At 37.8% G+C, this 115,343-nt stretch carries 119 protein-coding genes and 2 pseudogenes; 113 read left to right on the top strand and 8 right to left on the bottom strand.

The annotated features are described in order from the left end of the window. Positions 1-22: 22 nt before the first annotated feature. The 5 genes from OXPF_RS10715 to OXPF_RS10695 all read left to right on the top strand — a co-directional run bounded on the left by OXPF_RS10715 (position 23) and on the right by OXPF_RS10695 (position 3,212). On the top strand, positions 23-448 hold the full coding sequence (locus OXPF_RS10715) for a cell division protein SepF (RefSeq protein ID WP_054875205.1): 426 nt from the start codon (positions 23-25) through the stop codon (positions 446-448). Between the two features lie 130 nt (positions 449-578). Continuing rightward, the gene (locus OXPF_RS10710) at positions 579-1,268 is read left to right on the top strand and encodes a YggS family pyridoxal phosphate-dependent enzyme (protein WP_054875204.1); all 690 of its coding nucleotides are present in this window, start codon (positions 579-581) and stop codon (positions 1,266-1,268) included. A gap of 18 nt (positions 1,269-1,286) precedes the next feature. Then, positions 1,287-1,730 carry a cell division protein SepF gene (locus OXPF_RS10705; RefSeq protein ID WP_054875203.1) on the top strand — a complete coding sequence of 148 codons (444 nt, stop codon included), beginning with the start codon at positions 1,287-1,289 and terminating at the stop codon, positions 1,728-1,730. Between the two features lie 8 nt (positions 1,731-1,738). Beyond that, complete coding sequence (locus OXPF_RS10700; RefSeq protein WP_054875202.1) at positions 1,739-2,527, top strand: YlmH family RNA-binding protein; 789 nt, start codon at positions 1,739-1,741, stop codon at positions 2,525-2,527. Between the two features lie 16 nt (positions 2,528-2,543). Further along, on the top strand, positions 2,544-3,212 hold the full coding sequence (locus tag OXPF_RS10695; protein ID WP_054875201.1) for a DivIVA domain-containing protein: 669 nt from the start codon (positions 2,544-2,546) through the stop codon (positions 3,210-3,212). Positions 3,213-3,468: 256 nt separating this feature from the next. Here the strand turns inward: OXPF_RS10695 and OXPF_RS10690 are convergent, their stop codons facing one another. Then, on the bottom strand, positions 3,469-4,230 hold the full coding sequence (locus OXPF_RS10690; RefSeq protein WP_242854390.1) for an IS110 family transposase: 762 nt from the start codon (positions 4,228-4,230) through the stop codon (positions 3,469-3,471). 461 nt (positions 4,231-4,691) lie between these two features. Here OXPF_RS10690 and aroB point away from each other — a divergent pair, with 461 nt between their 5' ends. The 5 genes from aroB to pyrR all read left to right on the top strand — a co-directional run bounded on the left by aroB (position 4,692) and on the right by pyrR (position 8,972). After that, positions 4,692-5,783, top strand: a complete 1,092-nt coding sequence (gene aroB, locus OXPF_RS10685; RefSeq protein ID WP_054875200.1) for a 3-dehydroquinate synthase — start codon at positions 4,692-4,694, stop codon at positions 5,781-5,783. Between the two features lie 34 nt (positions 5,784-5,817). Next, positions 5,818-6,615, top strand: a complete 798-nt coding sequence (aroF, locus tag OXPF_RS10680; RefSeq protein WP_054875199.1) for a 3-deoxy-7-phosphoheptulonate synthase — start codon at positions 5,818-5,820, stop codon at positions 6,613-6,615. Positions 6,616-6,711: 96 nt separating this feature from the next. Continuing rightward, a complete protein-coding gene (locus tag OXPF_RS10675; RefSeq protein ID WP_054875198.1) occupies positions 6,712-7,329 on the top strand; it encodes a TraR/DksA C4-type zinc finger protein in 618 nt (205 codons plus the stop codon). Positions 7,330-7,483: 154 nt separating this feature from the next. Then, positions 7,484-8,389, top strand: a complete 906-nt coding sequence (locus OXPF_RS10670) for an RluA family pseudouridine synthase (protein WP_054875197.1) — start codon at positions 7,484-7,486, stop codon at positions 8,387-8,389. A 43-nt stretch (positions 8,390-8,432) separates the two neighbouring features. Continuing rightward, the gene (gene pyrR / locus OXPF_RS10665) at positions 8,433-8,972 is read left to right on the top strand and encodes a bifunctional pyr operon transcriptional regulator/uracil phosphoribosyltransferase PyrR (protein WP_054875196.1); all 540 of its coding nucleotides are present in this window, start codon (positions 8,433-8,435) and stop codon (positions 8,970-8,972) included. 254 nt (positions 8,973-9,226) lie between these two features. Here the strand turns inward: pyrR and OXPF_RS10660 are convergent, their stop codons facing one another. After that, on the bottom strand, positions 9,227-10,987 hold the full coding sequence (locus OXPF_RS10660) for an Rqc2 family fibronectin-binding protein (protein ID WP_054875195.1): 1,761 nt from the start codon (positions 10,985-10,987) through the stop codon (positions 9,227-9,229). Between the two features lie 224 nt (positions 10,988-11,211). On the opposite strand from OXPF_RS10660, the gene dapF reads away from it, so the two are divergent. The 21 genes from dapF to spoVM all read left to right on the top strand — a co-directional run bounded on the left by dapF (position 11,212) and on the right by spoVM (position 30,213). Continuing rightward, positions 11,212-12,039: a diaminopimelate epimerase gene (dapF, locus tag OXPF_RS10655; protein ID WP_054875194.1), complete on the top strand. Its 828-nt coding sequence runs from the start codon at positions 11,212-11,214 to the stop codon at positions 12,037-12,039. A gap of 117 nt (positions 12,040-12,156) precedes the next feature. Then, a complete protein-coding gene (locus OXPF_RS10650; protein WP_054875193.1) occupies positions 12,157-13,083 on the top strand; it encodes a hypothetical protein in 927 nt (308 codons plus the stop codon). Between the two features lie 124 nt (positions 13,084-13,207). Then, positions 13,208-14,368, top strand: a complete 1,161-nt coding sequence (locus OXPF_RS10645; protein WP_054875192.1) for an LL-diaminopimelate aminotransferase — start codon at positions 13,208-13,210, stop codon at positions 14,366-14,368. Between the two features lie 165 nt (positions 14,369-14,533). Continuing rightward, a complete protein-coding gene (locus OXPF_RS10640; protein ID WP_054875191.1) occupies positions 14,534-15,412 on the top strand; it encodes a YicC/YloC family endoribonuclease in 879 nt (292 codons plus the stop codon). Positions 15,413-15,427: 15 nt separating this feature from the next. Further along, positions 15,428-15,703 (top strand): extracellular matrix/biofilm regulator RemA, encoded by a 276-nt coding sequence (remA, locus tag OXPF_RS10635; protein ID WP_054875190.1) that lies wholly within the window; start codon positions 15,428-15,430, stop codon positions 15,701-15,703. Between the two features lie 15 nt (positions 15,704-15,718). Continuing rightward, positions 15,719-16,351: a guanylate kinase gene (gene gmk / locus OXPF_RS10630; RefSeq protein WP_054875189.1), complete on the top strand. Its 633-nt coding sequence runs from the start codon at positions 15,719-15,721 to the stop codon at positions 16,349-16,351. After that, positions 16,332-16,550 (top strand): DNA-directed RNA polymerase subunit omega, encoded by a 219-nt coding sequence (gene rpoZ, locus OXPF_RS10625; RefSeq protein WP_054875188.1) that lies wholly within the window; start codon positions 16,332-16,334, stop codon positions 16,548-16,550. Before gmk ends, rpoZ begins: the two co-directional genes overlap by 20 nt. A 14-nt stretch (positions 16,551-16,564) precedes the next feature. Further along, positions 16,565-17,755, top strand: a complete 1,191-nt coding sequence (gene coaBC / locus OXPF_RS10620) for a bifunctional phosphopantothenoylcysteine decarboxylase/phosphopantothenate--cysteine ligase CoaBC (RefSeq protein ID WP_054875187.1) — start codon at positions 16,565-16,567, stop codon at positions 17,753-17,755. A gap of 121 nt (positions 17,756-17,876) precedes the next feature. Further along, positions 17,877-20,330, top strand: coding sequence for a primosomal protein N' (priA, locus tag OXPF_RS10615; protein ID WP_054875186.1), 2,454 nt, complete (start codon positions 17,877-17,879; stop codon positions 20,328-20,330). Positions 20,331-20,347: 17 nt separating this feature from the next. Next, a complete protein-coding gene (gene def / locus OXPF_RS10610; RefSeq protein ID WP_054875185.1) occupies positions 20,348-20,797 on the top strand; it encodes a peptide deformylase in 450 nt (149 codons plus the stop codon). A gap of 12 nt (positions 20,798-20,809) precedes the next feature. After that, the gene (gene fmt, locus OXPF_RS10605) at positions 20,810-21,745 is read left to right on the top strand and encodes a methionyl-tRNA formyltransferase (RefSeq protein ID WP_054875184.1); all 936 of its coding nucleotides are present in this window, start codon (positions 20,810-20,812) and stop codon (positions 21,743-21,745) included. A 148-nt stretch (positions 21,746-21,893) separates the two neighbouring features. Further along, entirely contained in the window at positions 21,894-22,589 is a 696-nt protein-coding gene (locus tag OXPF_RS10600) for a zinc metallopeptidase (RefSeq protein ID WP_054875183.1), read from the top strand. A gap of 149 nt (positions 22,590-22,738) precedes the next feature. Then, the gene (gene rsmB / locus OXPF_RS10595; RefSeq protein ID WP_242854389.1) at positions 22,739-24,088 is read left to right on the top strand and encodes a 16S rRNA (cytosine(967)-C(5))-methyltransferase RsmB; all 1,350 of its coding nucleotides are present in this window, start codon (positions 22,739-22,741) and stop codon (positions 24,086-24,088) included. A 1-nt stretch (position 24,089) separates the two neighbouring features. Beyond that, positions 24,090-25,148 (top strand): dual-specificity RNA methyltransferase RlmN, encoded by a 1,059-nt coding sequence (gene rlmN, locus OXPF_RS10590; protein WP_054875182.1) that lies wholly within the window; start codon positions 24,090-24,092, stop codon positions 25,146-25,148. A 12-nt stretch (positions 25,149-25,160) separates the two neighbouring features. Then, entirely contained in the window at positions 25,161-25,919 is a 759-nt protein-coding gene (locus tag OXPF_RS10585; protein ID WP_242854388.1) for a Stp1/IreP family PP2C-type Ser/Thr phosphatase, read from the top strand. After that, positions 25,916-27,589, top strand: coding sequence for a Stk1 family PASTA domain-containing Ser/Thr kinase (gene pknB / locus OXPF_RS10580; RefSeq protein ID WP_054875181.1), 1,674 nt, complete (start codon positions 25,916-25,918; stop codon positions 27,587-27,589). The genes OXPF_RS10585 and pknB overlap by 4 nt, the downstream gene beginning before the upstream one ends. A 26-nt stretch (positions 27,590-27,615) precedes the next feature. Beyond that, positions 27,616-28,497 carry a ribosome small subunit-dependent GTPase A gene (gene rsgA / locus OXPF_RS10575; RefSeq protein WP_054875180.1) on the top strand — a complete coding sequence of 294 codons (882 nt, stop codon included), beginning with the start codon at positions 27,616-27,618 and terminating at the stop codon, positions 28,495-28,497. Continuing rightward, complete coding sequence (gene rpe, locus OXPF_RS10570) at positions 28,494-29,144, top strand: ribulose-phosphate 3-epimerase (RefSeq protein WP_054875179.1); 651 nt, start codon at positions 28,494-28,496, stop codon at positions 29,142-29,144. The genes rsgA and rpe overlap by 4 nt, the downstream gene beginning before the upstream one ends. A gap of 4 nt (positions 29,145-29,148) precedes the next feature. Then, positions 29,149-29,784: a thiamine diphosphokinase gene (locus OXPF_RS10565; RefSeq protein ID WP_054875178.1), complete on the top strand. Its 636-nt coding sequence runs from the start codon at positions 29,149-29,151 to the stop codon at positions 29,782-29,784. Positions 29,785-29,950: 166 nt separating this feature from the next. Further along, positions 29,951-30,106 carry a hypothetical protein gene (locus OXPF_RS22470; protein ID WP_160317199.1) on the top strand — a complete coding sequence of 52 codons (156 nt, stop codon included), beginning with the start codon at positions 29,951-29,953 and terminating at the stop codon, positions 30,104-30,106. A gap of 35 nt (positions 30,107-30,141) precedes the next feature. Continuing rightward, on the top strand, positions 30,142-30,213 hold the full coding sequence (gene spoVM, locus OXPF_RS23645) for a stage V sporulation protein SpoVM (RefSeq protein WP_152967754.1): 72 nt from the start codon (positions 30,142-30,144) through the stop codon (positions 30,211-30,213). A gap of 85 nt (positions 30,214-30,298) precedes the next feature. On the opposite strand, the gene rpmB is transcribed toward spoVM, so the two are convergent. Further along, positions 30,299-30,490 carry a 50S ribosomal protein L28 gene (gene rpmB, locus OXPF_RS10560; RefSeq protein WP_054875177.1) on the bottom strand — a complete coding sequence of 64 codons (192 nt, stop codon included), beginning with the start codon at positions 30,488-30,490 and terminating at the stop codon, positions 30,299-30,301. A gap of 232 nt (positions 30,491-30,722) precedes the next feature. Between rpmB and OXPF_RS10555 the strand changes: the two genes are divergently transcribed. The 7 genes from OXPF_RS10555 (at position 30,723) to OXPF_RS10525 (ending at position 37,202) form a co-directional block, all read left to right on the top strand. After that, entirely contained in the window at positions 30,723-31,073 is a 351-nt protein-coding gene (locus tag OXPF_RS10555) for an Asp23/Gls24 family envelope stress response protein (protein ID WP_054875176.1), read from the top strand. Between the two features lie 24 nt (positions 31,074-31,097). Further along, positions 31,098-32,747, top strand: coding sequence for a DAK2 domain-containing protein (locus tag OXPF_RS10550; RefSeq protein ID WP_054875175.1), 1,650 nt, complete (start codon positions 31,098-31,100; stop codon positions 32,745-32,747). A gap of 105 nt (positions 32,748-32,852) precedes the next feature. Continuing rightward, on the top strand, positions 32,853-34,907 hold the full coding sequence (recG, locus tag OXPF_RS10545) for an ATP-dependent DNA helicase RecG (protein ID WP_054875174.1): 2,055 nt from the start codon (positions 32,853-32,855) through the stop codon (positions 34,905-34,907). Between the two features lie 107 nt (positions 34,908-35,014). After that, on the top strand, positions 35,015-35,215 hold the full coding sequence (locus OXPF_RS10540) for an alpha/beta-type small acid-soluble spore protein (protein ID WP_054875173.1): 201 nt from the start codon (positions 35,015-35,017) through the stop codon (positions 35,213-35,215). 368 nt (positions 35,216-35,583) lie between these two features. Continuing rightward, positions 35,584-36,141, top strand: coding sequence for a 16S rRNA (guanine(966)-N(2))-methyltransferase RsmD (gene rsmD, locus OXPF_RS10535; RefSeq protein WP_054875172.1), 558 nt, complete (start codon positions 35,584-35,586; stop codon positions 36,139-36,141). 2 nt (positions 36,142-36,143) lie between these two features. After that, positions 36,144-36,641, top strand: a complete 498-nt coding sequence (gene coaD / locus OXPF_RS10530) for a pantetheine-phosphate adenylyltransferase (protein WP_054875171.1) — start codon at positions 36,144-36,146, stop codon at positions 36,639-36,641. Next, positions 36,642-37,202, top strand: a complete 561-nt coding sequence (locus OXPF_RS10525; protein WP_201779709.1) for an ATPase — start codon at positions 36,642-36,644, stop codon at positions 37,200-37,202. Here the strand turns inward: OXPF_RS10525 and ylbJ are convergent. Next, positions 37,192-38,478, bottom strand: a complete 1,287-nt coding sequence (gene ylbJ / locus OXPF_RS10520; RefSeq protein WP_054875170.1) for a sporulation integral membrane protein YlbJ — start codon at positions 38,476-38,478, stop codon at positions 37,192-37,194. The two genes, OXPF_RS10525 and ylbJ, sit on opposite strands and share 11 nt — an antisense overlap. A gap of 151 nt (positions 38,479-38,629) precedes the next feature. Between ylbJ and OXPF_RS10515 the strand changes: the two genes are divergently transcribed. Further along, entirely contained in the window at positions 38,630-39,418 is a 789-nt protein-coding gene (locus tag OXPF_RS10515; RefSeq protein WP_054875169.1) for a patatin-like phospholipase family protein, read from the top strand. 118 nt (positions 39,419-39,536) lie between these two features. Here OXPF_RS10515 and OXPF_RS10510 read toward each other — a convergent pair whose 3' ends face one another. Then, on the bottom strand, positions 39,537-39,755 hold the full coding sequence (locus OXPF_RS10510) for a hypothetical protein (protein ID WP_054875168.1): 219 nt from the start codon (positions 39,753-39,755) through the stop codon (positions 39,537-39,539). A 372-nt stretch (positions 39,756-40,127) separates the two neighbouring features. Between OXPF_RS10510 and OXPF_RS10505 the strand changes: the two genes are divergently transcribed. Continuing rightward, the gene (locus OXPF_RS10505) at positions 40,128-40,319 is read left to right on the top strand and encodes a hypothetical protein (protein WP_054875167.1); all 192 of its coding nucleotides are present in this window, start codon (positions 40,128-40,130) and stop codon (positions 40,317-40,319) included. Positions 40,320-40,455: 136 nt separating this feature from the next. Beyond that, positions 40,456-40,644, top strand: coding sequence for a hypothetical protein (locus OXPF_RS10500; protein WP_054875166.1), 189 nt, complete (start codon positions 40,456-40,458; stop codon positions 40,642-40,644). Between the two features lie 15 nt (positions 40,645-40,659). On the opposite strand, the gene OXPF_RS10495 is transcribed toward OXPF_RS10500, so the two are convergent. Then, positions 40,660-41,916 carry a nucleotidyltransferase gene (locus OXPF_RS10495; RefSeq protein ID WP_054875165.1) on the bottom strand — a complete coding sequence of 419 codons (1,257 nt, stop codon included), beginning with the start codon at positions 41,914-41,916 and terminating at the stop codon, positions 40,660-40,662. A gap of 159 nt (positions 41,917-42,075) precedes the next feature. Here OXPF_RS10495 and pta point away from each other — a divergent pair, with 159 nt between their 5' ends. The 28 genes and pseudogenes from pta to OXPF_RS23640 form a co-directional block, all read left to right on the top strand. Continuing rightward, positions 42,076-43,074, top strand: coding sequence for a phosphate acetyltransferase (gene pta / locus OXPF_RS10490; protein WP_054875164.1), 999 nt, complete (start codon positions 42,076-42,078; stop codon positions 43,072-43,074). A 23-nt stretch (positions 43,075-43,097) separates the two neighbouring features. Further along, positions 43,098-44,297 carry an acetate/propionate family kinase gene (locus tag OXPF_RS10485; protein WP_054875163.1) on the top strand — a complete coding sequence of 400 codons (1,200 nt, stop codon included), beginning with the start codon at positions 43,098-43,100 and terminating at the stop codon, positions 44,295-44,297. A 102-nt stretch (positions 44,298-44,399) separates the two neighbouring features. After that, a complete protein-coding gene (locus tag OXPF_RS10480; protein ID WP_054875162.1) occupies positions 44,400-44,894 on the top strand; it encodes a YceD family protein in 495 nt (164 codons plus the stop codon). Between the two features lie 13 nt (positions 44,895-44,907). Further along, positions 44,908-45,090 (top strand): 50S ribosomal protein L32, encoded by a 183-nt coding sequence (gene rpmF, locus OXPF_RS10475; RefSeq protein WP_054875161.1) that lies wholly within the window; start codon positions 44,908-44,910, stop codon positions 45,088-45,090. 132 nt (positions 45,091-45,222) lie between these two features. Next, the gene (gene fapR, locus OXPF_RS10470) at positions 45,223-45,798 is read left to right on the top strand and encodes a transcription factor FapR (protein ID WP_054875160.1); all 576 of its coding nucleotides are present in this window, start codon (positions 45,223-45,225) and stop codon (positions 45,796-45,798) included. Continuing rightward, complete coding sequence (plsX, locus tag OXPF_RS10465) at positions 45,799-46,806, top strand: phosphate acyltransferase PlsX (protein ID WP_054875159.1); 1,008 nt, start codon at positions 45,799-45,801, stop codon at positions 46,804-46,806. 27 nt (positions 46,807-46,833) lie between these two features. After that, positions 46,834-47,829, top strand: a complete 996-nt coding sequence (locus OXPF_RS10460) for a beta-ketoacyl-ACP synthase III (protein WP_054875158.1) — start codon at positions 46,834-46,836, stop codon at positions 47,827-47,829. Positions 47,830-47,840: 11 nt separating this feature from the next. Further along, the gene (fabK, locus tag OXPF_RS10455) at positions 47,841-48,782 is read left to right on the top strand and encodes an enoyl-[acyl-carrier-protein] reductase FabK (RefSeq protein WP_054875562.1); all 942 of its coding nucleotides are present in this window, start codon (positions 47,841-47,843) and stop codon (positions 48,780-48,782) included. Positions 48,783-48,791: 9 nt separating this feature from the next. Next, a complete protein-coding gene (fabD, locus tag OXPF_RS10450) occupies positions 48,792-49,727 on the top strand; it encodes an ACP S-malonyltransferase (RefSeq protein WP_054875157.1) in 936 nt (311 codons plus the stop codon). A 20-nt stretch (positions 49,728-49,747) separates the two neighbouring features. Continuing rightward, positions 49,748-50,491 (top strand): 3-oxoacyl-[acyl-carrier-protein] reductase, encoded by a 744-nt coding sequence (fabG, locus tag OXPF_RS10445; protein WP_054875156.1) that lies wholly within the window; start codon positions 49,748-49,750, stop codon positions 50,489-50,491. A 59-nt stretch (positions 50,492-50,550) separates the two neighbouring features. Continuing rightward, positions 50,551-50,787: an acyl carrier protein gene (acpP, locus tag OXPF_RS10440; protein WP_054875155.1), complete on the top strand. Its 237-nt coding sequence runs from the start codon at positions 50,551-50,553 to the stop codon at positions 50,785-50,787. Between the two features lie 65 nt (positions 50,788-50,852). Next, positions 50,853-52,082, top strand: a complete 1,230-nt coding sequence (gene fabF / locus OXPF_RS10435; RefSeq protein WP_054875154.1) for a beta-ketoacyl-ACP synthase II — start codon at positions 50,853-50,855, stop codon at positions 52,080-52,082. A gap of 84 nt (positions 52,083-52,166) precedes the next feature. Then, positions 52,167-52,886 carry a ribonuclease III gene (gene rnc / locus OXPF_RS10430; protein ID WP_054875153.1) on the top strand — a complete coding sequence of 240 codons (720 nt, stop codon included), beginning with the start codon at positions 52,167-52,169 and terminating at the stop codon, positions 52,884-52,886. After that, positions 52,883-53,941 carry an elongator complex protein 3 gene (locus OXPF_RS10425; protein ID WP_054875152.1) on the top strand — a complete coding sequence of 353 codons (1,059 nt, stop codon included), beginning with the start codon at positions 52,883-52,885 and terminating at the stop codon, positions 53,939-53,941. The genes rnc and OXPF_RS10425 overlap by 4 nt, the downstream gene beginning before the upstream one ends. 95 nt (positions 53,942-54,036) lie before the next feature. Beyond that, on the top strand, positions 54,037-54,297 hold the full coding sequence (locus tag OXPF_RS10420) for a stage V sporulation protein S (protein ID WP_054875151.1): 261 nt from the start codon (positions 54,037-54,039) through the stop codon (positions 54,295-54,297). Between the two features lie 338 nt (positions 54,298-54,635). Next, positions 54,636-58,202, top strand: coding sequence for a chromosome segregation protein SMC (smc, locus tag OXPF_RS10415; RefSeq protein WP_054875150.1), 3,567 nt, complete (start codon positions 54,636-54,638; stop codon positions 58,200-58,202). 16 nt (positions 58,203-58,218) lie between these two features. Continuing rightward, entirely contained in the window at positions 58,219-59,130 is a 912-nt protein-coding gene (ftsY, locus tag OXPF_RS10410) for a signal recognition particle-docking protein FtsY (RefSeq protein WP_054875149.1), read from the top strand. Positions 59,131-59,252: 122 nt separating this feature from the next. Next, positions 59,253-59,591: a putative DNA-binding protein gene (locus tag OXPF_RS10405; RefSeq protein ID WP_083479836.1), complete on the top strand. Its 339-nt coding sequence runs from the start codon at positions 59,253-59,255 to the stop codon at positions 59,589-59,591. Positions 59,592-59,602: 11 nt separating this feature from the next. Then, positions 59,603-60,940, top strand: a complete 1,338-nt coding sequence (gene ffh, locus OXPF_RS10400) for a signal recognition particle protein (RefSeq protein ID WP_054875147.1) — start codon at positions 59,603-59,605, stop codon at positions 60,938-60,940. A 39-nt stretch (positions 60,941-60,979) separates the two neighbouring features. Continuing rightward, positions 60,980-61,234, top strand: a complete 255-nt coding sequence (rpsP, locus tag OXPF_RS10395; protein WP_054875146.1) for a 30S ribosomal protein S16 — start codon at positions 60,980-60,982, stop codon at positions 61,232-61,234. A gap of 24 nt (positions 61,235-61,258) precedes the next feature. Next, on the top strand, positions 61,259-61,486 hold the full coding sequence (locus OXPF_RS10390) for a KH domain-containing protein (RefSeq protein WP_054875145.1): 228 nt from the start codon (positions 61,259-61,261) through the stop codon (positions 61,484-61,486). Between the two features lie 98 nt (positions 61,487-61,584). After that, positions 61,585-62,085, top strand: coding sequence for a ribosome maturation factor RimM (gene rimM / locus OXPF_RS10385; protein ID WP_054875561.1), 501 nt, complete (start codon positions 61,585-61,587; stop codon positions 62,083-62,085). Beyond that, on the top strand, positions 62,085-62,822 hold the full coding sequence (trmD, locus tag OXPF_RS10380; protein WP_054875144.1) for a tRNA (guanosine(37)-N1)-methyltransferase TrmD: 738 nt from the start codon (positions 62,085-62,087) through the stop codon (positions 62,820-62,822). The genes rimM and trmD overlap by 1 nt, the downstream gene beginning before the upstream one ends. A 111-nt stretch (positions 62,823-62,933) precedes the next feature. Continuing rightward, entirely contained in the window at positions 62,934-63,281 is a 348-nt protein-coding gene (gene rplS, locus OXPF_RS10375; protein WP_054875143.1) for a 50S ribosomal protein L19, read from the top strand. Positions 63,282-63,378: 97 nt separating this feature from the next. Then, the gene (ylqF, locus tag OXPF_RS10370; RefSeq protein ID WP_054875142.1) at positions 63,379-64,221 is read left to right on the top strand and encodes a ribosome biogenesis GTPase YlqF; all 843 of its coding nucleotides are present in this window, start codon (positions 63,379-63,381) and stop codon (positions 64,219-64,221) included. A gap of 25 nt (positions 64,222-64,246) precedes the next feature. After that, the gene (locus OXPF_RS10365) at positions 64,247-65,020 is read left to right on the top strand and encodes a ribonuclease HII (RefSeq protein WP_054875141.1); all 774 of its coding nucleotides are present in this window, start codon (positions 64,247-64,249) and stop codon (positions 65,018-65,020) included. 52 nt (positions 65,021-65,072) lie between these two features. Beyond that, complete coding sequence (locus OXPF_RS10360) at positions 65,073-65,447, top strand: YraN family protein (protein WP_054875560.1); 375 nt, start codon at positions 65,073-65,075, stop codon at positions 65,445-65,447. A 329-nt stretch (positions 65,448-65,776) separates the two neighbouring features. Beyond that, positions 65,777-66,031: pseudogene (locus OXPF_RS23640) on the top strand (nucleotide-binding domain-containing protein); the annotation flags it as partial. Positions 66,032-66,304: 273 nt separating this feature from the next. On the opposite strand, the gene OXPF_RS10350 reads toward OXPF_RS23640, so the two are convergent. Continuing rightward, positions 66,305-66,637: a type II toxin-antitoxin system HicB family antitoxin gene (locus tag OXPF_RS10350; protein ID WP_054875139.1), complete on the bottom strand. Its 333-nt coding sequence runs from the start codon at positions 66,635-66,637 to the stop codon at positions 66,305-66,307. Beyond that, positions 66,634-66,888, bottom strand: a complete 255-nt coding sequence (locus OXPF_RS10345) for a type II toxin-antitoxin system HicA family toxin (protein WP_054875138.1) — start codon at positions 66,886-66,888, stop codon at positions 66,634-66,636. Before OXPF_RS10345 ends, OXPF_RS10350 begins: the two co-directional genes overlap by 4 nt. Positions 66,889-67,226: 338 nt before the next feature. Between OXPF_RS10345 and OXPF_RS10340 the strand changes: the two genes are divergently transcribed. The 44 genes and pseudogenes from OXPF_RS10340 to OXPF_RS23100 all read left to right on the top strand — a co-directional run. Continuing rightward, positions 67,227-68,765 carry a YifB family Mg chelatase-like AAA ATPase gene (locus OXPF_RS10340; RefSeq protein ID WP_054875137.1) on the top strand — a complete coding sequence of 513 codons (1,539 nt, stop codon included), beginning with the start codon at positions 67,227-67,229 and terminating at the stop codon, positions 68,763-68,765. An 11-nt stretch (positions 68,766-68,776) separates the two neighbouring features. Next, a complete protein-coding gene (gene dprA / locus OXPF_RS10335; RefSeq protein WP_054875136.1) occupies positions 68,777-69,850 on the top strand; it encodes a DNA-processing protein DprA in 1,074 nt (357 codons plus the stop codon). Between the two features lie 77 nt (positions 69,851-69,927). Next, positions 69,928-72,045 carry a type I DNA topoisomerase gene (gene topA, locus OXPF_RS10330; protein ID WP_054875135.1) on the top strand — a complete coding sequence of 706 codons (2,118 nt, stop codon included), beginning with the start codon at positions 69,928-69,930 and terminating at the stop codon, positions 72,043-72,045. A gap of 124 nt (positions 72,046-72,169) precedes the next feature. After that, the gene (hslV, locus tag OXPF_RS10325; RefSeq protein ID WP_054875134.1) at positions 72,170-72,700 is read left to right on the top strand and encodes an ATP-dependent protease subunit HslV; all 531 of its coding nucleotides are present in this window, start codon (positions 72,170-72,172) and stop codon (positions 72,698-72,700) included. A gap of 11 nt (positions 72,701-72,711) precedes the next feature. Next, a complete protein-coding gene (gene hslU, locus OXPF_RS10320; protein ID WP_054875133.1) occupies positions 72,712-74,109 on the top strand; it encodes an ATP-dependent protease ATPase subunit HslU in 1,398 nt (465 codons plus the stop codon). A gap of 20 nt (positions 74,110-74,129) precedes the next feature. After that, the gene (codY, locus tag OXPF_RS10315; RefSeq protein WP_054875132.1) at positions 74,130-74,906 is read left to right on the top strand and encodes a GTP-sensing pleiotropic transcriptional regulator CodY; all 777 of its coding nucleotides are present in this window, start codon (positions 74,130-74,132) and stop codon (positions 74,904-74,906) included. A 240-nt stretch (positions 74,907-75,146) separates the two neighbouring features. Beyond that, a complete protein-coding gene (rpsB, locus tag OXPF_RS10310) occupies positions 75,147-75,845 on the top strand; it encodes a 30S ribosomal protein S2 (RefSeq protein WP_054875131.1) in 699 nt (232 codons plus the stop codon). Between the two features lie 83 nt (positions 75,846-75,928). Continuing rightward, complete coding sequence (gene tsf, locus OXPF_RS10305) at positions 75,929-76,846, top strand: translation elongation factor Ts (RefSeq protein WP_054875130.1); 918 nt, start codon at positions 75,929-75,931, stop codon at positions 76,844-76,846. A 105-nt stretch (positions 76,847-76,951) separates the two neighbouring features. Next, complete coding sequence (gene pyrH, locus OXPF_RS10300; RefSeq protein ID WP_054875129.1) at positions 76,952-77,662, top strand: UMP kinase; 711 nt, start codon at positions 76,952-76,954, stop codon at positions 77,660-77,662. Between the two features lie 45 nt (positions 77,663-77,707). Next, on the top strand, positions 77,708-78,265 hold the full coding sequence (gene frr / locus OXPF_RS10295; RefSeq protein ID WP_054875128.1) for a ribosome recycling factor: 558 nt from the start codon (positions 77,708-77,710) through the stop codon (positions 78,263-78,265). Between the two features lie 2 nt (positions 78,266-78,267). Next, positions 78,268-78,459 (top strand): hypothetical protein, encoded by a 192-nt coding sequence (locus OXPF_RS10290; RefSeq protein WP_054875127.1) that lies wholly within the window; start codon positions 78,268-78,270, stop codon positions 78,457-78,459. A 43-nt stretch (positions 78,460-78,502) separates the two neighbouring features. Continuing rightward, positions 78,503-79,270, top strand: coding sequence for an isoprenyl transferase (locus OXPF_RS10285; protein WP_054875126.1), 768 nt, complete (start codon positions 78,503-78,505; stop codon positions 79,268-79,270). 15 nt (positions 79,271-79,285) lie between these two features. Beyond that, positions 79,286-80,092, top strand: coding sequence for a phosphatidate cytidylyltransferase (locus OXPF_RS10280; protein ID WP_054875125.1), 807 nt, complete (start codon positions 79,286-79,288; stop codon positions 80,090-80,092). Between the two features lie 44 nt (positions 80,093-80,136). Continuing rightward, positions 80,137-81,297, top strand: coding sequence for a 1-deoxy-D-xylulose-5-phosphate reductoisomerase (dxr, locus tag OXPF_RS10275; protein WP_054875124.1), 1,161 nt, complete (start codon positions 80,137-80,139; stop codon positions 81,295-81,297). A gap of 14 nt (positions 81,298-81,311) precedes the next feature. Continuing rightward, positions 81,312-82,325, top strand: coding sequence for an RIP metalloprotease RseP (gene rseP / locus OXPF_RS10270; protein WP_054875123.1), 1,014 nt, complete (start codon positions 81,312-81,314; stop codon positions 82,323-82,325). A gap of 12 nt (positions 82,326-82,337) precedes the next feature. After that, a complete protein-coding gene (ispG, locus tag OXPF_RS10265; RefSeq protein WP_054875122.1) occupies positions 82,338-83,387 on the top strand; it encodes a flavodoxin-dependent (E)-4-hydroxy-3-methylbut-2-enyl-diphosphate synthase in 1,050 nt (349 codons plus the stop codon). A 116-nt stretch (positions 83,388-83,503) separates the two neighbouring features. Beyond that, positions 83,504-84,163 carry a glycosyltransferase family 2 protein gene (locus tag OXPF_RS10260; RefSeq protein ID WP_054875121.1) on the top strand — a complete coding sequence of 220 codons (660 nt, stop codon included), beginning with the start codon at positions 83,504-83,506 and terminating at the stop codon, positions 84,161-84,163. Further along, positions 84,160-88,431: a PolC-type DNA polymerase III gene (locus OXPF_RS10255; RefSeq protein ID WP_054875120.1), complete on the top strand. Its 4,272-nt coding sequence runs from the start codon at positions 84,160-84,162 to the stop codon at positions 88,429-88,431. Before OXPF_RS10260 ends, OXPF_RS10255 begins: the two co-directional genes overlap by 4 nt. Positions 88,432-88,611: 180 nt before the next feature. Next, positions 88,612-89,073, top strand: coding sequence for a ribosome maturation factor RimP (locus tag OXPF_RS10250; RefSeq protein WP_054875119.1), 462 nt, complete (start codon positions 88,612-88,614; stop codon positions 89,071-89,073). 17 nt (positions 89,074-89,090) lie between these two features. Next, a complete protein-coding gene (gene nusA / locus OXPF_RS10245) occupies positions 89,091-90,146 on the top strand; it encodes a transcription termination factor NusA (RefSeq protein ID WP_054875118.1) in 1,056 nt (351 codons plus the stop codon). A gap of 13 nt (positions 90,147-90,159) precedes the next feature. Further along, positions 90,160-90,435: an RNase P modulator RnpM gene (gene rnpM, locus OXPF_RS10240; RefSeq protein ID WP_054875117.1), complete on the top strand. Its 276-nt coding sequence runs from the start codon at positions 90,160-90,162 to the stop codon at positions 90,433-90,435. Next, positions 90,428-90,730 carry a L7Ae/L30e/S12e/Gadd45 family ribosomal protein gene (locus tag OXPF_RS10235; protein ID WP_054875116.1) on the top strand — a complete coding sequence of 101 codons (303 nt, stop codon included), beginning with the start codon at positions 90,428-90,430 and terminating at the stop codon, positions 90,728-90,730. Before rnpM ends, OXPF_RS10235 begins: the two co-directional genes overlap by 8 nt. 22 nt (positions 90,731-90,752) lie before the next feature. After that, positions 90,753-92,903, top strand: coding sequence for a translation initiation factor IF-2 (infB, locus tag OXPF_RS10230; protein ID WP_054875115.1), 2,151 nt, complete (start codon positions 90,753-90,755; stop codon positions 92,901-92,903). Between the two features lie 22 nt (positions 92,904-92,925). Continuing rightward, the gene (gene rbfA, locus OXPF_RS10225) at positions 92,926-93,288 is read left to right on the top strand and encodes a 30S ribosome-binding factor RbfA (RefSeq protein ID WP_054875114.1); all 363 of its coding nucleotides are present in this window, start codon (positions 92,926-92,928) and stop codon (positions 93,286-93,288) included. Beyond that, on the top strand, positions 93,285-94,259 hold the full coding sequence (locus OXPF_RS10220; protein WP_054875113.1) for a DHH family phosphoesterase: 975 nt from the start codon (positions 93,285-93,287) through the stop codon (positions 94,257-94,259). The genes rbfA and OXPF_RS10220 overlap by 4 nt, the downstream gene beginning before the upstream one ends. Next, positions 94,256-95,146, top strand: a complete 891-nt coding sequence (truB, locus tag OXPF_RS10215; protein WP_054875112.1) for a tRNA pseudouridine(55) synthase TruB — start codon at positions 94,256-94,258, stop codon at positions 95,144-95,146. Before OXPF_RS10220 ends, truB begins: the two co-directional genes overlap by 4 nt. Before the next feature lie 11 nt (positions 95,147-95,157). After that, positions 95,158-96,090, top strand: a complete 933-nt coding sequence (locus OXPF_RS10210; RefSeq protein ID WP_054875111.1) for a bifunctional riboflavin kinase/FAD synthetase — start codon at positions 95,158-95,160, stop codon at positions 96,088-96,090. 128 nt (positions 96,091-96,218) lie between these two features. After that, complete coding sequence (rpsO, locus tag OXPF_RS10205; protein WP_054875110.1) at positions 96,219-96,482, top strand: 30S ribosomal protein S15; 264 nt, start codon at positions 96,219-96,221, stop codon at positions 96,480-96,482. Positions 96,483-96,588: 106 nt separating this feature from the next. After that, the gene (locus tag OXPF_RS10200; RefSeq protein ID WP_054875109.1) at positions 96,589-98,706 is read left to right on the top strand and encodes a polyribonucleotide nucleotidyltransferase; all 2,118 of its coding nucleotides are present in this window, start codon (positions 96,589-96,591) and stop codon (positions 98,704-98,706) included. A 166-nt stretch (positions 98,707-98,872) separates the two neighbouring features. Continuing rightward, complete coding sequence (locus OXPF_RS10195) at positions 98,873-100,126, top strand: M16 family metallopeptidase (protein ID WP_054875108.1); 1,254 nt, start codon at positions 98,873-98,875, stop codon at positions 100,124-100,126. Then, positions 100,123-100,578, top strand: a complete 456-nt coding sequence (gene dut, locus OXPF_RS10190) for a dUTP diphosphatase (protein WP_054875107.1) — start codon at positions 100,123-100,125, stop codon at positions 100,576-100,578. The genes OXPF_RS10195 and dut overlap by 4 nt, the downstream gene beginning before the upstream one ends. Before the next feature lie 406 nt (positions 100,579-100,984). Then, entirely contained in the window at positions 100,985-101,281 is a 297-nt protein-coding gene (locus OXPF_RS10185; RefSeq protein ID WP_242854386.1) for a YlmC/YmxH family sporulation protein, read from the top strand. A gap of 72 nt (positions 101,282-101,353) precedes the next feature. Next, a complete protein-coding gene (locus OXPF_RS10180; protein WP_083479832.1) occupies positions 101,354-102,106 on the top strand; it encodes a ClpP family protease in 753 nt (250 codons plus the stop codon). 209 nt (positions 102,107-102,315) lie between these two features. Then, a complete protein-coding gene (locus tag OXPF_RS10175) occupies positions 102,316-104,670 on the top strand; it encodes a DNA translocase FtsK (protein ID WP_054875106.1) in 2,355 nt (784 codons plus the stop codon). Between the two features lie 149 nt (positions 104,671-104,819). Then, entirely contained in the window at positions 104,820-106,142 is a 1,323-nt protein-coding gene (gene rimO / locus OXPF_RS10170; protein ID WP_054875557.1) for a 30S ribosomal protein S12 methylthiotransferase RimO, read from the top strand. Continuing rightward, entirely contained in the window at positions 106,129-106,644 is a 516-nt protein-coding gene (gene pgsA / locus OXPF_RS10165; protein WP_054875105.1) for a CDP-diacylglycerol--glycerol-3-phosphate 3-phosphatidyltransferase, read from the top strand. Before rimO ends, pgsA begins: the two co-directional genes overlap by 14 nt. 210 nt (positions 106,645-106,854) lie before the next feature. Continuing rightward, positions 106,855-107,886, top strand: a complete 1,032-nt coding sequence (gene recA / locus OXPF_RS10160) for a recombinase RecA (protein WP_054875104.1) — start codon at positions 106,855-106,857, stop codon at positions 107,884-107,886. Positions 107,887-107,960: 74 nt separating this feature from the next. Beyond that, a complete protein-coding gene (locus OXPF_RS10155) occupies positions 107,961-108,599 on the top strand; it encodes a regulatory protein RecX (RefSeq protein WP_054875103.1) in 639 nt (212 codons plus the stop codon). A gap of 255 nt (positions 108,600-108,854) precedes the next feature. After that, complete coding sequence (gene rny / locus OXPF_RS10150; protein ID WP_242854404.1) at positions 108,855-110,393, top strand: ribonuclease Y; 1,539 nt, start codon at positions 108,855-108,857, stop codon at positions 110,391-110,393. 168 nt (positions 110,394-110,561) lie between these two features. Continuing rightward, positions 110,562-110,822, top strand: coding sequence for a stage V sporulation protein S (locus tag OXPF_RS10145; RefSeq protein ID WP_054875101.1), 261 nt, complete (start codon positions 110,562-110,564; stop codon positions 110,820-110,822). Between the two features lie 142 nt (positions 110,823-110,964). Next, complete coding sequence (locus tag OXPF_RS10140; protein ID WP_054875100.1) at positions 110,965-111,804, top strand: PHP domain-containing protein; 840 nt, start codon at positions 110,965-110,967, stop codon at positions 111,802-111,804. A 22-nt stretch (positions 111,805-111,826) separates the two neighbouring features. Next, positions 111,827-112,600, top strand: coding sequence for a glutamate 5-kinase (gene proB, locus OXPF_RS10135; protein ID WP_054875099.1), 774 nt, complete (start codon positions 111,827-111,829; stop codon positions 112,598-112,600). A gap of 96 nt (positions 112,601-112,696) precedes the next feature. Continuing rightward, entirely contained in the window at positions 112,697-114,127 is a 1,431-nt protein-coding gene (purB, locus tag OXPF_RS10130) for an adenylosuccinate lyase (RefSeq protein ID WP_054875098.1), read from the top strand. A 970-nt stretch (positions 114,128-115,097) separates the two neighbouring features. Next, positions 115,098-115,235, top strand: a pseudogene (locus OXPF_RS23100) (IS1380 family transposase); the annotation flags it as partial. Positions 115,236-115,343: the final 108 nt, after the last annotated feature.

The following is a 115,343-nucleotide window of genomic DNA, read 5'->3' as shown; positions in this document are numbered from 1 at the left end:
TTTAATAGGGGGAAATTTTATTATGGCAGATGGATTTGTAAATAAAATACTTAATATATTCGGACTGGGTAATGAAGAGGATTTAACCCGGGAAATTGATAATGAATTAGCCGAGAATAAAATACATATTATTTCAAAACCTAATATGGGCATTGTGCCGGATGCGAGAGAGATTGACATCACAAATATTGAGATAATGAAGATTCATGATTTTGATGAAATCAAAAATGTTATAAATCAATTGAAGAAAAGAAAAATCGTCATTGTTAATTTAAAGGATGTGAATGTTGCAGCAGCTCAGCGCTGCGTGGATTTTGCATGCGGTGCAATAGAAGCGGTAGGCGGGGATATAAAAGAAATATCTCATATGATTTTGCTCCTTACTCCAGATGATGTATATGTTTCTTCAGAGCTTAAAAATGAGCTTTCTAGGCAGGGATTTTTTTAAAAAAATGAAGGAAAATACAGGTTTGTGGAGAATTAATATAATGTAATTTATGGCTATTTTATTATAATTATGTACTGTTGCTATTTTCATGAAACCTAAGTTTGCATATTTTATAGGAGGTTTGGTTTTAATGACTATAAGTGAGAATTTATTCTCCATAAAGAAAAGGATTGACAGTGCATTACTAAGAGCCGGACGTAAAGGGGAAGACGTTAAATTAATAGCTGTTACAAAGACTATGAGCGTCGATAAGATCAGCGAAACTCTAAGTTGCGGGGTACATGTTTTCGGAGAAAACAAGGTACAGGAACTGGTAGACAAATACCCTAAACTTGCAGGAGAAATAGAATGGCATCTTATTGGCCATTTGCAAACCAATAAGGTCAAATATATAGCCGACAAGGTTTCCATGATTCATTCTGTTGACAGCGTCAAGTTGGCCCAGGAAATTGACAAGCGATTTGGTGCTATAAAAAAAGTCATAGATATCCTTGTTGAGGTTAATATAGACAGGGAAGAAAGCAAGCATGGAGTTGACCCGAATAGTGTAATGGAGTTTATAAATTCTATAAATACATATGAAAATCTTAAAATCTGCGGACTTATGACTGTTGCACCTATGGCTGAAAACCCGGAAGATGCAAGAATATATTTTAAGAGGATGAAAGAGATTTTCGAAGATATAAAGAAAAGTAACATAGATAATATTGACATGAAGTACCTTTCAATGGGAATGACAAATGATTTTGAGACAGCAATTGAAGAAGGTGCTAACATTATAAGGATCGGATCGGGGATTTTTGGACCGAGAAATTATTAATATCAGGGAGGATAAAATATGGGAAACAATTTTATTAATAAAGTATTGGATGTTTTCGGGATGGGTGATGAAATAGAAAGAATTGATGAAGAAGAAATCAATTCTGCCGAAAGCGAACAGTTAGAGGTTATTTCAAACAATAAAAGAGGAAAAGTAGTAAGCATTCACTCTACTTCAAATGCAAAGGTTGTTATCGTACAGCCCACACAATATGAAGAAATTACAAATATATGCGACTGTCTCAAAAACAGAAAGATAGTACTGGCAAACTTGCAAAAGCTGGACCCAAAACTTGCCCAGAGATTTGTCGATTTTGCCAGCGGTGCGGCCTATGCATTAGATGGCAGTATTCAGGAAATATCGCCTGGAATATTGCTTTTAACTCCTAATAATGTAGATGTTTCTTCAGATTTCAAGGAAGAACTATCAGCAAAAAATATATTTTCCTGGGCGGACAGGTGATCATTTGATTGAATAAAAAAGACGAGATATTGAACAGCATAAAAAGCGGCGAAGATAAAATTCTTGCCGTAAAGATAATAGATAATATCGAGCAGGTTCAAAGATATTTCGAACCACGGTTTACAGACTTTTTAGATCCTGCGCAAGTCATGAAGGCTTCGGCAATAATTAAAAAAATAGGACATGTTAATTATGAGATAACCGGCGGGATAGCAAATTCAGAGAGAAGTATGTTGGTTATTTACCCCGGGGGTATGGATTTTCAATACATAAAATTGCCTATCAGTGCTTTATACTTTAGGGGCAACACAAAGTTTGAAAAGCTTGAACACAGGGATATATTGGGAGCTTTAATGAGTCTGGGCATAAAAAGGGACAAGATAGGCGATATCATTTTAAGCGAAGACCTCAATTATATTTTAGTTTCAGAGGACATAAGCAATTATATTAAAATAAATCTCACAAAGATAAAGCATGTGGGAGTGTCAGCAGAATATGCCGACTTGAAAAACGTTCCTCAAAGGGAACAGAATTTTAAAGTGATAGCTGCAAATGTGGCATCATTGAGATTGGATGCAGTGCTTAGCGCCGGTTTCGGCGAATCAAGAAGCAGCATTGCAAAGGAAATTGTGTCTCAGAAAGTAAAGGTTAACTTCGAGGAGGTAACAGACTTAAACCGTTTGATAAAGACAGGAGATGTAATTTCTCTCAAGGGAAGAGGCCGTATCGTATTAGAGAGAATAGGCAGCAAAACCAAAAAGGACAGGATAAATATTATAATAAAAAAAATAATTTAATACGGAGGTGCAATCTATGGGTATAACCCCAATGGAAATAAATAATAAAGAGTTTAAGCGCTCATTCCGCGGATATGATATTGATGAGGTGGATGATTTTCTTGAGCAGGTGGTAGATGATTATGAAAAGCTGTATAAAGAAAACACTGCATTAAGAGAAAAGATTAATTCATTATCTGAAAAACTAGAGCATTATACAAAAATCGAAGCTACGCTGCAAAATACATTGGTTCTTGCCCAGGGTGCAGCCGATCAGGCCAAGAATAATTCGCAAAAAGAGGCGGAACTGATTATAAAAAATTCAAATGATACAGCTCAAAAGATAATCGATCAGGCTCATACAGAGGTTGTGAGGATTAACGGAGAATATGAAAGAATCAAGCAGGAATTCCAGCTCTTTAAATCAAGATATAAGACCTTCATACAGACTCAGCTGGATTTGCTAAGCGACATAGATACGTTAGGGAATGATACAAAAAGCATGGCAGCCAGCGAATTATCAAGCAAGAGCAATGATTTGCACAATGTACTTAACGAATATTCAATGAAATTGGCTGATGGAGAATTAAGCGCTGTTGCTTCCGAGGAAGAAGAGACAGCAGGCAGCATTGAAGAAGCTGTTGAATTAGCAGCAAAATTAAGTGGAACAAGCTCCAGCTTCGATGATTTCGACGATAACGATTGATGGTACATATTAAAAAATTCGCCCATAGGGCGTTTTTTTCTTTTAAATCACAGATAAATGTTATACTATAAATATTAAACAATGAAATTATTACTTTGTGAAAAGTCCAGCGGTAATATGTCAATATCCAACTGGAAATAAATTTTGAAATATTAGCGATATTTGACTGTTTTTGATTATAAAAAGATGCAGTTAATAGACCTACCAAATTCAGTTGTAAAATATGGTAGGATATGGAATGCCAACTGGGAATTATTTATCCAAGCACCTGATTTACAGACTCTGTAACCGTTTTAGGGAGACGGTACGAGCTTCTTGCTGCCTTTTGAACAGCGGCAGCAATTTCATCGGGGTTTTGAAAATGGCCTTTACCTTTTTCGTTGATGAATTCAGCTAACTCTTCAACCGGCATATAAGCAATCTCATCCACCGAGAGGAATTCTTCGATGAGACTGCTTGAAGTAGCTCCAAACTTGTTTGAGAAAATCTTCTCTTGGGCAAGAGAAGAGAATTTCAAAAACAGGTTATTGAGGAACCAGTTTTTCTCCCTTGCAAGGTTCTGCGCAGTGTGGAATCTTGCCCTCGTAAGCTTTTGAAGGGCTTTGTATCTATCATCCATATAGACATCCTTGTTTATTCGACCGAATCTTAGATGTTCAGCAATAATCCATGCATCTATATCGTCGGTTTTAGGAAGGTCAGGGTAAAACATTTTAAACTTGTTTACCTGAGTTGGATTAAGTACATGTATCTTGGTATTGAATCTATTAACAGAGGTATCTTGTTTTAGGAAGTAAACAAGAGGATCACCATAGACAGAAGTAGATTCAAGGCCAATGACAAGGGAATCAAAGTTGCTCTTTTCCATAATCCCGGTAACCTTTTGAGAGAGGGTTTTGGCACCTGGGACGGAATTAGGGACAACAAATTTAGAAAGACTGGTTCCATCAGGATGGAGGATACGGACTTTGTTGTCATTAAGGCTGACATCAATACCAACCAGTAATGAATTTGACAATTGATACACCTCCTTCTTGATATAGATTTTTTAGCTATTGAACTTAACTAATGCCCGTGGTACCTGATGCATCAACATCCTCGCAATTAGAATACACCTCTAAAAACTTCATGCACAACTCCTTGAACTGCCATACAGGAGGAAGGTTTTAGAGCAAACACCCAGCGGTCCAAAGCTAACATCAGGCCAGGGGAACTGACTTTAATAGAAGAGATCAAAAGATCCAACAGGAGTTGAACAAGAACCATCCTCAATAGCCTGAAAATATTGTCACACGAGCATTAGTTAAGTTCAATAGCACATATTAAGTTTTCAAAGAACATGGAGCGTGCTTCTAAAGTGTTTTAAAGAGAATCTATTTCCAGTTAATTTATATTGAAAAGTCAACTTGATGTAAGGTTTGTAACTGGAAATTATTAAACTTAAACCTTACAAAACTAATTATACGAGGTGTTGTGATTATGAAGGAAATAATAGCCGGATTCGGCTCCAAAAAATATGAGATTTATATTGGAAATAATTATGACAGTATGAACACATATCTTGATGAACATAAAATTAATGAGAAGATTTTAATTGTTTCAGATCTTAATGTGGGCAATATATATGAAGAAGAATTGTTAAAAAGAATTAAGGCCAAGCAAGTGATTACCTATCATATGGGCATAGGTGAAAGCTATAAGACCATAGAAACAATGCAGCAAATATATGATGTATTAAGACGAAACAATTTCAACAGGGCTTCTGCAATTATCGCCTTAGGAGGCGGAGTGGTAGGCGATACGGCAGGCTTTACTGCGGCAACATTTATGAGGGGAATGAAATTCGTACAGGTTCCAACAACAGTAATAGCTGCCGTGGACAGCAGTGTAGGCGGAAAAACAGGGGTAAATTATAAAAATGTGAAAAATATGGTTGGGTCTTTTTATCATCCGGATTTTGTATATATTAATACATCGACATTAAGGACTCTGGACAAAAGACAGGTTGTTGCGGGTATAGCTGAAATAATTAAATACGCTGTGTTGTATGATGCAAGCTTTTTTAATTATTTATGTGAAAATACAACAGGCCTTTTGAACTTGGAAAGCGACAAACTCAATTATGCCGTAAGAAAATGCATAATGTTTAAAATAGATGCCGTATTCGGCGATGAATATGATAACGGAAAAAGGCAGCTGTTAAATTTCGGTCATACCATCGGGCATGTTGTGGAGAGTATGTCGGATTATTCCTTATTCCATGGAGAGGCTGTTGCTATAGGAATGATGTTTGAATGCATATTGTCAAATGTATGTAATATGTTAAGGACTGATGAGCTGGAAAAGGTATTGAATTTAATAAATAGATTCGGTCTTAACAGAAATTTTGATTTTACTGATATGAACAGAGTTTATGAACTTTTACAGCATGATAAAAAAGCCGAAAGAGGAAATATTAAATTTATACTGCCTGATAGAATAGGAAATTGTGTTATTACATCGGATATAAAAGAAGATAAAATAAATAAAGCATTTGCCCTTTTAAAGGAATACTGGAATAAGACAATTTAAATCGTTTCTTTTATGATCATAGGTTGGTGAAGTTATGAAAATCATTACAGATGTATCAAAGAAAAAAACAATTCGCGTGGGAAATGTTGAAATAGGAGGCAATAAACCAATAATTATTGCAGGACCCTGCTCCGTTGAAGATGAAGAACAGGTATTAAAAATTGCTTTGGAAGTTAAAAATCAAGATGCATCAATTTTAAGGGGTGGAGCCTACAAGCCAAGGACATCCCCATATACCTTTCAGGGCTTAGGCGAGGAAGGCCTTAAATATTTAAAGAATGCCGGCATAAAAGCCGGTCTTTTAACGGTATCGGAGCTTTTGGATATAAGGGATATTGATATTGTGGAGGGCTATGTTGATATAATTCAGATAGGCTCCAGAAATATGTACAACTATCCTCTTTTAAAGGAAGTGGGAAGGTTAAATAAACCCGTTATATTAAAAAGAGGTCTGTCAGCTTCCATTGAAGAATGGATGAACGCCGCAGAATATATAGCATCAAACGGGAATTTGAATATAATACTCTGCGAGAGAGGAATAAGAACCTTTGAAACCTACACTAGAAACACTCTGGATTTATCAGCAGTACCAATTATAAAGGGAATAAGCTGCCTGCCCATAATAGTAGACCCCAGCCACGGAACAGGCAGAAGAGAGCTTATTATCCCTATGTCCATGGCAGCTATAGCCGCCGGTGCTGACGGCGTAATGGTGGAGGTTCATTACAATCCTGAGGAAGCGTTGTCAGATGGTGAACAGTCCCTTAATTTTGATGAGTTTGCAAGGCTTTGTCAAAGGATAAATGACTTTACATCATTTTTCAGCAAATAGTAAGTTCGAATAAAATACTCTCCGCTCCATGTCTAAAATTCATCATAAATGGATAAATTATTTTGTGAGACAGTAAACAGATATGGAGGGGTCAGTATGGACAAAAATAAATTACAGTATTTCGAAGACAGATTGAGGGAAGAAAAAGAAAAGGAAGACCTCATAATTCATAAATTGAATGATGACATGGGATTGGACAGTTCGCTAAAAGACCAGACTTCCGAATTATCTTCCTATGACAATCATCCTGCGGATATCGCAAGTGAAACCTTTGAAATAGAAAAAAACAGAGCTTTAAAGGCAAATGAAGTAACCCATATGAGAATGATTGATAATGCCCTGGAGAAAATTAAAAACGGTACTTATGGTGTTTGCGAAAAATGCAAAAATAATATAGATGAAGAAAGATTGGATGCCATACCCTATACAAATTTATGCATACATTGTGAGAGAGAAACTGAACCAAATTACAAAACCTACTGGCAGGATAGGCCGATTGAAGAAACCGTCATGGAGTATCCTTTTTATGATGACGATATTGACAGTGAGGATTATACTGGCTATGACGGGGAAGACGTGTGGCAGGAGCTGGAAAGCTATAATTCCGTAAACTATATGCTGTGGGATGATGATGAAGACGAGGATGATCAGGGTATAGTCGAAGAAATAGACAGAATAAGCAATGCACAATATAAAAGACAGCTTCCGGATTAATACGGAAGCTTTTCTGTATTGGATTAATATTGTATAATATTAAAGCATAATATAATGAATCCTTGTTGGATTCATTACGACATGAATTTTACTACGTAAAATTTCATGATATAAAATTTCAAAAGCTAACGGTTAGTTTTAAGAGGTGTTATAGATGGGACAAAAAAAGCTTATCGCTGATACAAGTGGCATAAGAATAGATTTATACCTTTCTAAAAGTATGGAAGATGTGACAAGGTCATATATACAAAAGCTTATTGAAGATAAAAAAGTCCTTGTAAACCAAAAAACTGTCAAATCAAATTATAAAATCAATGAAAATGATATAATAGAAGTTGACATCCCCCAGCCGGTGGAATTAAAAATCGAAGCTCAGGAAATAGATTTGGATATATTATATGAAGATGATGATTTAATTGTAATAAACAAGCCCCAGGGAATGGTTGTACATCCGGCTCCAGGCAATTATTCCGGTACGCTGGTTAACGCTTTATTGAAAAAATGCACCAACTTATCGGGTATTAACGGGGTATTGCGCCCGGGGATTGTTCACAGGATTGACAAGGATACCAGTGGAGTGCTATTGGCTGCCAAAAACGATTTAGCACATAAAAGTCTGGCGGCACAGATTAAAGATCATACAGTTAACAGAAGGTATATAGCCATGGTAGAGGGGGTCATTAAGAATGACAGCGGAATCATTGAAGGCTCCATAGGAAGGCATGCCAGGGACAGAAAAAAGATGGATGTGATTAAAGGCGGAAAGCCTGCCATAACCCATTTTAAGGTATTGGATAGATATAATGGCTATACTTTAATAGAAGCAAAATTGGAAACGGGAAGGACCCATCAGATAAGGGTCCATATGTCTCATATAGGCTATCCGGTGGTAGGTGATCCGGTATACGGATATAAAAATCAGAAGTTCAATCTTAAAGGACAGGCACTCCATGCGTACATCTTAGGCTTTAATCACCCAAGGTCAGGAGTATATATGGAATTTGCCGCTCCGCTGCCGGAGTATTTCAATGAACTTATAGAGAAGATTAAAATGAAATAGATTTTTTTATACTTATTTGATTTTATTTAGAGGAGGCGGGAAGATGATTGAAAAGGCCCAGATAATGGATGAAAAAGGTATATCGAGAGCGCTTATAAGGGTAGCCCATGAAATAATAGAAAAAAATAAGGGCGTCAATGATGTTGTATTCATAGGAATTAAAAGGAGGGGAGTGCCTCTTGCAAAGAAAATTGCAGAGGAAATTTATAAGATAGAAAATATAAAGCTTAAAGTAGGTATTCTTGATATTGCTCTTTACAGGGACGATTTAAGCACCTTCAATGAGCAGCCGGTAATCAACAGCACAAATATAGATTTTGACATTAAGGATAAAACAGTAATTTTAGTTGATGACGTGTTATACACCGGAAGGACTGTAAGAGCCGCCTTAGATGCCATAATAGATTTAGGCAGGCCAAAAGCCATACAGCTTGCCATACTTATTGACAGAGGCCATAGGGAGCTTCCCATAAGGGCTGATTATGTAGGCAAAAACGTTCCAACATCCAAAAATGAAATAGTGAGCGTCAGCATAGATGAAATAGACGGTGTAAATAAAGTGGTTATAAATGAAGTAGAATAGCTGTCGGTACGGTTCTCAACTGTTTATCACCGGGGCTGTCGCATTTGAAACACTGCATTTACTGTGCTCGAGTTCTGCAAGCTCTAAGGTTCTCCGCCTTGAAAATACAAGAATTTTTAAACTTCATTCGTTCAAACAATCTAAAATTCTAAGTATTTTTTGCGGCAGAGTCACCAAGAGCTTTAGAAAGAACTCTCACAAATGCTCATTTACGTTGTTTCAAATGCGGCAGCCCCGAATTATAGTTGAGATTTTTACTCAGCTTTTTTTATAGAATTAATCAATTCTTCATCAGGAGTTACATATATGGTTTTATTTGTGTAATATATTACCATGCCCGGCTTGGATCCCGAAGGCTTTTTAACGTTTTTTCTTTCGGTATAGTCAACGGGTACGTTGGAGGAATTCTTAGCCTTGCTGAAATAAGCGGCAAGGGCGGCGGCTTCTATAATAGATTTATCGGAAATATTTTTACTGCCGGTCTTTATGATTACATGGGATCCGGGGATGTTTTTTGTATGCATCCATATATCATTATTATCAGCAAGCTTGGTGGTTAAGTAATCGTTTTGCATATTGTTTTTTCCTACATATATATCTGTACCGTCAGAGGATATATAGTGAAGGGGTTTTGACTGCTTCGTTTTTTTTGAAGCATTTTTTCTATGCTTTTTAATATATCCCATTGAAACAAGCTCTGCCCTTATTTCTTCTATTTCATCATCCTCAGTGCAGTTTTCTATGTTTATAAGCTGGTTTTCAAGGTACTCAATCTCTATTAAATTTTCTTCTTTTTGCTTTTCCACCATTACCTGGGCTGTCTTTTCCTTATTATATTTCTTATAATAGCTTTGAGCGTTCTCGGATGGTGTAAGGGTCATATCCAAGGGTATTTCGATATTTGAACCATCCTCGGAGAAGAAATTCACAACATCGGCTTTGGAATCGCCTTTTTTGATGGTATACATATTTGCCATGATAAGGTCGCCGTATAACTTCCACTTATCCTTTTCCTTACATTCAATTAGCTTTTCCTCCTGTATGGCCAGCTTTTTATGGCATCTTTCCAAGTTGGAGTTTACTAGCTTTGTGATGTCCGAGGACTTTTGCCTCATTCGGTCAGACCTGTCCTTGTCATAATAAAACTGATCTATTAAGAAGGATATGCCGGGATTTTCAACATGCTTGAAACCCTTTAAATGCTCCAATACAAATGAGTAGAAATCATATACAGCAGAGCCGGAATAATATATAGCCGGAGTAAAGCTTAAGCTTACTACTTTATTTATAAATTGAGCCGTTGAATTTATCAATCTTTCCTTTGAACCTTCATCAAGGCTACCCATGGATAAACCATCATCTATTTGGGCATTATGGCATATTTCCCTTGATGATAAGATGCTGAAGCCGTTTATGGAATTTGATATAAATTTAGATATCTTAACTGTATCGGAAGCGTTGCCGATTCTATCTTTGAAGTCATCCCTGTCAAACATGAGGGGCTCAAGCTTATCCTGCATGGGAGGATATTTATATTGAATTCCCGGCAGGACCTGCCTGAAGCTGCTTACATCAGGAGTAATCCGCTTTATGCTGTCTATTACCTGATTTTTATCGTTGATTAATATTATATTGCTGTGCCTGCCCATGATTTCGCATATAATTGTTTTGACAGACAGGCTGCCCAATTCATCATAAGATTCTATATGTATTTTTATTATCCTGTCAAGATTATACTGTTCAATATCCTTTATTCTTCCTCCGGACAGGTGCTTTCTTAACACCATGCAGAACAATGGAGCATTTATTGGACTTTGCTTATTAACGTCTGTAAGGTGTACTTTAGGATAATTCGGGCTGGAGGATAATAAAAGCCGATGATTTTCACCGCCATTCCTTACATATATATTTACTTCATCTACTTCAGGCTGGGTTATTTTTTCCACCCTTCCGCCTGCAAGCTTATTCTTTAATTCGCTGACAATATTTCTAACTACTACACCGTCTATTGGCATAAAAAAACCTCCAAAACAAAATTGACATAACACATTTATTTTGCGTATGTTATAATTATTTCAAATGGCAGGGCCATTTGAAATAATTTCACATGAATTTCACGGTAAAATTCATGACATAATGAAATATAAATTCAATGGCAATATATAAATGTAAGCCTTTATTTGAAAATCTATATATTAAATAATATATCTAATTATATCTGAATTAAAGGGGTGATACCATGCTGTTTACAAAAATGCATGGGCTGGGCAACGATTTTATAGTAATTGAAGACAATGGAATGGATGATAATGATTATTCCACTTTAGCAAGCAAATTATGCCATCGCCATTTTGGGATAGGTGCAGATGGAATTCTTGTTGTAAAAAAATCCGAAATTGCTGACAGCAAAATGCTTATATTCAATTCCGACGGCTCACAGGCTGAGATGTGCGGAAACGGATTAAGATGCTATGCAAAGTATCTTTACGATAATAATGTAGTAAGAAAAAATCCTATGACAATAGATACCTTGGATGGTGTAAAGAAAGTTTTGATAGAGGAAAAAAACAATGAAGCCAATAAAGTACAAATCAACATGGGAAAGCCTATACTAGAGCCTTCTGTGATACCGGCAAATTTTACCGAAAATATCATAAATACAAAGATTACGGCAGATGGGGAGGAATTTCAAATAACCTCAATGCTTATGGGAGTGCCTCATACGATAGTATTTGTTGAGGATTTTGACAATACGGATTTTGAAGGAATAGGGAAAAGGATTGAGAATTCAAGCTATTTCCCTAAAAAGACCAACGTTAATTTTGTAAAGGTTATGAATGGAAAGGAATTCAAAATAAGAACATGGGAGCGAGGGGCAGGACTTACATTGGCCTGCGGCACCGGAGCCTGTGCGGCGTTGGTTGCCTGTGCATTAAACAATAAAACGGGAAAGGAAGCTTTGGCACACCTGGCCGGCGGTGATTTGCACATTATATGGGATGACAGTAATGACGTTTATATGACAGGGCCTGCCATAACAGTATTTAAAGGTGAGAGCTTTATATAAAAAAGCTTATCCAAAGGCTGTGATGAGCCTTTAAACACTAGAAAAAACTGGAATATATATAAAGCATCCGAATAATTATATACCACAAAGCAAATTAATTATGGAGGCGATTGTGGTTTGAGAATAACCCTGAAAACAATTCTCGTATTAATATTAACAGGCGTTTTAACATTTTCATTATTCGGATGCAAAGATAAAACAAGCAGTACAAGCACAAGTGCAGAAGTGGCTGAGGAAGAAGTCTTAGGTAAACTTATGGTATCCATTACCGATAAAGATAAAAAGAGTCCCATAAGCGATGCGAAAATCTACATAGTAGGCATAGAAAACATTTACAATACCGACGCATCCGGCCGGTCTCCCGAAATATCCATTAAAATAAATAAGGATATGTATAAGAAATACGGAGGCGACCTGTGGCAAAAAGCCCCGTCGGGTAGTATTGCCCTTTTGGTATCCAAGGAAGGATACAAGGATTATCTGGTGTTCAATAAGGCAATATATCCGGGTTATGCCGCCAATACATTAAAGATTCAGTTAAGCAAGACAGATAAAAATTCAAAGAGCAAGTTTGATGTAGTTGTAAACAATCCTCATGATGTTTGGGTGGAAGAGCTTGTTGCCTACTGTAAAACCATACAGGAAAACAAAGAAGGTATTGGTGATTGCACTGCTTCCATAACAATAAATGACAGCAAATCCAAAGCAATAGAAGGGGCAACGGTTGTGGTCCCTGAATTGGGTCTTAAGGGGATAACGGATAAATCAGGCAAGATAAGCCTTAAACTTAATTCTGACAAAGATGTATATGATATCTACCCTGTAAAAAAGGATTATATGGAATACACCGTTGTAGCTATGAAAGATGGTTACGTATCCGGAATTTTGTTTAACGCAAAGGTTTATAAAGACAAGGAAAACAATATAAATATTGCATTAACGTCTGCAAAAGCTGAGGATAAGGCCTCCTTTGAAGTTGTTAATCAGGCTCCGGATGATACCTGGATTAAGCTTCTTATTGATAATTACGTCAAGGATATATGATTAAACCAAAACCGCGCGGCACATCTGCCGTGCGGTTTTGATTTATGCTGGCCCAATATTGGCGCACAAATAGCAGAGGCAGTTAATATCATAATTACAAACAGTATTTTGGAGGTAAAAATAATTGAGAGAATATCATAGAATCGGACGAATACCCCAATATACACTTTATGAGCTTAATAATATAAAAAGAAGATTGATAAGAGAAGGGCGAGAGGTTATTGATTTAAGCATAGGCGATCCGGATCTGCCCACACCCGAATTTATAGTGAATGCACTTAAGGAAGGTTTGGAGCAGGAGGAATATCATAAATACCCGCCTTATCAAGGAACATTGGAATTCCGTAATGCAGTTTCAGCATATTATAAAAGGCGTTTTAATGTGGATTTGGACCCTGAAAGCGAGGTTGTGGCTCTCATTGGTTCAAAGGAAGGAATAACTCATTTGAGCCTTGCGTTGATTGATGAGGGTGATATAGGCCTGGTTCCTGAACCAGGATATCCAATATACAGAGCATCTCTTTATCTGTCAGGTGGAAAACCTTATATAATGCCACTTAAAGAAGAGAACAACTTTGAGCCTGATTTAAATGCAATTGATGAAGAAATCTTAAAAGAAGCCAAGCTTATTTATATTAATTATCCCAATAATCCTACCGGTGCTGTGTGTAAAACAGATACTCTTGAAAAAATCATCAAACTGGGCAAAGAGAATAATATTATTGTATGCAATGATGCCGCATATAATGAGATTGTATTTGATAATAATAAACCTGTAAGCATTCTCAATATTGAAGGTGCAAAGGATACCGCTGTTGAATTAGGCTCCCTTTCAAAATCCTTCAGCATGACAGGCTGGAGAATCGGATATGCTGTAGGTAACAAGGATGTTTTAAGCAAATTAATGCTTGTCAAAGTAAATACCGACTCAGGACAGTTCAGCGCAATACAGCATGCGGCAAGTATTGCCCTTAATATGGGGGATGACTATGTTAAATATATCAGGAGCGTATATGAAAAAAGAAGGGATACTTGCCTGAAAGTGATTAAAAGTTCAGGTTTTGAAGCAGTTGTGCCCAAAGGCAGCATTTATATCTGGCTTAAGGTACCTTCAGGATTTTCATCTGAAGAATTCTCGGCGAAGATGCTTCAAGACTTCGGGGTAATAATGACTCCCGGCACAGCTTTCGGTGATTTGGGCGAAGGTTATTTAAGAATTGCAATGACCGCAGATGAAAATCTGATGAAAAAGGCTATAGGCATTATAAAGAATGGTATAGAATAAGTGGAATATTACAAGAAAAAGAGCAATATCCCCAATATTTAATCAAAATTCAAAAATATGCTTGAAAATAAACTGTTATTTCCTTATAATTAGAGGGAATTTAAATTAATAATATAGCTTTCTGTACATTAACTGTAATGAATGATTTGGAAGGATGAATGACAAATGTTAAAGAGTATGACAGGCTTTGGAAGGGGAGAGCATGAAGAGCTGGGACGCAGTTTTACCGTAGAAATCAAAACTGTAAATCACAGGTATACTGACGTCAGCATAAAAATGCCCCGGCAATTATCCTATCTGGAAGACAAAATACGCAAATACGTTTTAGGTTCAATTTCCAGAGGAAAAATCGATGTATTTATCACACAGGACAAGTACAGTGAAGAGGATATAAACATTGTCCTGGATGATGTTCTTGCTTCATCATATATCAAAGCTCTGCATACCTTAAGAGATAAATTTGAGTTAACTGACGATATATCAGTTTCAATGGTGGCAAGATTTCCGGACATAATAAACGTTACAAAGGCAGAGGAAGATAAAGAACAGATATGGAATACCCTTTTTGCTGCTATTGAGAGCTCAATGGGCAATCTTATGGAAATGAGAACCGCTGAAGGAGAGAAACTGTCCCAGGATATAAGCACCAGGGGAAAATATATAAAATCAGTTGTCAGCAAAATTGAAGAGAGATCCCCTGTTGTGGTTCAGGAATATAAGATAAAGCTTGAGGACAGGATAAAGGAAGTTGCTAAAGATGTTACCGCAGATGAAAACAGAGTGGCTTTTGAGGTGGCACTTTTCGCTGACAGATGCAGCATTGCTGAAGAGGTGGTGAGATTATACAGCCACATTGACCAGCTTGAGGACATAATAAAGCAAAAAGAACCTGTAGGCAGAAAACTGGATTTTCTGGTACAGGAAATGAACAGAGAAATCAATACCATTGGCTCAAAAGCTAACGATGTTACAATTGCAAGATATGTAGTGGATGTAAAAAGCGAGATAGAAAAAATAAGGGAACAAATTCAGAATATAGAATAAAAAGGAGGTACCAGTATGGGAATTAAACTAATCAATATTGGCTTTGGTAATATTGTATCGGCAAATCGTCTTATTGCTATAGTAAGCCCCGAATCAGCTCCCATAAAGAGAATAATACAGGAAGCAAGAGACAGGGGAATGTTAATCGATGCCACCTATGGCAGAAGAACAAGGGCGGTTATCATAACCGACAGCGATCATATAATTTTATCTGCTGTTCAGCCTGAGACTGTTGCCCACAGACTGTCATCCAAAGATACTGTTGACGACGTGAACGAAGACGAAGAATAAAGCGGGGAAGCCTAAATGGTTGATAAGGGATTACTAATTGTTATATCAGGACCTTCAGGAGCGGGAAAGGGTACGTTATGCAAGGCATTATTGAACAAGCGCTGTGATTTAAGCATTTCAGTATCCATGACTACAAGGTCACCCAGAGCAGGTGAAGTAGAAGGCAGGAATTATTTTTTTGTAGATAAAGATAAATTTGAAAGCATGATTGAAAAGAACGGCTTTTTGGAATATGCGTGTGTGTATGATAATTATTACGGTACTCCGAGGGAATATGTTGAAAATCTCGTAAACAGCGGAAAAGATGTTATACTGGAGATTGATATTCAAGGAGCACTGAAGGTGAAGGAGGTTTATCCTGAAGGGGTATTCATCTTTATATTGCCGCCGTCTATGGAAGAATTGAAGAACAGGATTAAAAAAAGAGGTTCGGAGACAGAAGAATCCCTGATTTTAAGATTCAAATCTGCGTATAAAGAGCTTAACTATGTATCAAAGTATAATTATGTGGTTATAAATGATACTGTCGATAATTCTGTAGAAAAGCTTCATAGCATCATCATAGCAGAAAAATGCAGGGTAGACAGATACAAGGACAGTATATTAAATAGCAAGGAGGGTTTATTGCATGAGCAATTCTATGATTAATCCGTCCATAGTTTCACTTTTGGAAAAGGTTGATAATAGATATAGTCTGGTAGTCGTTGCTGCCAAAAGAGCCCGTCAGCTTATTGCCGGAGAAAAACAGCTTGTTGATGTAGATTCCAGCAAGCCCGTTACAGTAGCTATAAACGAAATCATCCAAGATAAAGTTAGCTATGAAAAGATAAAGACAGGGATAAAGTAATAAGGAGCAAAAATATGTTAAGCGGGAAGAATATCGTTTTAGGTGTAAGCGGCGGTATCGCAGCTTACAAGGCTTTAGATATTGTAAGCAAGCTAAAAAAGCTTAATGCCAATGTAGACGTAATCATGACATCTTCTGCAGCAGAATTCATAAAACCTTTAAGCTTTCAGGCTTTGTCTCAAAATCCTGTTATAATTGATATGTTTGAAGAACCCAAGCAATGGGAAATTCAGCATATTTCTCTTGCTAAAAAAGCAGATATTTTTGTTATTGCTCCAGCTACAGCTAACATCATAGGAAAGGTTGCAAACGGTATAGCCGACGACATGCTGTCTACAACAGTCATGGCTACAAAAGCACCGGTTTTGTTAGCACCTGCCATGAATACCAATATGTATGAAAGTCCCATCGTAAAGGATAATATACATAAATTAAAAAAGTATGGCTATCTCTTTATAGAGCCTGCTTCAGGGCGATTGGCCTGCGGGGATGTGGGCAAGGGAAAGCTTCCGGATGTAAGTGATATAGTGGACGAAATAAGCCTGATACTATATTCAAACAAGGATTACAATGGCAAAACAGTCCTTGTTACTGCAGGTCCAACCCAGGAAGAGATTGATCCAGTAAGGTATATATCAAATCATTCATCAGGCAAAATGGGATATGCAATTGCCGAAGCTGCAAGAAACAGGGGAGCAGAGGTCATACTTGTGACCGGACCTGTTGCTTTAATTCCTCCCCGGTATGTCCAAATAATAAATGTGACTTCCAATGCTGACATGTATAATGCCGTTATGGATGTTTATGACAGATGTGATATTATTATAAAAGCAGCGGCAGTTGCCGACTATAAACCGGCAGAAGCATTCAAGCATAAAATTAAAAAGACTGATGAAGACCTTAACCTTTCTTTAAAGAAAAATATAGATATATTAAAAGAGCTTGGTAAAATAAAGGGCAGCAAAATCCTCGTGGGTTTTGCAGCAGAAACCGATGACCTTATAAACAATGCCAAGACAAAAATAGAGAAAAAGAACCTGGATATGATAGTTGCAAATGATGTAACTGTCGAAGGTTCAGGCTTTAAAGCCGATGAAAATTTAGCATCCATAATTAAAAGAGACGGGGAAATATTGTCGCTGAACAAAATGAGCAAGTCAGAACTAGCTCATAAAATTCTGGATATAGTTAAAACCATCAATTAAGCGTATGAAATACGCTTTAATTTTTTTATGTGTGTTTGAGGCAAGTGCAAGGTAGCGCGACTTAAAGATAATATTGTATAATAAAGTTACCATAATAACACTCTAATCCTTAGGAGGGTATATGCCATCATTTGCAGAAGTAGCGGTTCAGGGCTTTTTAAAGGGCGACGAATTAAGCCTCTTTGATTATTTGATACCTGAAATATATGAAAAAAAACTAAAAATCGGAATGAGGGTAATAGTTCCCTTTGGTCAAAGAAGACTGGAAGGCTATGTGGTAAATATAAAAATACATACCGATATACCCATGGATAAAATAAGGCCTGTTGAATATATACCCGACGAAGAGGAGATATTCAGTTCCAATCAAATACTATTATCCAAATGGATAAGCGAAGAATATTTGTGCTCTGTTGCCGACAGCCTTAAATTGGTTATACCGCCCCAAATGGTTTTAAAGGAGTCAAAAACCCTTATATTAAATGAAATTGATGAAGACACTATAAATACTTTAGGAGACAATGAGAAAAGAATAGTAAAGGCAATTATTCATAACGGTTATACAATAGATTTAAATTTCCTAAAAAAGAGCTTTAACTGGAAGACCGATACTGCAATAAAGTCCCTTTTGAAAAGCGGTATAATATCACTTGAAAGCAATATGCATGCCAATATAAAGGACAAAACCTATGAAACAATAATGATTTCAATATCCGAAGCGGAAGCAAAGCTGCTGCTTAATAGCCTGGAAAATAGCAATAAATTAAAGAGCCAGAGGAATATAATTAAAGTACTTTTAAATAAGGGGAGCATTGCAAAAAAAGAACTTACAGATAATTACGGGCTAAGCATAAGCAGCATAAATACCCTTGTGAAAAAAGGCATATTGAAAAAAGAAAAGATTAAAATAAATAGAGATCCTTATGAAGGGGTAAACTTTCCTCAAAGGGCAAAACCCAATCTTACATACGAACAAAACGCAGTTATAGGTAAAATACTGTCTCAATATAAAAACTATGAGTTCAGCGCCCATATGATTCAGGGAGTTACCGGCAGCGGAAAAACCGAAGTTTACATGAGGCTCATTGAGCATATAATAAAGAACGGAAGGCAGGCAATTATGCTGGTCCCTGAAATATCGTTAACTCCCCAGACCATTGAGAGGTTTAAAGGAAGGTTTGAGCGCGTTGCCGTAATGCACAGCAGATTATCAGCCGGGGAGCGATATGATGAATGGATGCGGATTAAAAATAATGAAGTGGATGTTGTTGTAGGTGCCAGGTCGGCTGTTTTTTCACCCTTGAAGAACTTAGGAATCATCATAATTGATGAAGAACACGAATACAGCTATAAATCCGATAAGACTCCCAAGTATCATGCAAGGGAAGTGGCATATAAAAGGTGTCAGATAGAAAATGCCATGCTCGTTCTGGGTTCCGCAACACCTTCCATTGAAACCTATTATGAGGCTTTACAGGGTAAATATTCACTGTGTAAAATGGATAATAGAGTGGATAACAGAAAAATGCCCCAAATTCATATCGCAGATATGAGAGAGGAAATAACATCGGGCAACAGAACTATTTTCAGCAAATTATTATATACAAGCATAGAAGAAGCCCTTGAAAAAAAGGAACAGATAATTTTATTTTTAAACAGGAGAGGCTTTTCAACCTTTGTTTCCTGCAGGAAGTGCGGTCATGTAATGAAATGCAAACGGTGTGACGTTTCATTGACATATCATATAGACAATGGCATGCTCAACTGCCATTACTGCGGATATACAGCTAAATCACCTGAGGTTTGTCCTTCCTGCGGCAGTAAATACATAAAGCATTTTGGACTGGGAACTCAGAAAATAGAGAGTGAAGTAAAAAAATATTTTCCAAGTGCAAGGGTGCTGAGGATGGATATGGACACAACGGCCAGGAAGGGAGCTCACGAAAAAATATATCAAGGCTTTAAAAATCAGCAAGCCGATATATTAATAGGTACCCAGATGGTATCCAAAGGCTTAGACTTTCCAGGGGTCACACTGGTTGGAATAATAGCTGCCGATATGACTTTGAACATTCCTGACTACAAATCCTGTGAGCGCACCTTTCAGCTTATAACTCAGGTTTCGGGACGGGCAGGAAGAGGGTTAAAAGAAGGCAAGGTGGTTGTTCAGACTTATAATCCTGAGCATTACAGCATACAGGCAGCCATAGGCAATGATTATAGTGAATTTTATAAAAAGGAAATAATAATAAGGGAGACCTTTTTATACCCGCCTTATTCAGAGCTAATAAATATAGTCGTTGCATCAAAAGATGAAAAGCAGGCAAAAGAGACAATGGGTGAAATTGCAGCCAAGCTCACGGATTTTTTAAGAGATAACCCCAAGATTAATATCTTAGGTCCGTCACCTGCACCCATATCAAAAGTTAATATGTTTTACAGGTGGCAGACTATTATTAAGGGGAAAATGGATAATAAACTTAAGTACAATATTAAATCAATTATAAATTCCTTAAATATAAAAAAAGGGGATGTAAGGGTTAACATCGATGTAAATCCCGTAAGCATTGCATAAAAAGAAGGAGGACAATTATGGCAATAAGAATTATAAGAAAAATAGACGATGAGGTTTTGAGGAAAAAAAGCAAAATCGTAGATAAAGTTGATGGGAGAATAAATACATTATTAGACGATATGGCAGAAACCATGTACCATGCCGAAGGAGTAGGCCTTGCCGCTCCACAGATTGGAATTTTAAGAAGAGCCGTTGTAATAGATGTGGGGGAAGGCATTATAAAGCTTGTAAATCCTGAAATAATAGAATCATCGGGAGAACAGACTGAAGTGGAAGGCTGCCTTAGCATACCCAATGTCCGCGGAGAGGTTATAAGGCCATTGAATGTAACAGTTAAAGCATTAAATGAAAAAGGCGAGGAAATAGAGATAAAGGCAGCGGGACTATTGGCCATAGCTCTTTGTCACGAAATAGACCATTTGGATGGAGTTCTCTTCGTTGATAAAGTAACAAAACTTGTTGAGTAAAGGATGAATTTAATGAACATAGTATTCATGGGCACCCCGGAATTTGCGGTGCCCACTTTGGAATATTTGATAAATGAAAAATATAATATATTATATGCAGTCACCCAGCCGGATAAACCGAGAGGAAGGGGCAACAAGGTCACATATTCTCCCGTAAAGGAGTGCGCTTTGTCAAACAACATCAAGGTTTTACAGCCCCAGGTAATAAAGAATGATGAAGAATTTATAGAGGCAGTTAAAAAGGCAAACCCGGATTACATAGTTGTTGTGGCTTTTGGACAAATACTTCCTAAAGAGATTCTTGATATACCCAAATACGGCTGTATTAACGTCCATGCATCTCTATTGCCTAAATTAAGAGGAGCTGCTCCCATAAACTGGAGCATAATAAATGGAGACAGTGAAACGGGCATAACCACAATGATGATGGATACCGGCTTGGATACCGGCAATATGCTCGTAAAAGAAGCTATTAAAATCGGAGAAAAGGAAAACTCAGGAGAGCTCCATGACAGGCTGAAAATATTGGGCGCTCAAACCTTGATAAAAACTTTGAAGCGAATAGAATCCGGAGAAATAAAAGGAATTCCCCAAGAACACGAAAAATCCACCTATGCCCCCATGTTAAATAAGGAAACGGGAAAAATAGACTGGAATAAAGGTTCAGTCGGCATAAAAAACCTTGTAAGAGGTACTAATCCCTGGCCCGTTGCCTATGGGATACTTGATGGACAAAAGCTAAAAATCTGGGAAGTTGCAGCTGAGAATTTAGGCAATGTTGATTTAGCTCCCGGTATGGTATGGAAAATAGACAAATCCGGAATTCATGTACAATGCAAAAACGGCGGAATTATCTTAAAAGAAGTGCAGGGTGAAAACGGAAAAAGGACTGATGCCCATGCGTATACATTAGGGCATACTATAAACATAGGTGCAAGATTCTTGTAATCGGGGAAGTACCTTCGACTACCCCAGATTTATAAGTTGAGGACATATCTTCGATTGACTCAAATTCATCTCTCCGAAAGAGAAGGTATGCCCCCTGGCCTTAATCAAGAGAAGGTGCGTTCCCTAACATTAGATAGGAGGGAAAATTATGTTTTATCCATACGGATATGGTTTTGACTCAACCTTTATTATATTGCTGCCGGCGATATTAATTGCGTTTTACGCTCAGATAAGGATAAAATCTACATTTAATAAATATTCTGAAGTGAGAAGCCTAAAAGGCATAACAGCTGCCCAGGCGGCAAGACATCTTCTAAATAAGGCCGGCCTTGACGATGTACCTGTTGAGATGGTCGGCGGAAATCTGACAGACCATTATGACCCAAGAACAAGGGTTTTAAGATTGTCTCAGTCAGTGTACAACAGCACATCGGTGGCAGCCATCGGCGTTGCCGCCCATGAAGCAGGCCATGCAGTACAGCATGATAACAGCTATTGGCCGCTAATATTCAGAAACAGCCTTGTTCCTGTCGCTAATTTCGGGTCAAATGCTGCCTGGCTGTTGGTATTCCTTGCATTTTTTACAGGCTACTATGGTTTGATTGACATTGGAATTATATTATTTTCAGCAGCAGTTCTTTTTCAGATAGTAACTCTTCCCGTTGAATTCAATGCCAGCTCTCGTGCTATTAATCTTTTGGAGTCAGAGGGAATACTTTACGATGATGAATTGGTATCTGCAAGAAAGGTGTTGTCGGCTGCAGCCTTAACTTATATAGCTGCCATGCTGGTTTCGGTAGCACAGCTATTAAGGCTTATCGCCATAGGCAGAAGGCGCAAATAAATTGGGGAAGTACCTTCGACTACCCCAGATTTATAAGTTGGGGACATACCTTTGGCCGTTCCAGGTTCATCTCTCAAAAAGAGAAGGTGTGTCCCCTAACCTTAAGCAAGAGAAGGTGCGTCCCTTACATTAATTTAGGAGGAAAGATATTGGAAAAAGAAGCCAATGCAAGGGAAGAGTCGTTAAAAATGCTTATAAAAATATTTAATGAAGGCTCTTACTCAAATATCCTGATGAAAAATCTTGGCCAGAAATTTACCCCCTTAAACAGGGCCTTTATGACCGAACTTATTTATGGTACTGTTAAGTGGAAATTGAGAATAGATTATATAATAAGCCGGCTATCCTCTATAAAAGTGGATAAAATTGCCCGGCCTATTTTAAATATATTGAGAATGGGCATTTATCAGATAGATTTTATGGATAAGGTGCCAAATCCGGCTGCTGTGGATGAATGTGTAAAGCTGTCTAAAAAATACGGTAATGCAGGGTCAGTTAAATTTGTAAATGCAATATTGAGAAATTATATAAGAAATCATGATAGCCTTGTCTTTCCGGATAAAACAAAAGACAGGGCAAAATATTTGTCTGTTTTTTATTCCTATCCTGAATGGATAGTAAAGAGGCTGATATGTGAATTAGGAGATGAATTCACTGAAGCATTTTTGCGTTCCAGTAATGATGTGCCGCCTCTTACTATAAGAATAAACCGGCTTAAAACCGGCAAGCAAAGGCTCATTGAAAGCCTAACTGGTAAAGGGATTGAGGTAAGGGAAGGTAAATACGTTGATGATGCCATAAATTTAAAAAATGTACCCGGTATAGGCAATCTTGATGAGTTCAAGAAAGGCTTTCTCACAGTTCAGGATGAAAGTTCCATGCTGGCTGTAAAAGTACTTGACCCTAAGGAAAATGAGTTTATAATGGATGTCTGCGCTGCTCCCGGAACCAAAACCACATACATTGCCGAGCTTATGAACAACAAGGGAAAGATTTACTCGGCAGACCTTAAGGGAAATAAATTATCCCTCATCGAGGAAAATGCAAAACGCCTGGGAATAGGAATTATAGAAACCCATACAAAAGACGCAGCAGAGTATGACCTAAAATATGAGAAAAAAGCCGACAGAGTCCTCATAGATGCGCCTTGCTCAGGCTTTGGCATCATGAGAAAAAAACCGGAGATTAGATGGAATAGAGAAAATGATGATATTGATAGTATTAAGAACGTTCAGATGTCAATAATCAAAACATGCAGCAAATATGTAAAGCAGGGCGGCATTCTTGTTTACAGCACCTGTACTGTGCTGAGAGAAGAAAATATAGAATTAATCAATTTATTTTTAAAAGAAAACCGGGATTTCAAGCTGATAAGCATATGCGATGTATTACCGGAAAATTTGATGAAGGAAAGCTGCAAGGATGGATATATAGAGCTGTATCCTAATATTGATGATATAGACGGTTTTTTTATCGCCAAATTGCAAAGGGTGGATTGAAATGAAAGCAGCTAAAAAAAATCTGCGGGATATGACCGTATCTGACTTAGAAGGGTTATGCACAGAGCATGAGGTCCAGAAGTTCAGAGCCAGGCAGGTTTTTAAATGGTTATACAAAGGAATTAAATCGATAGATGAGATGTCGGATATTCCTCTTGATTTCAGAAACATACTTAAAGAATCCTTTTATATAGGAAGCATTGAAATCGAGAAGAAATTTTTGTCTCAAAAAGACGGTACCGTTAAATATCTTTTAAAGCTTAAAGACGGAAACATAATAGAGAGCGTGCTCATGAAGTATGGCTTCGGAATAAGCGTATGCCTTTCAACCCAGGTGGGCTGCCGGATGGGGTGTAGTTTTTGTGCCTCCACCATAGGAGGGCTTATAAGAAACCTTACACCGGGAGAAGTAATAGACGAGGTTTTAACCATGCAGGAGGACTGTCAGGAGAGGATTTCAAACATTGTCCTTATGGGAAGCGGAGAACCCTTTGATAATTATGCTAATATAATCAAGTTCTTAAAGATTGTCAACGACAAAGACGGCTTGAATATCGGAATGAGGCATATAACCCTTTCAACCTGCGGTCTGGTTCCCGAGATTATTAAGCTCGGAGATTTGAATCTTCAGTTGACATTGGCTGTGTCTCTCCATGCGCCTAATGATGAAATCAGAAGAGAAATAATGCCTGTTGCAAACAAATACGCCATTAATGATATAATAGATGCATGCAGATATTACATAAACAAGACCAACAGAAGGATAACTTTCGAATATTCAATGATAAAGGGTGTAAATGACGGCATTGATAACGCCTATGAACTGGCAGAATTATTAAAAGGATTGTTATGCCATGTCAACCTTATACCCATAAATGAAATTGAAGAAAGCAAGCATAAGAAGTCCCATATGGGAAGAGTAAATGAATTTAAAAAAATATTGGAGAATAAGGGCATAGAGGTTACAGTCCGCAGAGAGCTGGGTGCAGATATAAATGCAGCCTGCGGGCAGCTGAGAAAAAATTATGTAAGCAATAATAGAGGTGAAGCCCGCTTTTAAGGAGTTGATAATTTGGATATTAAGTGCATGACCGATGTAGGAAGAGTGAGAGAGATAAATGAGGACTACTGTACATATTGCAAAATAGGTGATGGTACAGACCTTATAATAGTAGCTGACGGCATGGGAGGACATAATGCAGGAGAAGTGGCAAGCTTTATTGCCATAACTTCCGTTAAAGACTATGTCGAAAAGAATTATAAAGAAGACATAAAAGCTGAGGATATACCGAATATTATAAAGGAAGCTATATTGACTGCAAACAAGGATATTTATATGCAGTCGAAAAACAATGCGAGCTATTCCGGAATGGGCACAACCATTATTGCTGCCATAATAAAAAAAGGTATGGTCTACATTGGACATGTGGGAGACAGCAGGGCTTATGTGCTTATAGGAAGCAGCCTCAAAAAGGTGACAGATGATCATTCATTGGTGGCCGAACTTTTAAGAAACGGCAGCATTACTGAAATGGAAGCAGTTAATCACCCTCAGAAGAATATTATAACCAGGGCCTTAGGTACAAATGAAGATGTCGAAGTTGATTTGGAAACCGCTGAAATAAGCACAGGCGATGCCGTTCTTTTATGTACCGACGGATTATCCAATATGGTATGTGATAATGACATTGAAGAGGTTCTTAAAAATTCAAGTGATGCTTATGATGCAGTAAAAAAATTGACAGATATGGCAAATGAGGCAGGCGGGCATGATAACATCACTGTAATCGTTGCGAAAGCTGATAGCACCGATTGTGAGGTGAGACAATGATTGGCAGAACATTAGGAAACAGATACGAGCTTCTTGAGAAAATCGGAGAAGGCGGCATGGGCCTTGTATACAAGGCAAAATGCCATTTGCTGAACAGATACGTTGCTGTTAAAATACTCAAGCCCGAGCTTATAGATGATGAAGAATTCGTCAATAAATTCAGGAAGGAATCATTGTCTGCAGCCAGCTTGTCTCATCCTAACATAGTTAACATATATGACGTAGGCGTGGAAGATGGTATATATTACATAGTAATGGAGCTTGTTAAGGGGAAAACCTTAAAGGAAATCATACATGAGAGAGCTCCCATGCCTTTTTTTGAAATAATTAATATAAGCAGGCAGATTTGCCTGGCGCTGGATCATGCCCATAAAAACAATATTATTCACAGGGATGTCAAGCCTCAGAATATACTGATAACCCATGACGGTATAGTCAAGGTTGCTGACTTTGGAATTGCCAGAGCATCCAATTCGGCGACTCTTACAAATACAGGCAATGTATTGGGTTCCGTCTATTATATATCCCCTGAGCAGGCTCGGGGAGGATTTACCGATGAAAAAACCGATATATATTCATTGGGAACCGTAATATACGAAATGGCAACGGCCAAGGTGCCTTTTGTGGCAGAAAGCCCCGTTGCAATTGCCTTAAAGCATATACAGGATGATATTACAAGACCTTCGGAATTAAATTCGGATATTCCTTTGGCTCTGGAAGATATCATAACAAATTGCCTTAAGAAAAATCCATCAGAGCGTTATGAATCCGCTGCAGCGGTAATAAAGGATTTGGATATTGCATCGGCAAATCCCGAAAAAAGAATAGCCAGGAGAATTGAAAATTCCGGTGACACGACAAGGGTAATGCCTGTAATAAATCAGGAGTTGCTGAACGGAAAAGAACAAAAGACGGTCAACAAGAAGAAGAAAATAAACAGGACCTTTATAGTTGCCTTTGTGATAATATTTACGGTCGTCACAGTATCGGGGCTTTTGCTCCTTAATATGTACGGCAATTTATCAAGGAACAAGGACGTCCCCGTTCCCTATATATTAGGCCTTGATGAAAATACTGCAGAGCAGATGCTAAAATCCTACAACCTCAATATGGAGGTAATTGACAGGCCAAACAGCGATAAACCTCTGGGCACAGTTATCAAGACTTATCCTGATGTGGGTGTAGATGCAAAAGAAAACGGTGTAGTTAAAGTAAGGATTAGTGCAGGACCGGTAAAGGTGCTCATTCCCAATGTCATAGGCGAATCCTTAAACGATGCCATATTTGCACTGGAGCAAAAAGGCCTGGAAAAAGGCGGTGTTATAGAAGTAAACGACGACAATATTGAGCCGGGCAGGGTTATCAATGTCTGGCCGGAAGTAGATAAAGAAGTGGTGTACGGTACTCTGGTGGATATATATGTGAGCAAGGGGCCGGCGGTTAAATTTGTAAAAGTACCTCCCTTGGAGGGAATTACACTGGATAAGGTGGAAGAAAGGCTTGCCCAGGATAATTTAAAGCTTGGCAAAGCTGATAATGGAATGGATTTGAATAAACCTGACAATGTGGTATTAAATCAAAGCATACCACCCATGACGGAGGTTAAAGAAGGAACAGTAATAGATATTACCGTAAACAAGATAATTCCGTCTATACCTGCAACTCACTAACACAGGATATAAAAAGGAGGAAATGTATGCCCCAAGGTTTAATCATTAAGGGGATTGGCGGTTTCTATTATGTGAAAACAGAAGAAGGAATTGTGGAATGCAGGGCAAGGGGAAAATTCAGAAATGAAAATATAACCCCTCTGGTAGGCGATATGGTTACTGTCAGCATTCACAATAACAGCAACTCGCTGGATAAAATTCATGAGAGAAAAAACCAATTGATCCGGCCGCCTGTTGCCAATGTGGACCAGCTAATTATTGTTTTTGCAGCAGTAAAGCCTGAACCCAATCTGGAGCTTCTGGATAAATTTTTGATTGTAGCAGAATTAAATAATATGGATATAGCAATCTGTATCAATAAAATTGATTTGATCGAAGCTCCTTTGATTGAAGGAATGTTTGCGCCCTATAAAGAAGCCGGATTTAATATAATATATACAAGTACAAAAAAGGATATCGGTATTGAGGATTTAAAGCTATATCTTAAGGATAAGGTCAGTGTCTTTTCAGGCCCTTCGGGAGTGGGAAAATCTTCGCTTTTAAATAAGCTTCACCCTTCATTTAATATGGAAACTGGGGAAATAAGCAAGAAAATCGAGAGGGGAAAACAAACCACCCGTCATACACAGCTTTTAGAGCTTCATGAAGGCGGGTATGTGGCAGATACCCCCGGATTTAGTTCCCTTGAATATGAGGCTATGAAGGTTGATTATGAAGAGCTTGATTATTTGTTTCCAGAATTCAGGGATTTTTTAGGTCAGTGCAAGTTTACCGGTTGTTCACATACAAAGGAACCGGGCTGCGCCGTAAAAAACGCAGTTGAAGAAAAGCAGGTAAATAAAAGAAGATATGAATCCTATGTGAGGATGTATGATGATATAAAGAAATTAGGGAGGAACTACAGATGATAAGAGTAGCGCCGTCAATCTTGGCAGCTGATTTTTCAAATCTTGCCCAAGATATAAAAAATGTGGAAGAAGCAGGTGCCGACCTTTTGCATTTGGATATAATGGATGGGCATTTTGTACCTAATATTTCAATTGGCCCGCCGGTTGTAGCAGCATTAAGGGATAAGACAAAGCTGCCCTTTGACGTACATTTGATGATTACCCAGCCGGATAAATATATAGACAGCTTTGTAAAAGCCGGTGCGGATATAATAACTGTACATGCCGAGGCCTGTACACATTTAAACAGGACCATATATAGCATCAAACAGCATGGAATAAAAGCTGCTGTGGCACTGAATCCCGCAACATCCCTGACAGTTCTTGACTATATACTTGAAGATATTGATATGGTTCTTTTAATGACAGTAAACCCGGGCTTTGGGGGGCAGAGCTATATAAAATCTATGACAAGAAAGATTCGGTCCTTAAAGAATATGTTGGATGAGAGAAAGCTAATTGTTGATATCCAGGTAGACGGAGGAATAAATACCGAAAACATAAAAGAGATAATAGATGCCGGAGCCAATGTCATTGTGGCCGGCTCGGCTGTATATAAATCAAAGGATATCAGGGCTACCATAAACAGCCTGAGAATGATGGGATAATATTATGAAAGCGGCAGTAGTCTCTCACGGTACGGTTAAGGACATTTCCCATTTAAAAGCCTTGCTTAACGAATGCCAACTTTTAGTCTGCGCCGACGGGGGAGCACAATATGTTTTAAACTGTGGCATGTTCCCGGATGCGGTTATAGGGGATTTAGACTCCATTGATGAAAATATATTAAAGAAGCTTGTAAATAATAATGTAGAAATTATAAAATATCCGAAAGAAAAGGATTTTACCGATACTGAGCTTGCCATTGACTATTGCATAAACAAAGATGCTGATGAAATAATGCTTTTAGGCAGCATAGGAGACAGGATGGATCATACTTTAGCTAACATTCTTCTTCTTGTTAAACTTGTAGGACAGAATATAAAAGCATGTATAATCAATGAAAAAAATAGAATTTACATAACTGATAGCTCTTTAAGCTTAAAAGGTAATGTAGGAGATATTCTTTCTCTTATACCCGTTAGCGGAGACGTTCAGGGCGTACGCACAAATGGTTTGCAATATGAATTGTCGGGAGCTACTTTAAGCTTTGGCAGCTCCATCGGGATATCCAATGTATTTATGGATGAAGAAATAAGTGTGACAATTGATTCCGGGTATTTATTAATTATAAAAAGCAATGATTAAGGGTCTGTAGCAATTTCTTGTTTTGCTGCAGCCCTTTATTTTGTTTTAATAATCATTTTATTTAATAAATTGTCCAATAATACCATATTTTTTTAAAAGAATAATTATCAATTTATCATCTGCTGAATAATATGTTATAAAGGTATTTTTATAGGGGGGGCAGGTTTTGGGGCTACATTATAGAGGGAAAAAGCTTTTTGGACTAATACTTTTATGTCTTGGTTTGGGGATGGTTCTGGTGCTTGTATTACCCTTTTGGGCACTTCTTGCCATTGCGGGAGTAGGACTTATATGCGTGGGTTGGTATTATATAAGGAGCTAATATAATAAATATATTATGAGAAAGGCAGTGATTGAGTGAAGCTGATCGTGATAAAACTTCCAAAATTCCTGGGGAATATCGTAAGGAAGATTTTCAAAATACATTAAGAATAAAATAGATGATATAAAAATATACTCTGGATAGACCAGAGTATATTTTTTCATGTATAACAATATGTTATTTTAAATATTATTATATCGCCCTCTGTACCTTACCGGAGCGTAAGCATCTTGTACAAACACTGACTGTTTTAGGAGTACCTTTAACAATAGCTTTTACTTTTTTAATATTTGGTGCCCAAGTTCTGTTTGTTTTCCTATGGGAATGGCTATACTGAATACCAAAAGCTAAACCTTTATCACATATTTCACATTTTCTTGACATATATTACACCTCCTTCGGTACTATGCGATAACAATAAGCATTTTCTATCAAACACATTATATTTTATCACAGATTGATGGAAATTTGCAACCTAAATAATAGTAAATTATAAAATCTAATTAATGAGGAACTCTATAATTTATAGAATTCCTTGAATTAACAGATTTTATAAGTTAAAATATTTATAGCAGTGGAGGTTTAATTATTTTATGATTAAAAAGGAGGTCAATCTATGACAAGCAAGCTGGTTACGGCTATAGGCTCAATATATTATTCTGAGGATGTACTTGCGAACATTGCCGGCGTTGCCACTATGGAATGCTACGGTGTGGTTGGTATGTCATCTAAAAGAGCAACTGATGGACTTGTTGAACTCCTTAAAAGAGAAAACTTAAGCAAAGGGGTAAAAGTGACTTGTGAAGATGATGAGCTTATTGTTGAACTTTTTATCATAGTCGTATATGGGACAAAAATATCAGTTATTGCAAATAACATCATCCAGAAGGTAAAATACACTCTGGAGGATTTGACAGGATTAAAAGTAGTTAAAGTGATAGTAAATGTTCAGGGAGTTAGGGTATAGAGCTCATAAGGGGAGGTACTTAGTTTGGAGTTATTGAACATTGATGGGCAATTGCTGTACAGGATGATGATTTCCGGTGCTAACTGCCTTGAGAACAACAAAGCAGCAGTCAATGCGTTAAATGTGTTTCCTGTACCTGATGGAGATACGGGTACAAATATGTCCATGACTATGACATCAGCAGTTCGTGAGATACAAAAGGTAAAAAACAAAACCATAGAAGAAATAGCGGATTCCGCCGCTACCGGTTCTCTTATGGGAGCCAGGGGGAATTCCGGAGTAATATTATCTCAGATATTAAGAGGTTTTGCAAAAGGAACTAAAGGAAAAAAAGAACTGAATGCAAAAAACCTTGCCGCTGCTTTAAAAGAAGGTGCTTCAACGGCATATAAAGCTGTAATGAAGCCCACTGAAGGCACAATATTGACGGTAGCAAGAGAGTCGGCTGATAAAGCTTTGGAGCTTTCTAAGAATATAAATGATATAAATGTTTTGATGGATAAGGTGTTAGCCCATGCAGAAGCAGTGCTTAATAAGACCCCTGACATGCTTTTGGTACTTAAAAAGGCCGGGGTTGTGGACGCTGGCGGCAAAGGCTTAATTTGTATATATAAAGGTATGATAGATGCCTTAAAAGGCAGCGATATCGAGCTTATAGATACTCCTGAAATCAAGGAAGAGACAACAGCAGGTCCTTTTATTGAAGAGGATATAGAATTCGGATATTGTACGGAATTCATAATAAAAAATACAAAGGCAGACGTTGAAGATTTAAGAGATAAGCTGTCTTCAATGGGTGATTCCTTAATAGTTGTAGGTGCAGGAGATATAATAAAGGTCCATGTACATACAAATGATCCCGGATTGGTATTAACCCATGCTTTAGTTCTCGGTGAATTATCAAAAATTAAAATTGATAATATGAGAGAGCAGCACAGAAGCATTTTAGAAGAGGGTATCGAAGATGGTCACGGCACCAGAGATGAAATTGCCCAGTCTGAAGAAACAAGCAGTAGGAAAAAAGCCGGAGTAATTACCGTTGCTATGGGAGAAGGTATAAGCAGTATATTTACTGATCTTGGAGCTGATAAGGTAATAGAAGGCGGGCAGACCATGAATCCAAGCACTGAGGATATCCTAAATGCCATAAATGCTATCAATGCTGGCGATATTTATATATTGCCAAATAACAGCAATATAGTTTTGGCTGCCAGACAAGCTGCCGAGCTATCAGATAAAAATACCATAGTCATTCCTTCAAAGAGCATCCCTCAGGGAATTGCAGCTTTAACTGTATTTAATCCCGAAGGAGACCCAAAGGATAATGAAAATGAAATGGTATCTTCATTGGAAGCAGTTAAAACAGGCCAGGTTACCTATGCTGTCAGAAATACAAGCTTTGATGATAAAGAGATTACGGAAGGCGATATATTAGGCCTGGTAGATGGAAAGATAAACATCATAGGAAAAGATATACTCCAATTAACCGAATCTTTAATTGCCAGCATGGTAACTGACAGTGATGAATTAATAACCATATTCTACGGCAAGGAAGTAGAAGAAGATTTGGCAAATGAATTACTGGAGAAAATAAGAGAAAAATATGAAGATTGCGATGTACAGATGTACGAAGGCGGTCAGCCTCTCTACTATTTTATAATTTCAGTTGAATAAACCGGGTTAACCCCGGTTCTTATTTTTTCAATAAAGTGTTTAAAAAAAATTATTTTTTGGATAAAATATAATTGGAACATATGTTTGCATCCTGGAGGTAAAATAATGGTATTATTAAAAAAACCTGTAGTCAATATAAAAGGTATAGGGCCAAAAACCTCGTCCATGCTGCAAAGGCTTAGTATATTTACCATAGAGGATTTGCTGTATCATTTTCCAAGAGACTATGAGGACAGGTCAAATATAAAGCCCTTAAATACAGTAAAGGACGGAGATTACATATCATTTATAGGTACTGTAGCTTTAATTGACAAGGACAGGTATTCTCAGAGCGGTAAGCATATAACGAAAATTATATTAAAAAATGAAAACGAGTTTATTGCAGGGCTATGGTTTAATCAAAGGTTTATAAAAAAGAGTTTTACAATAGGTGAAAAATATTTATTTTATGGAAAGATTTTTAAATCCTATGCTGAAACTCAAATAGTAAACCCTGAATATGAAAAGGTGGATGGCCCTGTAAGAGGAGGCATTGTACCGGTTTATCCTTCTACCAAGGATTTATCGCAAAAGATAATACGAAATGCCATATCAAGCATATTTTCAAATAAGGAAATATTGATTAATGATTGCCTGCCGCCGAATATAAAGCTCAGATACCAACTTTTGGATCTTTCCGTTGCTCTTGACAGGCTTCATAACCCTAGAAGCATGGAAGATATAAAATTAGCAGCAAAGCGACTTAAATTTGAGGAGCTGCTTATTCTTCAGACTGGGCTGATGCTGGAAAAATATAAAGCCGATATGGAAAGCACAGGCATAAGCTTTGAAAGAAGCAGCGAAGTTGATAGGTTTATTTCTCTATTGCCCTTTGAATTAACAAATTCACAATACAATGTTTTAGATGAGATATTAAAGGATATGGAAAGCAAAAAACAAATGAACAGGCTTGTACAGGGTGATGTAGGTTCAGGAAAGACGGTAATTGCCGCTGTTGCTCTATTAAATGCCGTGAAGAACGGATATCAGGGTGTTATGATGGCACCTACGGAAATTCTTGCAGATCAGCATTTTCAGTCGCTTTCGTTGCTGTTTGAAGCATATGAACTAAGGATTGAACTAATGTCCGGCAAAATACCAAAGAGAAAAAGAGAAGAAATAAAAGAAGAATTAAAAACAGGCAAAATAGATATTTTGGTGGGAACTCACGCTATCATACAAAGTGATGTGGAAGTTTTTAATCTTGGCATTGTCATAACCGATGAACAGCACAGGTTTGGAGTACGGCAAAGAGCACTTTTAAGCAAAAAGGGAGAAAACCCGGATGTTCTGGTAATGACAGCTACACCAATCCCAAGGACTATGGCCCTTTTTATATACGGCGATCTGGATATTTCGGTAATAAATGAACTTCCTCCGGGAAGGCAGAAGATAGAAACATATGCAGTAAAGCCGGCCATGAGGCAGCGGGTATACAATTTTGTAAGAAAAGAAGCGGAAAAGGGCAGACAGGCATATGTGGTTTGCCCAATGATTGAAGAATCGGATACATTAGAAGCTGAATCTGCCGTTGAAACCGCAGAAAGGCTTAGAAACACCTATCTCAAAGGATTAAATGTGGGTTTGATCCACGGCAAAATGAAGTCCGATGAAAAAGATGAAATAATGGTTAAGTTTAATGAGGGCAAAATAGATGTTTTGGTTTCGACAACTGTAATTGAAGTCGGTATTAATGTTCCAAACGCTACACTAATGGTTGTTGAAAATGCAGATAGATTTGGACTGTCGACACTTCACCAATTAAGAGGAAGAGTAGGCAGAGGAGAGCATAAATCCTACTGCATTTTGGTTTCCGATATGAATACGCAAAACAAACTGCAGAGAATGCAGGTTATGAAGGAAGTAAGGGATGGTTTTAAAATTGCCGAAGAAGATATGAAATTAAGAGGCACCGGGGAATTTTTCGGAACCAGACAGCATGGGCTGCCTGAATTAAGACTGGCAGACATTTTTAAGGATATTGACCTTTTAAGGATAACAAATATGCTAGCTAAGGATATAGTTTACAGCGGAAAAATTTTAGAAAAAGAATTTTGCATGCTGAAATTAAAAACCGAGCTGAAATTTAAAAAGCAAACACAAGAAATCACTTTGAATTAACTTTTAAAATCTGTATTTTATGTAAATAATTAATGGGGTTGACGGAGTATATAAAAATAATCGAGTGGATAAATTAATAATGCAACTACAACAGGAGGTGAACCTTAATGTCAAGGAACAATCATGTAGTTCCTGAAGCCAGCAGTGGTTTAGACAAGATGAAATTTGAGGTAGCCAGGGAAGTTGGAGTTGATTTAAAAGATGGTTATAATGGAGATATATTATCACGAGATGCAGGCAGAATAGGCGGCAATATGGTTAAAAAGATGATAGAAGCCTATGAAAGAAGCCTCGCAAACAATAAGTAAAAATAGTTTAAGAAAAGAGGGCTGTGTCTTAAGATACAGCCCTTACATAATAACAGCGCTATTTAAAAAACAATAAAAAAAAATAATACTGGTGAACTGCTTCACCAGTATAGGAAGAGGAGAAATTGAAGGAAGAGCTCTATGGGGAATTTAATTACTTTATATCAATATTGTGCACAAAAGATCAGGCGTTTATACAACAAAAATAAAAATATATTTCATTTTTTACATATATCAAGATAGTTAAATCCACAATAATATACATTAAGGATTGGCAAATTCGATATTGCTTTCTATAAATGCTTAAATATGCTAAAATTTAAAGGTATAAAAATGCAAATTTTTTAAAAACGATGGAGGTTTAATTCTTGCGTATAATTGCAGGAGATGCAAAAGGAAGAAAGCTCAATACACCTAATGGCACAGAAACCAGGCCTACATCCGACAAGGTAAAGGGCTCAATATTTAATATACTGGGCAGCAGCATAATCGATGCAAAGGTTTTAGACCTTTTTGCAGGCACCGGAAACTTAGGACTTGAAGCTTTAAGCCGCGGGGCACAAAGTTCAGTTTTCATAGATAAGAGCAGAGAAGCTATAAATATAATAAAAGAAAATGTAAGGCTATTGAAATATGACGATTTGTGCTATATATATAGTAATGATGCCTTCAGTGCTATCGATATTTTAGACAAAAAGGGACAACAGTTTGATATAATATTTATAGATCCGCCATATCATAAGGATATAATCCCTGAAATTTTAAACAAAATAATGGATAGCGGCATTCTTTTAAAGGACGGTATTATCATAGCTGAACATGATAATAAGGATGAAATCCCCCATAGAATAAAACACTTAGCTTTAATTAAAAGTTCAACTTATGGAGATACCACAGTTTCTTTTTATAAGAATATGGAGGAATAGATATGGAAAAGGCAGTGATATATCCCGGAAGTTTTGACCCGGTCACAAACGGGCATCTTGATATAATATATCGTTCGGCTAATATATTCGATAAGGTAATAGTGGCCGTTTTGGAAAATCCTCAAAAAAACCCCATGTTTACAAAGGAAGAAAGGGTGGCCATGCTAAAAGATGTCACCAAAGGCATAAAAAACGTAGAGATAGATTGTTTTTCCGGCCTCCTGATTCACTACATGAATGCTAAAAATGTTAAAATAATTATAAAAGGCTTGAGGGCAGTTTCAGATTTTGAATATGAGTTTCAGATGGCTCTTATGAATAACAAACTTAATCCTGAGGTGGAGACTTTATTTATGATGACAAATAATAAATACTCATATTTAAGCTCCAGTGCCGTTAAGCAGATAGCCATGTTCGGAGGGTGCATCAAGGATTTGGTGCCGGATAGTATAGTAACCGGCGTGCTTAAAAAAACAACATTAAAAAATGAGGTGAAATAAATGGATGTTCTTGAATTGATTGATCAGCTGGAGGATATTATTGAAAACAGTACTTCCATACCATTGGCAGGGAAAATCATACTTAACAAAGAAGACGTGATGGACATGCTTAAGGAAATAAGGCTGAGGCTGCCGGATGATTTTAAGCAAGCCCAGTGGATTACCCAGGAGAAGCAGAGAATATTAATCGATGCTCAAAGGCAGGCAGAAACAGTTTTCAAGGAAGCTGATCTGAGGGTTAAGCAAGAGATAGAACAGCATGACATAACTGTGGAAGCAACAAAAAGGGCGGCTGAGATTATTAATAGCGCTCAAAAAAATGCAAAAGAAATAAGATTGGGAGCCAAGGAATATGCCGACCAGCTTTTGGCCAACCTTGAAAAGAAGCTGGACAACAATGGGAGGGAGCTATCTCAGAAACTCCAGACAGAAACAAGGCAAATGCTGTCCATTATAGATAAAGATGTAATTAATCTCATTCAAATGGTAGAAAATGAAATAAACAATAAATTGGATGAAGTACGTGAAAACATAAAAGAACTAAAGAAAATCAGCGGTTAACAGCCGAATATATTTTCCTGACTATTGCGTATACAAGTGATACACTTATTACAAAGAGAAGGATAAGGGCAAATTGACCTGATGAAACAAACAGTCTGGATAAAAAGCTAATATTTTCGAATGTGTTAAGTCTATCGGAAAACACTGATAACACTTGAGATACATTGTTTTTATCCCATATTCCCAGCAATATATAAGCATAAAGTCCGGAAAACAGCCCGTGAAGCATTTTGCATAGTACATATATTTTCATATCAAGATCTGTGCTGCTTATCATACCTGCAACCTGCGCATGGACAGATAATCCGCTCCAGGATATTACGGTGCAGATGGCCAATATTTTTAAATTAACCATGGCATTTGCTGAAGCAATTAATTTACAGCCAACGGTTATTTCAAAAAATCCGGAGGCTGCAGACTGCAGAAAAGATTTTGAAGTTCCCGTAAAGCCAAGCAGCATATGCATTAAATCTGAAATTATAGATATTATGCCTGAGCTTGTCAAAAGGCGTATTATCACTGAAAATAATACAATAAAGCCGCCAATTAACAGCATGGAATTTACGGAATTTCTGACCGACTCGCTTAAGAGTTGGCCAAAAGGGCGTTTTTCATTTGAAAGTGTATGTTTTAAATTTAAAAATGCGCGTTTTATGTAACCTGATTGAGGCGGGACTTTTGTCCTGTCATTTTTTTTGTAAAACCTGAAAAGCAATCCTACGCTTAAAGCTCCAAGATAATGGGCGGATATAATCAATGACCCGTATTCTTTCATGTTTAGCATTCCTATGGCAACCGCACCTATTACATACAATGGCCCTGATGTGCTGCAAAAAGATAGCAGTCTTTGAGCCTCGCTTTTATTGCACATTTTGTTGTTATAAAGCTGAGCTACTATTTTAGAGCCCACTGGATAACCCGAGGTAACACTCATTATAAATGCAAAAGAGCCGCTGCCGGGAACATTAAAAATTGGCCTCATGACGGGCTCTAATAGCGTACCTATAAATCCAACCACACCTAAATTGATGAGTAATTCCGAGCCAATAAAGAAAGGCAGGAGAGAAGGAAATACAATGTTGAACCATAGATTCAGCCCATCCAATGCCGCCTTAAAGGATTCCCCGGGATACATTATAATTGCCAGAGTAAATATGATAATGCCAAAGCACAATAAAATTTTATTAAGCAGCGAATATTGTATGGCAAATTCCTTCACATATGCATATATCAATAAAAGTATAAGAATTATTATGCCTAAAAGTAAATAAAACATGATTCTCCAATCCCAAAATATATTAACACTACATTATATTTAAATAATTCATTATTATGATATAAGTTGGGGGCATTCCTTCGACCTTCCGCAGGTTAACTTCTCGAAAAGAGAAGGAGGTGCCCATAAACATTTTACTAGGAGTGGTTCAATGAAAAGACCTAAAGTTGCTCTAGCCTTAGGTGCCGGCGCATCAAGAGGACTCGCCCATATAGGCGTTATAAAGGGCTTGATTGAAAATAATATACCAATAGACATGGTGGCAGGTACGAGCGCCGGAGCTCTTGTAGGTGCCCTATATTGCTGCGGTGTGGATATTAAGGTGATGGAGCAAATCGCCCGCGGCATCCCTATGAAAAATCTCCTTGATTTATCTGTCCCCAAAATAGGTTTTGTAAAGGGCGGTAAAATAGAGTCACTCATAAAGCTGCTCACTAAAAATATGCGGATTGAAGACCTTAAAATACCCTTCAGAGCTGTTGCCACAAACCTTACCAGCGGCGAGAAGCTGGTTTTTGATAAAGGATTGATTTATAAAGCAGTAAGAGCTAGTATATCCATACCCGGCGTATTTACTCCAATTTACATGGATGATAATGTTTTGGTGGACGGATGCATACTGGAGCGAGTGCCGGTAAGCACGGCAAGGGACATGGGTGCAGATATAGTAATTGGTGTGGATGTGGGTTTTTCTTCTCTGAAAGGAAAGACCAGCAGCATCTTTGATGTGATTTTCAAATCCATTGATTTAATGCAAAAAGAGCTATTGAAAACTCAAATAATAGATGCAGACTTTTTAATTAAACCATACTTGAAAGATATCGACCCCACAAGATTTGACCAGGTTGACGAATGCTCCAATGAGGCATACGAAGTCACAAAGGAAGCCATACCTGTTATTAAGGATATTATAGAAAGTAAAATTTGTAAAACTGCATGAAGTATTTTTAAAGCCTCCGGATCAGGTTGATTTTGGAGGCTTTATATGTTATATATTTTTAATAGCGCTGTAAGAATAAAAGATTAGTTTACAATAAAAAACTTAGCATATCAAGGATTTATTGAATTCTTTTTGCTCCAATGATGATCAGTAATACTGAAATCAATATTTCAGTAACAATAATAAATTTGATAATTGGATGTATAGCATCAAATACCGAGGCTTTACCTATGCCGCCATTAATCATAGCATAGCGAAAATAAAACTCATATGCAATAATTACAAAGGTCATTTTAGTTAAAGCACCAAACAGCAATTTTAATCCACTTTTAAACATTATACCAACCCCTTAGTTTATTGTGAAAATTAATAGCCTTACCTTATTTTAACATATATTTTGAGTAAAACAGTTAGTAAAGTGCATGTAAAAAATTTATTAAATCTTTAGATAAATTACATCGTAGCACTTCAGAACTGTTACCGCAAATTTGACAAATGGATAGAAGCTGTTTGACAAAGGATCTAAATCATATCTATACCCGACGTATTTACTCAAGTTTATATTGGTTCCAATGTATTGATGGGCACCTGCGTGTTGGAGTGCGGTAAGTAAGTAATAACTAATTTTAAAAAAATAATTCTTTTATAAACTTTTTTTACGTTTTACACTCTTATATATAGTACAGTAAAATTTAGGAGGTATTTGATTATGAATAAGAGAAAGGCAGGAATAATCACTATAATATGCTTGATACTCTCTATTCCCTTGGGTAATCTGACAGGAATTATATTAAATGCGGTAAATCAAATACATGTTTATTCTTTAGATATATATACTATCACAAGCACTATCATCTTTGTTATAGCTTCGTTGGTATACTATAACGCTTTCAAGGAATAACAGTAAACGCCGGTTGCAGAAGTAAAAGAAATCGTTAATCATGTATAAAATCTGTACTTAGTCATTTAGTAAAGATATAGTATACTTATAGGCATGGAAGCTTATGGAAATAATACATTTTTTGGAGGTGATATTTTTGAGAGAAATTCGGTTTATAGGAGTATTTTTAGCCACAATTTTATTTTCAATTATATTTTCAACGATAATTCCGGGTGGAGATGAAAACACCAAGGTTATATTATGCGCTATTGCTATTTTGACCAGTGTTGTAGCAGAAGCTGCACGTGATATTATTAAAAAAATAGATGAAAATAAAAATATATAAAAAGCCTGAGATAAATTATAGCATCTCAGGCTTCTTGTAAAAATCCATTCCGCCTTTTCTTAAATGGGGATTTTTATGTACTGTGTTATAGATATCCGTAGCCCTGATATCAAGCTCAATCATTTCATGGAGATATTTATTGTCATATCTTTTGTAATCAGCTGTATTAGTTATTATAGGCAAGGTACAAGTCTTCTTCATTCGGTGGAGAAGCTCTTTTCCTTTTTCGGAAAAGCCAAGGACTCTTATATACTGAGGGCCACCTGCCTCCTTAAGGCGTAATAATTGATCTCTTGTTAAGCCTAATAGGGAATGAATAAGAATGCGTCCGATTCTGGTTTCGGTATACCTTTTGGATTTGATATCTGAAATAAGCTCTTCTAATGTGCAGCTGCTAATAGCGGCCTTTTTTATTTTGTGCTCTAAGCCTTCGTTTACATCCATTATTTCGGATATTTCTCTTAGGCTCATTCTGCGTAAAATATATAAAATGGACTGACAAAAATCTTCAAAGAATACAGGGCCTTTATCTGTTTCAAACTGCCTTTTAAGTATTTCATATGAAGAGTCAGGCAACTGGCTTGATAAAAGGTCAAATTGTCCTAATTTTAACGATTTTCTTATAGCTGTAGCACTTGATAAATTGTCAATAAGAATAGTATCATTATAATTAGAAGACAATCTTTTTATTGTAACAGGCCGTATGGAACTGTTAAGCCTTATGAGCCATTTTATATATTCCAGTCCCAATATATTATTGGAGGATTGAAGCATAGAATTAAGCATATTATAATCCAAGTGGTCAGTATCATTCTTTGATAAATATTTAAGCAGTGCATTGGCCCTTGATTGAGCAAAGGATTTTCCAGAAGTTAATTCCTGCTTTAAATATTTTTTATATTCATAAGGCTCGGTACTTATAATATTTGCAATTTTATTAAGCAGTTTTACATCACCGATTTCACTGCCGAAGCAAACTGTATCAATTATCCCTAAACTCTGTAGCAATGAAATGGAGCCATAAGCAAAAAATTCGGCACTTTGTACGCAATAAATTACAGGTATTTCAATAACCAGGTCTATTCCGGACTCAAGAGCCATGCGAGTTCGTGCCCATTTGTCCACAACGCTTGGTTCACCGCGCTGGACAAAATTACCGCTTATAACACAAACTGAATTTTTTGCTTGTGTTATATTCAAAGAGGTATTAAAATGATATATATGGCCATTATGTAATGGATTATATTCGACAATTAAACCAAGTACTGACAAAATCATCACCTCATACATTATTATATATTATTATTTTAAAGCATGAAATTAAATTTTATTTATTGAGTTAAATATATTTCATTTATAAGCAAATCATATAATTATGAAATTATTTATTTGCTACTGGATGTTAAATTTTGCACATGGAGGTAGTATTATATGGACGTTATGAAAAATATTTGGGAAAAAGCAAAAACTAATATAAAGAAGATAGTATTGGCCGAGGGAACAGAACCCAGAGTTATTGTAGCTACTTCCAAAATATTAAAAGAAGGTCTTGCTGATATAGTTCTTTTAGGAGATGAAAATAAGATAAAGCTAACAGCAGCAGAAAACAATGTAAGTATTGAAGGTGCTGAGATTATTGATCCGGTAAAATCCGATCACTTTGAAAATTATGTGCAATATTTTTATGAACTGAGAAAAAATAAGGGCATGACTCGGGAAAAAGCCTATGATACTATGAAAAACGTCCTTTATTTCGGTACCATGATGGTAAAATTAGGCCATGCAGACGGTATGGTAGCAGGCTCTATTAATACTACAGGTGATTTATTGAGGCCGGCATTGCAGATAATTAAAACCATGCCGGGAATCTCAGTTGTATCAAGTACCTTTGTCATGGTCTTAAAAGATAAGCAATATGGTGAAGGCGGAGTGCTGCTTTTTGCTGACTGCGCCGTAAACCCGGATCCGGATGCTGAGGAACTTGCATCTATTGCAGTTTCGACGGCGATGACGGCAAAAACATTAATTGGGATTGAACCTCGCATTGCAATGCTTTCCTTCTCCACAAAGGGCAGTGCAAAGCATGATATGGTTGAAAAAATCGTTGATGCTACAAATTTAGTAAAAGAGATGGACCCCGACATTGAAATAGATGGAGAGATGCAGGCAGATGCAGCTTTGGTTCCTTCTGTTGCAAGGCTTAAAGCTCCTGACAGCGATGTCGCAGGAAAGTGCAATATTTTGATTTTCCCTGATTTACAGTCAGGAAACATAGGTTATAAGCTGGTTCAAAGACTGGCAGGAGCAGAAGCTATAGGACCTATATCACAGGGTTTTGCAAAGCCTATAAACGATTTATCAAGGGGATGCAGTTCGGACGATATCGTCAATGTTACGGCCATAACTGCTGTTCAGGCTCAGAATCAATAGGAAAAATAAAAGGAGTTACTTCTATGAATGTATTGGTAATAAACTGCGGAAGCTCATCATTAAAATATCAATTGATTGAAATGACTGATGAAGAAGTATTAGCCAAAGGTTTGGTGGAACGGATAGGTCTTGAAGGTTCGGTTTTAACCCACAGGCCTAAAGATATGGATAAAATAATAATAGAAAAGGATATGAAGGACCATAAAGAAGCCGTAAAGCTGGTGCTTGAAGCTCTTGTTGATAAAAACCATGGAGTGATTAAAAGCATGGATGAGATTACAGCCGTAGGTCACAGAGTTGTGCATGGAGGAGAAAAATATTCCGGTTCGGTATTGATAGATGATGTTGTCATGAATGTTCTGAAGGAATGCTCTGCAATTGCACCGCTTCACAATCCTCCTAATATAATAGGTATAAATGCATGCAGGGATTTAATGCCTGATGTGCCTATGGCAGCGGTCTTTGATACTGCTTTCCATCAGACAATGCCTGATTATTCATACATGTATGCACTGCCATATGAATATTACGAAAAATTCTCCATTAGAAAATACGGTTTTCATGGTACTTCACATAAATATGTATCTATTAAGGCCGCAGAAATGTTAAACAAACCTTATAATGAATTAAAAATCATAACCTGTCATTTAGGAAACGGCTCCAGCGTTGCCGCTGTAAAAAACGGAAAATCCGTTGATACAAGCATGGGCTTTACACCATTGGAAGGATTGATGATGGGAACCAGGTCGGGAGATTTAGACCCGGCTATAATTGATTATCTTGCTTCAAGAGAAGGCATGACCATATCTGAAATCAATAATGTTTTAAACAAAAAATCCGGTTTTTTGGGAGTTTCCGGCGTAAGCAGCGACAGCAGAGATATAGAAAATGCTGCTAAAGAGGGGAATAAAAGGGCTCAGATGGCTTTTTCAATGTTCTGTTATAGGGTTAAAAAATATATAGGGGCATATGCTGCTGCCATGGGCGGTGTGGACACAATCGTGTTCACAGCAGGGATTGGTGAAAATTCTATTCCCACCCGAGAAAAAATATGCGAGGATATGGAGTTTTTGGGAATAACTATAGATAAGGAAAAAAACAAGATAAGAGGAAAGAAAGAAGACATAAGTGCAGCTGGCGCAAAGGTAAGGGTGCTCATAATACCCACTGACGAGGAGATGATGATCGCAAGGGAAACCAGGGAAATAGCGGCATGTAAATAGTAATAAAAATAGGCAGTCTGCCTGTTTTTTAAGTTAAATATTTCTTGACATATTTAAGCAGAGTTTATATAATTATCTGTGTCGTGTATTTGGGGTGAATATATGATTGTTAATCTTTCAAACATATTGAAAAGAGTCGACTCAAGTTTAGAAGTAAATGATGAGATGTTCTTACCTTTAATAAACTATAATAATGAAGATATCCCTTTAAAAACTCCTCTTAAAGTAGAAGCAATCATTATGAACAGGGGAGAATACTTAACAGTAGAGGGTAAATTAAAATGCGTACTTAATCTGAAATGCTCAAGGTGCCTGGAAACCTTCGAATATAACCTGGAGTGTGATTTTGAGGAGCGGATATCAAGTAAAGAGGAAGAGGTTGACTTCATATATTTTGAAGGCGATTCAATAGATTTAACAGATATAATAGTAAATAATATACTGCTGAATCTCCCTATGAAAGTAGTTTGCAAGGAAGAATGCAAAGGATTGTGTCATCAGTGTGGGAGCAATATGAATGTTAATCAATGTGATTGCTCTGATAATACTACGGATCCTAGATTAGCAGTTTTGAAAAAGTTATTAAAAGACAGCTAAGGAGGTGTTTTTAATGGGTAATCCTGCAAGAAAATTTTCTAAAGCAAGAACAGCAACAAGAAGAGCAAACTGGAAATTAAGCCTACCTGGTATTGTAGAGTGTCCGCAGTGCCATGAGCAGATGCTTTTCCATAGAGTATGTAAAAATTGTGGTTATTATAGAGGAAAATCTGCTGTTGAAGCGGATAACAAATAGGAAGTCCTTAGGGCTTTCTTTTTTTATGTCTTTTAAAACCCGTATTTAAATATTGATTTTTATTTTTCTATACTATATACTTTAACTTAGTAACTGGTCATAATATTAAGTAACATTTCAGGGGTGGTAATGATGGTTAACAAGCGTCCTACTAAAAAGGATAGGCAAAAGAATTTAGTCGATGCTTTAAACAGCGACCCTTTTTTAACGGATGATGAATTAGCTGAGAAGTTCGATATCTCTGTACAGACTATAAGGCTGGACAGAATGGAATTGAAAATCCCGGAATTAAGGGAAAGAGTCAAAAACGTTGCTGAAAACAATTTTCTCAAGGTAAAATCCATAAGAGGACAGGAGTTCGTAGGAGAGCTTATTGATATTCAACCGGGAAAAAGCGCCATTTCCATTTTGGATACCAGCAAAGACATGGTTTTTGAAAATTCCCAGGTAGTGAAGGGGCAGCACATATACGCCCAGGCAGAATCTATTGCCCTTGCCATAATTGATGCTCATTCGGCTTTGACAGGAGTTGCAAACATCAAATACAAAAGGCCGGTTTTGGCAGGTGAAAAGCTGGTTGCCAAGGCAGAGGTAATAAGGCAGAGGGGAAACAGATTTTTTGTTTGGGTTATGATTTACATCAAGCAGCAGGAAGTATTCCGAGGCAAATTTGTTTTGGTTTCAATGGATGACCAGGAGGGGATATAAATGAAGGTTGTTATTGACGGAATGGGTGGAGACAATGCCCCAAGTGCGGTTGTAGAGGGCAGTGTACTTGCAGTTTCAGAATATGATATCCATATAATTATTGTGGGCGATTCAAAGCTTATAGAACAAGAATTGAATAAACATACATACGATAAGTCAAAGATTGAAGTAATACATACTTCGGAAGTGATATCCACCAACGAGGCTCCCGTTATGGCCATAAGGCGTAAAAAGGATTCCTCCATGGCAGTAGGAATGAAGCTTGTAAAAGAAGGAAAAGCAGAAGCCTTTATTTCAGCGGGAAGTACCGGGGCATTGCTTGCCGGAGCCCTCTTTATAATCGGAAGGATAAAGGGCATTGACAGACCGGCATTAGCTCCCATCCTGCCGGGCAAAAACGGCGGATATATGGTGGTGGATGTAGGTGCCAATACAGACTGCAAACCTAAGCACCTTTTACAGTTCGCCAAGATGGGCAGTATTTACTTTAAGCAGGTTCTAAAGGCCGAGAATCCCAAAGTTGGATTGGTTAACATAGGAACCGAGGAAGAAAAGGGAAACGAGCTTACTAAGGAAACTTTCGGATTATTGAAAGATTCGGGGCTTAATTTTGTGGGCAATGTTGAGCCCAGGGAAATTCCTGCCGGTGATATACAGGTTTTAGTATGCGATGGATTTGTAGGAAATACTATATTGAAAATGTTTGAGGGAACAGCATATCTTCTTCTTGATGCCCTTAAAGAAGAATTTATGAGCACTGCAATATCAAAGGTAGGTGCCCTTCTTCTTAAAAGTTCCTTTAAGAGGTTTAAAAAGAAATTTGATTATACGGAATATGGCGGTGCGGCATTTTTAGGAGTGGAAGGAGCAGTTATTAAAGCTCATGGAAGTTCTAATGCCTATGCCATAAAAAATGCCGTAAGGCAGGCTAAACTGTTTATTGAAAATGACACATTGGGCAAAATCAGTGAAAGCATCAAAGATACTCAAAATGAAAGCGAGGATTAAGAATAAAAAGACTGGGGTGACTGCAATATGAGTTTTAATAAAATATATGCCAGAATATCCGGAACAGGGAGCGGATTGCCTGAAAAGGTACTGACCAATGCCGACCTTGAAAAAATGGTGGACACCAGCGATGAATGGATAACAAGCCGTACGGGTATTAAAGAAAGAAGAATAGCAAGGAATGATGAAGCAGCTTCAGATATAGGCACCATAGCGGCTAAGAATGCATTAGCGGATGCAGGTTTGAAACCTGAAGAGGTGGATTTGATAATTGTATCAACTGTAACTCCTGATATGATTTTCCCTTCCACAGCATGCATAATACAAAAGAACATTGAAGCTTTAAATGCAGCTGCCTTTGATATAGAAGCCGCATGCACAGGTTTTATATATGGTATAACCGTAGCTGCACAATTTATAGAAAACGGTTTTTATAAGAATGTTCTTGTTGTAGGTGTTGATGTGCTATCAAAAATAACCAACTGGCAGGACAGGAATACCTGCGTTCTCTTCGGAGACGGAGCAGGCGCCGTTGTATTGACGGCAAGTGATAAGCCGGGAATAATGTCTGGCTTTTTAGGATCTGACGGCAATGGGGGCAAGAGCTTATGTTGTCTTGCAGGAGGTTCAAGGATGCCTGCAACGGAGGATACAATTTCAAAAGGACTTCACTATATTGCAATGGAAGGCAGTGAGGTATTCAAGTTTGCCGTAAAGACGCTGCCGGAAGCAGTTATCAGTGCGCTAAACAAGTGTAATCTTACAGTTGAGGATATCGACTGGCTCATTCCCCATCAGGCAAACACCAGAATAATAGAGTCAGCAGCAAAGAAGCTTGGGATTCCTATGGAAAAGACCATGGTAACCCTTGATAAATACGGTAATAATTCATCGGCGACAATACCTATTGCCATAGATGAATATGCAAGATTAAAAAGAATAAAAGATGGTGATATACTGGCACTGGTAGGGTTTGGCGGAGGCTTAACCTGGGGTGCATCAATTATTAAATGGCAGAAATGAGGGATGTTAAAATGTTAAATACAAAGCTTTGTGATATATTGGGCATAAAATATCCGATAATTCAAGGGGGGATGGCTTGGGTAGCCACCGGGGAGCTTGCTGCGGCGGTTTCAAATGCAGGAGGCTTAGGTATTATAGGCGCCGGCAATTCACCTGTAGAAGTTGTAAAAAAGAACATAGGCATAGCCAAGAGTCTCACAGATAAGCCTTTCGGCGTAAACGTAATGCTTCTTTCTCCCTACGCAGAAGGAGTAATGGAGCTTTTATTTGAGGAAAAAGTAGCCGTTGTTACAACGGGTGCTGGCAATCCGGGAAAATATATAGAAAGGTTGAAATCCTTAGGCATTAAAATAATACCTGTAGTTCCGTCAGTTGCCCTGGCAAAGAGGATGGAAAAGGAAGGCGTAGATGCGGTAATTGCAGAAGGTACAGAATCAGGCGGCCATATTGGCGAATTGACAACAATGGCACTGGTTCCCCAGGTAGTTGATGCCGTTAATATTCCCGTAATAGCCGCCGGCGGTATAGCAGACGGTAGAGGACTTATTGCTTCCCTTGCCCTTGGTGCCGTAGGGGTGCAGATTGGAACGAGATTTGTTTGCTCAGACGAATGTACGGTACATGAAAATTATAAAAAAGCCATAGTTAACGCAAAGGATAGGGATGCCGTAGCTACAGGCCATTCGACAGGCCACCCTGTAAGATGCCTTAAAAATAAGCTCACCCGTGAATTTGAGAAACTGGAAAGCGCTAAAGCTCCTGCAGAGGAGTTAGAGAAGCTTGGAATAGGAAGGCTTAAAGCTGCAGTAGTAGATGGAGATATGGAGATGGGCTCTGTAATGTCGGGACAAATAGCAGGTATGATAAAGGATATCAAACCCTGCAGTGAAATTATAAACGATATTATCGAAGAAGCACAAAAGGTATCCCGCAATATTTCAAGCTTATTTTAGGAGGCATATATGGACAAAATTGCATTCTTGTTTTCAGGGCAGGGTTCGCAGTATGTGGGCATGGCAAGGGACCTTTATAACAATTACGAAACTGTGAGAAATACCCTTGACACGGCAGATGGCATACTGAATGAAAACCTGACAGGTATAATATTTGAAGGGCCTGAGGATAAGTTGAAGCTCACTGAAAATACTCAGCCGGCCATACTCGCAGTATCCATAGCCATTATGAATTTATTGGTTAAAGAGGGTATTGAACCTGATGGCGCACTGGGTTTAAGCTTAGGCGAATATTCAGCATTGACAGCTTCTGGCATATTAAGCTATGAGGATGCTCTTCCCCTGGTAAGAAAGAGGGGCAGGTTTATGCAGGAAGCCGTACCTGAAGGAAATGGCTCCATGGCAGCAATTATAGGATTATCGAGGGAAGATGTTTTATCTTTAGTGCAAGAAGCATCCATTGCAGGAATTGTTGAAGCAGTAAATTTCAATTGCCCCGGACAGATAGCTGTTGCAGGCGAGGTTGCAGCCGTTAATAAGGCTGTTGAACTTGCAAAGGAAAAAGGAGCAACCAAATCTGTGATGCTTCAGGTAAGCGCACCCTTTCATTCCAGCATGCTAAAAGCAGCAGGGGATAAACTCAATATTGAGCTTAATAAGCTTAAATTTAATAAGGGTAAAATACCTGTCCTTGCAAACCTTGACTGTGAATACTATGGGGATAATAGGGAAAGAGTTATTGATAAGCTTACAAAGCAGGTTTACAATGCGGTTCTTTTTGAGGATTGCATAAAAAAAATGATAAATGACGGATATAACGTGTTTGTAGAAGCAGGCCCAGGAAGAGCTTTAAATTCTTTTGTCAAAAGAATAGATAAAAACGTAAGGCTCTTAAACGTAGAAGATATTAAGTCCCTTGAAAAAACTATATCGTCATTGAAGTAAGAAAATGGGAGGTAAACCAAATGGACTTAAAAGGCAAAACTGCCCTTGTAACCGGGGGTGCAAGGGGTATCGGAAAAGCCATAGCCATAAAGCTGGCTGAGGCCGGTGCCAATATTGTCATAAATTATTCGGGAAGTGTTGAGGCTGCAAAAGAGACGGTGGAGCAATTACAGGCTTTGGGTGTTTCAGCCATGTCAATCAAGGCAGATGTTTCAAAATTGGATCAGGTCGAGAGCTTGATGGATGAGGTGGTAAAAAATTATGATTCCATAGATATACTTGTGAATAATGCAGGTATAACAAAGGATACCCTTATAATGCGCATGACGGAAGAAGACTTTGATACTGTAATAACAATTAACCTTAAAGGGACCTTTAATTGTATAAAAGCTGCAACAAAATATATGATTAAAAAAAGGTCAGGAAAAATCGTCAATATATCATCTGTCGTCGGAGTTATAGGTAATGCGGGCCAGGCCAATTATTCAGCCTCAAAGGCAGGCATAATAGGCCTTACTAAATCAGCTGCAAGGGAGCTTTGCACAAGAAATATAAATGTAAACGCTATAGCTCCTGGATTCATTGCCACAGATATGACGTCTGAGCTTCCGGAAAAAATAAAAAATGAATATATGGATAAGATACCTTTTAAAAGGTTCGGTTCAGCTGAAGATATTGCAAAGGCTGCAGTCTTTCTCAGCAGCGAAATGTCAGATTATATAACAGGACAGGTAATTAATGTTGACGGCGGAATGGTTATGTAATATTATCAGTATATGAATTTTATTCCATGTATCGTATATTTTGAGGGGAGGTGAAAGTAATGGTATTTGACAAGGTAAAAGAAATTATAGTTGAGCAGCTAGGAGTGGATGCCGAAGATGTATCTTTGGAATCATCATTCATTGATGATTTGGGTGCTGACTCCCTTGATATAGTAGAACTTATAATGGCTTTAGAAGAGGAATTCGACTTGGAGATTCCGGATGAAGAAGCGGAGAAGTTCCCTACAGTAGGTGATGTAGTCGAATATATCAAAGAACATACAGAAAATGAATAATAAAAGTCCCGAGTAACTTCGGGGCTTTCCTATAAATATAGATAAAATAATTGCAGGAGGAAAAGATGAAGAAGAGAGTTGTGGTAACAGGACTTGGAGCTTTGTCACCCCTGGGAATTGGAACTGAGGAGCTCTGGAAAGGCTTGAAAAACGGCAAGTCCGGAGTTTCATATATAACCAGGTTTGACGCAACTGACTATCCTGCCAGGATTGCTGCTGAAGTTAAAGGCTTTGACGCCGAGAACTTTATGGACAAAAAAGAAGCAAAGAGGATGGATAGGTTCACTCAATTTGCCGTTGCTGCTTCAAAAATGGCACTTGGGGATGCTGAAATAAATAACCTTGAGCCTTCCAGAACAGGCGTAATATTAGGCTGCGGTATAGGCGGCATGGAAACTATGGAGGATCAGTATAACACCCTGTTTACAAAAGGACATAAAAGGATAAGCCCTTTTTTTGTACCCATGATGATAGGAAACATGGCCGCCGGACAGGTTGCTATGGCCTTTAATGCACAGGGTATCAATGAAACTATAGTCACTGCATGTGCATCGGGAACCAATGCCATTGGCGACGCCTTCAGGGTTATAGAGCGCGGAGATGCCGATATTGTGATAACGGGAGGAACCGAAGCTTCCATAACACCGATAGCCGTAGCAGGTTTTTGTTCATTGAAGGCATTATCAACAAGAAATGACGAACCGTCAAAAGCTTCCCGCCCCTTTGATAAAGACAGAGATGGCTTTGTAATGGGCGAAGGAGCCGGTATACTCATTTTAGAAGAGCTGGAGCATGCCTTGAAAAGAGGAGCTAAAATTTATGCCGAGGTTGCAGGATATGGCTCAAGCTGTGATGCTTACCATATGACTTCACCGGCACCGGGAGGAGAATTTGCAGCACAGGCAATGAAAAAAGCCATAGAGGATGCAGGAATAACACCTAAGTATGTAGATTATATAAATGCACACGGTACATCTACGGAATTAAACGATAAATTTGAAACCCAGGCAATTAAACTTGTATTTGAAGACCATGCGGATAAGGTAGCCATAAGCTCCACAAAATCAATGACGGGACATCTTTTAGGTGCGGCAGGCGGTATTGAAGGAGTTATAATGGCACTGGCAATAAAGAACAGCTTTGCACCGCCTACCATAAACTATGAGAATCAAGATGAAGAATGTACTCTTGATTATATACCCAATGCAGGCAGGGATATGAAAATAAATTATGCCATGTCAAATTCTTTTGGTTTTGGCGGGCATAATGCGGTAATAATATTTAAAAACTATTAATGAAATATCATATAGGGCGCAAATGGAATTGTCTTTATTGACATGATTTCTTTTCTGTGTCCTATAATTTTTGCGGAGGATATAATGCACAGCATAGATAACCAAAGGCTTAATTTAATAAATGAGCTGGAAGAAAAAACAAGATACGAGTTTAAGAATAAGCAGCTATTGAATATAGCTTTAACTCACAGTTCATATGCAAACCAATATGACCTTCCTTATGCTGAGCATAATGAAAGGCTGGAATTTTTGGGAGACTCCGTACTAAGCCTTGTTATAAGCGAGCACATATTCAATTTAAACAGGAGCAATACCGAGGGCAAGCTGACAAAAATGAGGGCGGGAATTGTGTGCGAGGCATCCCTTTATCAATTTGCAAAGGACCTGAATTTAGGTAAATACATGCTAATCGGCAAAGGAGAAGAGATGACGGGCGGAAGGGAGAGGACCTCCATTCTAGCCGATGCATACGAGGCTTTAATTGCTGCCATTTATATAGACGGAGGATATGATAAGGTAAGAAAATTCATTATAAGCAATTTTTCTGATATTTTGAACCTTTCGTCAGTTGGTGAGGTAATTAAAGATTACAAATCAAGACTTCAGGAGTTTGTACAAAAAGACCCGGGAGCAGTTTTGAGGTATGAAACTGAAAAAGAAGAAGGTCCTGCCCATAACAGATTCTTTTACGTCAAATTGAGCCTCAATGATAAGTTCATAAGCCGGGGAACGGGAAAAAGCAAAAAAGAGGCAGAGCAAGAAGCAGCTAAATTTGCCATTGAAGTATTAGGTGAAGAAAAATGAAAAAGCATTATATAATTCCTATCTTCGTACCTCATAAGGGCTGTACTCATGACTGCGTCTTTTGTAATCAAAAGAGGATAACCGGTCAGATTGGTAATGTAGACAATACCTTTGTTGAAGAGGAGATAAAAAAATACTTAAATACCATACCTAGGCTTGATAATTATATTGAAGTATCCTTCTTCGGAGGCAGCTTTACCGGTCTTCCTATTAATGAACAGATTGAGCTATTAAAACCGGCAAAAGCCGCCCTTGATAACAGCTTTATTGATGCAATAAGGCTGTCCACAAGGCCGGATTACATAAATGAAGAAATACTAAAAATTTTAAAAGAATACGGTGTTTCCATTATAGAGCTTGGAGTACAGTCACTGGATAATGATGTGCTGCAATTGTCAAACAGAGGTCACTCAAGGGAAGATGTTTATAAATCTTCTGCCCTAATAAAAGAATGGGGTTTCCGCTTAGGCCTTCAAATGATGATTGGCCTTCCGGGGGACAGTGAAAAAAAGGATATACAAACAGCAAAGGAATTTGTTAAGATCAATCCTGAGATGGTCAGAATATATCCTGCCCTCGTTATAAAAGACACCTATATGGAGGATATGTATAAAGAAGGTATATACACTCCTTTAACGCTAAGTGAAGCTGTTAATATATCTGGAAAGCTTTACCTTATATTTGAGAAGGCTGATATAAATATTATAAGGATCGGGCTGCAGCCTACGGAAAATATAACAGAGGGAAGGGATTTGGTTGCAGGACCCTTTCATCCGTCCTTCCGAGAGCTTGTTGAATCAAAATTATTAAACGACATGATCAGATATATGGCTTCAAATAACGCCATAAAATCATTTGAAATAGAAGTAAATGAAAAGATGCTTTCCAAGGTATATGCAGCAAAGAAATTATACTTCATGAATACCGTTAAAGCCTTGGGGATGAAGGAGATTAAGGTAAAAGTAAAAGAGGATATACCAATAGGCACCATAAGGCTTAAAAGTGAGGAAATAAGTCAAATATTGTCTATAAAAGACTATTCTTTAATAATATGAAAAAGAAGGAATTTATAACCAATTATAGAATATAATCTGTGGATGTATCTATGGAAAAAATTTCTATCTTTAATATTATTAGGGAGGTATATTCTATGGAAGTACTAAAAGTATCAGCTCAATCACAGCCTAAATCCGTTGCCGGTGCCCTTGCCGCCGTTTTAAGAGAAAGAGCAGTTGCCGAGCTTCAAGCCGTCGGTGCGGGAGCAGTCAATCAAGCAGTAAAAGCAATTGCCATAACAAGAGGGTTTGTTGCGCCCAATGGCATTGATCTTGTTGTCATCCCTGCTTTTGCAGAAATCGATATCGATGGGGAGGAAAGGACGGCTATTAAATTCATAATAGAGCCAAGATAAATAAAAACCTGCTTTAATTAGCAGGTTTTTATTTGGTGAGGTCGCTTTTGATGCGGTATAAAAGTTATTTCATCTTTAATTTGACATATTCTGCGTTAAAATTTAAAATGTTATTAAGTATATTTTTGTACATTTTTGTTTTGTATATTAGTCTGTTAGGGGGAGTTCGTATGAAATCAAAGCATAGGACTTTTTTTTATAGAATTGTAACCATACTAATGGTTTTAATATTTTTGCTTTCCGTCGTAGGAATAGGCATTGAACTACTTATAAATTACTAAAAGGAATATGGATTTAACAATACTCTAGTATAAATTGTCATGGGAGAGGTGCTGTCTTTGTATCTTAAAAAGATTGAGGTAAAAGGTTTTAAATCCTTTGCAGATAGAATAGAACTGGAACTGGATAAGGGTATTACAGGGGTTGTAGGACCAAACGGAAGCGGAAAAAGCAATATATCCGATGCCGTAAGATGGGTTTTAGGAGAGCAGAGCGCAAAAAGCTTGAGAGGCGGAAAAATGGAGGACGTAATTTTCGCCGGCACAGACATAAGGAAGCCCTTAGGCTATGCTGAGGTGGCCATTACCATAGACAACCAGGATAGCATGCTTCCTATCGATTACAGCGAAGTCATCATTGCAAGAAGAATGTACCGTTCCGGTGAAAGTGAATATTCCATTAATAAAGTTAACTGCAGGCTTAAAGACATTACTGAATTATTCATGGATACAGGGGTGGGCAGAGAAGGCTATTCAATAGTAGGACAAGGAAGAATTGATGAAATTTTAAGCGCCAAGCCGGAAGACAGAAGAGAAATATTTGAAGAAGCCGCCGGAATCGTAAAATACAAAACCAGGAAGCAGGAGTCTGAAAAGAAGCTGGATGCTACCGAACAAAATATCGTGAGGCTTGATGACATTATAAATGAGCTCAATAGCCAGCTGGAGCCTTTGATGATTCAGTCGGAAAATGCCAGGAAATTTTTGGATACCAGAGAAAAGCTTAAAGTATTGGAGCTTAATATTCATGTTATAAACATAGAGAAGATTAAAGAAAAATTAACGGGAGTAAATGACCTTATGTCTGGCCTTGAAGCCGAGTTTAAGGATAAAACCTCAAGAATTTCTGAAATAGACAATGAATACTTATCCGTTAAAGGCATCATTCAGAAAATGGATGAGAGCATTTCAAGAATGCAGCAAGAGATACATAACATTGATAATGAGATTGAAAGGCTTCAAGGCGAAGGCAATGTTTTGAATGAAAAGACCTCCAATATTGAAAAGAATATCATAAGAATAGATGAGGAAATAAAAAAAGAAGCCTGTGAAATAGACAAAATGAAAAAGAACTTTGAGGAAATAGATTTAAGCCTTACTCAGTCAACAGAAGTCTTAAAAGAGCAGATGGAGCTGCTTGAAGAGAAAAATAACCGTTTTGTGACATTAAACAGCAGTATTGCTGAGAAGAACGATTATATAGAAAATATGAAGTCCGAAGTCATAGAAATACTAAATATGATAGCTGATAAAAGAAGCTCCGTAAACAGTTATATTACATTTAAAAGCAATATAGAAAAAAGAAAAGGTCAGGCTGTTATCGAAAGCCAAGAAAAAGAAAAAGATAAATTACGATTGGAAAATGATTATGCTAAATGTAATGAGGAATTAAAAACATATAAGAAGAACCTGGAAGAGGAAAAGGACATAATTGAAAAAATCGAAAAGGGCAGAGCAGATACTTTTAATGAAAAAAAGAAAATAGATGAAAGAATATATGATATAAACGGCAAGCTTCAGTCAATGCAGGCACGCCATAGGGTGCTTCATGAAATGGAAGAGGATTTTGAAGGCTATAACAAAAGCGTTAAGGAGATAATGAAGCTTAGAAAGAATAAAAAGTATTCAGAGGGGATATGCGGTGTTGTTGCAGACTTAATTCATGTGCCGGAAAAATATGAGGTTGCAGCTGAAATCGCATTGGGTCCAGCCTTACAGAACATCGTCACTGAAAATGAAATGTGGGCGAAGGACTGCATTGAATACTTAAAAGAAAATAAATACGGAAGGGCCACCTTCCTCCCCCTGACCACCATAAAGGGGAGGGATATTTCTTCAAATGAGTCTCTGGTTAAAATCATGCCGGGCTTTTTAGGCTTTGCCAATGAGCTTATTACCTATGAAAAAAAATACTTTAATATCATAAAAAGCCTTTTAGGGAGAGTAATAGTGGCAGATAATATGGATAATGCCATTGGGATTGCAAAAAAAATAAGTTATTCCATGAAGGTAGTCACTTTAGAAGGGGAGGTCATAAACTCCGGCGGTTCTTTTACAGGCGGAAGTCTGAATCAAAGAACAGGTAACATATTAAGCAGAAAAAGAGAGCTTGAAGAATTAGAAAGAAATATTAAAAAACTCAATGAATCCCTTTATGTGGCAAACAAAAAGAAGGTTGAAATCGACAGTACATTGAATGAATTGGATATCAATGCAAAGGAAAGAACGGAAAAGAAACATTCTTTGGAAATGATGCTGACTACATTGGATAACAGGCTTACACAGCTTAAATCAGAAATCCAGAGGGCGGCAGCCGATATAGCTTCATTGAATACAGAAATAATTCAGCTTGACATGGAAAATGACGAGGTATCAAAGAAAATAACTCTTGAATCTGCTGAGTTAAGGGAATATGAAGCAAGGAGTTTTAACTTAAATACCGATATACAGAATGAACAATCGGGAATAAAGGATTTTCTTAATGATAAGGATGAACTTATAAACGAGATCACTTCCATAAAGGTAAAAGCAGCCCAATGCGAGCAGGAAATTGGCGTATATAAGGACAGGATCGAAGAAATAAATAATAATATTAATGAATACAACAGGGAAGTCCAAAATAAGATTGCCGAGAAGGAAAATTCGGCTAAGGAAATTGAAAATATAGCCCTGCTGATAAAGGAAAATGGCGATAAAATAAGCTCTTATATAAAAAAGGGAGAAGAGCTTAAAGTTATATTAACTGATGAAACAGAAAAGAGAGCTAAGAATATAACATCGCTGGAGGAATTCGAGGCAAAGAAGAAAAAAGGTACGGAGGAAATAGCATCTATTCAATCCGAGATCCATAAAGCAGACTTGCAAAAATCCAAACTGGATATGGAATTGGAGAGCATTCAAAACAAAATATGGGATGATTATGAGATAAGCTATGCTGCCGCAGTGAAATACAGAATTGAAATAACTAACATATCCCAGGCTGTAAAGGAAATAAACACTCTTAAGGAAGAAATAAGGGGCCTTGGTACCGTTAATATAAATGCCATAGAAGAATATAAGAAGGTAAAGGAAAGGTACGGCTTCCTCACAGAACAAAGGAAGGACTTAGAAGAAGCCAAGGATTCATTAAAGAAAGTGATAGTTGAAATGACGGATAAGATGAGGACCCAGTTTATAAAGAATTTTGAAATCATAAAAGAAAATTTTACCGTTACCTTCAAGCAGCTATTTGGCGGCGGAAGAGCAGAACTAGTAATAGTTAACCCTGAAAATATGTTGGAGAGCGGTATAGATATAATTGCCCAGCCTCCCGGCAAAAAGCTTCAGAACCTGACTTTGTTATCCGGCGGAGAAAAGGCATTGACTGCCATTGCATTGTTGTTTGGTATTTTAAGAATGAAGCCTTCTCCTTTCTGTATATTGGATGAAATTGATGCTGCATTGGATGATGTCAACGTGGCAAGATATGCAAGATTCCTTAAGGAATTCTCGGAGCAGACTCAGTTTATAACCGTAACCCACAGAAAGGGCTCCATGGAGGCAGCAGACGTATTGTACGGCGTAACCATGGAGGAAAAAGGGGTATCCAGAATAGTTTCAATTAAATTATCTGAAAAGGCAAGCTAGAAAGGAGTTATTAAAATTGAGCGAAGGTTTCTTTTCAAAACTGGTATCCGGACTTACAAAGACCAGGGATACCATCACAAAGAGAGTTGAGGATTTGATTAATTTTTCGAGCGCTATAGATGATGACTTATATGAGGAGCTGGAAGAAATACTTATAACTAGTGATATCGGTGTAACTACAACCACAAGAATAGTGGATACACTTAAAGCTAAGGTAAAAGAAAACAAAGTAAAGGATCCATCAGAGGTAAAATACCTTCTTAAAGAAATTTTAAATGAGATGCTTCAAAAAGGTGATGAGGCAGTTTTAGAAGTAAGGACTCCCTGCGTCATCATGATAGTGGGAGTAAACGGTGTAGGGAAGACCACATCCATCGGAAAGCTGGCGAACAAATATAAGACTCAAGGCTATAAGGTTTTGATTGCCGCGGGGGATACCTTCAGGGCGGCTGCAATCGATCAGTTAAATGTCTGGGGAAGCAGGGCAGGAGTTGATGTTATAAAGCAGCAGGAAGGTTCCGACCCGGCAGCAGTAGTATTTGATGCGGTGCAATCTGCAAAGTCAAAAAAGGTGGATATACTTATCTGTGATACTGCAGGAAGGCTTCATAATAAGAAGAACCTGATGGAAGAATTAAAGAAGGTAGACAGGGTTATAAGCCGTGAATATCCTGAGAGCAGCAGGCTGACATTTTTGGTTTTAGACGCTACCACAGGACAGAACGCAGTATTGCAGGCAAAAGAATTTAAGAATGTATGTGATATAAACGGCATCATCTTAACAAAGCTTGACGGTACGGCAAAGGGAGGAATTGTTATTGCCATTAAAGAAGAGCTTAGTGTGCCCGTAAGATTCATAGGCGTAGGCGAAGGAATGGAGGATTTACAGGAATTTAACTCAAAGGACTTCGTCGAAGCATTGTTTTAGGTGTTAAGTAAAAATACTTGACACTTTAACTTGGATTTGATAATATTATTAAGGTTTTAAATTGCGTTTATATATGAGATATATAATATTCTGCAAAAATTATATGGTGGAGATTATATATTATGGATAAAGTTTTGGAAATAAGCCTGTTATATGATTTTTACGGCCAGATGCTCACAGACAAGCAAAGGGATATAATTGAGCTTTATTACAATAATGATCTTTCCTTAAGTGAGATATCCGAGGCTGTAAATACATCCAGACAGGGTGTCTATGACCTTTTAAAGCGGAGTGAAAAGATACTCTACAATTACGAGGAAAAATTAAAGCTTTTAAAAAAGTTTATGGATCATAAAAACAAAGTTTTGGAAGCATATAAGTTATTGGATGATATGGGAAACAGTCCTGAAGTTAACAAAGTAAAAGAGATTTTAGGCGAAATAATAGAAACTGAAATGTAGGAGGTCGGGCAATGGCTTTTGAAAGTCTAACTACCAAACTGCAGGAGACCTTTAAAAAATTAAGGGGCAAAGGAAGGCTAAATGAAAAAGATGTAAAGGAAGCCATGAGGGAAGTAAGGCTTGCCCTTTTAGAGGCGGACGTAAATTATAAAGTAGTAAAAGAGCTGGTAAGCAAGGTAAGCGAGAGGGCTGTAGGGGCAGAGGTTATGGAAAGCTTAACCCCGGGTCAGCATGTTATAAAGATAGTTAATGAAGAGCTGGTTTCTTTAATGGGAAGCGGCCAAAGCTCAATTGTTTTCAGCAAGACTCCTCCCACAAAGATAATGCTGGTGGGATTGCAGGGAGCAGGTAAAACCACCATGGCAGGGAAACTGGGCCAGCTGTTAAAAAAGCAGGGAAAAAGGCCGCTTTTAGCAGCCTGTGATATTTATAGGCCTGCAGCCATAAAACAGCTGCAGGTGGTGGCAGAAAAGCTGGAGCTGCCTGTATTTTCAATGGGTGATAAAAACAGTCCAGTTGATATTGCAAAGGCTTCTATAAGCTATGCTGAAAGCAATAACAATGATGTGGTTATAATAGATACTGCAGGAAGGCTTCACGTAGATGAAGAATTGATGCAGGAGCTTGTGGATGTAAAAGAAGCAATTAAGCCTGATGAAATTCTATTAGTGGTGGATTCCATGACAGGCCAGGATGCTGTAAATGTAGCCGAAACCTTTAATTCAAAGCTTGATATAACAGGAGTTATACTTACAAAACTGGACGGCGATACAAGGGGCGGTGCCGCATTATCGGTGCGGTATGTAACGGGAAAGCCCATTAAATTTGCAGGTATAGGCGAAAAATTAACTGATATAGAAGTATTTTATCCTGACAGGATGGCATCAAGGGTCCTTGGCATGGGCGATGTTTTAAGCTTAATTGAAAAGGCACAGGATGCCATAGATGAAAAGAAGGCCTTAGAGCTTTCAAAGAAAATGATGAAGCAGGAATTCACCTTTGATGATTTCTTAGACCAGATGCAGCAGATGAAGAAAATGGGTTCCATAGGAGATATATTATCCATGATACCCGGTGTGGATTCTGCAAAAATGAAGGATGTAGAAGTTGATGAAAAAGAAATGGCTCATGTTGAAGCTATTATAAAGTCAATGACAAAGGATGAAAGAAGAAGTCCTCAGCTTTTAAAAAGCGGAAGCCGCAGAAAGAGGATTGCCTCCGGCAGCGGCACAAAAATACAGGATGTAAACAAGGTAATAAAGCAGTTTGAACAAGGCCAGAAGATGATGAAACAATTTTCCGGCATGATGAAAAACCCCAAGAAGGGAAAATTCAAATTCCCTTTCTGATGCTTAAAATATGCTAATCATAAGAAGGAGGTGAGGCAAGTGGCAGTTAAGATAAGACTTAGAAGAATGGGAGCTAAAAAGGCGCCTTTTTACAGGGTGGTTGTAGCAGATTCAAGATTCCCAAGGGATGGAAGATTCATTGAAGAATTAGGATACTATAACCCAATTACAGAGCCTGCAACTATCAACATAGATGGAGAAAAGGCAAAGGATTGGCTTAAAAAGGGTGCACAGCCGTCTGATACCGTTAAGAGCTTATTAAAGAGAGCCGGTATTATAGATACAAACGTATAATACTTGAACTGGGGGTGTAAAATATTGAGAGAACTAGTTGAAATAATAGCAAAATCTCTTGTTGACAGCCCTGACGAGGTCCAAGTTAGTGAGATTGCCGGGGAACAGTCTGTTATTCTTGAGCTCAGGGTTGCGCCGGATGATATGGGAAAAGTAATAGGCAAACAGGGCAGAATTGCTAAAGCAATAAGGACTGTCGTAAAAGCTGCTGCAACCAAGGAAAACAAGAGGGTTGTGGTGGAAATAATATAGTAAAAAAGGGTTAGGGCATCCTAATCCTTTTTACTCATTACGTGGGCCCAGCATGGGCGCAATTTAATTAATTGTAATTTAGAGGATTGGTGTTTATTTTGGTAGAATACATGAGAATAGGCAAAATTGTAAATACTCAGGGAATAAAAGGGGAAGTAAGAGTTATACCTCTTACAGAGGATATTAACCGCTTTGATGATTTGAATTTTGTCTTTTTGGATGATGAAAAGCTTGTTAAGCTTGAAATTGAGCAAGTAAAATATCATAAGAATTTCGTACTGATAAAATTCATGGGCTATGATGATATGAGCAAGTCAGAAACACTTAAGGATAATTATATTTTAATTGACAGGGCCAATGCCATAAAGCTTCCTAAAGGGAGCTATTTCGTATCAGATCTCATAAACTTGTCTGTCTATGAAAAGGATGTTTTTTTAGGAAAGATAATAGATATTCTTACAACGGGAAGCAATGATGTATACATTGTAAAGGACAAAGATAGGGAAATACTTATACCTGCCTTAAAATCCGTTGTAAAGGAGATTAATATAAATGAAGGAAAAATGGAAGTAGAGCTTCCGGAAGGATTGATGGAATAATGGTAATAGATATATTGACATTGTTTCCGGAAATGTTTTCACCATTAGAATACAGTATAATAAAAAGAGCCAGGGATAAAGATATAATCAAAATAAATTTATACAATATCCGGGACTTTACATTGGATAAGCACAACAGGGTGGACGACTACCCCTACGGCGGAGGCTCGGGAATGGTGATGATGGCCGACCCCATTTACCGTGCCATGGAACATATTTGCAGGGATAAAATAAAAAAGCCCCGAACCATATTGATGACTCCCGGAGGGGAAAAATTTAACCAAGGCACCGCAAAGGAATTGGCAAAAGAGGAAGAGCTTATATTTATATGCGGACATTATGAAGGAATTGATGAGAGAATTATGACTTTGATTGACTGCCAAGTTTCCATAGGTGATTATGTAATAACCGGCGGAGAGCTGGCAGCAATGGTTGTAATAGACAGCGTGTCCAGAATGGTACCCGGGGTTTTAAGCTCAAAGGAGAGCTATGAGGAGGAGTCCTTTTTTGACGGACTCTTAGAATATCCTCAATACACCCGCCCGGAAATTTACAGAGACATGAAGGTGCCGGAAGTATTATTAAGCGGCCATCATGAAAACGTTAATAAATGGAGAAGGTATCAATCGCTCAAGAAAACTTACAGATTAAGGCCGGATTTAATAGATTACGGCAAGCTTTCAGATAAAGATAAAAAGATGCTTTTGGATATAGAAAATGAAGAGCAGGATATTTAGTTATTGCATATGGAAAATTGTTATGCTATAATATCAACGTGTTTGATTACGGGCGGTCCTCTGCGGTGAGGTTACCGGAATGAACGTCTATGATGGAGGGAGGGAACATATATGGATTTAATCAGAGAAATCGAAGCTCAGCAGCTTAAGACAGATATCCCTGAATTTGCTATTGGAGACTCCGTAAAAGTAAGCCTTAAAGTAAAGGAAGGTAACAGGGAAAGAATTCAGGTATTCGACGGCACTGTTATTAAGAAACAGAACGGCGGATTAAGAGAAACTTTCACTGTAAGAAAAATATCCTACGGAGTAGGTGTGGAAAAAACTTTTCCAATTCACTCTCCCATTATACAGGGTATTGAAGTTACAAGAAGAGGTAAAGCAAGAAGAGCCAAACTCTACTACTTGAGAGAAAGAGTTGGAAAGTCTGCTAAAGTTAAAGAAAAGGTATTCAGATAATTAAAAGAAGGGACTGTAAATGCAGTCCCTTTTATATTATTATGGATATGGATATAATTACATATAAAACAACTAAAGAATAAGTCAGGGTGATGATATGAACATACAATGGTATCCCGGTCATATGACAAAAGCAAAGCGCCAAATGGCGGAATCCTTAAAGCAGGTGGAACTGGTAATTGAATTACTGGACGCAAGAATACCAAAGAGCAGCAAAAATCCGGACATTGACAGCATATGCGGCAATAAGCCAAGGATTGTACTTTTAAATAAAAGCGATTTGGCCGACAGTAATATAAATAAGCAGTGGATTAACTATTATAAAAACCTTAATCTTCAATGCCTGGAGATTAATTCACTTACAGGCAGCGGGCAAAAAGAACTGACCAAAGCCATAAATGATATGTTTCAGGAAAGAAATGCACGATTAAAGGCAAAGGGTATTATTTCAAAGCCTGTAAGAGCCTTGATTGCAGGAATCCCAAACGTGGGAAAGTCCTCCCTTATAAACCGCCTGGCGGGAAAAGCCAGCACCAAGACAGGGGATAGGCCGGGGGTTACCAAAGGAAAGCAGTGGATAAAAATAGGCAGTAATCTTGAACTTATGGATACTCCGGGAATATTATGGCCTAAGTTTGAGGATGAGGAAGTGGGCTTTAACCTGGCATTTACAGGAGCCATAAGGGATGAAATTATGGATATTATCGAAATATCCATAAAATTCATTGAAAAGATTAAACTGATCTCTCCAGATAGTTTGAAATCAAGATACAAGCTTGATGATTTGGAAGGGGAAGAAGCGGACATTTTAGATAAAATCGGAAAAAACAGAGGCTGCATAATACAGGGCGGACAGGTGGACCGTGAGAGAACCGCCAACATAATATTGGATGAGTACAGAGGAGGAAAGCTAGGCAGGATATCTTTGGAGATGCCTTAATATTTATATTTTATGAGGGGTTTATATGGACATTGCAAAATTGACTATCAAAGAAATAACTACGCATATTGAAAATTCCGATGCTGAGAGAAGAAAAGAATTAATTGAAATATTGAAAATGGATACCAGAAGTGCGGTACAGAATTTATTAATCAAGCTTTCTAAAAAAGAAGACAGGGACAGAAAAGAAATTGAAAGACTTGAAATCATGAAAAGTTTTGAATACCAATACATAAAAAGGGGAGCAAGATATATTGCAGGCATAGACGAGGTGGGACGAGGCCCTTTAGCCGGGCCAGTATATGCATCGGCGGTAATTCTCCCAATCGAATGTGTTATAAAAGGGATAAATGATTCTAAAAAATTATCCCCCCAAAAACGCAGCCTATTATACGAAGAAATAAAGGAGAAGGCTGTATGCTATTCCACAGGCTATTGTGATGAAAAAACAATTGATGAAGTAAATATATTAAAAGCCACCTTCAAAGCAATGAAACAAGCCGTAGAAGGATTAAGTATAAAACCTGATGTGCTATTGATAGATGCTGTAAAAATACCTGATGTTGATATTTTTCAGGTACCCATCATAAAGGGGGATGCTAAATCCTTTTCCATTGCAGCCGCTTCCATAGTAGCAAAGGTGGAGCGTGACACTGTAATGGATAAATACCATGAATTATTTCCTCATTATAATTTCATAAGCAACAAGGGCTATGGTACCCAAGACCACATAGATGCCATAAAAAAACATGGTCCATGCAATATACATAGAAGGTCCTTTATAGGCTCCTTTGTTTAAAAAATTCCTTAGTTTTAAAGTCCGGCCAAAAAAGAGAGGAGAGTAAATGTTAATGATTTCTAAAAGGGAAAAAGGAAATCTTGGCGAAACTGCAGCTCTTAACTATCTTATACAAAACGGCTATGTAATACTTGAAAAAAATTTCAGTACTAAATACGGAGAAATTGATATAATTGCCCGTGATAATGACTATATTGCTTTTATAGAGGTAAAAACCAGAAGGGACGAAAAATGGGGTTTGCCCAGCGAAGCTGTGACCTTAAACAAGCAGTGCCGCATTGCCAGAATGGCTATGCTCTACATTGCAAAAAAAAGGCTCAATGACGAAAATTTCAGATTTGACGTTGTGGAAGTAATTTTAAGCGACAATGAAGTAAAGTATTTAAGACTCATAAAAGACGCTTTTCAGATAGATTTCACTATGTAATTAGAAAAGGAAAATGAAAGATACCATTATTCACCGGATATCTCTTTATGCGGATTGATAAGAATAGCTATACGGGATATCGATGTATGGCCGGGAAGTACAGACTTTGCCTTCCTTGAAATGAACATGCACAGAGTTTACCTTGGGGGTTTTCCTTCAATGAAAATGCGACCAAACTATATGAGCGTATAGGCTTTAAACCCGAAGGTTGCCTTTTCAAATATTGAAGAATTTATCGAAGACGAGGTCAATATCAATGAGATTTATGAAGTTGAAATTGATTGTGAAGCGACTGGAGATGGTTTTAGAACAGCCCCGAGCTCCTTCCCCATAATTTGAGCCTGAAATTCTATATAAAAGAATGTAATGTGCCAAAACCATATGATATCTGGTGGAAGGTTCGAAACGTTGGCCCTGAAGCCGAAAGAAGAAACTGTATCAGAGGGGATCTCCTGAAAACCAATTTACCCGAAAGAAAAGAATCAACCACTTTTTTTGGATCGCATTATGTTGAGTGCTACATCATAAAAAATGGCGTATGTGTTGCGAATGGGCATATTGATGTTCCAATTGGGCATTCGTAAAGTATAAAGATAGGCGTCATCCCTTGCGTGACAACGCCTATCTCTAACATAACAATACCGGTTTGATCTTGCAGTGAATAACTTTTGGACTTATTTGCGAAGGTGTTTTTCACAGACATGCAGAACTCCCGGACGGCACATGTTTTGATGTGCCGGTTTACGGACTTTTAAAGGAGGATTTAAGATAATTTTACAGCAATAAGAAAAACGATGTACATATGATTAACAACATATACATCGCTTTACAAAAAATCAAATATATTGTTAGTAAATTTAATTTACATTGTGCCGAATAGCATCCTCAACAAAAGCATTGAGAGAAATACCGCGTGCAGAAGCTGCGAGGACTGCTTTTCGATGTAATTCGGGTTGAATACGAACATTAAAGGTACCTTTGAAGGGTTTTTCCGGCAATTTGCCATTTTGTTCGCAAAACTCCAAATATTCATCAACGGCATTGTGAAAGTCTTCAATAAGAGATTTAACACTGTCACCCTCGAATGAAATTAAATCTTTTATGCCGATGACTTTTCCGTGAAATATTTCGCCTTCTTCGGAAAACTCGACGCTGCCGATATAATCACGATAATGAATAAAATTGCTCATAACAATCCCCTTTCTTTTAAAGCTGTTATAACATCTTCCACCTGATATGGTTTAAGTATATTTGTCGGATGAGGCTTGTGAAGACGGATATAATCCTTATCACTATTAGAAAAAGCAATTCTAGAACCGCTGGTTTTGCCAAGATTCACTTGTTTATATTCAAAATAACCGAGTAGAGTAACTAATTCTTCACAAGTAAAGTCTTTTGGTTTTGATAATAGGCGCTCTACCAGTTTTTCTTTTTTACTCAATATCCGCCTATTTATATTATATCCATTATTTATAAAATAATGCAACTGTTTTTAGTTGCAAAATTAGTATTTAAGCAAAGTTAATAATAAAATTACTAAAAACATCCTAGAATGATGAAAAACTTGGCAAAATAAGTATCTGCATAGATTAAAGAAGGATTTGACAAAAAAAGAATAAATTTATCAAAGGATATGTCTTCAAACAAAGTATATATCCTTTTCTGTTTTATTTTTAATCCTGATCAAGATATTTTTGTTGTCGGGTTTTAGCCGTGTCTACCCTGTTTTTGTTTTAAATAACTTTTGAACGGCAATAATGAGACCAGGAGGGGTCAAAGATGATAAGCAAAGTGTATACCTGCGCCCTTATGGGAATTAACGGGCTCATTATTGAAGTGGAAACAGATATATCAAACGGCTTGCCGGGCTTTACCATTGTGGGATTGCCGGATGCTGCCGTAAAGGAATCAAAAGAGAGGGTTAGATCATCAATCAGAAATTCCGGTTATAACTATCCGGTAAAGAAAATAACGGTGAACCTTGCACCGGCTGATGTCAGAAAAATAGGTCCATGCTATGACCTGCCAATTGCCATAGGCATATTGGCATCAACGGGCCAGGTATTGATGTCTGATATAAGCGATTATGTATTCCTAGGAGAGCTGTCATTAGACGGCAGGGTAAAGCCGGTAAACGGTGTTCTATGCATGGCTGCTGAGGCTGAGAGAAAGGGCTATAAAAAAATAATAGTGCCTTTTAAAAATGCCAACGAAGCGGCTATTGTAAAAGGGATTGAAATTTATCCCGTTTCAACTCTTAAAGAAGCCATAGAAATTTTAAATAATCCAACGGGATGCCTGCCTTATGAACCTGAGAAAAATATCTATAATTCACAGCTTAGGTTTTATGATGATTTTTTGGATATAAAGGGTCAGGAAAGCGCAAAGCGGGCCCTTGAGATCGCTGCAGCCGGTGGGCACAATATTGTAATGATTGGACCGCCGGGCTCGGGAAAAACAATGCTGGCTCAAAGGCTTCCGGGAATACTTCCCGATATGTCAAGGGAAGAAGCTATTGAAATAACTAAAATCTACAGTATAACCGGGTACCTTGACCCGGAAAACGGAATTGTCGATAACAGGCCCTTTCGCTCTCCCCACCATACCATAACTTCAATTTCCTTGGTAGGTGGAGGTAAGGTTCCGCGTCCGGGAGAAGTATCTTTAGCACATAACGGCGTGCTTTTTTTAGATGAGCTTCCGGAGTTTCACAGAGATGCACTGGAGGTATTAAGGCAGCCTATCGAAGATGGCAGGGTAAATGTATCAAGGGTGAACGGAAGTTTAACATTCCCTTCATCATTTATGCTGATAGCGTCTATGAATCCCTGTCCCTGCGGCTTTTTTAATGATCCTGTAAGGGAGTGCACCTGCAATCCTGTGTCTATAAGAAAATACTTAGGGAAGATTTCGGGTCCCCTTTTGGACAGGATAGATATACATATTGAAGTATACCCCGTAAAATATGATGATTTGGAAACAGAAGCAGCAGGAGAGAGCTCTGATATAATACGCAAAAGGGTAAATGAGGCAAGAAAGAGGCAGCTTAAGAGGTATAAGGACTATAATATTTACTGCAATGCACAATTAAGCGCTGCTATGATAAAGAAATACTGCAAAATAAACGATGAATCAAAGAAAATGATGAAGTCGGTATTTGAAAGATTGGGCTTAAGCGCCCGGGCATATAATAAAATACTCAAAGTTGCGAGAACTATTGCGGATATTGAAGGTGAAGAAAATATTAATACCAGCCATATAGCAGAAGCTATACAGTACAGGAGCATGGATAGAAAATACTGGGAGAGCGGTATGTAAAGGGTGAGAATATGGATAATCTTTTGTATTATTACTGGATAACCACTATAAAAGGAATAAGTACACGTAAAATATATAAGCTTTTAGAGTATTATGGGGATATTAAAAGCCTTTGGAATACTATTCCCGGTGAGTTAAAGGATATACCCGGAATGCCCGAAACCCTTGCTTATAATATAATCAATAGACGAAATGAAAATACATTATTAAAGGAAATAAAAGAAATAAAATCAAAAGGAATCGATATAATTACTGTAGACAGTGAAAATTATCCTGAAAATTTGAAGAATATATACGAGCCTCCCATTGTATTGTATATAAAGGGAAGCTTTAAAGAATGCAGGGCTTATTTGGGTGTCGTAGGCTCGAGAAAGTGCAGCTCCTTTGGAAAGACCATAACAAGAAACATGGCAAAGGGATTAGCAGAATACGGCATAGGTATAATAAGCGGCATGGCAAGAGGAATTGACACCCAGGCGCATTTTGGAGCACTGGATTCTGATGGCTACACCTGCGCTGTTGTAGGCTGCGGATTAGATATAGTTTATCCTCCCGAAAATAAACTATTAATGAAGGAAATTATTAATAGGGGCGCCGTTGTATCGGAATATGTACCGGGAACACAGCCTTATGCCTATAATTTTCCCGAGAGAAACAGGATAATAAGCGGTTTATCCGATGCTTTGCTGGTGGTGGAAGCAGGAGAAAAGAGCGGTGCATTGATTACCGTTGACTTTGCAATCGAACAGGGCAAGGATGTATTTGCCGTGCCCGGCTCCATTTTATCCTCAATATCTAAGGGCACAAACAAACTCATAAAGGACGGAGCTAAAATAGTTACTGATATAGATGATATATTGGAGGAATTTAAAATAGATATAAAGTACAATAATATAAATGAAGAAAAATTAAGTGAAGCTGAGAAAATGATACTAAGTGAAATAGAAAATGCACCAGTGCAAGCCGACAAACTGCTACATAAAATGAAGCTTAAGATAGGTGAGTTTAATTCTGTTTTAACTTCTTTAGAACTTAAGGGCATTGTAAAAGTGCTTCCCGGAAAATACGTAATAAGAATATTTTAAAAATTAATATGTACTAAATAATAATTTATTTGTTATAATACAACGTATATAAACATGAAAATTCTGGAGGTAATAGAATGGCTAGTACTTTTGTAATTGTGGAGTCGCCGGCTAAAGCCAAGACAATAGGTAAACTCTTGGGCAAGAAATATATCGTCGAAGCCTCCATGGGACATGTAAGGGATTTGCCAAAAAGCCAGTTTGGTGTTGATATAGAGAAAAATTTCTTACCTAAATATATAACCATAAGAGGAAAAGGGCAGATAATAGACAATCTGAAGAAACAGGCGAAGAAAAGCGACAAGGTGCTTTTGGCGACTGACCCTGACAGGGAAGGTGAAGCCATATCCTGGCATCTTGCCAATCTTTTGGGTGTTGATGAAGACAAACCTTGCAGAATAGAGTTCCATGAGATCACAAAGAATGCAATTCTGGATTCCTTAAAACATCCAAGGGCTATAAATAAGAGCCTGGTGGACTCGCAGCAGGCAAGAAGAGTTTTAGACAGACTGGTGGGATATCAGATAAGTCCTATACTGTGGAGAAAAATAAAATGGGGATTAAGCGCAGGAAGGGTACAGTCTGTCGTTGTAAAGCTCATTTGTGACAGGGAGAATGAAATATTAAGCTTTGTTCCCGAGGAATATTGGAGCATTACCGCAAAATTAAATAAGGCAAATTCAAGGGAAAACTTTGAAGCCAGGTTTCATGGTGATGAAAAAGGGAAAATACAGATAAACAATAAAGAAGAATGTGAAAATATCATAAAGGGTATAAAAAACGGGCAATTTGTGGTAAAGAAGGTTAAAAAGAGTGAGAAGAAGAGGTACCCCTCTCCCCCCTTTACAACGAGCTCACTGCAGCAGGAGGCCTATAAGAATTTAGGCTATTCGACCAAGAGGACCATGATGATAGCCCAGCAATTGTATGAAGGCATAGAAATAAAAGGCCATGGTACCATAGGTTTAATTACATATATGAGGACGGATTCCACGAAAATATCCGATGAAGCTCAAAGTCAGGCACGAGAAATTATAGAAAAGGAATACGGAAAGAAATATATGCCCGAGACTCCCAAGCAATATAAATCCAAAAAGGGGGCTCAGGAAGCCCATGAGGCAATAAGGCCTACATATTCCACAATTCATCCTGACAGCATAAAAGGTTCATTAAAGGATGAGCAATATAAATTATATAAGCTTATATGGAACAGGTTTATTTCAAGCCAGATGTCAGAAGCCGTAATGGATACGGTAGCAGTGGATATAGAAAATAACGGCTACATTTTCAAAGCCAACGGAAGCAAAGTAAAATTCCAGGGCTTTATGGCTGTATATGCAGTTGCTGATGAAGAAGACGAAGAAAATACAAATATACCAGAATTAACAGAAAATGAAACCCTGAAATTAAAAAAACTGGAGGATAAACAGCATTTCACCCAGCCGCCTCCAAGATACACCGAAGCTACACTTGTTAAAACATTGGAGGAAAACGGCATAGGAAGGCCCAGCACTTACGCTCCCATTATATCTACTGTTATAGACAGAAATTACGTGGAGAGAGAAAAGAAGAATTTAAGGCCGACAGAGCTGGGCAGAGTGGTAAACGATATCATGAGCCAGTATTTTACCCGCGTAGTAAATGTAGAGTTTACCGCCGATATGGAAAGACAGTTGGATGATATTGAAGAGGGAGAGAAGGAGTGGGTTCACGTTGTGGAGGAATTTTATGATTCCTTTGCTCCCGAATTAAAGCAGGCTGAAGAGGAAATCGACAAGATAATGATAGTCGAGGAACCTGAGGTTACAGATATAAAATGTGAAAAGTGCGGAAGATTTATGGTAATTAAGAAAGGCCGCTTCGGTAAATTCCTTGCATGCCCGGGATATCCCGAATGTAAGCATACAAAGCCTCTTTTAGAAGAACTTGATGTATCATGTCCGAGGTGCGGCGGTAATATAATTGTAAGAAGAACTAAAAAAGGAAGGAAGTTTTACGGTTGCAAAAACTACCCGGCATGCAATTTTATGTCATGGGATGAACCTGCAAAAGAGAAGTGCCCTAAATGCGGCAGCATGATGGTCAAAAATTTTGCTAAAGGCAAAGGAGCAAGGCTTATTTGCTTAGACGAAAATTGCAAGAATGAAATACCGCTGGAATCAGCCAAAACAGATGAAGAGAGCAACGATTTATAGCATTATTAAATGATTTTGTACAGAATTGCATTTTTTGTTGTATCTCAATTGGCATTGTGATATTATAGAAATAATATACCTTTTTTCATTAAGTATTTAAAAATCTTTTGTTGGAGGAGTGGAGATGTTTAAAGCTACTACCATAGTGGCAATCAAATCCGGAAACAAAGGAGCAATTGCAGGCGATGGTCAGGTGACCTTCGGAGAGAATACTATAATGAAAAATACTGCAAAAAAAGTCAGGAGGATATTTAACGATAGAGTGCTGGTTGGATTTGCAGGGTCGGTAGCTGACGCTATGACATTATCGGAAAAATTTGAGGAAAAGCTGGAACAGCACAGCGGAAATCTTCAAAGAGCCGCAGTGGAATTAGCTCAGGACTGGCGCATGGACAACATTATGAGAAAACTTGAAGCCCTTATGATAGCATTAAACGACGAACACATATTGATAATATCCGGAAGCGGAGAAGTAATCGAACCCGACGACGGAATAGCTGCAGTCGGCTCAGGTGGCATGTTCGCACTTGCAGCAGCTAGAGCATTAAAGGAAAATACAGAATTGACTCCAACTGAGATAGTCAATAAGTCATTGAAGATTGCGGCTTCTATATGTGTTTATACAAATGACAATATTATTAGTCATGAATTGTAAGGGGTGATTTTTTGGAAGAGTTGACTCCTAAAAGAATTGTTGAAGAGCTTGACAAATATATCATTGGTCAGGATGATGCTAAAAGAAGCGTAGCTATAGCATTAAGAAACAGATACAGAAGGAGTAAACTGCCCAGAGAACTTCAAGAAGAAATTTTACCTAAAAATATTTTGATGGTTGGTCCTACCGGCGTTGGAAAAACCGAAATTGCAAAAAGGATTGCAAAATTGGTCAACGCTCCTTTTATAAAAGTAGAAGCTACCAAATTCACCGAGATTGGATATGTTGGCAGAGATGTTGAATCCATGATAAGAGATTTGGTGGAAGAATCCATCAGAATGGTAAAAACCGAAAAAATCAATGAAGTTAAAGATAAAGCAGTATATTTGGCAGAAGAATGCATTTTAGATATATTAATGCCTAAAAAGCAGAAATCTTCAGCCTATAATAACCCTTTTGACTTTATATTCAACACCCGGGATGATGCTGAAGAACAGCAGTCCGACGAATATGAGGATGATTCATATGAACTCATGAATAAAAGGGCTGAGATTTTAAAAAAACTTAAGAATCGTGAAATGGAAGATTTCTATATTGATATAGAAGTAGAGGAAAAAAATTATTCTACCATAGAAATGATTGGGCTGGGCAATGAAGAAATGAATGTGAACGTACAGGATATGTTCGGCGGGATATTCCCTAAAAAGAAGAAGACAAGAAAAGTCACCATAGAAGCAGCCAGAAGGATATTCGAGCAGGAAGAAGCCCAAAAACTCATTGATATGGACGAAGTTGCCGATGAAGCTCTTAAAAGAGCAGGGGAAAACGGAATAATTTTTATTGATGAAATTGACAAAATAGCCGGAAAAAATTACAGTTCCGGACCCGACGTATCCCGCGAGGGCGTTCAAAGGGATATTCTTCCCATAGTTGAAGGCAGCACAGTCATAACAAAATACGGACCTATAAAGACAGATCACATTCTTTTTATCGCCGCCGGGGCTTTCCATATATCTAAAATAACAGATTTGATACCCGAACTTCAGGGAAGATTTCCAGTGAAAGTAGAACTTAAGAACCTTACAAAGGATGATTTTAAAAAGATACTGATCCAGCCTAAAAACGCAATAATAAAACAATACTGCATGTTAATGGAAACAGAAAATGTCCGTCTGATTTTTGATGACACTTCCATTGAAGAATTAGCTGCAACAGCATTTCTTATTAATGAACAGACAGAAAACATTGGTGCAAGAAGGCTTTATACAATATTGGAAAAGCTTCTTGAGGACATATCCTTTAATGCATCGGAATACGATGATAAGACATTTACCATTGACGGTTACTATGTAAAAAATGCACTTTCAGGCATTATACGAAATAAAGATTTATCAAAATTTATTATTTAACATGATAGGAGGAAAAGGAGATGACAACACTTCTTGAAAAAACAAGAATGTTAAACAGGGTATTGCAAAAATCAGGTGCGGAACCGGTTTCCTTTGATGAAATCTGCAATCTATTAAGCAAAGTTTTAATATGCAATGTTTATCTTGTAGGCAAACAAGGGGATGTGCTGGGCTATAATTTCTCCGAAGGCTTTGAATGTGAAATAGTTCAGGAGAAGGTTATAAAAGAAATGAAATTTCCTGAATCATATAATGATACACTATTGGATATAGAAGAAACCATGGCAAATGTGGTGGCACATGATGTCTGTGTTTTAGCCGACGGTTTTAAATGTACCAAGAAAAACAAGCATTCAACTGTGGTCCCCATAAACGGCAACAGGGAAAGATTGGGCACCATGGTTATAGCAAGGTACAACAAGGAATTCGAAGAGGATGACTTAGTATTGGCAGAATATGCATCAACCATTGTCGGTATGGAAATTATCAAATCCAAAAATGATGATATGATTGAACAGGAAAGAAAAAAGGCAATTGTTCAGTTGGCCATAGGAACCTTATCCTATTCGGAATTGGAAGCCGTCGAGCATATATTTGAAGAGTTAGAGGGAAAAGAAGGGCTGCTGGTTGCAAGCAAAATAGCGGATAAGGTTGGGATAACAAGGTCTGTTATAGTAAATGCACTAAGAAAGTTTGAAAGTGCCGGCGTAATAGAATCAAGGTCTCTTGGCATGAAAGGAACCCATATTAAAATATTAAACGAAAAATTAGTTGAAGAACTCAAAAAGATTAAGTAATGCTCGCATCTGCGGGCATTTATTTTTGTAAAAAAGAATATACTGCTAATTAATGGTTAAAATATTATAGTCTGATTTAAAATTATTCTTTGAAAAATAAATATTGAAGTGAAAAAACAGTTATGATATACTACTACAGTGAGTAAAATACACACGTTTCACAATCTTTGAACCGGTGCCATACTTGGTCGTTTGAAGAGATGCGTGAAGCGGAGGAAAATAACCAGGAGGTGAATGTAAATGAGCGTTATATCAATGAAACAATTATTAGAAGCAGGTGTACATTTTGGACACCAGACAAGACGCTGGAACCCTAAAATGGCTGAGTACATCTTCACTGAAAGGAACGGCATTTATATCATAGACCTACAGAAAACTGTAAAGAAGATTGAAGAGGCTTATGATTTTATCAAATCCGTTACTGAAGAAGGAAAGGATATTCTCTTTGTAGGTACAAAGAAGCAGGCCCAGGAGTCAATCCATGACGAAGCATTAAGGTCCAGTATGTACTATGTTAACAGCAGATGGCTGGGCGGTATGCTTACAAACTTCAAAACCATAAAGACAAGGATTGAGCGCCTTAATACTCTTGATGCCATGGAGCAGCAAGGTACATTTGATGTACTCCCTAAAAAGGAAGTTATCAAGTTAAGAGCCGAAAAAGAAAAGCTCGAAAAGAATCTTAACGGAATTAAAAATATGAAAAAGACTCCGGGGGCATTATTTATAGTTGACCCTAGAAAAGAAAAAAATGCCATACTGGAAGCAAAGATTCTGGGTATACCTGTTGTAGCTATTGTTGATACAAACTGTGACCCGGAAGAAGTTGATTACGTAATTCCCGGAAATGACGACGCAATCAGAGCGGTAAAATTAATAACTGCTAAAATTGCAGATGCTATTATAGAGGGAAGACAAGGCGAGCAGCTGGCAGAATAAATAAGCAGGTAAGGGTTAAACGGAAATTAAGGGGTTTCCCTTGCGTTAACCCTTACCTTTTATAATTTAAGGGAGGAAAAAATATGATCACTGCTGAAGTGGTAAAAGAATTAAGAGAGAGAACCGGAGCAGGAATGATGGACTGCAAAAGAGCTTTGAGTAGCGCTGACGGCGACATGGAAAAAGCCATCGAAATTTTAAGGGAAAAAGGTCTTGCTGCTGCTGCCAAAAAATCCGGCAGGGTGGCATCAGAAGGTCTTGTTGAAACATATATTTCTGAAGACGGCAAATACGGCGCTGTTGTTGAAGTAAACTGTGAAACTGATTTCGTTGGAAAAAATCAGGACTTTATCGATTTTGTAAAGAATGTAGCTAAACAGGCTGCACTATCAAAAGCTAAAGATGTGGAAGAGCTTTTGAGTGAAAAGTATATTGCAGGCGAAGGTACTGTAAAGGATATTTTAACTGAATTAATCGCTAAAATCGGCGAAAATATGAATTTAAGAAGATTTGAAAGATTTGTTAAAGAAGATAAGGGCATAATAAAAGACTACATACACGGCGGCGGCAGAATCGGTGTTATGCTCCAGCTTTCATCAGACAGCGAAGCCAACTTAGATGAACTTGCAAAGGACATAGCTATGCAGATAGCTGCGGCAAATCCTCAGTATATTTCAAAAGATGAAGTAACTGAAGACGTAGTTGAAAAAGAAAGAGAAATTTACAAGGTTCAGGCCATGAATGAAGGCAAGCCCGAGAACATTGCCGAAAAAATGGTTATAGGAAGACTTCAGAAATTCTTTAAAGAAGTATGCCTTATTGAACAATTATGGATAAGAGATCAGGACTACACAATAGGCAAATTGGTTGAAGAGAAATCAAAACAGTCCAGTTCAAAAATTACTATTAAAAAGTTTGCAAGATTTGAAAAAGGTGAAGGTATAGAAAAGAAAAGTGAAGATTTTGCAGCTGAGGTTCAGGCACAGATTAATCGTTCCTGATACTAAAAACAGAAAACTGAGAACACGCCTTGTGTTCTCTTTTTTTAGAGAATAAAATCCACTGGAAAGTTGTAGAAATATTATAAATGGAGGTATAATATAAGTATGCAATCCAAATATAAAAGGATAATGCTTAAACTCAGCGGCGAAGCACTTGCGGGGGAAAAGGGAGCAGGTATAGATTTTGTTACGGTAAATACAATCGCAGAGCAGATAAAAAAAGTTGTTGAATTAGGTGTAGGCGTCTGTGTGGTAGTAGGCGGCGGTAATATATGGAGAGGCAGAGAAGGTGAAGGTATGGACAGGACTACTGCCGATTACATGGGTATGCTGGCTACCGTAATAAATGCTCTGGCACTGCAGGATTCATTGGAAAATATAGGTGTAGATACAAGAGTTCAGACAGCCATTGAAATGAGAGAGGTAGCTGAACCCTTCATAAGAAGGCGGGCAATGAGGCATTTGGAAAAAGAACGGGTAGTGATTTTTGCTGCCGGTACAGGCAATCCGTATTTTTCAACGGATACTACTGCTGCATTAAGAGCTGCGGAAATTGAAGCGGATGTTATACTTCTTGCTAAAAAAGTTGATGGTGTCTATGACAGCGACCCCAAGAAAAATCCCAATGCAAAAAAATTTCAAAAATTGAATTACATCGAGATTTTAGACAATGGTTTGGGAGTAATGGATTCCACTGCAACTTCATTGTGTATGGACAATAAAATTCCAATAATTGTATTTGGACTTGATAAACCGGACAACATTATAAAAGTACTTTGCGGAGAAGCTATTGGTACTTTTGTAGGCAATATATAAAATTAATATTAAGATGCCTGTCACTAATATTAAGGAGGAAATCAAATGGTAAAGGAAGTTTACAAATCATCCGAAGAAAAGATGAATAAAACCATAACTGTGTTAAAAAAGGAATTAGCATCATTGAAGGCCGGCAGGGCTAACCCTTCTATACTTGATAAAATTGTCGTACCATATTATGGTACACCAACACCCATAAGCCAGATAGCAAGCATAGCTGTTCCTGAGCCCAGGTTATTAACGGTACAGCCCTGGGATTCAAGCATACTTAAAGAGATAGAAAAAGAAATACTAAAATCCGATTTAGGCTTAAACCCTACTAATGACGGGAAGTTAATCCGGCTATTGATTCCCGAATTGACGGAAGAAACCAGAAAGAACCTGGTAAAGGTTATTAAAAAGCATGGTGAAGAGGCAAAGGTTGCTGTAAGGTCCATAAGAAGAGAAGCTAACGAAAAAATAAAGGCCTTGAAAAAAGAAAGCACTATAACCGAAGACCAGGAGAAAAAGGGCGAAGAAGATATTCAGAAATTAACTGATAATATCATCAAGGAAATCGACAGGATTGTCGAAACCAAAGAAAAGGAAATAATGGAGGTATAATATTGCTTCCTGATATACTGGGGTTCATACTTGACGAGGGTATTATAAAGCTTAATATGGCAGGTATAGTAAATGATGATATAATTATAGAAGAATACTATTCTCCAAGAAAAGAAAAAATCGGAGAAGAAAAAAGAATTCTTAAAGTTTATAACAATGCTCAAAAGATAATACTTATTGTAGGCTGCTTTTAACCCCTCAAAACAGAGGGGTTTTTTGCAAGCGAGGGGTGAAATTATGTTTTCCTTCTTTAAGAAACCAAAAAAAGCAGAAGAGGATTTGCTTAATAAAATAGATAAATCAAGGCTGCCTCAGCATATAGCTATAATAATGGATGGTAACGGCCGGTGGGCAAGGCATCGAAATTTACCGAGAGCCATGGGCCATAAAGCAGGCGTAGAAGCCATAAGAGATATTGTAAGAGCTTCATCGGAACTGGGTATTAAAGTGCTCACACTGTACGCTTTTTCAACAGAGAACTGGAAGCGGCCTGCTGATGAAGTAAATGCCCTTATGAATCTTCTGGTGGAATATTTAAGAAAAGAAGTACAGGAGCTTCATGAAAAGAAAGTGAAAATAATGGCTATAGGTGATATAACCAAGCTTCCTCTAATGTGCCAGCAGGAGCTTAAAAATGCCTTCAATATAACTAAAAACAATGACGGCCTTGTATTAAATCTAGCCCTTAACTACGGAAGCAGAAATGAAATAATAAGTGCTGTAAGAAAAATTAGTGCAGATGTTAAAAAGGGAAGTTTTGACCCTGAAAAGATAGACGAGTCTTTGATATCCAGATATCTTTCAACAAAAAATCTTCCCGACCCGGATCTTATAATAAGGCCCAGTGGAGAATTAAGACTGAGCAATTTTTTGTTATGGCAGTGTGCATATTCGGAATTATGGTTTTCAGATGTAAATTGGCCGGATTTTAAAAGAAATCACCTTTATAAAGCAATATACGATTTTCAGATCAGGGATCGAAGATTTGGTGGAATTAAGCAATAGAAAGAAGGTTTTTGCATGCTCTTAAAAAGAATACTAAGCGCTGTCATAGCTCTGCCAATACTTTTCGCAGCAGTGCTAATAAACGTAAATATATTCTTTGTAGCCTTATTAATAGTAACGGGTATAGCTTTATATGAATATTTCAACGCCGTATGCAGCAGCAATATAAAACCTATGAAAGTTATAGGAATTTCCGGCGGACTTGTTATGGTCCTACTTCTTTATAACAGCCAGACAAGAGTATTTGCCGTACCTTATATTACCATATTAACTTTAATTCTTTTGTCCATACCCGTTTTCTCAAAAAAATATAATTTTTGGGGAGCAGGAGCTACGATAGTAGGGATATTATATATATCCTTGTTTTTCGGATACCTGTATCTTATAAGGGCAATACAAGGCATCGGTGTATATTTAATATGGTTTGTTTTCATTTGCTCATGGGTAACGGACACTTCTGCATATTTTTCAGGGATGTTCTTTGGCAAAAACAAACTGGCCCCTGATATAAGCCCCAAAAAGACAATAGAAGGAGCCATAGGAGGAGTGGTTGGAAGCTGTATTGTATGTGTATTATACGGAGTATTTTTGAATATGCAGAATATAATTGATATCCCAATTTTCAGTATCATCATAATGGGCATAATAGGCAGTATTATATCTCAGATTGGTGATTTGGCAGCTTCAGCCATAAAAAGGAATGTGGGTATAAAAGATTACGGCCATATTATGCCTGGCCACGGCGGTGTCCTTGACAGGTTTGATAGCATACTTTTCCTGGCACCGGTAATATATTATTATATAAGGTATGTTTTCTACTGATTTCCACCATGGATAAAATAAATACATAATTTGGGAGTATAATCATGAAGAATATATCAGTTTTGGGTTCGACAGGTTCAATTGGTGTTCAAACCCTTGATGTGGTAAGAAAAAACAAAGATAAGTTTAATATAGTAGGTTTGTCGGCAAACAGCAATGCAGACCTTCTCTATGAACAGATTGTGGAGTTTAGACCACAAAAAGCGGCGATTTTTGATGATGCATGTGTAAATAAATTAAGGGAAAGATTAAATAATATCAACTTGAAAACAGAAATAACCTCCGGCATGGAAGGTTTGATTGAAGTTGCAACCATAGATGATGCGCACATGGTTTTGGTAGCGGTTGTGGGAATGGTGGGTTTGCAGCCTACGGTAAAAGCCATAGAAAAAAGCAAGGATATTGCCCTTGCAAACAAAGAAACCCTGGTTGCCGGCGGTCGTGTTGTTATGGAAGCATTAAAAAACTCACGTTCAAAGCTTATTCCGGTAGACAGCGAACATTCGGCAATATTTCAGTGCCTCCAATTAAGCAGCAATCCAAAAGATGTGGAAAAGATAATACTTACAGCTTCGGGAGGACCTTTCAGAGGTAAAAAAACAGAAGATTTAGTTGATATATCCCCGGAAAAGGCCTTAAAGCATCCAAACTGGAGCATGGGCAGAAAAATAAGCATAGATTCGGCTACACTTATGAATAAAGGCTTAGAAGTAATTGAAGCCCACTGGCTTTTTGACAGAAACTTTGACAAAATAGATGTAGTGGTTCATCCACAGAGCATAATTCACTCAATGGTGGAATACATCGATGGGTCAATAATTGCCCAGTTGGGAGCAGCGGATATGAGAAATCCCATATTATATGCGCTGTCCTATCCTGAAAGATTACCAGGAGTATCCCATAAGCTCAATTTAGTTGAGGCAGGCAAACTCACCTTCGAAGAGCCGGATTATGAAACCTTTAAATGCCTTAAGCTCTCATATGATGCGGGAAAGATAGGCGGCACCATGCCGGTTGTTTTGAATGCGGCTAATGAAGCCGCTGTTGATTTGTTTTCGAAAGGGAAAATAAAGTTCTTAGATATACAGGATATTGTAGAGCAGTCAATGTTAAAGCATAATACAAATGAAAAACCTTCAATTGAAGAGATAATTGAAATTGACAAAAATACCAAGAGTTTTATATATAAAAATTACTTGAAATAAAGGATGGTGTGTTAATGATAACTCTGTTAGCAGTTGTATTTGTATTCGGCCTGCTGATAATGGGGCATGAATTTGGTCATTTTATAATGGCTAAGCTTAATAATATAAAAGTTCTGGAATTTGCCTTTGGCATGGGACCCAGGTTATTTAAATTTGACGGTAAAGAGACGGCATATTCATTAAGGATTTTTCCAATCGGCGGTTATGTCAAGATGCTGGGTGAAGAAGAAGAGGTTAATGATCCAAGGTCTTTCAGCAGCAAAAAAACCCTTGCAAAAATGTCGGTAATTGCAGCGGGACCCATTATGAATATAATCATTGCCGTTGTGATATTTGCCATAATTTCCATGACTTCCGGCTATGTAAAACCCATAGTTTCTAAATTGGTGGATGAGTATCCTGCCGCTAAAAATGCGGGTATACTTCCTGGAGACAGGATTATCAGGGTAAACGGCCAGAAAATATCGACCTATGAGGATTACCTGGTTTTTGTATATGAAAACGGCGGCAAGCCTTTCAATATCGTTATTGACAGGAACGGAGACCAAAAAAGCTTTGAGCTTAATCCAATATGGAATGCCGAGGAAGAAAGATACATGATAGGTATTGAAGCAACTATAGGCAGAGCCAATATTTTGGAAGCCCTGAACTATGGAGTCAACAATACCTGGTCCTTTGTAAAGCAAATAGGCGGCTTCTTTAAGAATCTTATTATGGGAAAGGCTTCGACGGAAGATGTAAGCGGTCCCGTAGGAATCATCAAATTTGCGGGAGATGCGGCAAGGCAGGGCTTTAACAGTCTTCTTGTATTCACTGCCTTTTTAAGCATAAATTTAGCCATAATGAACCTCATACCCTTCCCGGCCTTAGACGGAGGATGGCTGTTTATTTTAGTCATTGAAGGTTTAAGAAGAAGAAGGTTAGATGCAAATAAAATAGGAGTGGTAAACTTCATTGGTTTTGCATTCCTCATGATTTTAACGGTATTGATTACCTTCAGGGATTTTCTAAGATTAAGCATATTTTAAGCAGGTGGTATTATGCAAAGAAAAAACACCAGGCAGGTTAAAGCAGGAAATGTTTATATAGGAGACAATAACAAAATTGCCATTCAGTCCATGTGCAACACCGATACAAGGGATGTTAAAAAGACCGTAGAGCAGATAAAAAGGTTAGAGGATATAGGCTGCGAAATAATTAGGGTAGCGGTACCTGATACCGAAGCTGCTCTGGCTATAAAAGGCATTAAGAAAAGAATAAAAATTCCCCTTGTCGCTGATATACATTTTGACTATCGTTTAGCTCTTTTATCCATGGAAAATGGGGTGGATAAATTAAGGATTAATCCAGGCAATATAGGAAGCATAGACAGAGTAAAGACTGTCGTTGAAATGGCAAAGGATAAAAACATTCCTATAAGAATAGGTGTAAATTCTGGCTCCTTGGAAAAGGATATGCTTTTAAAATACGGAGGAGTTACGTCACAAGCTCTTGTTGAAAGTGCCTTGAAACATGTTGATATCCTTGAAAAATGCAGCTTTTATGATACTGTTATTTCCATAAAATCTTCAAATGTGATGACAATGATAGATTCTTACCGTTTGATTTCACAAAGAACAGATTATCCTCTTCATTTAGGCGTTACCGAAGCCGGCACGCTGATGTCCGGAACCATTAAATCTTCCGTAGGCATAGGCGCTCTTCTGTCAGAGGGAATAGGAGATACTATAAGGGTGTCCTTAACGGGGGACCCGGCAGATGAAGTAAAGGTAGGCCGTCAGATTTTAAAAGCCCTAGGTTTATTAAGGGGCGGAATAGAAGTAATATCCTGCCCTACTTGCGGAAGGACAAGCATTGACCTTATAAAAATAGCCACTGAAGTTGAAGAGAAGATAACGGATATGGATAAAAATTTAAAGGTGGCCATTATGGGCTGTGCCGTAAACGGGCCGGGAGAAGCCAGGGAGGCCGACATTGGAATTGCAGGAGGCCAGGGAGAATGCTTGCTGTTTAAAAAAGGAGAGATAATAAGAAAAATTCCTGAAAGAGACATCATAAGGGAGCTTATCGACGAAATCAAGAGCATGTAGTTAATTTTACAAATATGGCAAAAATAGAACAGGGATTATTATCTGTTCTATTTTTATGTTAGAATATTAAAGAGAGCACGGATGATATCCAACACTTTAAAAGTGGAGGAATATAAATGAAAATAACTGCCATTATTCCCGCCTATAATGAGGTAAAACACATTGCAGATGTCCTTTTGGTATTAAAAAAAGTAAATATTATAGATGAAATTATAGTGGTAAGCGACGGCTCTTGTGACGGTACCGCGGAAAAGGCCAGATCTTTCGGCGTTAATGTAATAGAATTAAAGAACAACTTAGGAAAGGGCGGCGCCATGAAGGAGGGCTTGAAAAACTGTGGTGCAAGTATTGTACTTTTTCTCGATGCGGATTTGATAGGGTTGACAGAAAAACATATTTACAATTTACTGTCTCCTGTCATTAACGATTTTGCTGATATGACCATCGGTATTTTCGCTAACGGAAGATTGGCAACGGATTTGGCACAAAAAATTGCTCCTCATCTTTCAGGTCAAAGAGCAGTCAAAAAATCCGTTATCGATAACATTGAAAATATGTACATAACAAGGTACGGAATAGAAGCAGCCCTTACAAAATATGCAGAGATAAATAATTTAAGGGTAGATATGGTTCCACTGCCTGACATGACTCATCATATGAAAGAAGAAAAGCTTGGATTGGCAAAAGGTTTTGCTGCCAGGCTTAAGATGTACTGGGATATATTAAGGTGTATGGGAATACATATCAAAAGAAAAAGAGCCGGAGGTAAAAGATGACAAAAGCTTTGAAAGAATTTCTTAAGGGCATTGAGATTGAAGAAAATCTTGTGCCTTTAGTTGAAGATATTAATATCGAAAAAGTGTCGGTAAACAAAAAGGATAGAAGCTTTAATATATATGTTAAATCAACAATTGAGCTTCATAGCGATGCAATAAAGTCTTTGTGCAGCATCATAAGAAAAAAATACGGTATAAATGAAACTGTTGACATTATACCCATAAAAAAGCCAGCAAAAGCTCTGGATATGAACACTATGGATTCGGAGTATTTTGAGGATATAATCAAATATGTTTCCCTTAAGGTGCCCATGATAAATGGCTCTTTTAAAAATGTCCAGAGGAAGATAGAGGCTAACGATTACATATTGATTTTAGAGAATAAATTCAGTTATGATTTTCTAACTTCGAAGGGCTGCCATGATTTAATAAGGGAATATATTAAAGAAAATTACGGCATAAAAGTAAACATTAAGCTTGATTATAAAGAGGACTTAAGCTCTCACACAGAATATTTTGCAAAAAAACAGGAAGAGGATAAAGCGCTTTTATCGGATTTTATAAAAAATACTAAAAACAGCAGCTCCGCTGCCATAAAAGAGGACAGCAAATCTCCCCTTATACTGGGAAAAAAGACTGATGATTTTGTGATCCCTATTAAGGAAGTAAATGATTTATCAGGAAGGATAACCATTGAAGGGGATATATTTGATTTAAAAATCATTGAGACAAAAACCGGAAGGACCATCATTAGCTTTAATATAACGGATTATACAAGTTCCATTACCGTAAAAGCCTTTCCAAACGAGAAAACTGGTGACGCATTAAAAGAAAGGTTAAAGGTAGGCCTTCACTGCAAAGTAAGAGGAGAAGCATCCTTTGATAAATACTCAAAGGAAACCACCATGATAGCATCTGATATCGAAGAGACCAAGGGCATTTCAAGGATGGATGATTATCCAGAAAAAAGAGTGGAACTTCATCTGCATACTCAGATGAGTTCTATGGACGGTGTAAGTGACGTTTCCCATCTTATAAAAACTGCTGCCAAATGGGGCCATAAAGCAGTTGCCATTACAGACCATGGTGTGGTACAAGCCTTTCCGGAAGCTGCGGAAGCGGCGGCAAAATATAATATAAAGGTGCTCTATGGCGTTGAAGCCTATATGGTAGATGACGGAGTACCCATTGTATATAACAGCAATGACACCTCCTTAGATTGTGAGTTTGTTGTATTTGACATTGAAACCACGGGATTGTCAAGCTTTACGGACAAGATAACGGAGATAGGTGCCGTTAAAATAAAGGAAGGGCAGATTACAGACAGCTTCAGCGCCCTTATAAACCCAGGAGTTAAAATTCCAAGGAATATTGTTGAATTAACTGGAATTGATGATGAAATGGTTAAGGACAAGCCCCCTATATCTGTCGTACTGCCGGAATTTTTAAGCTTTATTGGGGATGCGCCTTTAGTTGCCCATAATGCCAAATTTGATGTAGGCTTTATAAAGCAAAACGCAAGGAAGCTGGGAGCGGAAATAAATAATCCCGTTGTTGATACCTTAACCTTATCAAGAATGCTTTTCCCTGAACTTAAGAAGCATAAGCTTGATGTAGTTGCAAAGCACTTAGGTATAAAACTTGAAAACCATCACAGGGCAGTGGATGATTCTGAATGTACCGGAAGGATATTTTTAAAATGCCTTGATATCATTAAAGAAAAGGGTGCAAGTAAGCTTAAGGATATAAACAGCATATTTAACGGAAAGCAGGATTATAAAAAGGCCGATACCTACCACACAGTTTTAATAGTTAAAAATTATGAAGGACTTTTGAATCTATATAAGCTTATTTCCATATCCCACTTGAACTATTATTACAGGAGGCCGAGGATTTTAAAGAGCCTTCTTATGGAGTATAAAGAAGGGCTTATAATAGGTTCGGGCTGTGAAGCGGGGCTTTTATTCAGGGAAGTGCTGCGCGGGGCAAGCGATTCTGAGCTTGCGGACATTGTGAGATTTTATGATTATCTTGAAATTCAGCCAATTGCCAATAATGAATTTTTAGTCCGTGAAAACAGGGTGCAAAATGAAGAAGAGCTAAAAAACATCAACAAAAGGATAGTGGATTTAGGTATTAAATATAAAAAGCCTGTGGTTGCCACAGGAGACGTCCATTTCTTAAATCCCGAAGATGAGGTATACAGAAGGATTTTGATGTCAGGTCAGGGCTTTGAAGATGCAGACAAGCAGGCTCCTCTCTATTTAAAGACCACGCGGGAGATGATGGATGAATTTTCTTATTTAGGCAAAGAGTATGCCTATGATGTTGTTATAAAAAATCCCAATTTAATTGCGGATATGGTGGAGGTTATAAAGCCCATACCCGATGAAACCTTTACGCCTAAAATAGACGGTGCCGATGATGAAATCAGAAAGATGACCATGGACAGAGCTCATGAGATATATGGAGAAAACCTTCCAGAGATAGTCGTGAAAAGATTAGATAAAGAATTAAATTCTATAATAAATAACGGCTATGCCGTATTGTACTTAATAGCCCAAAAGCTGGTTCATAAGTCTGTAAATGACGGCTATCTGGTAGGCTCCAGGGGCTCTGTAGGATCTTCCTTTGTGGCTACCATGTGCGGTATTACAGAAGTTAATCCCCTTCCCCCTCATTATGTATGCAAAAAGTGCAAGCACTCGGAATTTATAACCGACGGCTCCATAGGCTCCGGTGCTGATTTGGAGGATAAAATATGCCCCAACTGCGGTGAGGAGCTAATAAAGGAAGGACACGACATACCCTTTGAAGTATTTTTAGGATTTGAAGGAGACAAGGAGCCTGATATAGACTTGAATTTCTCGGGAGATTATCAACCCGTAGCTCATAGATATACAGAAGAGCTCTTTGGAAAGGGACATGTCTTCAGAGCGGGGACCATCGGTACAATTGCTGATAAAACTGCCTATGGTTTTGTTAAAAACTATCTTGCAGAAAAAAACATAGTAACTTCCCAAGCAGAGGTTGAGAGGCTTACTAAAGGGTGTACGGGAGTTAAAAGGACAACAGGCCAGCACCCAGGCGGTGTAATGGTCGTTCCGAGAGATAATGAAATATATCAGTTTACTCCGGTGCAGCACCCGGCTGATGATTCTGAATCGGATATCATAACCACCCATTTTGATTACCATTCCATAAGCGGAAGGTTACTTAAGCTTGATATATTAGGTCATGACGACCCGACGGTAATTAAAATGCTTCAGGATTTAACGGGAATAGATCCAACAACCCTGCCTTTAGGAGATGAAAGGGTAATCGGGCTATTTACCTCCCCTGAGCCTTTGGGAATAAAAAAAGGAGATATAAACTGCGAGGTCGGAACCTTAGGCCTTCCTGAATTTGGAACAAAGTTTGTAAGGCAGATGCTTGTGGATACAAAGCCTAAAACCTTTGCGGAACTGGTAAGGATAAGCGGACTGTCCCACGGTACGGATGTATGGCTTAATAATGCCCAGGACCTTATAAGAAGCAACACCGCCACACTTAAAGAAGTAATCTGTACAAGGGACGATATAATGCTTTATCTTATGTATAAAGGTGTAAAGCCAAAGAGCGCATTTAACATAATGGAAAGAGTAAGAAAGGGAAAGGGCTTAAGGCCGGAAGATATGGAGGAGATGAAGGCAAATGATGTGCCCCAGTGGTATATTGATTCCTGCAACAAGATAAAATACATGTTCCCTAAGGGCCATGCAGTTGCCTATGTTATGATGGCCATAAGGATTGCCTATTTTAAAGTCTATTATCCTTTATGTTATTATGCAGCTTATTTCTCTATAAGGGCTGATGAGTTTGATGCCGACATCATAACAAAGGGCGAAAAAAGCATAACCGATAAGATAAAGAGCATTGAGGCTATGGGAAACGAGGCCTCTCAAAAAGACAAGGGTTTGCTTACCATACTTGAAATCGCATTGGAAATGCATAAAAGAGGTTTTTCATTCTGCCCTGTGGATTTGTACAAGTCTGATGCAGTGAAGTTTTTAATCGAAGGAAATAGCCTTATTCCTCCCCTTAACTCTTTGCAGGGATTGGGAGAAGCAGCTGCAAGAAGCATAATGGAGTCAAGAGAAAAGGGAAATTTCATATCCATTGAAGATTTAAGAAACCGTGCAAAGGTTTCCAAAACTGTTATTGAGATACTTAAAAATCATGGATGTTTGCGTGATATGCCCGAGAGCAATCAGCTGACTTTATTTTAAGCTTGAAATATCAGAATTATGATGGTATAATAGCACTGAGTTTGGTAAAATCTTTTAATTGTGCACAAAGAGTGGGAAAAACCCACTCTTTCATATTACTTAAGCCTGTCATGGGTTATGCGGTATAATACATATGCATAATTGGGAAAATAATTAATAAAACCAAAGAGAGGGACTCCTATGGCAAAGAAGAAAGTGGAAGAAACGGTAGAGGAATTATGCCTGCCAATTGCAAATAGACTGGGACTTAACTTAATAGACGTTGAATATAAAAAAGAAGGCAGCAATTATGTGCTGAGAATAATAATAGATAAACCACAGGGTATAGTAATCGAAGATTGTGAGAATTTAAGCAGGGAATTGGATGAGAAATTAGATGAATTGGACCCCATCCAAAATGCTTACAGCCTTGAAGTGCAGTCACCGGGTGAGCGCATTTTAGTTCATGAAAGGGAATACGAATACTTTAAGGACAGGGATGTCGAAGTGAAGTTTTATGAACCCTTAGAGGGTAAAAAAGTATTCGAAGGTATATTAAAAGGTTTAAAAGACGGAAATGTAACCATTCAAACTGAAAAGGGAGAGGATGCGCAGTTCCCCATGGACAAAATCGCGCATGTCAGATTGAAAATCAAATTATAGAAGGAGGGTTAAAAGAAATGAATGGGGAGTTTATTGAGGCAGTAAGTCAGATAGCAAAGGAAAAGGGGATTCAGCCCGAGGTTTTATTCGAAGCCTTGGAATCCGCACTTGTTTCTGCCTATAAAAAGAATTTCGGTTCGGCACAAAATGTTAAGATAACCATCAACAGAGAGACCGGAGATGTCCATGTATACGCTCAGAAGACCATGGTAGATGAAGTAATGGATGAATTGCTTGAAATATCCATAGACGATGCCAAGCGCATTGATAGAAATTACAAATTAGGGGATATTATCGATATCGAGGTAACGCCAAAAACCTTCGGAAGAATTGCCGCCCAGACAGCAAAACAGGTAGTGGTTCAAAAGATAAGAGAAGCTGAAAGGGGTATAATTTACGAGCAGTTCTCCAGCAAGGAAAACGACCTTGTCATTGGTACAGTACAGAGAAAAGATAAACAAAATGTTTATATAGACCTTGGCAAAACCGAAGCTGTCCTCGGGCAAAGCGAACAAATGCCCGGAGAAGAGTACAACTTCCAGGACAGGTTGAAGCTCTATGTGGTGGAAGTTAAAAAGACCAGTAAGGGACCTCAGATAATAGTATCAAGAACCCATCCCGGTCTCGTAAAAAGGCTCTTTGAACAGGAAGTGCCCGAGATATTCGAAGGTGTCGTTGAAATAAAAGGCATTGCAAGAGAAGCTGGGTCCAGAACAAAAATCGCCGTTCATTCAAATGACGAAAATGTGGATCCGACAGGTGCCTGTATTGGACCTAAGGGTACCAGGGTTCAAAGTATAGTTGATGAATTAAAGGGAGAAAAAATAGATGTTATTAAATGGAGCAAAAATCCTGAGGAATTCATTGCCAGCGCATTGAGCCCGGCAAAAGTATTGAGTGTTGAGGTCAGTGAAAAGGAAAAATCGGCAAAGGTAGTGGTGCTGGATTATCAATTATCCCTTGCCATCGGAAAAGAAGGACAGAATGCAAGGCTGGCTGCAAAGCTTACAGGATGGAAAATAGACATAAAAAGTCAGTCTCAGGTTAAAGATATAGAAGATGAAATAGTTTAGGGGGCGTTCTATCATGCTCAAAAAAAAGAAAATCCCTCTTAGAATGTGTTTAGGCTGCCAGGAAATGAAACCCAAAAAAGAGCTAATCAGGGTGGTAAAGACGGCAAAGGAAGATGAGATAAAAATTGATATTACGGGTAAGCTGTCAGGCCGGGGTGCTTATGTGTGCAGGAATATGGAATGCTTTGAAAAGGCATATAAGGCTAAAAAACTGGAGCGGGCTCTGGAGCATCAGATAGCTCCTGATATTTACGAATCTCTGAGAAAGGAGATACTACCCGTTGAATGAAGAAAGATTGTATTCTTTCCTGGGAATAATTAAAAAAGCCGGTAAATTAGCAGCGGGATATAATAATTGTATCTTTGATATCAAAAAGGACAAGTGTAAATTACTTATAATAGCAGAGAATGCTTCGGACAATACCAAAGATAAATTTGAAAGTCTGTGCAAAGGCAGAAAATTATCTTATTTTATATTCGGAGATAAAGAAAGATTGGGAAGTTGTATAGGGAAGGCATCCATGTCGGTGCTGGCAATCAAAGACGAAAACATGTCAAAGGTGGTACAGAGTATGTTTGAGTAAATAATATTCGGGGGTGTATTGAATGTCGAAATCAAGGGTATACGAACTTGCTAAGGAATATAACGTTACAAGCAAGGATTTAATAGAATTACTGAAGGAATTTAATATAAATATTAAAAATCATATGAGTATTGTGGAAGATGAGGGCTTGAAAATTATTAAGGATTATTACGGAGTAAAAGAAGAAGCAAATAAAGACGCGACTAAAAACACCAATACAGCTAAAAAGGAAGAAGTATTGCCCCAGAGTGACATTGACGCAGATATTGATGATATCGAAGATGTTATTGCAGTTCCAAAGGGAAAGATAAAGGATGCAGGCCCTAAAAAGGTTGTAAACAATAAAGTGAAGCCTAAAAAGAAAGGCTTTGATAAGTCTGCAGCAGAAAAGAGCAATGAAAAACAGGAGTCTCACCAAGAATTAAAAATAGTGTCAATTAAAGACGGCATTACAGTAAAAGAGCTGGCTGAAAAGCTTAAAAAACCTTCAGCGGAAATAATCAAGAAATTGATATTGTCAGGTGTAATGGCTACCATAAATCATGAGCTGGATTTTGCTGCTGCAGAAAAAATAGCAGAGCAGTATGGCATAATTGCGGAACAGGAGCAAGTCAAGAACTTAGAGGAAGTTCTTATAAACGACATAGAGGATAACCCCGAGGACTTGAGATTCAGACCTCCCGTTGTTACAATTATGGGCCATGTTGACCATGGTAAGACCTCCCTGCTGGACGCCATAAGGGAAACCCATGTCACATTGGAAGAGGCTGGCGGTATAACCCAGCACATTGGTGCTTACACCGTTGAAATAAATGATAATAAAATCACTTTTTTGGATACTCCGGGACATGAAGCTTTCACATCCATGAGGATGAGAGGAGCTCAGGCTACGGATATCGCAATTTTGGTCGTTGCTGCAGATGACGGGGTTATGCCTCAAACCATAGAAGCAATAAACCATGCAAAGGCCGCCAATGTACCTATTGTAGTGGCAGTAAATAAAATAGATAAACCAAATGCAAATCCGGATAAAGTTAAGCAGGAGCTTACTGAATACGGTCTTGTTTCCGAAGATTGGGGCGGAGATACAATAATAGTTCATGTATCGGCTAAAACCAAGGAAGGTATAAGCACCCTTCTTGAAATGATATTGCTGGTTGCAGAGATGCAGGAATTAAAAGCCAATCCAAACAGGTATGCAAAGGGTATAGTTATAGAATCAAAGCTTGATAAAAGCAGAGGAGCAGTGGCAACCATACTGGTTAAGAATGGTACACTGCATATTGGCGATGCAATTGTTGCCGGTACTTCATCGGGAAGAGTAAGGGCTATGTTTGATGACAAGGGCAAAAAGGTAAAAGGCGCAGGTCCTTCAATCCCCGTGGAAGTATTGGGCTTTAATGAGGCACCTGATTCCGGTGACATAATGTATGTTGTACAGGATGAAAAGGTGGCAAGACAGATAGTTGAAGGCAGGGTAAACGAAACCAGAAGCAAGATGATTGATGAGCATAAAGTATCATTAGAAGGTTTATTCAGCCAGATTGAAGCCGGTAAGGTAAAGGACCTTAACATAATTGTAAAGGCAGATGTTCATGGCTCCGTGGAAGCATTGACTCAATCCTTAGAGCGGCTGTCCAATGAAAAGGTAAAGGTAAAAGTAATACATGGCGGTGTTGGCGCCATAACCGAAACTGACGTTACTTTTGCTTCCGTTTCCAATGCCGTAATCATCGGCTTTAACGTAAGGCCGGACATAAAAGCCAGCGTATACGCCGAAAAGGAAAAGGTGGATATAAAGACTTACAGGATAATCTATGAAGCAATCGGAGATATCGAGTCAGCTATGAAAGGAATGCTGGACCCTGAATTTAAAGAGGTTGTTCAAGGAAGGGCAGAAGTCAGGGCAACATTCAAAGTATCAAGCATTGGCACAATTGCTGGCTGCTATGTAACTGAGGGTAAGATAAATCGTGCAAATGAAGTAAGGCTTATAAGAGACGGAGTAGTTATATACGAAGGAAAGCTAGCTTCCCTAAAGCGATTCAAGGATGATGCAAAGGAAGTCTCAGCAGGCTATGAATGCGGTATAAGCGTTGAGAAATTCAACGATATCAAGGAAGGCGACATATTTGAAAGTTTTGAAATGGTTCAAATAGATAAAGCTAAATAGGCTGAAGAAAGGTGGCATTACTATGTCTTTTAGCAGGGTTAACCGTATAAATGAGGAATATAAAAAAGAAATAAGCGATATTATAAAAAATGATATAAGGGACCCGAGGATTGCTGAATTTACCAGCGTCGTGCTAGTTGATGTTACAAAGGACTTAAGATATGCCAAAGTTTATGTAAGTATCATGGGCGATGACAAGAGCAAAAATGATACTATTGCAGGTTTAAAGAGTGCAGCCGGTTTCATTAGAAAGGAATTGGGCACCAGGGTTAAGTTAAGGTATACTCCGGAGATAATCTTTGAGCTGGACAATTCCATTGAATACGGAATGCATATAAATGAACTGTTAAAAGGAATTAATAAATCAGAGGAAGATATAAAATGATTGCATCGGAAATAGCAGCTGTTTTAAAGATTAATAGTAATTTTGCTTTATCTGCCCACATTAATCCCGATGGTGACAGCTTGGGCTCAATGCTGGCATTATACAACGTTTTAAAAGCTATGGGCAAAAATGTGAAGGTATTTGCAGGCGACAGCCTGCCTTCCAATTATTCATACCTTCCTGGTTATGATTCCATTGTCAACTACAGCGAGGATATGGATGAAGAATTTGATGTATTTATCGTTGTGGACTGCGGAAGCTTTGACCGAACGGGAAAATGCAGCTGCCTTTCAGAAAAATCCAAAATAAGCATAAACATAGATCATCACTTAACAAATTCTCTTTTTGCCGATTATAATCTGGTAGATTCGAATTCTTCGGCAGCGGGGGAATTGATATACCAGATTATAAAGCTTATGGGCGTGGATATAAGAAAGGAAGAGGCGCTTTGTTTATATACTGCTATTTTTTCAGACACAGGAGGCTTTAGGTATTCAAATACCACCTCCGTTACCCACCAGATAGCTGGAGATTTGATTAATACAGGAATTAATTTCAGCAATATATATGAGCTTATTTACAGAAATTACTCCTTAAACGATGTAAAGATAATGGGTAAAGCACTGAGCAGCATAGAGCTTTATAGTGATGCGAAAATTGCTTATATGGAGCTTTTGTTATCGGATTTAGGTGACCTTAATCTTGAGGATGTCAATACATCGGAATTTATAGATTATGCAAGGGATATAAATACTGTGGAAGTTGCCCTCTTTGTGAAGCAGGTAAAGGCTGATGAGTATAAATTAAGCTTCAGATCAAAGAATTATGTGGATGTCAGAAAAATATGCGAAAAGTACGGCGGTGGCGGACATGCAAAGGCAGCAGGCTGCACTATCACAGGTGAGCTTTGTGACTTTAGGGATGCTGTCATAAAGGATTTGCAGCAAGCACTAGAGGATGGTGGCAGGTGAAGGGCATACTTAATATTTTAAAACCGCCGGCTATGACTTCTCAGGATGTGGTTTCCTATGTAAAAAGGCTTGTGAAAGCTGATAAAGCAGGCCATACGGGGACGCTGGACCCTAATGCCGCAGGAGTGCTGCCGGTATGCTTAGGCAAAGCCACCAGAGTGACTGAGTACCTTCTAAACGATAAGAAATCCTACCGTGCAGAGCTTATGATAGGAGCTTTAAGCAATACTCTTGATAAATACGGCGAGGTTGAATTTCTAAGCCATGAATTAAATTCTCATGAGAAAATTTATGAGGCTCTTTTAAGTTTTAAAGGGAATATTAAACAAATTCCGCCTATGTTTTCTGCCTTAAAGCACAATGGCAGGAGGCTTTATGAGCTTGCGAGGCAGGGGGAAGAGGTAGAGCGTAAGGTTCGTGAAGTTTTTATATATGATTTAAGCCTTATTAATATAGAAGGAAACAGGGTCATATTTGATGTGACATGCTCAAAGGGTACATATATAAGGACATTATGCAGCGATATCGGAAAATATCTTGGAAGCGATGCAATTATGACATTCCTATTAAGGACAAAGACAGGCCCCTTCGATATAAAGGATGCAATAACATTGGATGAACTTAAATGCGCTGTTGAAAATGATAATGTGAAGTCCTATTTACATGGTACTGACAAAGCTCTGGAGGAATACAGCAGAGTTTATATAGATGATGAGCTTTCAAAGAGAGTGCTAAACGGGGTAGGCTTTAATTTTGATGAATGCAATACATTTGAAAAAAGAAACTATGATGATGTTATTTTAATATATAATAATGAAAACTTTTTAGCATTAGGCAGAAGAAATGATATAAACGATTTTGTTAAGATTGACAAGGTTTTTGCTTGAGGGGTGTAGCTATGGAAGTAATTTACGGGGGTGTGGCAGATACTATAAGGGAAGGGCCTTATGCCTGCGCTTTGGGATTTTTTGACGGCGTGCATTTAGGTCATCAAAACCTTATAACTGCCTTGAAAGATATTTCAGTTGATAAGAATTATAAGACTATGGTATTTACCTTTGAAAAACATCCGCTTGCTTTTTTAAATAAGGAAAATGCTCCAATGCTCATAACGGATAATTGTGCAAAGACCGAGATTTTTGAAGGCTTAGGAGTTGACCTTTTATATTTTTCCAAGGTGGATCAGGATTTTCTTCATACCCAGCCGGAGGAATTTCTAAACGAGATACTGATTAAAAAATTTGACGTAAAAGCCATAGTTGCAGGCTTTAATTTTAAATTCGGCTTTAAAGGCCAAGGAACGTCAGAATATCTTTTGGACTACGGAAAAAGAAAGGATTTAGACATAAAGATAGTAGAGCCCATATTCTATGAAGGACAGCTTGTAAGCAGCACAACCATAAGAAGCCTTATAAAACAGGGCGACATGGAAGCCGTTCAAAAATTTATGGGAAGAAATTTCTCAATTTGCGGAAATGTTATTCACGGAAAGGCCCGAGGAAGACTCATGGGTATTCCCACGGCAAACATCATTGCAAAACCCGGCCTTATTTTGCCAAAGAGCGGTGTTTATGCAACAAAAGTCAGAGTTGAAAATTCTGATGTATCTTATATTGCCATTACAAACGTTGGGAGCAATCCCACCTTCGGAAAGAATCCAATAACCATTGAAACTCATATAATTGATTTCAGTGAAGATTTATACGGCAGAAATATAAAAATAGATTTTCATTATAGAATAAGGGATGAGAGGGCATTCAACGGCCCTGATGATTTGGCATCCCAAGTAAATAAGGATAAGAACTATGCCGTAAGGTACTTTAACAGTTAAAGTATGTTTACAAATAAATTTTATTTTGCTATAATATGTCTGTAATTCACATAAACCATTTGCTGTGTTTTTCGAATCTCCGGCGATGTACACGGCTTTTGGCGATTAATATTAAGGAGGTGACATCTATGGATAAAGTCAGAAAACAGGAAATAATAGGCCAGTATAAGCTGCACGAGGGTGACACTGGTTCTCCAGAGGTACAGATAGCAATCCTAACTGACAGAATCAACCATTTGAATGATCATTTAAAGATGCACAAAAAAGATCATCATTCAAGAAGAGGTCTTTTAAAGATGGTTGGTCAGAGAAGAGGATTACTAAATTACCTTAAAGACAAGGACATCGAAAGATACAGGACTATTATCGGAAAACTTGACATCAGAAGATAATCGGAGCGGTGTATACCGCTCTATTATTTTAATTTCATTTACATATTGCGTGTTTTTTTATATTTTAGGAAAACATATATATTAGTTATTGAAAGGAGGTAATAAATTGGTTCATAATTTTGAAACTGAAATAGCAGGCAGAAAGTTGGAAGTAGAGATAGGAAGAATTGCTTTGCTTTCAAACGGTGCAGTTTTGGCAAAGTATGGTGAAACTGCTGTTTTAATAAATGCCAATGCTTCAAGCGACCCAAGAGAAGGAATCGATTTTTTCCCTTTAAGCGTAGAATATGAAGAAAGATTATATTCTGTCGGTAAAATACCTGGGGGTTTTGTTAAGAGAGAAGGCAGGCCTACGGAGAAGGCCATACTTTCAGCAAGGGCAATTGACAGGCCTATAAGACCTCTGTTTCCTAAAGGATACAGAAATGATGTACAGGTGATATGTACAGTTATGTCCGTAGACCCCGACAACCAGCCGGACGTATTGTCCATAAACGGTGCCTCCCTTGCACTTACCATATCCGATATTCCTTTTGAAGGACCTGTAGGTGCGGTTTTGGTAGGATATGCCCACGGAGAATTTTTATTGAACCCTACTACTGCTGAGAGAGAAAAAAGCAGCTTAAACCTTCTCGTTGTTTCGACAAAAGAAAAAGTCATCATGATTGAAGCCGGAGCACAGGAAATCGATGAAAACACCATGTACAATGCCATTATGTTCGGCTTTGAAAAATGCCAGGATTTAATTAAGTTCCAGGAAGATATAAGGGCAAAGGTGGGCAAGGAAAAAATCCTTCCGAAAATATATCATGTGGATGAAGAGCTTGAAAAAGCCGTTATAGAATATTCCGAACCGCTGATAAAAGAAGCAATGCACATAAGGGACAGGATTGAAAGGCAGGATAAAACCCAGGAAGTTAAGGAAAAGGTCTTTGAACATTTTGCAGAGATTTTTCCCGAGAAAGAAAAGGATATTGATTCAGTTCTTTATAATATGATGAAGGAAGAATTGAGAAGGATAGCCTTAGAAGAAAACGTAAGAATAGACGGCAGGGATTTTGATGAGATAAGGCCTATATCCTGCGATGTGGGACTTCTAAAGAGGACTCACGGTACAGGACTTTTCACAAGAGGCCAGACACAGGTATTGACTGTGGCTACTTTAGGCGCAGTAGGTGATGTCCAGATTCTTGACGGAATAGGTGAAGAGGAATTCAAGCGCTATATGCATCATTATAATTTCCCGCCTTACAGCACAGGTGAAGTTAAGATGCTAAGAGGACCCGGAAGAAGGGAAATAGGGCATGGAGCTCTTGCTGAAAAAGCATTGGAACCTGTCATACCTTCAGAAGAAGAATTCCCATACACAATACGCTTAGTTTCCGAGGTTGTAAGCTCAAACGGCTCCACATCCCAGGCTAGCGTATGTGCCAGCACATTGTCATTGATGGATGCAGGCGTTCCTATTAAAGCCATGGTTGCCGGCGTTGCAATGGGTATGATATCAACTGATGATTTCAGCACATTTAAAGTACTGACAGATATCCAGGGAACTGAAGACTTCTTTGGTGATATGGACTTTAAAGTGGCTGGTACAGAAAAGGGTATAACTGCAATCCAGGTTGATACCAAGGTTCATGGATTGCCTAAGGATGTTATAAAGGAAACTTTGGAAAAAGCTTATAAAGGCAGGCTTCACATTTTAGGAAAAATGAAAGAATGCATAAGTGAACCAAGAACTGATCTTTCACCTTATGCTCCAAGGATAATAACAACAACCATTGACCCTGACAAGATAAGAGATGTTATAGGACCCGGAGGAAAGACAATAAATAAAATCATTGCCGATACGGGAGTTAAGATAGACATTGAAGATGACGGAAGAATATTCATATCAGCCCAGGATACCGAAGCAGGCAAAAAGGCCCTTAAGATAATTGAGGGATTGACTCACGAAGTTAAAGCCGGTGAGGTATACTTAGGCAAAGTAAACAGAATCGTCACCTTCGGAGCATTTGTAGAAATACTCCCCGGTAAAGAAGGCTTGGTTCACATTTCAAAACTTGATTTTGAAAGAGTAAACAAGGTCGAAGATGTTGTAAACATAGGTGATGAAGTGCTGGTTAAGGTAACTGAAATCGACAGCCAGGGCAGAATCAACTTATCAAGAAAAGATGCATTAAAAGATCAAAAGGAAAATGCCGAAAAGGATAAAAAGGCTTAATACCAAAGCCTTTTTTTTATGGCAAAAATTATGATAATTTTATAATAAAAATTACTTGCTGACAGGCATACTTAAGATAGTTATTGTTATGGTATTAAACATAAGTTATAATAATAATACTGCGTCTTTAGGGCATAATGCTTAATTTAATCTTCAGGAGGAAAAAATGTATACAAAAGATACTCTTGATAACAGAATAAGAGTTGTAACTGAATATATACCATATGTTAATTCAGTAAGCGTCGGTGTGTGGATAGCCAATGGTTCCAGGGATGAGAACTTAATTAATAATGGTATTTCACATTTTATAGAACATATGATGTTTAAAGGAACTGATAAAAGGTCGGCAAAAGATATTGCCGAGAGCATCGAGGAAATCGGCGGGCAGATAAATGCCTTTACAGGCAAGGAATCTACCTGCTATTACGTAAAAGTATTGGACAGTCATCTTGATATTGCCATAGATGTTTTATCGGATATGCTTTTAAATTCCATCATGAACGATAGCGATATAGAGAGGGAAAAAGGAGTAATATTAGAAGAAATAAATATGTATGAGGATTCTCCGGAGGATTTGTCTACAGATTTGCTCTCAAAAGCCATGTGGCCGGATTCCTCCGTAGGATATCCCATTTTAGGCAATCAGGACACTTTAAAAAGCTTTGACAGCCGTATAATAAAGGAATACATTAATAACAACTATGTAGCCGATAATACTGTAATATCGATTGTAGGAAATTTTGATATCAATAAAGTGATGTCCCTTATTTCAGAAAAATTTGCGGAATGGAATGTTACAAAAAGAGATGTCAGCTATGATGCGCCTGAAATTAAAAAGTCGGTGCTTACAAAATACAAGGATATAGAACAGGTACATCTGTCATTGGGGCTTAAAGGACTCGAGATGGGAAATGATGATGTCTATACTCTCCTTGCCATCAATAATATTTTCGGCGGAGGCACCAGTTCGCGGCTGTTTCAAAAGATAAGAGAAGAAAAGGGATATGCCTATTCCATATATTCATATCCTTCCTCATACAGAAATATAGGGTATTTTTCAATTTATGTAGGGATGAATCCTTCCTATGTTAAGGATGTTATAAGCCTTATACAGGATGAAATTGAAGAGATTAAAGTAAAGGGTGTAAGTGAAACAGAACTTAAAAAATCCAAAGAGCAGCTGAAGGGAAATTATATTCTGGGGTTGGAGAGCACCAGCAACAGGATGTTTGGGATCGGAAAATCAGAACTTTTATTGGGGAAAATTAACGAGCCTAAGGAAATACTGGACAAAATAGATGCAATTACCCACGAGGACGCAAAGAGGATAATAAAAACTGTATTTGAAAATGGTATTATAAGCTCGGCAGCGGTAGGAAAGATTGATAAAAAGATGAATATCGAAGGCCTTTTATTATGACGGATGAAAAAATAATCGTACAGATTAAAAGGACTGACAACGCCAAGGATTTGCCTCTTCCTAAGTATATGAGTTCACAGGCTGCCGGTATGGACTTGTATGCAAATATCGAGGACAGTATAATTATCCCCCCGGGAAAATTCAAAACCATTTCAACAGGAATTATGATTGCCCTGCCAAAGGGCTATGAAGCCCAGGTAAGACCAAGAAGCGGGCTGGCATTCAAACACGGCATTACGGTCTTAAACAGCCCGGGCACTGTGGATGCAGATTACCGGGGAGAAATAAATATAGTTTTAATAAATTTAAGTGAAAAGGATTTTACCGTCAATAGGGGGGACAGAGTGGCCCAGATGGTAATAAATAAAATTGAATATGTAAGCTTTGAAGAAACCGATGCCTTGCCCGAAAGTGAAAGGGGCAGCGGCGGTTTCGGGTCGACGGGAATATAGGCTCTTAATCCTATATGATTAAGCCAGCATCTTAATTTAATAGATTAAGATGCTTTTTTATATAATAGGAAAGTTATCTTTCCTATTATATAAAAACGAGGATTGCAAAGGACGGGACGTCCTTGCCGTCAAGTGGGGGCGCTCAATAAAAATGCCTTGGCATTTTTACGTCGAAGGGGTACATAGGTCCCTTCGATAAGTTGCATAGCAGCTTTTTTATCGGAGTTACATAACAATAATAATATTATGTAAATAAAGAATATTTTTAAAAGTTGTGCATATAAATTTACTGTATATTTCTATGATTTTACAGTAATGAACATGACATCTGGTACAAGCATAAAATTTGGTCAAGCTATAAAGTGGCTTTTATATAATTTTATAAAGATACGAGAGGTGATGGTTGGTGAAATCAAATAATAGGATGAGCTATGAAAAAATAGGCAAAAAGAAGCTGAGCGAAATAGGGGGACAGGAAATCATTAATCTATACGACGGAGGAAAATTAGGAGTGGTGGCTGACGTTGATTTGCTTATAGATGACGAAACAGGTTATATAGAGGCTCTCTTGATTCCGGATACAAAGAGTCTTTTTTCAATATTTTCAAATAAGAATTATATAGAGGTGCCTTGGGAGTCGGTAAAAAAGATAGGCCAGGACACTTTGATAGTGGAACTTAATGAAAAAATAAACAGAAAATAATAAAGCTGTAAAAGGGCATAGTATAACTGTGCTCTTTTGAATATATAAAAACCGGGTGGATAAAATATACCTATGAGTAAAATTAGAGGTGATTTCGTGAGAAGCCATGAGCAAAAGGATGGTAATGAAGTACATAAGTCATGTGAAAATGATAATATAAATAAGGAGTTAAGCAATATCAAGGAATTAGGAGAGACCAGGCTGCCTGATGAAGGCAAAAGCAATATTCATACCCTCACAATAATAGGGCAGATAGAAGGACATGTGATGGTTTCGCCCCAGACAAAATCTACCAAATACGAACATGTAATACCTCAGCTGGTGGCAATAGAAGAAAGCAAGGAAATAGAAGGCCTGTTGGTTATATTAAATACTGTAGGCGGAGATGTGGAAGCGGGCCTTGCTATAGCGGAAATGATAAGCAGCTTAAATAAGCCTACGGTGTCTCTAGTTATTGGCGGCGGTCATAGCATAGGTGTCCCCCTTGCCACATCGGCAGATTTCTCATTTATATCTCCTACGGCGACCATGACGGTGCATCCTATAAGAATGAATGGGCTTATAATTGGCGTACCCCAAACTTTTGAATATTTCAGAAAAATGCAGGATAGGATATTATCCTTTGTAGAGAGGACTTCCAAAATTTCAAAGGTAAAACTTATGTCCTTAATGCAGCAAACAGATGACTTATTAAATGACATGGGTACCATTTTAATCGGAAAGCAGGCAGTAGATTTAGGGATTATAGATGAAGTAGGCGGTATCAGCGATGCAATTAAAAAACTCAATGAATTGATTGAAAAAAGGAAAGGACAGAACCCTTAATACTAATGTTACGTTACTTGCAACTTGGAATAAAACGTTATAAAATGAAATTACGGATAATAAAAAGGTGTTAGTAATTACTAACACTTTCTTATTACGCAGTAACAAGGTTCTTGGGTCCGCTAACAATTTTCGATTCTATAGTGGGTGGGGTTTTATTTAAAGGGATTTATTTTTTTTTGCAGAATAAGTAATTGGGTGGTGATAATATGAATACTAAGAAAAGAAAGAAATCATTACAAAAATCAAAATTAATATATGAAATATACGGAGTACTATTAATATCAATAGCTGTATTATCATTTATAAGCATTTATTTTAATTCAGCCGGAATATTAGGTTATTATACCGGATTGTTCATAAAAGGGATTTTTGGTTTCGGAGGCTATATAGTGCCCTTCTTTATACTAATGCTGGGAATAGGGTTCATTGTAAAACAGGATAAAATCAATATCAAACTTAAGTTTTATGCTATTTGTGCCCTGTTTTTATTTTTAATACTCATAATAGAAGTAAAAAGAGCATATATCGCAGAGGAATTAACCATACTTGAAAGAATAACCCTTGCCTATGAAGCAGGACAAGAGGGTATAGGCGGTGGTGCTGCCGGAGAAATTATGGCTTACCCTGTTGTAAAGCTTTTAGGGGAAACAGGTGCTTATTTGTTTGCCTCAACCTTTGTAATTATCAATATACTTATAATAACCAACGCATCAATATATAAGATGATGAGTACCATTAAAAACAGATTCAAGAAAATATTTTTATCAGTAAAAACCCTTATCATGAACTTCAATATCAAACCCGCCGAAAGAAGCGCTGAATTAAAAGCAGCTGTCGGTGCACATTCGCCTGAGGAAGCTCTTTCGGTAAGCTTAAAGGGTGAAGACAAAAAAGAATACATAGATGATATAAATAAAAAGATAAAGATACTGGATTTCTTCAAATCCTCCGAGACCCAGGACAATAACGAGGGACCAGGAACTATGGAAGAATCCTTCTTAGAAGAAATGAAACCGGCGGAATTGAAGGAAGTACACAGAACCGGAGTCAAGAAGGAAGAAAAAGTACATAAATTAGAAAAATTAGATATTAAAAAGGAAGAAAAAATAACCGAAGAGATAAGTGAAAGCGCAAAGCAGGTGCCTCCCGTGTATAAATATCCGCCTATCAGTCTTTTATATAACTCTTCGGGTGCTAAAAATGCAGGAGATAAAAAAGAGCTTATAAACAATGCAAAGATATTGGAAGAAACCTTGGAGAGCTTTGGAGTTGAAGCAAAGGTTGTTCAGGTAAGCAGGGGACCGGTTATCACCCGTTACGAGCTGCAGCCCAGCCCTGGCGTCAAGGTAAGTAAAATTGTGAATTTATCCGATGACATAGCCTTAAACCTGGCAGCCCAGGCTGTAAGAATTGAAGCTCCCATACCAGGAAAGGCTGCCGTTGGTATAGAAATACCCAATAAAGAGATTTCGGTTGTATATTTAAAGGAAATAATCGAATCCAAAGAGTTTACCGATAACTCCTCCCCCCTTACATTTGCCTTGGGAAAGGACGTTGCAGGCAATTGCGTCATAGCTGATATGGCGAAAATGCCCCATCTTTTGATCGCCGGCGCTACAGGGTCTGGAAAAAGCGTATGTGTGAACGCACTGATAACCAGTATATTGTATAAATCCCCGCCTGAAAAAGTAAGACTTTTGATGGTAGATCCAAAGATGGTTGAATTAAGCACCTATAACGGTGTTCCCCATTTGCTTATTCCTGTCGTTACCGATGCCAGGAAATCCGCAAGCGCTCTTAACTGGGCAGTGCAGGAGATGACAAACAGATATAAGCTCTTTGCCGACAATAATGTAAGAAATATTGAAAGCTACAACAGCCTGATATCTCAGAAGAATCCCGAGGGAATACTGCCTAAAATAGTAATTATAATAGATGAATTAGCAGACCTTATGATGGTGGCTCCAAATGATGTGGAAGATTGCATATGTAGGTTAGCACAAATGGCGAGAGCTGCCGGAATGCATCTGGTTGTGGCAACACAGCGGCCTTCAGTCGATGTATTGACAGGCGTAATTAAAGCAAACATACCGTCAAGAATTTCCTTTGCCGTTTCAAGCCAGATAGACTCAAGGACTATTTTGGATATGTCTGGTGCCGAAAAGCTCTTGGGCAAGGGCGATATGCTCTACTACCCGGTGGGTGAATCAAAACCTCAAAGGGTTCAGGGAGCCTTTATTACCGAAAAAGAAGTAGAAAAGGTTGTAAGCTTTGTAAAGGAGCAGTACGTGCTTCAATATAAAGAAGAAATAATGGATGAAATCGAAAATACAAATAGTGGCTCTGATGATGCTGATGATATGCTGCCTGAGGCAATAAAAATCGTGGTTGAGACAGGACAGGCTTCCGTATCCTTGCTTCAAAGGCGTTTAAGAGTCGGCTACAACAGGGCGGCAAGGCTCATTGACAGCATGGAGCACCGCGGAATCATAGGCGGATACGAAGGAAGCAAGCCAAGACAGGTTTTGATTTCGAAGGAAGAGTATGAAGAACTCATATAATTATTCTAAAATGGTAAAAAATGTATTTCCTAGGAAATGGAAATTAAATAATGCAGTTTATTTTTGACACCTATTATTTAATATTATATACTCTTTATGTACATGATTTGGAAGGAGAGGCAGCATTGACGCAAAAACTAAATGTAGGCATGGTATCCCTAGGGTGCGATAAAAATCGTGTGGATGCCGAATTAATGCTGGGTTCATTAATAAGCAGCAATTATAACATTGTAAGAGACGAAGAAGAAGCTGACATAATAATAGTCAACACCTGCGGTTTTATAGAATCTGCCAAGCAGGAATCCATCGATGCTATTTTGGAGTACTCAAAAAAGAAGGATGATGGACGCTTAAAGGTTCTAATTGCCTCGGGATGCCTGGCTGAACGTTACAGCGACGAATTGATGGAGGAAATCCCCGAATTGGATGCAGCTGTCGGCACCGGCGATTACATGAAAATTGAAGGCATTATAGATGAAGTAATTAAAGATAAAAAAAGGGTTAAGAGGATCGGCAATATAGATTATGATGTGGATCTTGAAGGCAGCAGAGTATTAACCACTCAGAAGTTTACAGCTTATGTTAAAATTGCCGAGGGCTGCAATAACAGCTGCAGCTACTGTATAATACCAAAACTAAGGGGTATATACAGAAGCCGCTCTTTAGGCAATATTGAAAGGGAAGTAAAGCAGTTAGCCCAAAATGGGACTAAGGAAATAATTCTTGTAGCCCAGGATATAACAAAATACGGTAGTGATTTATACGGAAGGAAAATGCTTGTATCACTCATTAAAAAATTGTCCCTTATATCTGAAATCGACTGGATAAGGCTTATGTATTGCTATCCCGAGGATGTAGATGACGAGCTGATACAGGAGATAAAAAACAATGATAAAGTGTGTAAATACATTGATCTTCCCCTGCAGCATATAAATGATGAAATTCTTTATAATATGAGGCGTTTAAGCAATAAGAAAGGTATCACAAGCTTAATCAATAAATTAAGGGAAAACATACCTGATATTATCATAAGGACATCTTTGATTGTAGGCTTTCCTGGTGAGACGGATGAACAATTCAATGAATTATATGATTTTCTGGCCCAATATCAGTTGGACAGAGTAGGGGTTTTTATTTATTCCCAGGAAGAGGATACAGAGGCTGCACTCTATAAAAACCAGATAGATGAAAAGACGAAAAAGAAAAGGCAAAGAAACCTGATTTCTCTTCAAAAGAAGATATCAAGAAACAAGAACAAAGCCAATATAGGAAAAACCTTCAGAGTACTTGTAGACGGCACAAATGACAAGGGTATGATAACGGGGAGAACCTATGGTGACGCACCGGATATAGACGGCCGTATATATATAACAAAGGGTGCGGACTTGAAACTAGGCGAATTTGTGGATGTTAATATCAAAGAAGCTTACGATTATGATATGGCAGGTGAGGTAAATTATGAATCTAGCTAATAAACTTACAATTTTAAGGATAATCTTAATACCTGTATTTTTAATCCTTCTGACATTGAAAGTACAATATGGTGTATACTTAGCAACAGCCGTATTTATAATCGCAGCTTTGACTGACAAGCTGGACGGTTATATTGCCAGAACAAGAAATCAAATTACCACTTTGGGTAAATTCATGGATCCTCTTGCGGATAAATTGCTGGTAGCAGCAGCACTCATATCCCTTCTGGAGTTACAGAAACTGTCTACCTGGGTGGTTTTAGTCATTATAGCAAGGGAGTTTGTAATAACAGGCTTAAGAGCAGTTGCGGCTACAGAGGGTGTAGTAATTGCCGCCAGCTGGTGGGGTAAATTAAAGACCACTGTGCAGATTATCGCAATAATCGCAGTCCTTATAGACATACCTTATTATAATGTTCTGGTATGGATTGCGGCAGTTATTACAATTATTTCAGGTGTGGATTACATATATAAGAACAGGATGATTTTCAAGTTTCAATAGTATATTTTTAATTTTATATGTTTATCAGGCTTATAATATGGAAATCATTTCTAATGTAATTGGTTCATTTGTGACTAAAAAGCCTTAAAATTTCTCATATACATAGCTTAAAGTATTTGACCATGGGAATTTAATGTTGTATAATCGAATAAAGAACATTTGTTCGCTTAACTTAGAAAGGCGGGTGATCCGGTTTAACCGGAAATAATTATGAATAGTGATAAATTAAAAGCTTTGGAAATGGCATTAAATCAGATAGAGAAGCAATTTGGAAAAGGGTCGATAATGAAGCTGGGAGAATCTGCGGCAAGGCTTAATGTGGAGACCATATCCACAGGCTCCTTAGACCTTGACATCGCTTTAGGCATAGGTGGAGTTCCGAGGGGCAGAGTCGTTGAAGTATACGGACCTGAATCCTCAGGTAAAACTACCGTCGCCCTGCATATAGTTGCAGAGGCTCAAAAAGCGGGCGGCTCGGCGGCCTTCGTTGATGCGGAGCATGCGCTGGATCCCGTATATGCAAAAAATTTAGGCGTAGACATAGATAATTTGATAGTGTCCCAGCCGGACACAGGAGAACAGGCATTGGAGATTTGCGAAGCACTTGTCAGGTCAGGAGCAATAGATGTAATAATAATCGACTCTGTTGCTGCATTGGTGCCGAGGGCTGAAATAGAAGGTGAAATGGGAGATGCCCATGTAGGCTTGCAGGCAAGGCTTATGTCACAGGCTTTAAGGAAACTTGCCGGTGCAATAAGCAAGTCAAAATGCGTGGCAATATTTATAAATCAGCTTCGTGAAAAGGTTGGCATAATGTTTGGCAATCCCGAAACTACTCCCGGAGGCCGTGCCTTAAAATTCTATGCTTCTGTAAGACTGGATGTAAGAAAAGTAGATACCATAAAGCAGGGGGAAGATATATTAGGCAACAGGACCAGGGTTAAAGTGGTTAAAAACAAAGTGGCTCCTCCATTTAAACAGGCAGAGTTTGATATTATATACGGCAAAGGCATATCAAAGGAAGGAAACATCCTTGATGTGGGGGTTGCCAATGAAATAATCCAAAAAAGCGGAGCCTGGTTCTCATACGGAGATCAGAGATTGGGACAGGGAAGGGAAAATGCAAAGCAATTCCTTACTGAAAATCCCGAGGTAGCTTTGGAAGTGGAAAACAAGATAAGAGAAAAATATAACCTTAAAGTGAGCAGGGCAGAAAAAATTGATGAAGTTGCCGCCAAATAGGCCCTTTATATAAAGGTGCCTTTTTTTCGTGGGTCCAGCATGGGCGCGATATAATGTATTCTGGGGATGATTCATTGGTAATTACATCGGTTACAAAACAAAAGAAAGCCGGCAGATTCAATATATTTGTAGACGATGAGTATATGTTCAGCGCCGGTGCCGACGATATATTGGAATATGGCATAAAGGAAAAGGCTGCATTTAACGAAAGGGATTTAAAAGCAATAATTCATCAATGCAAGTATAAGCAGGCTTTTAATAAGGCCATAAAAATGCTTTCCCTTCGATGCAAAAGCGAATATGAAATAAGAAAGAAGCTTCTAAGTGAATTTGATAATGAAGTAATAGACAGGGTTATAGAAAGGCTTAAGGAGCTTAGATATATCGATGATTTAGAATATACAAAGCAGTATATAAAGGATAAAATCTCCCTTAATATGCTGGGGAAAAACAGGGTGAAAAACGATTTAAGAAAAAAAGGTATTGATATCAATATCATAAACGGCGTACTGGCTGTTACTCAGGGCGATGACATCGAAATAGCTGTAAAAGTCATTGAAAAAAAGCTTAGAGTAACAAAGGAACAAATAAATGATATAAAAACAAGGCAGAAAATATACAGATTTTTAATTTATAGAGGCTTTGAATATGAAGTGGCATCTGTAGCAATAAACAGATACATTGAGCATCAAGATTTTTGTGATGATGTTTGATGGCTATTTTACTGGATTTTTGGGTATTAATATAATGCTGTAATATTCTAAAAGTATATAAATATTAAACAGGTAACGCTATAGTAACTTGACATAAAATTAAAATAGTTATAAAATTAATACAAATACTGGTTTATGATTTCAACTTTTTGCCAAAATATAATATGACGTATATATGCTTGCCTGGAGTTTCCTATTAAACCGAGGTTGCTCGGTTTAATATTTTGTAATTTTAAAGTAAGGAGGTGTTTGAAGATAAGTATATTTGACTATATAATACCAATTGCAGTTGGAATAATTACCTTTCTTATAGGTTATTTTGTAAGAAAGAATGTAGCAGAAGGAAAAGTTTCCAATGCTGAAGAAGTAGCAAAGAGAATTGTCTCTGAGGCTGAAAAAGACGCCGAATCTAAAAAACGTGAAGCTGTACTTGAAGCCAAGGAAGAGGTTCACAAGTTAAGAAGTGAACTGGATAAAGAGACAAGGGAAAGAAGAGCAGAACTTCAAAGAATGGAAAGAAGGCTTCTTGGCAGGGAAGAAACCCTGGACAGGAAAGTAGAGACCCTTGAACAAAAAGAAGAAGGTTTAAATAAAAGGCAAGAAGAAATACAGAGCATTCAGGATGAAATTCAGGAGTTATATAAAAAGCAGGTAGCGGAGCTTGAAAGGCTTTCAGGTTTGACTTCAGAAGAGGCTAAAGAATTATTGCTCAATGATATCAAAAAGGAAATTAAGCACGAAGCTGCTATGATGATAAAGGATATTGAAACCAAAGCTAAGGAAGAAGCGGACAAGAGGGCAAAAGAAATTATAGCATATGCAATTCAAAGATGTGCCGCTGACCATGTTGCAGAAACAACGGTATCCGTTGTTGCCCTTCCGAATGATGAGATGAAAGGAAGAATCATAGGAAGAGAAGGAAGAAATATCAGAACTCTTGAGACGTTAACCGGTATTGATTTAATAATTGATGATACTCCCGAAGCAGTAATATTATCCGGGTTTGATCCAATAAGAAGAGAAGTTGCAAGAATAGCGCTTGAAAAACTCATTGCCGATGGAAGGATTCATCCGGCAAGAATTGAAGAGATGGTGGAAAAGGCTAAGAAGGAAGTAGATAATGACATTAAAGAAGAAGGTGAACAAGCAACCTTTGAAACTAGTGTCCATGGACTCCATCCGGAGCTTATCAAGCTTTTAGGAAGATTGAAATACAGAACCAGCTATGGACAGAATGTACTTAAACATTCCATAGAAGTTTCTCATTTGTCAGGATTAATGGCAGCTGAATTAGGAGCGGATGTAATGCTGGCTAAAAGAGCCGGATTACTTCATGATATCGGTAAGGCTGTTGACCACGAAGTTGAAGGCCCTCATGTTAACATAGGGGCTGATATCGCAAAGAAATATCACGAATCACCGAGTGTCATTCATGCAATACAGGCACACCACAACGACATAGAGCCTCAGACTATCGAGGCCGTGATCGTTCAGGCCGCAGATGCCATATCTGCAGCAAGGCCGGGTGCAAGAAGAGAGACACTGGAAGCTTATATTAAGAGATTAGAAAAATTGGAAGATATCGCCGATTCATTTGAAGGCGTAGAAAAATCCTTTGCAATCCAAGCGGGCAGAGAAATCAGAATAATGGTTAAACCAACTGAAGTCGATGATGCTGAGTCAGTACAAATTGCAAGAGATATAGTTAAGAAGATTGAAAGTGAACTGGAATATCCGGGTCAGATTAAAGTAAATGTTATAAGAGAGACAAGAGCAATTGAATATGCAAAATAGTTCTGAAAATAAGAGAAGTTAAGCTTCTCTTATTTTTTTACAAAAATATTACGTTATAATACAAATTTGAATATAAAAATACAAAAAAAGAAGGATATTTTTTATCGATGTAGAATTAGTTAAATATTCAGCTATCAGTTAAAATTACATTTTTGGAGGGTTATATTTATGGAAGTATTAAAAGTTTCAGCAAAATCAAATCCAAATTCTGTTGCGGGGGCTCTGGCAGGTGTGCTGAGGGAAAGAGGAGAAGCGGAAATTCAGGCGATTGGAGCAGGAGCTATTAATCAGGCAGTAAAGGCAGTTGCAATAGCAAGGGGTTTTGTGGCCCCAAGCGGTATTGACCTAATTTGCATACCGGCTTTTACCGATATTACAATAGATGGCGAAGAAAGGACTGCCATTAAACTGATAGTACAACCCAGATAGGTAATGTTAATGCCTGCTTAGTAAAATGAGCAGGTTTTTACTTTTAAGGAATAAGTATATTATCATGCAGGAAGTATATAAATATATTGCTGAATTTTTTAAATATTAAATTTAAATTTTACAAAATTTTGGAGGTTATATTATGAGCCGGGCAGATTTACATATACATTCAAAATTTTCGGATGGACAGCTGACACCTGAAGAAATTATTGACTGGGCTTTGTTAAAAGGCTTAAAAGCAATATCCATAACAGATCACGATACTATATCGGCTATTGATATTGCAGAAAATTATGCTAAAATTAAAGGGATAGAGGTTGTGCCTGGTATTGAACTCAGTACCGAATATGAGGGTGCAGAAGTTCACATACTTGGTTATTTTTTTGACTATCATTGCCAGAGCCTTAATAATTTAATTGATAAGCTTAAAAACAGCAGAGCGGACAGAGCTAAGAAAATGGTTGAAAAACTGAAAAAAATGGGGATTAGCATTGAATACAGCGATATCGACGTCGATAAAAGTGGTATTTCTTCAATCGGAAGACCCCATATTGCAAGAGCTCTTATAAAGAAGGGATACTGCTTAAGCATTGAAGAAGCTTTTGATAAATACATTGGGTATAATAAGCCGGCCTATGCAGAGCGATATAAAATATCGCCTTTTGAAGCCATAAAGCTGATAATTGAATGCGGAGGTTTTGCATCCCTGGCACATCCAGGGCTAATAGTTCATATTGAAAAGGAGAATCTTATTAAGAAGCTCAAAAACTGGGGCTTAGGGGGAATTGAAGTATTTCATACCCGCCACAGTGACGAGGATTCGAATTACTTTAATAGTATTGCTTTGAGGCTTTCATTGATTGCTACCGGCGGCACCGATTGTCACGGTGAGCTTATAAATGGTGAACCCATAATCGGGAAGGTTACTGTTCCTTATGAAAATGTAGAGCTTATAAAGAATTCAATCATACATGGGAATTAAATTACAAAACGAGGTGACATAAGTGTCTGATTATAAAAGAATAGTAGTAAAAGTGGGAACATCCACCCTTACACACCCAAGCGGAAAGCTAAACTTACTGAGGATAGAAAGACTGGCCATGGTTTTATCCGATCTTGCCAATCAGGGAAGGGATATAGTGCTGGTTACATCAGGTGCCATTGGTGTGGGTATGGGGAAACTGGGGTTTGAAGAAAGGCCCACTGATATAGCATTGAAGCAGGCACTGGCTGCCGTAGGCCAGGGTATGCTCATGCAGATATATGAAAAAATGTTTTCTGAATTTGGACGAGTAGTAGCGCAAATACTTATAACAAAAGAAGATATTTTCTTTGAAGACAGAAATAAAAATGCAATGAATACCTTCAATGAATTATTGAGGCATGGAATAATACCAATTGTTAATGAGAACGATACTATAGCTACCGATGAAATAAAAATAGGCGATAATGATGTTTTATCGGCTTATGTTGCTAAGCTTTTAAATGCAGATTTACTTATTATATTATCGGATATAGACGGCCTGTATGATAAAGACCCAATTTTCAAAGATGCCAAATTGATAAGCAGGGTAACCAATATAGATGAAAAAGTAAAGGGCATTTCAAAGGGCTCAAATACAAATTTAGGTACCGGCGGAATGAGAACCAAAATAAATGCTGCACAGATTACAATGGAAAGCGGTATAGCTATGGTCATTGCAAACGGAAACCGCCCGGATAATATTTATGATATATTGGAAGGCAAGGATATAGGAACACTTTTTAAACCGGAATGATAAATTGACGTAAGCTTATAAGGAATCATATATTTTAATCAGAAATGCAAATAATAATTGTAATTATATCCTAGGTTTTTTAAAGGAGATGAGACTATGAACAACACTTATAACAATCCGTTGATTTCAAGGTATGCAAGCCGGGAGATGTCTGAGATATTCTCTTCGGATATGAAGTTTACTACCTGGAGAAAATTATGGATTGCGCTGGCAGAGGCCCAAAAAGAACTGGGGCTTAATATAACAGACGAACAAATAAATGAAATGAAAAAATTTCAAGATAACATAAATTATGAGGTAGCTGTAAAAAGGGAGAAGGAAACAAGGCATGATGTTATGTCCCATGTTTTTGCCTATGGAGAGCAGTGCCCATTAGCGCGCCCCATAATTCACCTTGGCGCCACCAGCTGCTATGTGGGAGATAATACCGATCTTATAGTGATGAAAAAAGCTACAGAGCTTATAAGGAAGAAGCTTATAAATACTATTTTAACTCTAAAGGAATTTGCTGATAAATATAAAGCCCTTCCCACACTTGCCTTTACTCACTTACAGCCGGCACAGCTTACAACGGTAGGGAAAAGAGCTTCACTTTGGATTCAGGATCTTTTAATGGATTTGGAGTTTTTGGAATTTGAGCTTGATCATCTAAAATTCTTGGGTGTAAAAGGTACTACAGGAACCCAGGCAAGCTTTATGGAGCTCTTTGACGGTGATAATGAAAAGGTTAAAAGATTAGATGAAATGGTAACTAAAAAGATGGGCTTTGAAAATCATTTTGCCGTTACCGGACAGACATACCCAAGAAAGGTTGACAGCAGAATTTTAAATATACTATCCCATGTCGCCCAGAGCGCTTATAAATTTAGCAACGATTTGAGAATACTTCAGAATATGAAAGAAATTGAGGAGCCATTTGAAAAAAATCAGATAGGTTCATCTGCTATGGCGTATAAAAGAAACCCCATGAGAAGCGAGAGGATTTCCTCCCTTGCAAGGCATGTTATTATAACTGCCTTAAATCCCGCCATAACCTCATCCACTCAGTGGTTTGAAAGGACATTGGATGATTCGGCTAACAAGAGGATAACAATTCCTGAGGCCTTCTTAGCCTGCGATGGAATACTTAACTTATATATTAATGTAACCGACGGTCTGGTGGTATATGATAAGGTAATCACCCAGCATATATTAAATGAGCTTCCCTTTATGGCTACAGAAAACATTTTAATGGAAGCAGTAAAAAATGGGGGAGACAGGCAGGAGCTCCATGAAAGAATAAGGGTTCATTCCATGGAGGCTTCCAGGATGGTTAAACAGGAGGGGCTGCAAAACGATCTTATAGACCGCATATGTGCTGATCCGGAATTTAATTTAAATAAGGAAAAGGTATTGAGCATTTTAAAGCCGGAAAATTTTATAGGCCGTTCAAAAGAGCAGGTAGAGGAATTCATAGTTAATTACGTAAATCCCGCACTTGATAAATATAAAACACTGCAGGGAGTAGATGTTGAAATAAACGTTTAAATTATAAATAAAGGCTGCTGTCTAACTAATAATTCATTAGATTGCAGCCTTTTTACTATATTTTATATAATAAAAAGCCGGCAACGATAATATTGTTATCAGGTCAGATATAAAAATGCGATTTTTTTATGATTTCTCATTATCAGTTGAAAATTCATATCAAATGAAAATGGAAAAAAATGAATAATTTGATGTAAAATATTTCAAAATAATTAACATTATTTATCCACCGCTGTGAATTACATTGCATTAATAAATATACAGTCTATATGAAAAATATGTAGAACAGAGGTAATTATATCAACTTAAAATACAAAAATCAATATTAATATACTCTGTAAGTGCTGTTTAAAACAGCCTCAGAAGCACATTTGATATATTTACTTTTGTAAACTATAATTTGGGAGACTACAATTATATTATAAAAATGCAGATGTTTTTTACAGTAATTTAATGAAAATATGAGTTGACTGGTATAATTTAATCAGTTCATATGAAAATTATCCGGAGGATTATTATAATAATTATTAGATTAGCAAAGCCTAGCGATGTACAATCAATTGCAAATCGTAGGTTTTACTTCTACTGGTTTGGATATTGATGTATAGGTATTTGATAATAATCCATCAAGATTGTTTTATGAGAAATTAGGAGACAGAAGATACAATGTTTTGTATACATAATATATTTATGTAAAGCTAAAACGGGAATAAGTGACAGGAATATAAAATCAGCTATATGGAAATAATTATTTGCGTTTGAGAGACTATCCTGATGATGCTTTTGCAACCTATTTTTCAGGGACATCATCTTTCTACCACGTTAGTGTTGCAGATATGCGGCCTAACCGAACTATCACATGGACATATAATGGTTTTACTTATACACTAACAAGAGATGAGTGCTACGGTCTCTTTGCAGATACTTTGTGGTTTCAAGAACATAATATCCCAACAAGTGTGCTATCAACAGAATGGTTTCAAAGTACATTATGAGTGGTGATTGCGAAAATTACATCAAGGAAGCCTAATATGATATGAATGTCGGCAACCTGTTATTGAAGTCATTTTGGGCAAACGAAGCAATATTTCGGATTAGACCCCTTACTTTGGACAAGATCGCCCAATAACTACGAATATCTCAGTATTTTAAGATTTTATATTATGACTATAAACGTATAGCCATACTTTCAATTTCCTTTCCAAGGTTTTGAGCA

This window comes from Oxobacter pfennigii (genome assembly GCF_001317355.1).
Taxonomy (GTDB): Bacteria; Bacillota; Clostridia; order Clostridiales; family Oxobacteraceae; genus Oxobacter; species Oxobacter pfennigii.
Note: the sequence above shows the minus strand (reverse complement) of the source record. Positions and strands in the feature narration are given on the sequence as shown.

Excerpts from the sequence above, each read along its gene's own strand:
- pknB (WP_054875181.1), top strand. The coding sequence starts at position 25,916 with ATGATTGGCAGAACATTAGGAAACAGATACGAGCTTCTTGAGAAAATC.
- rnc (WP_054875153.1), top strand. The coding sequence starts at position 52,167 with ATGCACAGCATAGATAACCAAAGGCTTAATTTAATAAATGAGCTGGAA.
- OXPF_RS10220 (WP_054875113.1), top strand. The coding sequence starts at position 93,285 with ATGATTGCATCGGAAATAGCAGCTGTTTTAAAGATTAATAGTAATTTT.
- def (WP_054875185.1), top strand. The coding sequence starts at position 20,348 with ATGGCAATAAGAATTATAAGAAAAATAGACGATGAGGTTTTGAGGAAA.
- OXPF_RS10460 (WP_054875158.1), top strand. The coding sequence starts at position 46,834 with ATGAGTTTTAATAAAATATATGCCAGAATATCCGGAACAGGGAGCGGA.
- OXPF_RS10600 (WP_054875183.1), top strand. The coding sequence starts at position 21,894 with ATGTTTTATCCATACGGATATGGTTTTGACTCAACCTTTATTATATTG.
- ylbJ (WP_054875170.1), bottom strand. The coding sequence starts at position 38,478 with ATGTTTTATTTACTTTTAGGCATAATAATTCTTATACTTTTATTGATA.
- dut (WP_054875107.1), top strand. The coding sequence starts at position 100,123 with ATGACGGATGAAAAAATAATCGTACAGATTAAAAGGACTGACAACGCC.
- dapF (WP_054875194.1), top strand. The coding sequence starts at position 11,212 with ATGCTGTTTACAAAAATGCATGGGCTGGGCAACGATTTTATAGTAATT.
- pgsA (WP_054875105.1), top strand. The coding sequence starts at position 106,129 with ATGAATCTAGCTAATAAACTTACAATTTTAAGGATAATCTTAATACCT.
- OXPF_RS10515 (WP_054875169.1), top strand. The coding sequence starts at position 38,630 with ATGAAAAGACCTAAAGTTGCTCTAGCCTTAGGTGCCGGCGCATCAAGA.
- OXPF_RS10705 (WP_054875203.1), top strand. The coding sequence starts at position 1,287 with ATGGGAAACAATTTTATTAATAAAGTATTGGATGTTTTCGGGATGGGT.
- tsf (WP_054875130.1), top strand. The coding sequence starts at position 75,929 with ATGATCACTGCTGAAGTGGTAAAAGAATTAAGAGAGAGAACCGGAGCA.
- pyrR (WP_054875196.1), top strand. The coding sequence starts at position 8,433 with ATGATTGAAAAGGCCCAGATAATGGATGAAAAAGGTATATCGAGAGCG.
- rpoZ (WP_054875188.1), top strand. The coding sequence starts at position 16,332 with ATGAGCAATTCTATGATTAATCCGTCCATAGTTTCACTTTTGGAAAAG.
- rnpM (WP_054875117.1), top strand. The coding sequence starts at position 90,160 with ATGCTCAAAAAAAAGAAAATCCCTCTTAGAATGTGTTTAGGCTGCCAG.
- rpmF (WP_054875161.1), top strand. The coding sequence starts at position 44,908 with ATGGGTAATCCTGCAAGAAAATTTTCTAAAGCAAGAACAGCAACAAGA.
- OXPF_RS10340 (WP_054875137.1), top strand. The coding sequence starts at position 67,227 with ATGATAAGCAAAGTGTATACCTGCGCCCTTATGGGAATTAACGGGCTC.
- ylqF (WP_054875142.1), top strand. The coding sequence starts at position 63,379 with ATGAACATACAATGGTATCCCGGTCATATGACAAAAGCAAAGCGCCAA.
- OXPF_RS10365 (WP_054875141.1), top strand. The coding sequence starts at position 64,247 with ATGGACATTGCAAAATTGACTATCAAAGAAATAACTACGCATATTGAA.
- OXPF_RS10260 (WP_054875121.1), top strand. The coding sequence starts at position 83,504 with ATGAAAATAACTGCCATTATTCCCGCCTATAATGAGGTAAAACACATT.
- rplS (WP_054875143.1), top strand. The coding sequence starts at position 62,934 with ATGGATTTAATCAGAGAAATCGAAGCTCAGCAGCTTAAGACAGATATC.
- fabG (WP_054875156.1), top strand. The coding sequence starts at position 49,748 with ATGGACTTAAAAGGCAAAACTGCCCTTGTAACCGGGGGTGCAAGGGGT.
- priA (WP_054875186.1), top strand. The coding sequence starts at position 17,877 with ATGCCATCATTTGCAGAAGTAGCGGTTCAGGGCTTTTTAAAGGGCGAC.
- rimO (WP_054875557.1), top strand. The coding sequence starts at position 104,820 with ATGGTATCCCTAGGGTGCGATAAAAATCGTGTGGATGCCGAATTAATG.
- OXPF_RS10525 (WP_201779709.1), top strand. The coding sequence starts at position 36,642 with ATGGATGTTCTTGAATTGATTGATCAGCTGGAGGATATTATTGAAAAC.
- aroF (WP_054875199.1), top strand. The coding sequence starts at position 5,818 with ATGAAAATCATTACAGATGTATCAAAGAAAAAAACAATTCGCGTGGGA.
- OXPF_RS10175 (WP_054875106.1), top strand. The coding sequence starts at position 102,316 with ATGAATACTAAGAAAAGAAAGAAATCATTACAAAAATCAAAATTAATA.
- OXPF_RS10540 (WP_054875173.1), top strand. The coding sequence starts at position 35,015 with ATGTCAAGGAACAATCATGTAGTTCCTGAAGCCAGCAGTGGTTTAGAC.
- OXPF_RS10565 (WP_054875178.1), top strand. The coding sequence starts at position 29,149 with ATGAAAGCGGCAGTAGTCTCTCACGGTACGGTTAAGGACATTTCCCAT.
- OXPF_RS10695 (WP_054875201.1), top strand. The coding sequence starts at position 2,544 with ATGGGTATAACCCCAATGGAAATAAATAATAAAGAGTTTAAGCGCTCA.
- OXPF_RS10180 (WP_083479832.1), top strand. The coding sequence starts at position 101,354 with ATGAGTAAAATTAGAGGTGATTTCGTGAGAAGCCATGAGCAAAAGGAT.
- OXPF_RS10420 (WP_054875151.1), top strand. The coding sequence starts at position 54,037 with ATGGAAGTACTAAAAGTATCAGCTCAATCACAGCCTAAATCCGTTGCC.
- ispG (WP_054875122.1), top strand. The coding sequence starts at position 82,338 with ATGCAAAGAAAAAACACCAGGCAGGTTAAAGCAGGAAATGTTTATATA.
- dxr (WP_054875124.1), top strand. The coding sequence starts at position 80,137 with ATGAAGAATATATCAGTTTTGGGTTCGACAGGTTCAATTGGTGTTCAA.
- OXPF_RS10285 (WP_054875126.1), top strand. The coding sequence starts at position 78,503 with ATGTTTTCCTTCTTTAAGAAACCAAAAAAAGCAGAAGAGGATTTGCTT.
- pyrH (WP_054875129.1), top strand. The coding sequence starts at position 76,952 with ATGCAATCCAAATATAAAAGGATAATGCTTAAACTCAGCGGCGAAGCA.
- OXPF_RS10250 (WP_054875119.1), top strand. The coding sequence starts at position 88,612 with ATGGCAAAGAAGAAAGTGGAAGAAACGGTAGAGGAATTATGCCTGCCA.
- plsX (WP_054875159.1), top strand. The coding sequence starts at position 45,799 with ATGAAGGTTGTTATTGACGGAATGGGTGGAGACAATGCCCCAAGTGCG.
- OXPF_RS10715 (WP_054875205.1), top strand. The coding sequence starts at position 23 with ATGGCAGATGGATTTGTAAATAAAATACTTAATATATTCGGACTGGGT.
- OXPF_RS10555 (WP_054875176.1), top strand. The coding sequence starts at position 30,723 with ATGACAAGCAAGCTGGTTACGGCTATAGGCTCAATATATTATTCTGAG.
- infB (WP_054875115.1), top strand. The coding sequence starts at position 90,753 with ATGTCGAAATCAAGGGTATACGAACTTGCTAAGGAATATAACGTTACA.
- OXPF_RS10485 (WP_054875163.1), top strand. The coding sequence starts at position 43,098 with ATGAATGTATTGGTAATAAACTGCGGAAGCTCATCATTAAAATATCAA.
- codY (WP_054875132.1), top strand. The coding sequence starts at position 74,130 with ATGACAACACTTCTTGAAAAAACAAGAATGTTAAACAGGGTATTGCAA.
- OXPF_RS10505 (WP_054875167.1), top strand. The coding sequence starts at position 40,128 with ATGAATAAGAGAAAGGCAGGAATAATCACTATAATATGCTTGATACTC.
- rseP (WP_054875123.1), top strand. The coding sequence starts at position 81,312 with ATGATAACTCTGTTAGCAGTTGTATTTGTATTCGGCCTGCTGATAATG.
- rlmN (WP_054875182.1), top strand. The coding sequence starts at position 24,090 with ATGAAAGCAGCTAAAAAAAATCTGCGGGATATGACCGTATCTGACTTA.
- recA (WP_054875104.1), top strand. The coding sequence starts at position 106,855 with ATGAATAGTGATAAATTAAAAGCTTTGGAAATGGCATTAAATCAGATA.
- OXPF_RS10360 (WP_054875560.1), top strand. The coding sequence starts at position 65,073 with ATGATTTCTAAAAGGGAAAAAGGAAATCTTGGCGAAACTGCAGCTCTT.
- gmk (WP_054875189.1), top strand. The coding sequence starts at position 15,719 with ATGGTTGATAAGGGATTACTAATTGTTATATCAGGACCTTCAGGAGCG.
- acpP (WP_054875155.1), top strand. The coding sequence starts at position 50,551 with ATGGTATTTGACAAGGTAAAAGAAATTATAGTTGAGCAGCTAGGAGTG.
- OXPF_RS10350 (WP_054875139.1), bottom strand. The coding sequence starts at position 66,637 with ATGAGCAATTTTATTCATTATCGTGATTATATCGGCAGCGTCGAGTTT.
- OXPF_RS10710 (WP_054875204.1), top strand. The coding sequence starts at position 579 with ATGACTATAAGTGAGAATTTATTCTCCATAAAGAAAAGGATTGACAGT.
- OXPF_RS10405 (WP_083479836.1), top strand. The coding sequence starts at position 59,253 with ATGGATAAAGTTTTGGAAATAAGCCTGTTATATGATTTTTACGGCCAG.
- OXPF_RS10210 (WP_054875111.1), top strand. The coding sequence starts at position 95,158 with ATGGAAGTAATTTACGGGGGTGTGGCAGATACTATAAGGGAAGGGCCT.
- OXPF_RS10425 (WP_054875152.1), top strand. The coding sequence starts at position 52,883 with ATGAAAAAGCATTATATAATTCCTATCTTCGTACCTCATAAGGGCTGT.
- trmD (WP_054875144.1), top strand. The coding sequence starts at position 62,085 with ATGGTAATAGATATATTGACATTGTTTCCGGAAATGTTTTCACCATTA.
- topA (WP_054875135.1), top strand. The coding sequence starts at position 69,928 with ATGGCTAGTACTTTTGTAATTGTGGAGTCGCCGGCTAAAGCCAAGACA.
- OXPF_RS10640 (WP_054875191.1), top strand. The coding sequence starts at position 14,534 with ATGTTAAAGAGTATGACAGGCTTTGGAAGGGGAGAGCATGAAGAGCTG.
- OXPF_RS10145 (WP_054875101.1), top strand. The coding sequence starts at position 110,562 with ATGGAAGTATTAAAAGTTTCAGCAAAATCAAATCCAAATTCTGTTGCG.
- OXPF_RS10675 (WP_054875198.1), top strand. The coding sequence starts at position 6,712 with ATGGACAAAAATAAATTACAGTATTTCGAAGACAGATTGAGGGAAGAA.
- OXPF_RS10195 (WP_054875108.1), top strand. The coding sequence starts at position 98,873 with ATGTATACAAAAGATACTCTTGATAACAGAATAAGAGTTGTAACTGAA.
- OXPF_RS10480 (WP_054875162.1), top strand. The coding sequence starts at position 44,400 with ATGATTGTTAATCTTTCAAACATATTGAAAAGAGTCGACTCAAGTTTA.
- OXPF_RS10280 (WP_054875125.1), top strand. The coding sequence starts at position 79,286 with ATGCTCTTAAAAAGAATACTAAGCGCTGTCATAGCTCTGCCAATACTT.
- rbfA (WP_054875114.1), top strand. The coding sequence starts at position 92,926 with ATGTCTTTTAGCAGGGTTAACCGTATAAATGAGGAATATAAAAAAGAA.
- aroB (WP_054875200.1), top strand. The coding sequence starts at position 4,692 with ATGAAGGAAATAATAGCCGGATTCGGCTCCAAAAAATATGAGATTTAT.
- hslV (WP_054875134.1), top strand. The coding sequence starts at position 72,170 with ATGTTTAAAGCTACTACCATAGTGGCAATCAAATCCGGAAACAAAGGA.
- ffh (WP_054875147.1), top strand. The coding sequence starts at position 59,603 with ATGGCTTTTGAAAGTCTAACTACCAAACTGCAGGAGACCTTTAAAAAA.
- remA (WP_054875190.1), top strand. The coding sequence starts at position 15,428 with ATGGGAATTAAACTAATCAATATTGGCTTTGGTAATATTGTATCGGCA.
- pta (WP_054875164.1), top strand. The coding sequence starts at position 42,076 with ATGGACGTTATGAAAAATATTTGGGAAAAAGCAAAAACTAATATAAAG.
- OXPF_RS10255 (WP_054875120.1), top strand. The coding sequence starts at position 84,160 with ATGACAAAAGCTTTGAAAGAATTTCTTAAGGGCATTGAGATTGAAGAA.
- fabK (WP_054875562.1), top strand. The coding sequence starts at position 47,841 with ATGTTAAATACAAAGCTTTGTGATATATTGGGCATAAAATATCCGATA.
- OXPF_RS10510 (WP_054875168.1), bottom strand. The coding sequence starts at position 39,755 with ATGTTTAAAAGTGGATTAAAATTGCTGTTTGGTGCTTTAACTAAAATG.
- dprA (WP_054875136.1), top strand. The coding sequence starts at position 68,777 with ATGGATAATCTTTTGTATTATTACTGGATAACCACTATAAAAGGAATA.
- fabF (WP_054875154.1), top strand. The coding sequence starts at position 50,853 with ATGAAGAAGAGAGTTGTGGTAACAGGACTTGGAGCTTTGTCACCCCTG.
- coaD (WP_054875171.1), top strand. The coding sequence starts at position 36,144 with ATGGAAAAGGCAGTGATATATCCCGGAAGTTTTGACCCGGTCACAAAC.
- fabD (WP_054875157.1), top strand. The coding sequence starts at position 48,792 with ATGGACAAAATTGCATTCTTGTTTTCAGGGCAGGGTTCGCAGTATGTG.
- OXPF_RS10670 (WP_054875197.1), top strand. The coding sequence starts at position 7,484 with ATGGGACAAAAAAAGCTTATCGCTGATACAAGTGGCATAAGAATAGAT.
- nusA (WP_054875118.1), top strand. The coding sequence starts at position 89,091 with ATGAATGGGGAGTTTATTGAGGCAGTAAGTCAGATAGCAAAGGAAAAG.
- rpe (WP_054875179.1), top strand. The coding sequence starts at position 28,494 with ATGATAAGAGTAGCGCCGTCAATCTTGGCAGCTGATTTTTCAAATCTT.
- rpsO (WP_054875110.1), top strand. The coding sequence starts at position 96,219 with ATGGATAAAGTCAGAAAACAGGAAATAATAGGCCAGTATAAGCTGCAC.
- coaBC (WP_054875187.1), top strand. The coding sequence starts at position 16,565 with ATGTTAAGCGGGAAGAATATCGTTTTAGGTGTAAGCGGCGGTATCGCA.
- rsgA (WP_054875180.1), top strand. The coding sequence starts at position 27,616 with ATGCCCCAAGGTTTAATCATTAAGGGGATTGGCGGTTTCTATTATGTG.
- purB (WP_054875098.1), top strand. The coding sequence starts at position 112,697 with ATGAACAACACTTATAACAATCCGTTGATTTCAAGGTATGCAAGCCGG.
- OXPF_RS10140 (WP_054875100.1), top strand. The coding sequence starts at position 110,965 with ATGAGCCGGGCAGATTTACATATACATTCAAAATTTTCGGATGGACAG.
- frr (WP_054875128.1), top strand. The coding sequence starts at position 77,708 with ATGGTAAAGGAAGTTTACAAATCATCCGAAGAAAAGATGAATAAAACC.
- rpmB (WP_054875177.1), bottom strand. The coding sequence starts at position 30,490 with ATGTCAAGAAAATGTGAAATATGTGATAAAGGTTTAGCTTTTGGTATT.
- OXPF_RS10660 (WP_054875195.1), bottom strand. The coding sequence starts at position 10,987 with ATGCCAATAGACGGTGTAGTAGTTAGAAATATTGTCAGCGAATTAAAG.
- rpsB (WP_054875131.1), top strand. The coding sequence starts at position 75,147 with ATGAGCGTTATATCAATGAAACAATTATTAGAAGCAGGTGTACATTTT.
- fmt (WP_054875184.1), top strand. The coding sequence starts at position 20,810 with ATGAACATAGTATTCATGGGCACCCCGGAATTTGCGGTGCCCACTTTG.
- fapR (WP_054875160.1), top strand. The coding sequence starts at position 45,223 with ATGGTTAACAAGCGTCCTACTAAAAAGGATAGGCAAAAGAATTTAGTC.
- recG (WP_054875174.1), top strand. The coding sequence starts at position 32,853 with ATGGTATTATTAAAAAAACCTGTAGTCAATATAAAAGGTATAGGGCCA.